At 59.0% G+C, this 112,532-nt stretch carries 111 protein-coding genes, 1 tRNA gene and 2 riboswitches (1 of these 114 cut by a window edge); of the genes, 45 read left to right on the top strand and 67 right to left on the bottom strand.

Features of this window, described 5'->3' with window-relative positions; all coding sequences use genetic code 11:
- Positions 1-46: 46 nt before the first annotated feature.
- The 13 genes from MF268_RS15955 to MF268_RS15895 form a co-directional block, all read right to left on the bottom strand.
- On the bottom strand, positions 47-373 hold the full coding sequence (locus MF268_RS15955) for a hypothetical protein (RefSeq protein WP_238371858.1): 327 nt from the start codon (positions 371-373) through the stop codon (positions 47-49).
- Positions 374-732: 359 nt separating this feature from the next.
- Positions 733-1,293, bottom strand: a complete 561-nt coding sequence (locus tag MF268_RS15950) for a hypothetical protein (RefSeq protein WP_238371857.1) — start codon at positions 1,291-1,293, stop codon at positions 733-735.
- A gap of 201 nt (positions 1,294-1,494) precedes the next feature.
- Positions 1,495-3,549: a pyrroloquinoline quinone-dependent dehydrogenase gene (locus tag MF268_RS15945; protein ID WP_238371856.1), complete on the bottom strand. Its 2,055-nt coding sequence runs from the start codon at positions 3,547-3,549 to the stop codon at positions 1,495-1,497.
- Positions 3,546-3,914 (bottom strand): hypothetical protein, encoded by a 369-nt coding sequence (locus MF268_RS15940; RefSeq protein WP_238371855.1) that lies wholly within the window; start codon positions 3,912-3,914, stop codon positions 3,546-3,548. The genes MF268_RS15945 and MF268_RS15940 overlap by 4 nt, the downstream gene beginning before the upstream one ends.
- A 129-nt stretch (positions 3,915-4,043) precedes the next feature.
- Entirely contained in the window at positions 4,044-6,098 is a 2,055-nt protein-coding gene (locus MF268_RS15935; RefSeq protein WP_238371854.1) for a catalase, read from the bottom strand.
- A gap of 184 nt (positions 6,099-6,282) precedes the next feature.
- Complete coding sequence (locus MF268_RS15930) at positions 6,283-7,191, bottom strand: DMT family transporter (protein ID WP_238371853.1); 909 nt, start codon at positions 7,189-7,191, stop codon at positions 6,283-6,285.
- Between the two features lie 177 nt (positions 7,192-7,368).
- Positions 7,369-7,800 carry a c-type cytochrome gene (locus MF268_RS15925; protein WP_238371852.1) on the bottom strand — a complete coding sequence of 144 codons (432 nt, stop codon included), beginning with the start codon at positions 7,798-7,800 and terminating at the stop codon, positions 7,369-7,371.
- 42 nt (positions 7,801-7,842) lie between these two features.
- The gene (locus MF268_RS15920) at positions 7,843-9,234 is read right to left on the bottom strand and encodes a multicopper oxidase family protein (RefSeq protein ID WP_238371851.1); all 1,392 of its coding nucleotides are present in this window, start codon (positions 9,232-9,234) and stop codon (positions 7,843-7,845) included.
- A 264-nt stretch (positions 9,235-9,498) separates the two neighbouring features.
- Positions 9,499-11,799, bottom strand: coding sequence for a xanthine dehydrogenase family protein molybdopterin-binding subunit (locus MF268_RS15915; RefSeq protein WP_238371850.1), 2,301 nt, complete (start codon positions 11,797-11,799; stop codon positions 9,499-9,501).
- A 3-nt stretch (positions 11,800-11,802) separates the two neighbouring features.
- Positions 11,803-12,255 carry a (2Fe-2S)-binding protein gene (locus tag MF268_RS15910; protein ID WP_238371849.1) on the bottom strand — a complete coding sequence of 151 codons (453 nt, stop codon included), beginning with the start codon at positions 12,253-12,255 and terminating at the stop codon, positions 11,803-11,805.
- A 289-nt stretch (positions 12,256-12,544) separates the two neighbouring features.
- The gene (locus MF268_RS15905; RefSeq protein WP_238371848.1) at positions 12,545-13,396 is read right to left on the bottom strand and encodes a PhzF family phenazine biosynthesis protein; all 852 of its coding nucleotides are present in this window, start codon (positions 13,394-13,396) and stop codon (positions 12,545-12,547) included.
- A 102-nt stretch (positions 13,397-13,498) separates the two neighbouring features.
- Entirely contained in the window at positions 13,499-13,987 is a 489-nt protein-coding gene (locus MF268_RS15900) for a YHS domain-containing (seleno)protein (protein ID WP_238371847.1), read from the bottom strand.
- 240 nt (positions 13,988-14,227) lie between these two features.
- The gene (locus MF268_RS15895) at positions 14,228-15,079 is read right to left on the bottom strand and encodes a cysteine hydrolase family protein (protein WP_238371846.1); all 852 of its coding nucleotides are present in this window, start codon (positions 15,077-15,079) and stop codon (positions 14,228-14,230) included.
- 235 nt (positions 15,080-15,314) lie between these two features.
- Between MF268_RS15895 and MF268_RS15890 the strand changes: the two genes are divergently transcribed.
- On the top strand, positions 15,315-16,337 hold the full coding sequence (locus MF268_RS15890; protein ID WP_238371845.1) for an AraC family transcriptional regulator: 1,023 nt from the start codon (positions 15,315-15,317) through the stop codon (positions 16,335-16,337).
- A 60-nt stretch (positions 16,338-16,397) separates the two neighbouring features.
- On the opposite strand, the gene MF268_RS15885 is transcribed toward MF268_RS15890, so the two are convergent.
- The 6 genes from MF268_RS15885 to MF268_RS15860 form a co-directional block, all read right to left on the bottom strand.
- Positions 16,398-17,387 (bottom strand): type 2 periplasmic-binding domain-containing protein, encoded by a 990-nt coding sequence (locus MF268_RS15885; protein WP_238371844.1) that lies wholly within the window; start codon positions 17,385-17,387, stop codon positions 16,398-16,400.
- Positions 17,380-17,715 (bottom strand): c-type cytochrome, encoded by a 336-nt coding sequence (locus MF268_RS15880; protein WP_238371843.1) that lies wholly within the window; start codon positions 17,713-17,715, stop codon positions 17,380-17,382. Before MF268_RS15880 ends, MF268_RS15885 begins: the two co-directional genes overlap by 8 nt.
- Positions 17,716-17,719: 4 nt before the next feature.
- Positions 17,720-19,375: a PQQ-dependent dehydrogenase, methanol/ethanol family gene (locus MF268_RS15875; protein WP_238371842.1), complete on the bottom strand. Its 1,656-nt coding sequence runs from the start codon at positions 19,373-19,375 to the stop codon at positions 17,720-17,722.
- 545 nt (positions 19,376-19,920) lie between these two features.
- A complete protein-coding gene (locus MF268_RS15870) occupies positions 19,921-20,574 on the bottom strand; it encodes a hypothetical protein (RefSeq protein WP_238371841.1) in 654 nt (217 codons plus the stop codon).
- A gap of 733 nt (positions 20,575-21,307) precedes the next feature.
- Complete coding sequence (locus MF268_RS15865) at positions 21,308-22,252, bottom strand: sensor histidine kinase (RefSeq protein ID WP_238371840.1); 945 nt, start codon at positions 22,250-22,252, stop codon at positions 21,308-21,310.
- A 155-nt stretch (positions 22,253-22,407) separates the two neighbouring features.
- Positions 22,408-22,866, bottom strand: coding sequence for a hypothetical protein (locus tag MF268_RS15860; RefSeq protein WP_238371839.1), 459 nt, complete (start codon positions 22,864-22,866; stop codon positions 22,408-22,410).
- A 352-nt stretch (positions 22,867-23,218) separates the two neighbouring features.
- Between MF268_RS15860 and MF268_RS15855 the strand changes: the two genes are divergently transcribed.
- Entirely contained in the window at positions 23,219-24,598 is a 1,380-nt protein-coding gene (locus tag MF268_RS15855) for an alpha/beta fold hydrolase (protein WP_238371838.1), read from the top strand.
- Between the two features lie 83 nt (positions 24,599-24,681).
- Here MF268_RS15855 and MF268_RS15850 read toward each other — a convergent pair whose 3' ends face one another.
- Entirely contained in the window at positions 24,682-25,650 is a 969-nt protein-coding gene (locus MF268_RS15850) for a homocysteine S-methyltransferase family protein (protein WP_238371837.1), read from the bottom strand.
- Between the two features lie 182 nt (positions 25,651-25,832).
- Here MF268_RS15850 and MF268_RS15845 point away from each other — a divergent pair, with 182 nt between their 5' ends.
- From MF268_RS15845 to MF268_RS15835, 3 genes are all read left to right on the top strand, one after another.
- Positions 25,833-26,444 (top strand): TetR/AcrR family transcriptional regulator, encoded by a 612-nt coding sequence (locus MF268_RS15845; protein ID WP_238371836.1) that lies wholly within the window; start codon positions 25,833-25,835, stop codon positions 26,442-26,444.
- 282 nt (positions 26,445-26,726) lie between these two features.
- Complete coding sequence (locus MF268_RS15840; RefSeq protein WP_238371835.1) at positions 26,727-27,986, top strand: MFS transporter; 1,260 nt, start codon at positions 26,727-26,729, stop codon at positions 27,984-27,986.
- Between the two features lie 218 nt (positions 27,987-28,204).
- Complete coding sequence (locus MF268_RS15835; protein ID WP_238371834.1) at positions 28,205-28,498, top strand: DUF1330 domain-containing protein; 294 nt, start codon at positions 28,205-28,207, stop codon at positions 28,496-28,498.
- Positions 28,499-28,798: 300 nt separating this feature from the next.
- Here MF268_RS15835 and MF268_RS15830 read toward each other — a convergent pair whose 3' ends face one another.
- Positions 28,799-29,326, bottom strand: a complete 528-nt coding sequence (locus MF268_RS15830) for a flavodoxin domain-containing protein (RefSeq protein WP_238371833.1) — start codon at positions 29,324-29,326, stop codon at positions 28,799-28,801.
- Between the two features lie 150 nt (positions 29,327-29,476).
- Positions 29,477-30,517, bottom strand: coding sequence for a GlxA family transcriptional regulator (locus MF268_RS15825; protein WP_238371832.1), 1,041 nt, complete (start codon positions 30,515-30,517; stop codon positions 29,477-29,479).
- Positions 30,518-30,632: 115 nt separating this feature from the next.
- Between MF268_RS15825 and MF268_RS15820 the strand changes: the two genes are divergently transcribed.
- Genes MF268_RS15820 through MF268_RS15805 form a run of 4 tightly spaced genes read left to right on the top strand, consistent with a single transcriptional unit; the run spans position 30,633 to position 34,177 of the window.
- Entirely contained in the window at positions 30,633-31,745 is a 1,113-nt protein-coding gene (locus MF268_RS15820) for a class I SAM-dependent methyltransferase (RefSeq protein WP_238371831.1), read from the top strand.
- The gene (locus MF268_RS15815) at positions 31,742-31,984 is read left to right on the top strand and encodes a YjiS-like domain-containing protein (protein WP_238371830.1); all 243 of its coding nucleotides are present in this window, start codon (positions 31,742-31,744) and stop codon (positions 31,982-31,984) included. The genes MF268_RS15820 and MF268_RS15815 overlap by 4 nt, the downstream gene beginning before the upstream one ends.
- Positions 31,985-32,006: 22 nt before the next feature.
- The gene (locus MF268_RS15810) at positions 32,007-33,323 is read left to right on the top strand and encodes a flavin-containing monooxygenase (RefSeq protein ID WP_238371829.1); all 1,317 of its coding nucleotides are present in this window, start codon (positions 32,007-32,009) and stop codon (positions 33,321-33,323) included.
- Between the two features lie 17 nt (positions 33,324-33,340).
- Entirely contained in the window at positions 33,341-34,177 is an 837-nt protein-coding gene (locus MF268_RS15805; protein ID WP_238371828.1) for a class I SAM-dependent methyltransferase, read from the top strand.
- A 657-nt stretch (positions 34,178-34,834) separates the two neighbouring features.
- Here MF268_RS15805 and MF268_RS15800 read toward each other — a convergent pair.
- Positions 34,835-35,542 (bottom strand): helix-turn-helix transcriptional regulator, encoded by a 708-nt coding sequence (locus MF268_RS15800; RefSeq protein WP_238371827.1) that lies wholly within the window; start codon positions 35,540-35,542, stop codon positions 34,835-34,837.
- A gap of 86 nt (positions 35,543-35,628) precedes the next feature.
- On the opposite strand from MF268_RS15800, the gene MF268_RS15795 reads away from it, so the two are divergent.
- On the top strand, positions 35,629-36,027 hold the full coding sequence (locus MF268_RS15795) for a VOC family protein (protein ID WP_238371826.1): 399 nt from the start codon (positions 35,629-35,631) through the stop codon (positions 36,025-36,027).
- A 537-nt stretch (positions 36,028-36,564) separates the two neighbouring features.
- Positions 36,565-36,795: a hypothetical protein gene (locus tag MF268_RS25490; RefSeq protein WP_420485437.1), complete on the top strand. Its 231-nt coding sequence runs from the start codon at positions 36,565-36,567 to the stop codon at positions 36,793-36,795.
- 430 nt (positions 36,796-37,225) lie between these two features.
- Here the strand turns inward: MF268_RS25490 and MF268_RS15785 are convergent.
- A tRNA-Lys gene (locus MF268_RS15785) sits at positions 37,226-37,301 on the bottom strand.
- A gap of 218 nt (positions 37,302-37,519) precedes the next feature.
- Between MF268_RS15785 and dapF the strand changes: the two genes are divergently transcribed.
- Both dapF and mtaB read left to right on the top strand, forming a co-directional pair.
- On the top strand, positions 37,520-38,353 hold the full coding sequence (dapF, locus tag MF268_RS15780; protein WP_238371825.1) for a diaminopimelate epimerase: 834 nt from the start codon (positions 37,520-37,522) through the stop codon (positions 38,351-38,353).
- Positions 38,350-39,600 (top strand): tRNA (N(6)-L-threonylcarbamoyladenosine(37)-C(2))-methylthiotransferase MtaB, encoded by a 1,251-nt coding sequence (gene mtaB / locus MF268_RS15775; RefSeq protein WP_238371824.1) that lies wholly within the window; start codon positions 38,350-38,352, stop codon positions 39,598-39,600. Before dapF ends, mtaB begins: the two co-directional genes overlap by 4 nt.
- A gap of 233 nt (positions 39,601-39,833) precedes the next feature.
- Here mtaB and MF268_RS15770 read toward each other — a convergent pair whose 3' ends face one another.
- The 5 genes from MF268_RS15770 to MF268_RS15750 form a co-directional block, all read right to left on the bottom strand.
- Positions 39,834-40,709, bottom strand: coding sequence for a cytochrome c1 (locus MF268_RS15770; protein ID WP_238371823.1), 876 nt, complete (start codon positions 40,707-40,709; stop codon positions 39,834-39,836).
- A gap of 17 nt (positions 40,710-40,726) precedes the next feature.
- Positions 40,727-42,061 (bottom strand): cytochrome b, encoded by a 1,335-nt coding sequence (gene petB / locus MF268_RS15765; protein ID WP_238371822.1) that lies wholly within the window; start codon positions 42,059-42,061, stop codon positions 40,727-40,729.
- A 14-nt stretch (positions 42,062-42,075) separates the two neighbouring features.
- Positions 42,076-42,639, bottom strand: a complete 564-nt coding sequence (gene petA / locus MF268_RS15760; protein ID WP_238371821.1) for a ubiquinol-cytochrome c reductase iron-sulfur subunit — start codon at positions 42,637-42,639, stop codon at positions 42,076-42,078.
- A 211-nt stretch (positions 42,640-42,850) separates the two neighbouring features.
- Positions 42,851-43,462: a glutathione S-transferase gene (locus MF268_RS15755; RefSeq protein ID WP_238371820.1), complete on the bottom strand. Its 612-nt coding sequence runs from the start codon at positions 43,460-43,462 to the stop codon at positions 42,851-42,853.
- 59 nt (positions 43,463-43,521) lie between these two features.
- Positions 43,522-44,136, bottom strand: a complete 615-nt coding sequence (locus MF268_RS15750; protein ID WP_238371819.1) for an FMN-binding negative transcriptional regulator — start codon at positions 44,134-44,136, stop codon at positions 43,522-43,524.
- Between the two features lie 62 nt (positions 44,137-44,198).
- Positions 44,199-44,347, top strand: a riboswitch (FMN riboswitch).
- A 71-nt stretch (positions 44,348-44,418) separates the two neighbouring features.
- Between MF268_RS15750 and MF268_RS15745 the strand changes: the two genes are divergently transcribed.
- Positions 44,419-44,853: a 6,7-dimethyl-8-ribityllumazine synthase gene (locus MF268_RS15745; protein WP_238371924.1), complete on the top strand. Its 435-nt coding sequence runs from the start codon at positions 44,419-44,421 to the stop codon at positions 44,851-44,853.
- Between the two features lie 59 nt (positions 44,854-44,912).
- Here the strand turns inward: MF268_RS15745 and MF268_RS15740 are convergent, their stop codons facing one another.
- A complete protein-coding gene (locus MF268_RS15740; RefSeq protein ID WP_238371818.1) occupies positions 44,913-46,253 on the bottom strand; it encodes a FliI/YscN family ATPase in 1,341 nt (446 codons plus the stop codon).
- Between the two features lie 86 nt (positions 46,254-46,339).
- Between MF268_RS15740 and MF268_RS15735 the strand changes: the two genes are divergently transcribed.
- Genes MF268_RS15735 through MF268_RS15695 form a run of 9 tightly spaced genes read left to right on the top strand, consistent with a single transcriptional unit; the run spans position 46,340 to position 50,838 of the window.
- Positions 46,340-46,726 (top strand): FlgB family protein, encoded by a 387-nt coding sequence (locus tag MF268_RS15735; RefSeq protein WP_238371817.1) that lies wholly within the window; start codon positions 46,340-46,342, stop codon positions 46,724-46,726.
- Positions 46,727-46,734: 8 nt separating this feature from the next.
- Positions 46,735-47,127 carry a flagellar basal body rod protein FlgC gene (gene flgC / locus MF268_RS15730; RefSeq protein WP_238371816.1) on the top strand — a complete coding sequence of 131 codons (393 nt, stop codon included), beginning with the start codon at positions 46,735-46,737 and terminating at the stop codon, positions 47,125-47,127.
- Between the two features lie 12 nt (positions 47,128-47,139).
- Entirely contained in the window at positions 47,140-47,430 is a 291-nt protein-coding gene (fliE, locus tag MF268_RS15725; protein WP_238371815.1) for a flagellar hook-basal body complex protein FliE, read from the top strand.
- A gap of 1 nt (position 47,431) precedes the next feature.
- Entirely contained in the window at positions 47,432-47,704 is a 273-nt protein-coding gene (locus MF268_RS15720; protein WP_238371814.1) for a flagellar biosynthetic protein FliQ, read from the top strand.
- Positions 47,704-48,417: a flagellar hook-basal body complex protein gene (locus MF268_RS15715; RefSeq protein WP_238371813.1), complete on the top strand. Its 714-nt coding sequence runs from the start codon at positions 47,704-47,706 to the stop codon at positions 48,415-48,417. Before MF268_RS15720 ends, MF268_RS15715 begins: the two co-directional genes overlap by 1 nt.
- 12 nt (positions 48,418-48,429) lie before the next feature.
- Entirely contained in the window at positions 48,430-49,215 is a 786-nt protein-coding gene (gene flgG, locus MF268_RS15710; protein ID WP_238371812.1) for a flagellar basal-body rod protein FlgG, read from the top strand.
- Positions 49,215-49,628, top strand: coding sequence for a flagellar basal body P-ring formation chaperone FlgA (gene flgA, locus MF268_RS15705; RefSeq protein ID WP_238371811.1), 414 nt, complete (start codon positions 49,215-49,217; stop codon positions 49,626-49,628). The genes flgG and flgA overlap by 1 nt, the downstream gene beginning before the upstream one ends.
- A complete protein-coding gene (gene flgH / locus MF268_RS15700; RefSeq protein WP_238371810.1) occupies positions 49,628-50,368 on the top strand; it encodes a flagellar basal body L-ring protein FlgH in 741 nt (246 codons plus the stop codon). Before flgA ends, flgH begins: the two co-directional genes overlap by 1 nt.
- 11 nt (positions 50,369-50,379) lie before the next feature.
- A complete protein-coding gene (locus tag MF268_RS15695) occupies positions 50,380-50,838 on the top strand; it encodes a flagellar basal body-associated FliL family protein (protein WP_238371809.1) in 459 nt (152 codons plus the stop codon).
- Positions 50,839-50,843: 5 nt separating this feature from the next.
- On the opposite strand, the gene MF268_RS15690 is transcribed toward MF268_RS15695, so the two are convergent.
- From MF268_RS15690 to MF268_RS15620, 15 genes are all read right to left on the bottom strand, one after another.
- Positions 50,844-51,245 carry a hypothetical protein gene (locus tag MF268_RS15690; RefSeq protein WP_238371808.1) on the bottom strand — a complete coding sequence of 134 codons (402 nt, stop codon included), beginning with the start codon at positions 51,243-51,245 and terminating at the stop codon, positions 50,844-50,846.
- Positions 51,242-52,330: an EscU/YscU/HrcU family type III secretion system export apparatus switch protein gene (locus MF268_RS15685; RefSeq protein ID WP_238371807.1), complete on the bottom strand. Its 1,089-nt coding sequence runs from the start codon at positions 52,328-52,330 to the stop codon at positions 51,242-51,244. The genes MF268_RS15690 and MF268_RS15685 overlap by 4 nt, the downstream gene beginning before the upstream one ends.
- A complete protein-coding gene (locus MF268_RS15680) occupies positions 52,327-53,100 on the bottom strand; it encodes a flagellar biosynthetic protein FliR (RefSeq protein ID WP_238371806.1) in 774 nt (257 codons plus the stop codon). Before MF268_RS15680 ends, MF268_RS15685 begins: the two co-directional genes overlap by 4 nt.
- Complete coding sequence (flhA, locus tag MF268_RS15675) at positions 53,097-55,124, bottom strand: flagellar biosynthesis protein FlhA (protein WP_238371923.1); 2,028 nt, start codon at positions 55,122-55,124, stop codon at positions 53,097-53,099. Before flhA ends, MF268_RS15680 begins: the two co-directional genes overlap by 4 nt.
- 63 nt (positions 55,125-55,187) lie before the next feature.
- Positions 55,188-55,961 carry a lytic transglycosylase domain-containing protein gene (locus MF268_RS15670; RefSeq protein ID WP_337926804.1) on the bottom strand — a complete coding sequence of 258 codons (774 nt, stop codon included), beginning with the start codon at positions 55,959-55,961 and terminating at the stop codon, positions 55,188-55,190.
- 106 nt (positions 55,962-56,067) lie between these two features.
- The gene (locus tag MF268_RS15665; protein WP_238371805.1) at positions 56,068-57,138 is read right to left on the bottom strand and encodes an FAD-binding oxidoreductase; all 1,071 of its coding nucleotides are present in this window, start codon (positions 57,136-57,138) and stop codon (positions 56,068-56,070) included.
- A gap of 3 nt (positions 57,139-57,141) precedes the next feature.
- A complete protein-coding gene (locus MF268_RS15660; RefSeq protein WP_238371804.1) occupies positions 57,142-58,374 on the bottom strand; it encodes an aromatic ring-hydroxylating oxygenase subunit alpha in 1,233 nt (410 codons plus the stop codon).
- 122 nt (positions 58,375-58,496) lie between these two features.
- Positions 58,497-58,695, bottom strand: a riboswitch (cobalamin riboswitch).
- Between the two features lie 187 nt (positions 58,696-58,882).
- Positions 58,883-59,977, bottom strand: a complete 1,095-nt coding sequence (locus MF268_RS15655; RefSeq protein WP_238371803.1) for a flagellar basal body P-ring protein FlgI — start codon at positions 59,975-59,977, stop codon at positions 58,883-58,885.
- A complete protein-coding gene (locus tag MF268_RS15650) occupies positions 59,974-60,981 on the bottom strand; it encodes a flagellin (protein WP_238371802.1) in 1,008 nt (335 codons plus the stop codon). Before MF268_RS15650 ends, MF268_RS15655 begins: the two co-directional genes overlap by 4 nt.
- Before the next feature lie 2 nt (positions 60,982-60,983).
- Entirely contained in the window at positions 60,984-62,435 is a 1,452-nt protein-coding gene (gene flgK, locus MF268_RS15645) for a flagellar hook-associated protein FlgK (RefSeq protein WP_238371801.1), read from the bottom strand.
- 42 nt (positions 62,436-62,477) lie between these two features.
- Positions 62,478-63,779, bottom strand: a complete 1,302-nt coding sequence (locus tag MF268_RS15640; protein WP_238371800.1) for a flagellar hook protein FlgE — start codon at positions 63,777-63,779, stop codon at positions 62,478-62,480.
- Positions 63,780-63,883: 104 nt separating this feature from the next.
- The gene (locus MF268_RS15635) at positions 63,884-64,741 is read right to left on the bottom strand and encodes an OmpA/MotB family protein (RefSeq protein ID WP_238371799.1); all 858 of its coding nucleotides are present in this window, start codon (positions 64,739-64,741) and stop codon (positions 63,884-63,886) included.
- A 158-nt stretch (positions 64,742-64,899) separates the two neighbouring features.
- Positions 64,900-65,547 (bottom strand): TetR/AcrR family transcriptional regulator, encoded by a 648-nt coding sequence (locus MF268_RS15630; RefSeq protein WP_238371798.1) that lies wholly within the window; start codon positions 65,545-65,547, stop codon positions 64,900-64,902.
- 256 nt (positions 65,548-65,803) lie between these two features.
- Complete coding sequence (locus MF268_RS15625) at positions 65,804-67,258, bottom strand: glutamine synthetase family protein (RefSeq protein ID WP_238371797.1); 1,455 nt, start codon at positions 67,256-67,258, stop codon at positions 65,804-65,806.
- 42 nt (positions 67,259-67,300) lie between these two features.
- Positions 67,301-68,620, bottom strand: coding sequence for an aromatic ring-hydroxylating dioxygenase subunit alpha (locus MF268_RS15620; protein WP_238371796.1), 1,320 nt, complete (start codon positions 68,618-68,620; stop codon positions 67,301-67,303).
- A gap of 271 nt (positions 68,621-68,891) precedes the next feature.
- Between MF268_RS15620 and MF268_RS15615 the strand changes: the two genes are divergently transcribed.
- The 3 genes from MF268_RS15615 to MF268_RS15605 all read left to right on the top strand — a co-directional run bounded on the left by MF268_RS15615 (position 68,892) and on the right by MF268_RS15605 (position 71,220).
- On the top strand, positions 68,892-69,692 hold the full coding sequence (locus MF268_RS15615) for an IclR family transcriptional regulator (protein WP_238371795.1): 801 nt from the start codon (positions 68,892-68,894) through the stop codon (positions 69,690-69,692).
- A 76-nt stretch (positions 69,693-69,768) separates the two neighbouring features.
- On the top strand, positions 69,769-70,290 hold the full coding sequence (locus MF268_RS15610) for a carboxymuconolactone decarboxylase family protein (RefSeq protein WP_238371794.1): 522 nt from the start codon (positions 69,769-69,771) through the stop codon (positions 70,288-70,290).
- Between the two features lie 57 nt (positions 70,291-70,347).
- Positions 70,348-71,220, top strand: a complete 873-nt coding sequence (locus MF268_RS15605) for a ribokinase (RefSeq protein ID WP_238371793.1) — start codon at positions 70,348-70,350, stop codon at positions 71,218-71,220.
- Positions 71,221-72,218: 998 nt separating this feature from the next.
- On the opposite strand, the gene MF268_RS15600 is transcribed toward MF268_RS15605, so the two are convergent.
- On the bottom strand, positions 72,219-74,672 hold the full coding sequence (locus MF268_RS15600; protein WP_238371792.1) for a tetratricopeptide repeat protein: 2,454 nt from the start codon (positions 74,670-74,672) through the stop codon (positions 72,219-72,221).
- A gap of 74 nt (positions 74,673-74,746) precedes the next feature.
- Positions 74,747-75,430 carry a sugar transferase gene (locus MF268_RS15595; protein ID WP_273545055.1) on the bottom strand — a complete coding sequence of 228 codons (684 nt, stop codon included), beginning with the start codon at positions 75,428-75,430 and terminating at the stop codon, positions 74,747-74,749.
- A gap of 605 nt (positions 75,431-76,035) precedes the next feature.
- Between MF268_RS15595 and MF268_RS15590 the strand changes: the two genes are divergently transcribed.
- From MF268_RS15590 to MF268_RS15580, 3 genes are read left to right on the top strand one after another with little or no spacing between them, the layout of a single operon-like run.
- On the top strand, positions 76,036-76,887 hold the full coding sequence (locus MF268_RS15590) for an ExeA family protein (RefSeq protein WP_088632956.1): 852 nt from the start codon (positions 76,036-76,038) through the stop codon (positions 76,885-76,887).
- Positions 76,884-78,437, top strand: a complete 1,554-nt coding sequence (locus MF268_RS15585; protein ID WP_238371791.1) for a GumC family protein — start codon at positions 76,884-76,886, stop codon at positions 78,435-78,437. Before MF268_RS15590 ends, MF268_RS15585 begins: the two co-directional genes overlap by 4 nt.
- A gap of 46 nt (positions 78,438-78,483) precedes the next feature.
- Complete coding sequence (locus tag MF268_RS15580) at positions 78,484-79,329, top strand: CpsD/CapB family tyrosine-protein kinase (RefSeq protein WP_238371790.1); 846 nt, start codon at positions 78,484-78,486, stop codon at positions 79,327-79,329.
- Here the strand turns inward: MF268_RS15580 and MF268_RS15575 are convergent.
- Positions 79,323-79,994 carry a rhomboid family intramembrane serine protease gene (locus tag MF268_RS15575; RefSeq protein ID WP_238371789.1) on the bottom strand — a complete coding sequence of 224 codons (672 nt, stop codon included), beginning with the start codon at positions 79,992-79,994 and terminating at the stop codon, positions 79,323-79,325. The genes MF268_RS15580 and MF268_RS15575 overlap by 7 nt on opposite strands.
- A gap of 157 nt (positions 79,995-80,151) precedes the next feature.
- Between MF268_RS15575 and MF268_RS15570 the strand changes: the two genes are divergently transcribed.
- Positions 80,152-81,720, top strand: coding sequence for a hypothetical protein (locus MF268_RS15570; protein ID WP_238371788.1), 1,569 nt, complete (start codon positions 80,152-80,154; stop codon positions 81,718-81,720).
- 1 nt (position 81,721) lies between these two features.
- Here MF268_RS15570 and MF268_RS15565 read toward each other — a convergent pair whose 3' ends face one another.
- Genes MF268_RS15565 through MF268_RS15555 form a run of 3 tightly spaced genes read right to left on the bottom strand, consistent with a single transcriptional unit; the run spans position 81,722 to position 83,040 of the window.
- Positions 81,722-82,426: a winged helix-turn-helix domain-containing protein gene (locus tag MF268_RS15565; protein ID WP_238371787.1), complete on the bottom strand. Its 705-nt coding sequence runs from the start codon at positions 82,424-82,426 to the stop codon at positions 81,722-81,724.
- Positions 82,398-82,688 carry a hypothetical protein gene (locus tag MF268_RS15560; protein ID WP_238371786.1) on the bottom strand — a complete coding sequence of 97 codons (291 nt, stop codon included), beginning with the start codon at positions 82,686-82,688 and terminating at the stop codon, positions 82,398-82,400. The genes MF268_RS15565 and MF268_RS15560 overlap by 29 nt, the downstream gene beginning before the upstream one ends.
- Positions 82,689-82,728: 40 nt before the next feature.
- Positions 82,729-83,040: a hypothetical protein gene (locus MF268_RS15555; protein WP_238371785.1), complete on the bottom strand. Its 312-nt coding sequence runs from the start codon at positions 83,038-83,040 to the stop codon at positions 82,729-82,731.
- A 480-nt stretch (positions 83,041-83,520) separates the two neighbouring features.
- On the opposite strand from MF268_RS15555, the gene MF268_RS15550 reads away from it, so the two are divergent.
- From MF268_RS15550 to MF268_RS15535, 4 genes are all read left to right on the top strand, one after another.
- On the top strand, positions 83,521-83,841 hold the full coding sequence (locus MF268_RS15550; RefSeq protein WP_238371784.1) for a hypothetical protein: 321 nt from the start codon (positions 83,521-83,523) through the stop codon (positions 83,839-83,841).
- Between the two features lie 57 nt (positions 83,842-83,898).
- Entirely contained in the window at positions 83,899-84,531 is a 633-nt protein-coding gene (locus MF268_RS15545) for a ribonuclease HII (protein WP_238371783.1), read from the top strand.
- Positions 84,532-84,620: 89 nt separating this feature from the next.
- A complete protein-coding gene (locus MF268_RS15540; protein WP_238371782.1) occupies positions 84,621-85,724 on the top strand; it encodes a site-specific DNA-methyltransferase in 1,104 nt (367 codons plus the stop codon).
- Between the two features lie 145 nt (positions 85,725-85,869).
- The gene (locus tag MF268_RS15535; RefSeq protein WP_238371781.1) at positions 85,870-87,270 is read left to right on the top strand and encodes an adenylate/guanylate cyclase domain-containing protein; all 1,401 of its coding nucleotides are present in this window, start codon (positions 85,870-85,872) and stop codon (positions 87,268-87,270) included.
- Here the strand turns inward: MF268_RS15535 and MF268_RS15530 are convergent.
- The 3 genes from MF268_RS15530 to mutY form a co-directional block, all read right to left on the bottom strand.
- On the bottom strand, positions 87,267-87,665 hold the full coding sequence (locus tag MF268_RS15530) for a response regulator (protein WP_238371780.1): 399 nt from the start codon (positions 87,663-87,665) through the stop codon (positions 87,267-87,269). The two genes, MF268_RS15535 and MF268_RS15530, sit on opposite strands and share 4 nt — an antisense overlap.
- 67 nt (positions 87,666-87,732) lie before the next feature.
- Positions 87,733-88,866: an alkane 1-monooxygenase gene (locus MF268_RS15525; RefSeq protein ID WP_238371779.1), complete on the bottom strand. Its 1,134-nt coding sequence runs from the start codon at positions 88,864-88,866 to the stop codon at positions 87,733-87,735.
- Positions 88,867-88,944: 78 nt separating this feature from the next.
- On the bottom strand, positions 88,945-90,006 hold the full coding sequence (gene mutY / locus MF268_RS15520; protein WP_238371778.1) for an A/G-specific adenine glycosylase: 1,062 nt from the start codon (positions 90,004-90,006) through the stop codon (positions 88,945-88,947).
- A gap of 85 nt (positions 90,007-90,091) precedes the next feature.
- Between mutY and MF268_RS15515 the strand changes: the two genes are divergently transcribed.
- Genes MF268_RS15515 through MF268_RS15505 form a run of 3 tightly spaced genes read left to right on the top strand, consistent with a single transcriptional unit; the run spans position 90,092 to position 92,412 of the window.
- A complete protein-coding gene (locus MF268_RS15515) occupies positions 90,092-90,610 on the top strand; it encodes a DUF721 domain-containing protein (protein WP_238371777.1) in 519 nt (172 codons plus the stop codon).
- A 12-nt stretch (positions 90,611-90,622) separates the two neighbouring features.
- On the top strand, positions 90,623-91,300 hold the full coding sequence (locus MF268_RS15510) for a DsbA family protein (protein WP_238371776.1): 678 nt from the start codon (positions 90,623-90,625) through the stop codon (positions 91,298-91,300).
- Positions 91,300-92,412: a CaiB/BaiF CoA transferase family protein gene (locus tag MF268_RS15505; RefSeq protein ID WP_238371775.1), complete on the top strand. Its 1,113-nt coding sequence runs from the start codon at positions 91,300-91,302 to the stop codon at positions 92,410-92,412. Before MF268_RS15510 ends, MF268_RS15505 begins: the two co-directional genes overlap by 1 nt.
- 40 nt (positions 92,413-92,452) lie before the next feature.
- Here MF268_RS15505 and lpxK read toward each other — a convergent pair whose 3' ends face one another.
- The 6 genes from lpxK to MF268_RS15475 form a co-directional block, all read right to left on the bottom strand.
- Complete coding sequence (lpxK, locus tag MF268_RS15500; RefSeq protein WP_238371774.1) at positions 92,453-93,448, bottom strand: tetraacyldisaccharide 4'-kinase; 996 nt, start codon at positions 93,446-93,448, stop codon at positions 92,453-92,455.
- Positions 93,435-94,679 carry a 3-deoxy-D-manno-octulosonic acid transferase gene (locus MF268_RS15495; RefSeq protein ID WP_238371773.1) on the bottom strand — a complete coding sequence of 415 codons (1,245 nt, stop codon included), beginning with the start codon at positions 94,677-94,679 and terminating at the stop codon, positions 93,435-93,437. Before MF268_RS15495 ends, lpxK begins: the two co-directional genes overlap by 14 nt.
- A 3-nt stretch (positions 94,680-94,682) precedes the next feature.
- On the bottom strand, positions 94,683-94,925 hold the full coding sequence (locus MF268_RS15490) for a DUF4170 domain-containing protein (RefSeq protein ID WP_088632974.1): 243 nt from the start codon (positions 94,923-94,925) through the stop codon (positions 94,683-94,685).
- 62 nt (positions 94,926-94,987) lie between these two features.
- Entirely contained in the window at positions 94,988-95,791 is an 804-nt protein-coding gene (locus MF268_RS15485; RefSeq protein WP_238371772.1) for a 3'(2'),5'-bisphosphate nucleotidase CysQ, read from the bottom strand.
- On the bottom strand, positions 95,778-97,124 hold the full coding sequence (locus MF268_RS15480; RefSeq protein ID WP_238371771.1) for a TldD/PmbA family protein: 1,347 nt from the start codon (positions 97,122-97,124) through the stop codon (positions 95,778-95,780). The genes MF268_RS15485 and MF268_RS15480 overlap by 14 nt, the downstream gene beginning before the upstream one ends.
- Before the next feature lie 139 nt (positions 97,125-97,263).
- Positions 97,264-98,790, bottom strand: a complete 1,527-nt coding sequence (locus tag MF268_RS15475) for a DUF2125 domain-containing protein (protein ID WP_238371770.1) — start codon at positions 98,788-98,790, stop codon at positions 97,264-97,266.
- A 136-nt stretch (positions 98,791-98,926) separates the two neighbouring features.
- Here MF268_RS15475 and MF268_RS15470 point away from each other — a divergent pair, with 136 nt between their 5' ends.
- Positions 98,927-99,544 carry an enoyl-CoA hydratase/isomerase family protein gene (locus MF268_RS15470; RefSeq protein WP_238371769.1) on the top strand — a complete coding sequence of 206 codons (618 nt, stop codon included), beginning with the start codon at positions 98,927-98,929 and terminating at the stop codon, positions 99,542-99,544.
- Here MF268_RS15470 and MF268_RS15465 read toward each other — a convergent pair.
- Positions 99,541-99,837 carry an HNH endonuclease gene (locus tag MF268_RS15465; protein WP_238371768.1) on the bottom strand — a complete coding sequence of 99 codons (297 nt, stop codon included), beginning with the start codon at positions 99,835-99,837 and terminating at the stop codon, positions 99,541-99,543. The two genes, MF268_RS15470 and MF268_RS15465, sit on opposite strands and share 4 nt — an antisense overlap.
- A 71-nt stretch (positions 99,838-99,908) precedes the next feature.
- Here MF268_RS15465 and MF268_RS15460 point away from each other — a divergent pair, with 71 nt between their 5' ends.
- A complete protein-coding gene (locus MF268_RS15460) occupies positions 99,909-101,114 on the top strand; it encodes a TIGR03862 family flavoprotein (protein ID WP_238371767.1) in 1,206 nt (401 codons plus the stop codon).
- On the opposite strand, the gene holA is transcribed toward MF268_RS15460, so the two are convergent.
- From holA to MF268_RS15440, 4 genes are all read right to left on the bottom strand, one after another.
- Positions 101,111-102,136 carry a DNA polymerase III subunit delta gene (gene holA / locus MF268_RS15455; protein ID WP_238371766.1) on the bottom strand — a complete coding sequence of 342 codons (1,026 nt, stop codon included), beginning with the start codon at positions 102,134-102,136 and terminating at the stop codon, positions 101,111-101,113. The genes MF268_RS15460 and holA overlap by 4 nt on opposite strands.
- A complete protein-coding gene (lptE, locus tag MF268_RS15450) occupies positions 102,133-102,618 on the bottom strand; it encodes an LPS assembly lipoprotein LptE (protein ID WP_238371765.1) in 486 nt (161 codons plus the stop codon). Before lptE ends, holA begins: the two co-directional genes overlap by 4 nt.
- Entirely contained in the window at positions 102,605-105,283 is a 2,679-nt protein-coding gene (gene leuS, locus MF268_RS15445) for a leucine--tRNA ligase (RefSeq protein WP_238371764.1), read from the bottom strand. Before leuS ends, lptE begins: the two co-directional genes overlap by 14 nt.
- A gap of 104 nt (positions 105,284-105,387) precedes the next feature.
- Positions 105,388-105,894, bottom strand: a complete 507-nt coding sequence (locus MF268_RS15440) for a DUF3576 domain-containing protein (protein ID WP_238371763.1) — start codon at positions 105,892-105,894, stop codon at positions 105,388-105,390.
- Between the two features lie 321 nt (positions 105,895-106,215).
- On the opposite strand from MF268_RS15440, the gene MF268_RS15435 reads away from it, so the two are divergent.
- Positions 106,216-107,238, top strand: coding sequence for a porin (locus MF268_RS15435; protein ID WP_238371762.1), 1,023 nt, complete (start codon positions 106,216-106,218; stop codon positions 107,236-107,238).
- A gap of 110 nt (positions 107,239-107,348) precedes the next feature.
- Positions 107,349-108,002 (top strand): YggS family pyridoxal phosphate-dependent enzyme, encoded by a 654-nt coding sequence (locus tag MF268_RS15430; RefSeq protein ID WP_238371761.1) that lies wholly within the window; start codon positions 107,349-107,351, stop codon positions 108,000-108,002.
- On the opposite strand, the gene MF268_RS15425 is transcribed toward MF268_RS15430, so the two are convergent.
- Positions 107,999-108,493 carry a L,D-transpeptidase family protein gene (locus tag MF268_RS15425; RefSeq protein ID WP_238371760.1) on the bottom strand — a complete coding sequence of 165 codons (495 nt, stop codon included), beginning with the start codon at positions 108,491-108,493 and terminating at the stop codon, positions 107,999-108,001. The two genes, MF268_RS15430 and MF268_RS15425, sit on opposite strands and share 4 nt — an antisense overlap.
- Positions 108,490-109,581, bottom strand: a complete 1,092-nt coding sequence (gene ribA, locus MF268_RS15420; RefSeq protein WP_238371759.1) for a GTP cyclohydrolase II — start codon at positions 109,579-109,581, stop codon at positions 108,490-108,492. Before ribA ends, MF268_RS15425 begins: the two co-directional genes overlap by 4 nt.
- 161 nt (positions 109,582-109,742) lie before the next feature.
- Between ribA and MF268_RS15415 the strand changes: the two genes are divergently transcribed.
- The 4 genes from MF268_RS15415 to MF268_RS15400 all read left to right on the top strand — a co-directional run.
- Positions 109,743-110,429 carry a response regulator transcription factor gene (locus tag MF268_RS15415; protein ID WP_238371758.1) on the top strand — a complete coding sequence of 229 codons (687 nt, stop codon included), beginning with the start codon at positions 109,743-109,745 and terminating at the stop codon, positions 110,427-110,429.
- A gap of 246 nt (positions 110,430-110,675) precedes the next feature.
- Positions 110,676-111,464, top strand: coding sequence for an exodeoxyribonuclease III (locus MF268_RS15410; RefSeq protein ID WP_238371757.1), 789 nt, complete (start codon positions 110,676-110,678; stop codon positions 111,462-111,464).
- Between the two features lie 99 nt (positions 111,465-111,563).
- The gene (trxA, locus tag MF268_RS15405) at positions 111,564-112,478 is read left to right on the top strand and encodes a thioredoxin (protein WP_238371756.1); all 915 of its coding nucleotides are present in this window, start codon (positions 111,564-111,566) and stop codon (positions 112,476-112,478) included.
- Between the two features lie 27 nt (positions 112,479-112,505).
- Positions 112,506-112,532: the beginning of an LON peptidase substrate-binding domain-containing protein gene (locus MF268_RS15400; protein ID WP_238371755.1), read on the top strand. 615 nt of this gene lie beyond the right edge of the window; only the first 27 of its 642 coding nucleotides appear in the window; its start codon is at positions 112,506-112,508; its stop codon lies off the right edge, out of view.

The following is a 112,532-nucleotide window of genomic DNA, read 5'->3' as shown; positions in this document are numbered from 1 at the left end:
GTTCCTGACCGGCAGGGGTTCACCGCGGTTCGTTCGCGGGTTGGACCTATTCGGCGGGGGCTGTCGGTTCGGCGCCGCGCAGTCTGGCGAGCACCTCATCGCATCGCTCGGTACTGTTGGTGATCTCGCCGCCGTCGCCCTCGGTTCCGGCGATATCGCCCAGCGTGCTTGCCGCGTTTTGCATTACCTCGTCGACCTGTTCCGGCGTCAGGTAACCGGCGTCCACGGCGGAGCGGCTGAGGGCGCACATGCCCGAGGACAGGCCGACGGCAAGCCCGACGCCCGTTGCGCCGCCAATCATGGCCGAGGACCCGATCCCGCCAATGATCAGTCCGACAACAAGACTTAATATCCCGACAAGTAGTTTGCTCATGCAAATCTCTCCTGAAGCATTCGGTGCCTTGCACCTAAAGTCGCGCCCTATAGGGCGCGGGAACAACTTTAACACGAGTCGCGCTTTGCGCCCTAATGGCCGTGTCGGCGAGATGGCGCTTTAGTCAACGGGGAGTCACCCCAATGCATTAGGGAAATATCAATGTCTGTCAGGTGGTTGTGGGTGCCGGGCTGCCTTGGCGCCTTGCGACCGGCCAATCGATGGTCGGCGGGAAATGGCTGGTGAGCGGGAAGGGGCATAAATATCCCGGAGCGCGTTCCTGCTGAAATCCAGGGCGCTTGCCCGCGCATCTCAAAAAAGGCGAGACGGTCGGGTAGGGCCAAAGTCTTTCAGAAAATTCAGAGGCAGACCCATGCGCCGGTCTGGGTTGCGCCGAGATCCGCGAAATGAAGCTTTAGCGGCTGGTGTTCATCGACGTAGGAGCTCGCGAAGCCGCGCATGGGTAGATCCTTTCGGACGAAAAAGCCCGCGATCCAGACGCCGAGCAACAGGCCGCTTTTCTCACGCAGCTCGATCCTGTGGCCCTGTACGTCGCCATTGTCGAGACGGCCGCTGGTATTGGACATGCGCGATTCAAAGCAGACGAGACCGTTGCTGTAGAACCGCCATCGCACCTGTTCCCAGTCGCATTCGTCTATCGAAACGCGGTTGGTCCAGAGGTATTCATGCCATGCAAGGCTGGTGTCTTCGTCGGGCGCTGCCACCGATCCCTGAAAGGAGCCGTCGCTGGTTTCCGCTTTCCAGCGGATATAGCCCGCAGGTTCGTGTTCGCGACCGATTGGTATGCCGGCGCTGGCGAGGCCCAGCGACTTCTTGATGAAATTGTCGCGTTCCTTGTTTTCCTCGATTTCGATCCCTGCGAGTTTCGAGACGAGCTTGCTGGCCACATTCAAGATCATCAGCTGACGTCCTTTGCTGGTCCGCGAATTTCAAATGTCGGTGGCGGTCAGGTGAGTTCGAGAAGTTACATGTTGTGCGAAATTTTAATCCGCCGTTAACGATTAACGTTGAAGGCGGGCCGCAGGTCAAGCGCCATGAAGCGCAGCGCTTGGCGCGGGGACCCAGCCGCCTGTTTCCAAGCGGCTGGGCGTCGTATCCGTTCAATCCGGCAGGGCGTAGACCGCGACCTGATCGCCGACGGCGGGTTTCAGGATCGAGTTGCCACCGCTGACGAAGGCCACGTACTGGCGGCCCTGATATTCATAGACCGCGGGGTTGGCGACAACGGGCGCTTCGAGTTGGTCGGACCAGAGCTCTTCTCCGCTGGCGAGATCATAGGCCCGGGCCTTGGCGTCCATCGTCGCGCCGATGAAGATGAGCCCGCCCTTGGTGACTGCCGGTCCGCCGATGGTCGGAGACCCCATGCTTTCGGGCATGTAGAACCCGAATTTCTGGGATTCCCCGATGGGCTTGCGCCATTTCACGTCGCCGGTATGCATGTCGATGGCGACGAGTTCGCCGAAGGGCGGTTCCCAGCAGGGCATGCCCAGCCAGTTCATCGCGTTCATCAGCGACATGCCGTAGGGCGCGCCCTCTTGCGGGTAGAAGCCGCTTTCATTGCCTGAACCACCGGCCTGCTGGTCGTAATCCTCGCGGGTGAACAGTTTAATGTACTGGACCACGTGAGAGGTGTTGAGAACGGCGGTCTGACTTTCAGGGTCAAAGGCCACGCCACCCCATTGCACGCCCCCGGCGGAATCCGGGTAGGCCAGCACGCCTTCGCCCTTGGTAGTGGGCGGCGTATACATGCCTTCGTACCAGAGGTTGTCGAACAGCCTGCTGCAAGAGCCAAGGCCGACGATATCGGCGATTGCCCAGACCTCGGGTTTTTCCGACTGGTCGAGAAGTGGCGCGGGCTTGGTCGGGAAGGGTTGGGTCGGCGCGTAATATTCGCCCTCAACCGTTCCGTCGCCACCGGGAACCGGGCGTTCCTCGATCGGCCAGACATCTTCGCCGGTTTCGCGGTTCACCACGAAGAGGAAACCCATCTTGGTCGCCTGCATGAGCGCGGGGATGTCTTCGCCGTCGACGGTGATATCCATCAGCGTCGGGGCCGAGTTAATGTCGTAGTCCCAGATGTCATGATGCACCCACTGGCGCGACCAGACGACCTCTCCGGTGTCGAGATCGAGCGCGGTGGTCGAGGTGGCATAGGGGATTTCCTCGGTCCGGTTGCCGCCCCAGTAGTTTGGCGAGGGCGAGGCGACCGGCAGGTAGATCATGTTCAGCCCCTCATCCACCGACATATGCGTCCAGACATTGGCGGTGCCGGTCTGGCGGCGGATGTCTTCGGGAAGGGTTTCAAAGGACCATTGCAGCTCGCCCGTTTGCGGATCGACCGAGAAGACCGCGCCCGGAGGGGCCTCGGCATATTCCCAGTCCATACCGGCCCAGCCAAGCACCACGTGGTTGCCGGTGATGGTGGGCGGTTGCAGAAGCGAGAGCGGGAAACGGTCGTTGACTGTATTCCACTGGTTCATGTCCAGCACGCCATCTTCCCCGAAGCGGGCGCATTTTTCGCCGGTATCCGCATCGACGGCAAAGAGCTGGGCGTCCATCGTGCCGATATAAACGATCTTTTGGCAGGTCTCGCCGGCGACCGGCTCGGGGTTTTCCCAATAGGAGACACCGCGGTTCTTGAGCGCGGGCTGGGTCAGCGGTTCAAGCTTGGAATCCGTGCTGAAGGTCCATTTCTGCTCGCCTGTGGCCGGGTCCAGCGCGAGGATGCGATAGAAGGGCGTGCCAATGTAGAGCGTATCATTGGCGAAGACCGGGGTTGCCGACCAGACGGTTGCGGTGAGGTCGCCGGATCCATCGGAAACATCGCCTGTGTGAATGTCCCAGACCTTTTCAAGTTCGCCGACATTTTCCGTCGTGATCTGGGTCAGCGGTGAATATTTCTGGGCGTTGAGTTGACCGTGGAACCCATCCCATGTGGCGGTTTCCGGCACGAGAGGATTGTCGGACCGGGTTCGGGTCGTGGTGCTCAGGATCGGATCGGCGACGCCGGGGAAGCGATCAACAGGTTCGGATATCTGGGTTTCGGTTTGCGGGGCGGTTTCCGTGGCCTCTGGCTGGGAAGTTTCCTGAGCAAAGGCGACGGGGGGCAGGGCCAGCATGGTGCCCATGAGTAAGAGTGTCGGCAGGCGTGTCATGCGAGGGCTCCCGTGGATTTCGGGCGCGTTGCCGAGATGTCGTATATCAAGCCGACCATGACGATGACCATCGCCACGATGAGCCACCATTCGTGAAGGAAATAGGCGGCGAGCCCGGTGAGAACGGCGCCGAGCCCGATCATGAACCGAAGAAAGCCGCGCCAGCCGGTCGAATGGCTGAGTTGGACGAGTACGCAGGCAATCGCGATGAGAAGGCAGGCGAGGACGACGAGAGCGGCCCCGTAAGTGCCGCTGACGCCGGTGAGCGGGGTGAGATAGTTGTAAAGCGCGACAGCGAAACCGCCGAGGGCTCCGGCCAAAGTCACGATGGTTCGTGGCTTGCCCGGGTAGGTGGGGCCAGACATGTGGGGACTCCTGAAACCGTTGCTGAACAGGTTGAACTTTTCAGGTAGCGCGTCTGATATTTCGTCAATGGTTGTGCCGTATCAAGGAGGTAGAACGGGGCCCGGCAGGGCAGGCCCCGTTTTGGTGCTTCAGGCCATTTCGCGCGGCCAGAACCGCAGCTTGCGGCAGGCCTTGAGGAAATCCCCGGCCTTGTCGGTGGAGAGATCCATGATCCCGTCGTCCTTTTTGTCCTTCAGCCCTGCGGCGTCGAATAGGGGACCGGCAGAGGCATGGGCGATGAACTTGCAATGGGCATAGGCATCGCTGAGAAAATCCTTTGCCGGTTTTATTGCAGCGACATCCTTGGCCTTGTCCTCGGAGAGGATGATCGCGACCGCATCGAAGACGACCGACGGTCCTCCGTCGATCTTTTCATTGGCCTCCATCATCTTGCCGTCCGAGAGCTTGGCGCCCCGAATATGGGGGGCAATAATCGCGACCTTTGCGCCTTCGTCCTCGAATGCGGTTTTCAGGTCTTTAACCAACCCGGCATCCGCACCTTCGCAGAGGAAGATCCCCAGCTTGCGACCGGCAAAGCTCTCGGGTGCGTTCTTGAGGATGCTGAGCGCGTCCGAAGGTTTCAGATCGGTGATCGGTTCCCGTGCAGGCGTTGCGGGTTCGGGCATGTCTTCAATGCCAAGACCCTTGGCGACGCCGGAGGCAAGATCGTCATGGACGTTCATCAGGTGGCCCAGCATCCGCAGGCGGATTTCCTCACGTTCAACCTTGGATAGCTCAAAAGTATAGGCCGCGATGATATGGTTCTGCTCGGTCTCGGTCTGGCTGATAAAGAACTGCCGCGCCTGGCTGTAGTGATCGGCGAAAGTTTCCGAACGGGTGCGCTGTTTCGGGCCTTCGACCGGTGCCTCGTAGCTCTTGAATCCGATCTCGGGGTTTTCGCGGGGCCCGCCATCCTTGCCCCAGCTGTTGGGCTCGTAATTGGCCCGACCCTTGGGGTTGTGCATCGCCATGTGTCCATCTTGCTGGAAGTGGTGCATCGGGCAGCGCGGCGCGTTGATCGGGATATGGGTGAAGTTCGGCCCGCCGAGACGTTTGGTCTGGGTGTCCAGATACGAAAAGTTGCGCCCCTGAAGTAGCGGGTCATTGGTGAAGTCGATGCCGTTGACGATGTTCTGCGTACAGAAGGCGACTTGTTCGGTTTCGGCAAAGAAATTCTCGACGTTGTTGTCCAGCGTCATGGTGCCGATGATCTGGACGGGCACTTCCTCTTCGGGGATCAGCTTGGTCGCGTCGAGGATGTCGAAGTCGAACTTGTCGGCGAATTCGTCGTCAAACACCTGAATGCCCAGATCCCATTGCGGATAATCGCCGCTGTCGATGGCATCCCACATGTCGCGGCGGTGGAAATCCGGGTCCATGCCGTTGATCTTGAGCGCTTCGTTCCAGACGACGGATTGCATCCCCTGACGCGGTTTCCAATGGAACTTTACGTAGTGGCTTTCCCCCTTGGCGTTGATCAGGCGGAAAGTGTGAACGCCGAAGCCTTCCATGAAGCGCAGGGAGCGCGGGATCGCGCGGTCGGACATGGCCCAGACGGTCATGTGGGTTGCCTCGGGCGAGAGCGAGACGAAATCCCAGAAGTTGTCATGGGCGCTCTGGGCCTGCGGAAAACCACGGTCCGGCGCGGGTTTGACCGAATGGATCAGGTCGGGAAACTTGATCGCGTCCTGAATGAAGAAGACGGGAATGTTGTTGCCGACAAGGTCCCAGTTGCCTTCCTGCGTGTAGAATTTGACAGCAAAGCCACGCACGTCACGAGCAACATCCGGCGATCCCTTGCTACCTGCCACGGTGGAAAAGCGGGTGAAAAGAGGGGTCTTTTCACCCTCGCGCTGGAAGATGTCGGCGCAGGAAAGTTCAGGAATCGCCTTGGTCAGTTCGAAATGACCGTGCACGCCATAGCCGCGCGCGTGGACGACCCGCTCGGGGATACGCTCGTGATCGAAGTGAAAGATCTTTTCGCGCATGATATGATCTTCGAGCAGGGTCGGGCCGCGCGAGCCTGCCTTGAGCGAATTCTGGTCATCTGCGATCGGGGCGCCCTGCGCCGTGGTCATGGTGCGCTCCCGGTCTGTTTCCTGCTGGCGGGGTGCGCCGCCCTTGTCTAGTTTCGCGTCTTTCATGGAAGCCTCTCGATACAAACAGTAGATACGACTGTTGGTGAAAACTCTGGTCGCGTCCGGATCGTTATGGCCCCGGCGCTCGGGGCAAAACGTACGGGTAAGCACCACGGTTCCGAAAAATGTTCGCAATGCAGCGCGGCCCGCGATTGGGTCGCGGGCGATCTTTCAAATGATCAGGGGTGGATCAGGAGATGGTAGCGGGCTGTCGTTTGCTGAGAATGCCCGAAGCAAGGAACACGCCTGCAGCCACCAAGGCGACACCGAGGATTTTCAGAGGCGTGACCGCTTCGCCGAGAAAGGCGACGCCGCCGAGCAGGGCGAGGATTGGAGTCAACGCACCGAACGCCGCGGTTTCGGCCGCGCCAAGGATGCGCACCGCATAGCCAAAGAGGAACATCGCCAGAACCGCGATGATAAAGCTTTGCAGAACGATCATCACGGCGATGTCGGTCAGGCTTACGCGCGAGAACGTCACGTTGCCGGTTGCGAGAAGCAGTGGCGCGATCAGGACGCAACCCCAGAACAGGCCGATAACAAGACCATGCAGAGGGGAAAGCCCGCTTTGACGGAAGATCACCGAGTAGATCGCCCAGAGCAGCGATCCCAGCAGGAACATCAGGTGTCCCTTCCACGCGTCGACTTCTGATCCGGCGACGATCTGCCAGAGGCTGACGAGCATGGCGCCGACAAGGATCATGACAAGTCCGACGCGGCGGCGTGGTCCGGGGATTTCACCCATGATTACGAAAGCGGCCAGCGCCGTCCAGAAGGGCAGCATACCGGGCGCGAGTGCGCCACCATCGGATGCCGGTGCAAAGGCGAGGCCCATCGAGACGAGGTAGGGAAAGACCGCGCTGGCGCCAACCATCAGGATGGCGGACCTTGCCCAGGATTTCTGTCGCGGCAGCACGCCCAGTCTGAACATGACCGGTGACAGCAGCAGCGCGCCGGGGATAAGGCGCAGGATCAGGAGCTCCTCGACGGTGAAGGTACCCTGAACGGCGAAGCGAGTGATCAGGATGAAACCCGCCCAGATCGTGACCGTGCCCAAGGCGGCAAACAGTCCGAACCCACGCTTGTCGGAGATATCCATCCAGTCAACCTTTCGCGGGACCATCCCATGGGAGCGTAGAGTCACGGACGAAAGGGGGAAAGCCCAAACCGGCGCGCATTACGATAAATTTCACATGCTAACCTTTACAGGGCTTCGGAAGGTGCTGTGCGTGGCAAAGTACGATTAAGGCCAGAAGCGACGACCGCAGGGCTTGGATTAGTCCTTGAAGGTCTCGTGACAGCTGCGACAGGCTCGACCGAGTTGCTTCACCGCACGGCCAAGTTCGCTTTTTTGCTGAACGGTCCCGGTGAGGGTTTCCGCCGCCTCATTCAACCGGCGTGCGTGGTTTGTGAACGTGTCATGATCCGCCCAGATTCGCGGCAGCGCCTCGGATTGCGGGTCGTCTGCCTTGATCTCGAAGAGCGCGGGGATGCGTGCCGCCTGTGTCGATATTACGGCGAGGGCCGCATTCGCCGCGCTAGCATCGAACGCCGATTTTCCTTTCGACATCGCGCCAAGGGTCTTCATCTGGGCGGCCATGTCCTTCATGCCAGCCATCCGCTTCTGGACATTCGGATCTTTCACATCGCTATGCGCAATAGCGGCGCTGCCCGCCATGGCGAGGGCAAGAATGACGTATCTCTTCAATATTCCGGTTCCTTCCTGTGGGCTTTTGCGCAGCCTGGCAGGTTACGCGACCTCGATCCAGGTGTTCATGCCGGAAGCTGCATGTGCAAGCATGTGGCAATGAAACAGCCATTTGCCCGGGTTGTTGGCGACAAAGGCAATTTCCACCGGTTGGTTCGGCAGGCTCAGGATCGTGTCGCGCATCGGACCAAGACTGCCGTCAGCGCGGACCTGCCGGAAGTGCATGCCGTGGAGATGCATGGCATGGGCAAAAACCGTGTTGTTCATAAGTTTCAGACGGACGGTTTCGCCCCTGTCGAAGCGGGCGAAAGGCGTTTCTGTCATGCCGACCTGTCCTGCAAGCGCCCAGAACTGACCATTCTGCATCAGCTCGCGGCCGCCCATATCGCGCCCTTGGTAGCTTGCCGAGGTAAGACCGCGCATGGCACCGCCCTCCATGGTCATCTCGAGCCGTTGCGCCGTATCGAGACCGGGGACGTCCATGCGCGGGTTCGGGGGCAATGCGACAGGGGCTGCGCGCGTATGGGCTGCGGCTTTTCCAGTGACTGGAATTCGGACGAGCACCTGCCAGCTGTCGTCATTTGCAAGGTGCAGCAGGCCGGCTTCTTCCCCTTTATCTGCGATGACATCCACGATCAGGTCCACGCGCTGGGCGGGGGCGAGGGAGATGGCCCTGTCCACGGGTTCGGGTTTCTTCAGCGGCATGCCATCGAGCGCAACGGTCCAGCCTTTCAGCCCATGCAGCCGGAGATCCAAGATGCGCGCGTTTGCGGCGTTGATCAGGCGCAGACGCAGCCTTTCATGTCGCCTGGCGGGCAGGACTGGATCGAACGACCCGTTGGCACCCAGAAGGTTGCCGATGCGTCCGGCGTGGCTCAGCATCATCGGGTGATTGAAGGGCTCGGCAAATTGCGCGGTTTCGGGATTCAGCAACCAGTCGTCAAAGAGAATGACTTCGTCGCGGTCCACGTCGGGCGGCTCCTGTTCTTCGACGATCAGCGGACCGGAAAGGCCGCGTGCGACCTGCTCCATCGAGTTGGTATGCGCGTGATACCAGTAGGTGCCGGCGTCCGGCGTGGTAAAATCGTAGTCGAAGATCTCGCCCGACGGCACCGCATCCTGCGTCAGCCCGGCGACACCATCCATCGCATTGTCGATACGTATGCCATGCCAGTGGATCGAGGTTGGCACGGGCAGTTCATTCACCAGCCGCCGCGTCAGTCGGCCGCCTTGGGGGAGGCACAGGATCGAGCCGGGTATCTTGCCATCGTAGCTCCACACATCCGTCATCGCGTATTGGGGCGGTGCGATCTGTGCTTTGGCCGTCCGCGCGGTCAAAGGGATGGGGGAGGCTGCGCTTACGGGCAGGGCAAGCGCAGCCGAGGCGCCAGCCATTGCGGTGCAAAATCCGCGCCTTGTCAGGTTCGCCGTCATCGCTGTTTTCCCGTTACCAAGTTGCCGTTTCCTTATGGCGGCAATGTTAGACTCGGCGACGGGCTGAGTCAGGTCATTGGATGGCAGTATCCGGTTGATATTCCGATAATGTGATCGAAGCGGTTAGCCCCGAGTTCCGGGTGCTTGGCGGGAGTTGCAGTCAGACGGAAGCAGATCAGGCGGTCTAGACGACTCCCGGATCAGACTTTAGCGCGAATTGATTGTTGAACCGCGCCGAGGTGAAACGGCGCGGTCCGGTGTGCGTTATGCGTCCACGCCCATGGGCAGATGGCGGCGCCGTTCTCCGGTCGCGGCGAACAGCCCGTTGGCAATGGCGGGGGATACCGGTGGGACCCCGGGTTCACCCACGCCGGTGGCATGGACCGAGAAGGGATGCGGCACGATATGGGTGACGACCGTGGGGTAGTTGTCCGAGCGCACCACGTCGTAGTCGTAATAGTTCGACTGTTGAACCGCACCGTCCTCGAAGGTGATCCCCGAATGCAGGGCCACCGTCATTCCCATAACGGCCGCACCCTGTATCTGGCTTTCGATACGTTCGGGGTTCGCGGCGAATCCGCAGTCGATGGCCATGTGCATTTCGGGCACGGTGATCCGACCATCCGCTACCTTTACCCGTGCCGCGCAAGCGACGTAGGACACAAAGCTGCGGTGCACGGCGAGCCCGATACCTTCACCTTCGGGCATGTCGGCGCCGTAGCCGATGCCATCAGCGGCCATATTGAGGACATTTGCCAGCCGGCCCGTTTCGATGGGGAACTCGGCCATCGGTTCGCCGTAGTTCCAGAAGTTGTCAGGCAGCCCGGCTGCTGTCGGATCGAGGGAACGCGGCGCACCGATGAGGTCCAGCCACATCTCCCTTTGGTCCTTGCCGAGCTCTTGCGCCAACTCGCCGACGCAGGAGCCGATGGCCCATGCGTGCGGTATGTTGGACACCGCGCGGAACCAGCCGATCCGGGTATGCGCGAGCGCCTTGCCGTGCTCGCACCGGATATTGGGCAGATCGAAGGGCAGGTCGGTCATCCCCATGGCAAGTTCGAGGGGCAGCATGTTGCCTTCGTCGGGGGCGAAGGTCGAAAGGATCGAGGGCGCGACGGAGCGATGCCTCCAGCCGGTAACCTTGCCCGCCTCATCCATCGCGACGTCGATCCGTTCTGCCGAGGTGGTGTGATAGAAGGAATGTTTTACGTCGTCCTCGCGTGTCCATTGCACCCGCACCGGAGCACCCAGCTCTTTGGAGAGAAGCGCTGCCTCGGTGACGAAATCGGCCTTGGACTTGCGTCCGAAACCGCCACCGAGAAGCGTGACATGGACGGTGACCTGTTCCGGATCGAGCCCAAGCGCCTTTGCCGTGTCTGTGCGGGTTGTGTAGGGGCTTTGGACTGGCGCCCAGATTTCGAGCTTGCCATCCGTATAGCTGGCAATGGCGGCGGGTGGCTCCATCGGGATATGCGCCATATGGTCCTGCGTGTAGGTGCCGGTGAAGGTCTTGGCGGCACTGGCGAAGGCGGCGTCGATATCGCCTTGGTCGCGGGCGATGGTGCCTGGGTTCTCCGACTGGGCGATCAGATCGGCCATGTAGCTTTCGGAGTTGTAGTCCCCGTGCGGCCCGGCCTCCCATTCGATCTTTAGCATATCCCGTCCCTGCAGCGCGGCCCAGGTATTGCTGGCCACAACGGCGATCCCGCCGAGCGGTGCAAAGAGCGGCGGCATGGAGACGTAGGGAATTTCATGCACGCTTTCGACACCGGAAACGGCCAGCGCTTCGCTGGCGTCGTAGGACGCGGCCTTGCCTCCGACGACTGGTGGGCGGGCAATCACGGCGAATTTCATGCCTGGGAGGGTGACATCGGCGCCATAGACTGCTTCGCCCGTGGTGATGTCGTGGATATCGGTGATCTGGATTTCGCCCTTCCCGATATAGCGGAACTGGTCCTCGGTTTTATAGGCGATCTCTTCATGGGCAGGGACCGGCTGTGCCATCGCCGCTGCGGCCAGATCGCCAAAGCCCATGGTCTGACCGGCAGGGCCTTTAACCTCGTGCATTTCCACGGTGATTTGCGATGGATCGGCGCCCCATTCCTCGGCCGCGGCGCGGGCCAGCATGGTGCGTACCGCGCCACCGATCTTGCGTGCCATCTGGATATGGTGGCGCATCGAACGTGACCCGTCGGTGTCCTGATTGCCGTATTTCGGTTCGTCGCCGGGGGCCTGCACGATTTTCACGCGGGACCAATCGGCCTCCATTTCATCCGCCATCACCATCGGGATGGAGGTGCGGCTACCAGTGCCCATTTCCGAGCGATGAGCGACCAAAGTCACCGTGCCGTCGGCGTCGATCGATACGAAGATCAGGGGATCGTCGACGATACCGTGGGGCATGTCGGTGCCGCCAACGGCATAGGTGTCGAAGGCGCGGGCCGGAACGGCGTGGGCGGCCAGCGCAAACGCACCGGAAGTGCCAAGGAATCCTCGGCGGGTGACTTTTTCGAATTTGACATGCGCGGTTGCTGTTTCGATCAGGGGTTCAAGATACTTAAGCATGTCTCAGATCCCCGTGCTGGCGTGGCGGACGGCATCGACGATGCGCTGATAACAACCACACCGGCAGACGTTTCCGGCCATGGCTTCCAGGATTTGGCTGTCCGTGGGCTTTGGCGTTTCGTTCAGAAAGGCCGCCGCCTGCATGATCTGGCCGGGCTGACAAAAGCCGCATTGCGGAACGTTGAGATCGCGCCAAGCGACCTGAACCGGGTGATTACCTGCGGGGTCCAGCCCCTCGATCGTTGTCACCGCCTTGCCCTCGACGCTGCCGAGGCTGGTCTGGCAGGCCCTCACGGCTTCGCCTTCGACATGTACGGTGCAGGCTCCGCAAAGCCCCGCGCCGCATCCGTATTTTGTACCGGTGAGCCCCGCCGCGTCCCGGATGGCCCAGAGAAGCGGCATGGTCGGGTCTACGTCAAAGTCCCGCTCCGCGCCATTCAGAGTTATCTTGGTCATGTCTTCCTCCCGAAAATGCAAACCGTAGCGGTCAAAGCGAAAACGGCGCTTTTGAATTCAGGGACACGCTCTTATCAGAATCGCCGCCAGGTTGTGCGATCCTAGCACAGAATGCCTTCAGGCTCAGCATTGTATGAACCTGCGGCAATCTCAGGTTGTTTCGGGGTGAGGCGCCTTGGGGGACTGGCAGGTCTGTTGGAACAAGAAGCGCGAACTCAAGGCAATTCTCATCCTTGGGTTTGTCGGGGACGCGTGTCGGGTTTTGCGTCGTTCTGCTCCGACGGAGTCCTTATCGCTCCATGGTTCTTGTTGATCCTGACACCCTGATGCCCTCCCCGGCCACATCGCTGATTTCAGCATGAAGCAGGGATCTTGACCCCATGTCTTCGCCCTGTACGATGTCGATGCCGCCTTCATGTGGCCAGCCGATGTCACGAAGATATCCCGAGAGGGCAGCGGCTGCCGCCCCTGTTGCCGGATCTTCGAGTACCCCGCCAACGGCAAAGGCGTTGCGGCTGTGAAATTTCCGCTTTGTCTCGATCCAGACGAGATCGATTGTCGTCAGACCGTGCTGGCGCATCAGGCGCGCACCTTCCGCCAGATCATAGTCCATCCGGGCAAGCGCGGCCCTGTCACGAAGCGCGAGGACCAGATGGTCGTTCCCGGCATGAGCGAGCCCGGGGGGGAGGGCGGGATCAAGATCAGCGGGCTGGTAGCCGAAGAGCTTCAGTGCAGCATCGACAAGGCCGGGATCTGCGGCGGCACTGCGGGTCGGCGGCGAGGTCAGGGTTGCCTGAACGGCGTCGCCGTCGCGATGGGCTTCGACCGTGATGTTCCCCGAATTGAGGTGGAGTGAGAAGGTGCCCTCTTTGCCCAGTTCGGCAAGAACGCTGCCGAGCGCCACGGTGGCATGACCGCAGAAGGCGACCTCTTCCTCGGGTGAGAAATAGCGCACGCGCCAGCCACCCCCGTCAGGTGCCGCAAAGACGGTTTCGGAGTATCCCACGTCAGCCGCGATCTTCTGCATCTCGGCCTCGGAGGGGAGGGTGTTGCCCACGACAACGCCCGCCGGGTTTCCTCCAGTGGCCCCATCGGAGAATGCCGCCAGCCGCTTGATCTCGGTTTCAGTGTTGGTGTCCATTGTCAGATCCTGTCAGAAAATTTGATCTGCACGCGCCAAGGCGTGGCCATGTCAATGCGGATGTGAGTTGACCGGCAGGGGCGCTGCCGGTCAGTCGTGGCGTTACAAGCTGCCGACGGCGGCGTGATGAATGGTCGGCCAGATCTCTTCGGCCTTGCTGATCGTGCCTTCCGGATCTTCCTTGTATTTCGCAAACACCGCAGCATTCACAAACAGGTACAGCTTGCCGTCGACAATATCGGCATAGCGCGGATCACCGTCAAGCTTCTTGCCGAGAGCGACGGCGAAGGCGCAGAACCCACCGTACTGGGGCAGGTATTTGCCCGGATCGGCCTCGAACATCGCGGCGGTTGTCTCGGACGAGAAGTAATAGGCGACACCATCATGGATCACGGTCTGGGTCGCCGCGCCGCTGGCGACGGCGTTCAGTGTCGAGAGCGCAACCGGGTCAACGCCGCGCAGCGCCAGAGGCACGCCGTCAATCGTGAACCCGTTTGTGACGTTGTATTCATCCTCGGCCATTGCCGGGGTCGCGATGGCCCAGGCAACGCTCATTGCGAGGAACAGGTTGGTGAGAGGTTTGGAGTACATTGGTTTTTCCTTTTGTTGAGCCTGTGCAGGAAACCCTGTCAGGCGATGGCTGGATGGTTCGCCGGACGGTAGCCGTTCCGAAAATCCGGCGGTTTTGGCGGTGAAAAGGTCCGGCCCCTGTGAGGTGAGTTGGGACGAGATGGGGCCGGACCGTGAGGCGACCTGCCGGAATGGGCGGGCGGCGGGCCGCATGCATGGGCGGCAGTCGGACCCGGGAGCAGGGACCCTGTGCCACCGGCATTACATGGCGTGGGCTTCTTCGATCGCGCGCACAGTGTTTTCGGTGTTGTCCACGGCGCTGGCGATCATGCGGAAGTTGGTCAGCGATGCGGCGTAGCCGTCGTAATGCGCGGTGATCGCTCCGGCGGTGGCATCGGTGACGACCATGACCTCGAAGCCGGCTTCGATCAGCGCCCGCATATGGGATTCCGTGCAGAGATTTGACGACATGCCGCCAAGGATCACCTTGTCGATCCCCGCCTTGCGAAGCTGCAGAAGCAGGTCGTTGCTTTCCGGCCCGTAGACCTTGTGGGGGCTGGTGACGACGGTTTCGCCATTGTTGATGTAGGGCTTGTACCGTTCCAGCCAGTCCGCGCCGGAGCCTTCGAAACCGGTCATGTCCAGCGCCGTCGGACGGTCGAACATGCCCAGCTGGTGCATCACCGTCTCGAGCGTGCCCTCGAAGTGCCATTTGTGGTCATGTTCGTAGTAGTAATGAGGTGAGACGAACACCGGCATCCCGGCTTTCTCGGCAGCGGCGAACAGCGACTCGAGGTTCTCGACTGTTCCGTTGGCTGTGATGCTTTCGCCCACGACGCCCCAGGTCACACCATCGGGCGAGAGAAAGTCATTCTGCGGGTCTGTGATTACAAGCGCCGTATCACCGGCGGTGATGTCGAAACCGGGCATCGGCAGGCCGTCGTTGATCGGCGGCAGGGTGGCCGTTGCGGCGCGCACTTCACCATCCTGCGCCATGGCCGGTCCCTTTCCGAGCCCAACGACTGCGGCGCCTGCGGCAACCGTCAGTCCCGCGCCGAAACAGGCACCAACGACGGACAGGGCCAGTTTGATGTTTCGATTCCTCAACTCCATGATCTTCCTCCTTTTTCGCGCTTGTCGGCGCAGATGTTTTCAAAGCCACCGGAGACCGGGCGCGACCGACTTTGTGGTCGTTTATTTGCCTGTCTCCGTATGCCTCTTGGATATGCTTTGGGCGGCGTAGCGGTATTGACCCGACCTGACAGAAACTTGACGTCTCGTGACAAAGCGGGACAGAATGCGCCGGTCTCGGCAAAGCCCGGGGGTATGGGCTGTCGGAGGAAGGGGCGTGACGGAAATTTCAGCGATGTTCGTGCGCAAGCAGGTGAGCGAGGCGCGCAACGTTTCGGACAAGGCCAAGCTATTCGCTTTGGTTGGACTGACCGAAGAGTCCGCGCGCGCGCCCGACGCCAGGATCACGACGGCTGACTACTTTACCCTGCTGGAAAAGATCGCAGAGAGCGAATGGCCCGATCCGGCATTCCACATGCGCGTCTGCGCTGGCATGCGATGCGAGGAATTCGGAGCTGTCGGGCTTGCCATGAAATCGGCGCCAACCCTGCGCCATGCCTTTGAGCGAATGCACCGGTATGCGCGGCTTTATAACAGTTCTTCGGCCTTTGCTGTTGAGGACAAGGGCAATGTCTATTGCTGGACGCATCGCAGGCCACAACCTGCGCGGCTTGGCAACTATCTTTCCAACGAGGCGGCCCTGGCGACCTTTCTGACGCTGTGCCGTGAGTCGAGCAGGCCGGACCTAAAACCGGTCCGGCTTCAGTTCGCGCACCGGCGCGAGGGAAGTACCGCGGCCCTGACTGATCATTTCGGCATAGAGCCGATCTTTGATCAGGAAATCGACGGAATGCAATTCGCGGTCGAGGACGTAGATCGTGCCAGCCCGATCGGTGATCTCGGCATCTGGAAGTTTTTCTCTGATCATCTGGAAAGCACGCTTCCCCCGATGGAGACGGAGCCGGACAGGCTGGCGGCGCAGGTGATCGAAGAGGTCGCGGGACTGCTCAGCGGCGGGGTGCCGCAGCTTGCCGAGGTCGCGGGACGTCTGGGTCTGGGCACGCGCACTTTGCAGCGTCGTCTGTCTGACGGTGGCAAAAGCTATCAGGAACTTGTCGCCGAAGCGCGCAGGCGGCTGGCGCGCAAACTGCTGCGACGCTCGGAATACTCGCTTGCCGAAATCGCATTTCTGACCGGCTTTTCGGAGCAAAGCGCCTTTACCCGCGCCTTTAAGCGTGGCGAAGGCATTACCCCGCGCGCCTTTCGGCAGAGCACGCTGTCGACCGCCCATGCCGGGTGAATGCGTTTTGCATCTCGTGGCTTGCGTTCTGCTTTCTGGATTTTGCCGGGTCGCATGGGCTCAGGGTGACGTGAGTAGATCCCGCATGGTAATTTCCGGTGCCAGTTCAGTGTCGGCAGGAGGCGAATAGGTGAGGCCTTCTGACGAGGCGAGCGACTGAAGCCATGCTTCATCCGCCATGTCGTCCAGAATGTCGTTCAGGCTTTTCAATAGTTCTTTGCGCTCTTCGAGCACGGCGATGCCGATATCCATGCCAAATGGGTGGCGCCATTCCGCAAGCTTCAGACGGGTGATCGCGTTGCTTTGCCGGTAGTTGTCAAAGGCTGCAACGTCGACGATAGCCAATTGCATGCCTTCGATTTCTGCCTGCCACAGGAAAGAGGCGCCGGGATTGAAATGCCGCGCCTGTTTCCGATCATGCGGGGGTAGGGACGCCATCGCTATGGCCCCCGACAGCGTCCCTTGCTGAAAGGCCAGAGGCCGGTCTTGAAGGTCGTTCAAGCCTTTCGGCTCTGTCGTGCCGTCGAGATAGACGAGCCCAATCGTGGAGCGCATGTATCCGTGTGAAACGGCGAGCGGCCGGACGTCGACGAATTCGGTCTGAACATCCTTCATAAAGCTCGTAGACTGGTCGATCTCTTGCGGCATGCCGACCCAGCGCGGCAATCTTGCGCGATCATAGGCTGGGGCGCCGACCGCCCGCACATAGCGCGGATGGCCGGGCACGACATCGCAGAGAGGGAGCGACAACATGGCGTAGGTGTCGCGCAGCGGATCGCTTTGTTCCTCTAGTTCGCCTTCGAACCAGACCGGGGAAAACGCAAGGCCCATCCGCGAGGCGATTTCTTTTATCAGGTGATAGTCGAAACCGGACCCGCCAGCATTTCGCTTGCCTGCGATGACGCCGGAGTTCCGCGGCAAGCATGCCGTTAGAACACCGGGCTCCATTGTCTCGATCTCTGTCTCGGCCGGTGCGACCGAGGGCGTGGCGAGCGTGAACAAGAGGGTGGCGGCAAGGCCCGCGAATAGCCGCAGATTACGACTACCCATTGTCCGGCCCTTCGGGCAGCGGCTCCTTTCCACCGCGTGTCACCACGTAGATCCACAATACGTCGAGTTCGTCGGGCAAGAGGATGTCACCCCAAGCCGGCATGTCGCCTTTCCCGTTCTGAACGCTGTTGTAGAATTCGTCCTTCCGGTCCTGCGGCCATTTCCGCAGATCGTAAGAGGATGTGCCGGGGTTTTTCATGTCGATCCCATGGCAATGGGAACAGAACTGCTTGTAGGTGCTCGCGCCCTTGGCGAGAGCGGCTTCATCTGCCTGAGCTGGCGCGGTCAGATGCGCCAGCAGGACAAGTCCAATTATCGATATTCTCATGTGTTCAGTTCGGCAGTGCAAAGGTCCAGAGGTTTCCGCCAGCGGGGTAGCTCGCAAGGCGCTCATCGCCCGAGAAGAGCGCATAAACCGCGCCTCCCCCGTTCACGATGGAGACATATTGCCTGCCATCCATCTCCCACGTCATCGGCTGGCCGATAACGCCGGAACCTGTATTGAACGACCAGAGTTTTTCGCCGGTTTCCGAATTGAAGACCTCGAATTCCCCTGTCTGTGCGCCGGTAAAGACCAATCCGCCGCCCGTTGCGAGCGTTCCGGCCAGTCGCGGGATCTCGCTGCCGTCTTCCCATTTCACCTCACCGGTCAGCGGATCGATAGCGCGCAGGAAGCCCCGGTTGCCTTCCGGCCATGACCAGCTGAATTCGGCTCCGAAATAGAAGACCCCGGCGCGGTACTGCGGTTCAACGGCCTTGTAGTTCATCCCGACGTTGATCGTGTTGACGAATGCGGTCTGCTTTTCGGGATCATAGGAGATGGGGGACCAGTTTTTTCCGCCGAAAGCCGAAGGCCAGAATTCGACCTGATCGCCGGTGCGCGCGCCCTCCGCGACCTCGGTCTGATTGGGCTTGCCGGTTTCCAGATCAATGCTTTCGGCCCAGTCGACCCGATCAACGAACTTGTTGGCAGCCACCAGTTTGCCGGTTTCCCGGTTCAACACGTAGAAGAAACCGTTGCGGTTCGCCTGCATCAGGACTTTCTGGCCATCCAGATCGGCAAGTACCAGTTCGTTCGTTGCGTCATAGTCGAACGGATCGTTTGGAGTCGTCTGGTAGTGCCACTTTATTTCGCCCGTTTTCGGGTCGAGTGCCAGAATGGACGTTGTATAAAGATTGTCGCCCGGACGCAGGCCGGCGTTCCATGGGCCTGCATTTCCTGTGCCCCAGTAGACCGTGTTCAGATCGGGATCGTAGGTGCCCGTCAGCCATGCGGGGCCTCCGCCGCGTTCCCAGGCATCTCCTTCCGGCCAGGTCTCGGACCCGGGTTCACCCGGGGCGGGGACGGTGTAGGTTCGCCAGAGTTGTTCGCCCGACTCCGGGTCATAGGCTTCGATATATCCTCGCACCCCGTATTCGCCGCCCGAAATGCCCACGATGACCACGCCATCGGCAACAAGCGGCGCCACGGTGAATGAGTATCCTGTCTTGAAATCGATGGACTTTTTGCGCCAGATTTCCTCGCCGGTTTCGGCATCAAGCGCGATCACATGCGCGTCGAGCGTGGTTCTGAACAGCTTGCCATCGAGCATCGCAACCCCTCGGTTGACGATACCGCAGCATGCAACCCGCGGTGTTTCGGCAGGGTATTCCACGGAGGTTTTCCAGATCTGTTTGCCGGTCATCGCATCGATTGCCATCGTGGCCTTGTGCGTGGTCACATACATGACGCCGTTGCGGACCAGCGGGAAACTTTCCTGCCCCCGACCATCGTCGAGGCTGTAGGCCCAGACCGGGGTCAATTGCGATGCGGTTTCAGTATTGATCTGGTCGAGTGGGCTGTATCGTTGCTGACCATACCCCATTCCGTATGTCAGGACGTCGCCGGTTGTCGATGTGTCATTGATGAGTTCTTCGGCGGTCTGGCCGTGAACTGACGTCGCTCCGACTGCAAGTAACAGCGCCAGAGATATTGCCGCTTTCGTCATGTCGTTTCTCCTCCACTTTCGGTGCTCCCTAAGCGCATCACAGGGCAAGCCGCCCGTTTTGTCATTCATTTTGTTAAGCGAAATGGCTTAACTGCGGGGAGGAAGGAGGGTTGGTTCTTTTGGAAAAATCTTTTTATTTCAATTGCATGTTGATGCTTTGAGGTCGTGCGTCCTGCTCACTGGCCTGCGCGAAAAGAAGGTTTATCACGGCCTCCGGCCATCACTTGATCGCATCATTCTCTGGGTGCGAATCTGTTTGTCGCATTCTGCTGTGGTTGCGTGGTGCGGGTTTGACCGACCTGTGTTCGTGTAATTCCCCCACGTCTTGCTATCATTTCCTGAACGAATTTCCATCTCGTGCTTGTGGCGATTTCCGTTTCACGGAACCGGCGAGGAATGAAGAGCACAAGTGCCTTGGGTTTGGCGCCAAAAGTGTGGATATGTCCCGTCAGCGTACGCGAAGAAATTTAGTATGGCGGGTGGCCAATCTTGTCTCCGGCTTGGTCAGATAGACCCGAGCGGTCAACGGTACCTACCATTCCGCATCAGACGTTCTGCAATTCAGCAGCGATCTCCGGGCCAGATCCTGAACGGTTCTGGAGCATCTCGAGCGCTTTGCGCACCTGCTTTCGCGACCGGCGAGACCGCAACTGCTTTGCTTCGAGGGACCGTGGGCGTACGGATATACTGTTGTCCTCGGGAACGAGATCAAACTCCCTTACGGCGGCCACGATATGAGCCGCCTGATTGGTCGCGGCGACAGCGATCAGTTTGACTGTCCTTCGGGACATATCATCGAGCCGAATATCGCTATCGGCCCGTTTTGCAATGTCTTTGAAGCTTCCTATGTCGACGTAACCGCCACTTGGCAGCGGCCCTTGTCCTGTCATCTCGGTCGCCCGCTCCAGCTCTTCGCGCCGAAGTTCCTGCCGGTCGACCACGCTGGAAACGTCTGCGCCCTCGTCGGTCTCGATGCAGGCAAGAACATCGAGGAGATAGGCAGGCTGCGCGCCCATGTTCGAAACCAGACATCTGGCGTCAATATCCTCGCCGCCTCCGCGGTTAATCAGTACGCTGGATCTGCGCTGTTCGCGAAAACCGCGTAGGAGAACGTGGAGATAGACAAGCCAAACCAGCGTCGTGGCCAGGCTGGCCCCGATCTGCATCAGTTCAGAGTTCTGGCGGATAAATTCGAGCATCTTTTAGTATCCTCACACCCGGATTTTTCAGTGGGGCCATAACCTTGGATGGATCCGGGCTTTTCTGATTTGATTTCAGCAGCAGCTTTCACCACTTTGCGGTAACGTTGGTAGAAAGTTCAATCGCCCACCAGAGGTAGCAATCCACTTGCGGAGGAACATCGATTTCGGGAATCGAAGCCTCAATTCCAGCAGTAAAGAGTTGATATAGATCTTCGCGATGATTGATCACGTTTCCAATGCCAGTGCTTCTGACCGTACTGGCCTGAGACAAACAGCTGTTCCGTCGCCCTGTCGGAGAAACACCCAGATATCGGTGCCAGTTTCATTGCAGAGGATGCGGAGAGCTTAACCTCATTTCCCCGGCTTGGGAGCGCCGCAGGCAAGGCATGAGCGTCCATCCCCCTGAAGAATGGCATGATAATGGGATGTCGGATACGGGCGATCATGGCGACATATTTCTGATACCTGCGAACTCGGTCGATCCGAGCCGCGAATTTGCGATCCCGGGATGATTGTGCAGCCGGTCCGTCTGGCTGAGAAACCAATTCGAAAAGCCCTAGTTCCAGAAAAATGAAACTTAACGTGAAATTGGTTTTGCGCTTTCGGCCTGACACGTAGGGCCGTGCCATAGAGCGAGTTTTTGTCCGGCATCGGTCAGAATTGAGTCCGGAGGCCGATATCGCCCCACGCGAAAGGCCGTCAGGGATAAGTCCGCGCGCAATTTGTCAGGTCAGTGCCCATCCAGCGGTAATAGCATTTCGATGGTGAGCCAACCGTCTTTGAACCGACGTTCCTTCTCGGCCCGCAGCTGCATGGATGAAGCCTTGATCAGGTGCGATCCGAATCCTACCGCCGCGTGAGCGTCATAGTCTGGCGCCCATTCCCGCCATGTGATGCTCAGGTCTTTTCCGGTTGAGGTCCATTCAACCTCTATCGTTCCGTGTGCCGTCTTCAAAGCGCCGTATTTCGTGGAATTAGTCATCCACTCATGAATGATCAGGACCAGCGAGGTAATTGCCCTTGCCGGGATCAACACTTCTTCGCCAGACATCACGATCGTCTGCTTGCTGCGCGTTGGCGCTAGAATGCGGTCAAGCAGAGCGCCAAAAGAAATAGGCTGCGACACGTCAGTTCTCAGCATCAGGGAGTGAGCGCGATCCAGCGCTGCCACACGGTCCCGGAGGTTTTCGACCAGTTGATCCTTGTCCGATGTTTCTCGGGACGCGCTTGAAATCATAGCTCCGACAAGGGCGAAAAGGTTCTTGATGCGATGATTGATCTCGGAGAGGTAAAGTTCTCGCTCGGCGAGCAGTTTTTGCTCGGAGGTCACATCGAAGCTTACACCGATGACCTTGTTGACGTCCGGGCCTTTTTGCAGTTTTGCAACGCCTCGCAGCCATCGTTCCCGACCGAGGGGAAGATCGAGCCGAAAGGTCTCGTCATATTCATCGCCGTCATCGCTTAGTGCAGCGAGGGCGCTGAAAGTTCGTTCCCTGTCCTCCTGCGCGACGCGCTCGATGATGGCTGTCTGCGAAGTTGCGTCACTCGCAGACAGTTCGAACAATTCGCGGCAGGCGGCGTCGAGAACAAGTGCGCCAGTATCAACCGAAAATTCCCAGCGCCCTATTCCGGCAAAACTGAATGAGTTTTCCAGTGCGTCATCATTTGGTGGCATCGGCTTGGTATCCTCGGCACCAAAGTTGGCACAGCAGGTGGTCGAAAGGATGCCAGCCCAACAACGCCTGACACGGTACCAATGTTAACTTTGAAGCCTTAGAGTCAACCGTTCAGGTCAATGGGAGCGGTTCGTGCCAATAGAGTTTTGACGTATCATTTGCCCGAGCGAGCGATGATATGAGCCAACGATACCAACACGATCCAGATCAGAAGCAATAGTGGCCACCCGATCAGAGCCAGAGGAAGAACGAGCGCACCGGCAAAAATCGCGATGATGGCGCCGGTTCTGGGACCGTCGGCTATCAAGTCAGGCACAAGCCCTACGGCGCTGCCGACAATGCCCGCGATCGTCGCCACCAAGAAGCCGCCCAACAAGGCGAGCGCCCATCCTTTGAGGCCTGATTTGCCAAACATGCCATAGAGCAAATAACCCACAAGGGCACCGGCCACACCCATAGCAACGGCGTAGCGTGCGACAAGAGCCAGAGGCAATTGATGCCAGTCTGCATCCTGGAATGCTCTGACATCTTCGAAGACCAGCACCATGAATAGAACCATGCTGGCCAAGGCCAAGATGCCGACAACTGAGGTTTTGCGAAGGCTGGACGTCATATCTATAACTTGTTGCTTATAATCTCGATTGGCACTGTTCCAAATATCGCTAGATCTCACAAGCTATGATTGCTTATTGCGTGATTGTCCCAACCCAAGGTGGCAAGGCCGCAATCCTTTTTTTCCTTGTACGAATGACGGAGGTTCTTAAACCACTGTTGATGAGGTCATGGATCCTACAGGGTATCGCGAACGTCTCTTTGACTTGACCATTGCGTTCTTAATGTCACCGACGACCGTGGATGCTGGACAGGTGCAATTTATCCACTTCGGTGATACTTTCTGTCTAAACCTGATTGGCGGGGATATCGATGGAAACTCTCACGCGGATTTGCTGCAGGAAAGAGGTTCGATGAACGGACGCAGGTTTGCCGCGATCCTTTCTATTGATGTCGTTGGTTACAGCCGCATGATGCAGCTTGATGCCAGCGGACTGCTTAAATCTCTGAACAAGATATTTCGCGACATTTTGAAGCCCACCGTTGCCGAGGGTGGCGGGCGTATCGTCAAACTGTTGGGCGATGGCGCCCTTGTCGAATTTCCTGCCACGCTGAGCGCTCTTTCGACGGCGGTCGGGATTCAGCAGAAAATGAGTGCTTACCCTTGGCCCCGAGAGGCGATCCAGCTGAGACTCGGGGTCCACGCGGGCGATGTTCTGGTTGAAGGGAATGACCTTTTTGGCGATCCGGTGAACATCGCGGCCCGGCTTCAGGCGGCGGCGGCACCCGGCGGAATCCTCATATCCGGAATGGTGCGCGATCTTTGCGGCAGCCAGCCTTACGCACTCAAATCCCAAGGAGTACATCGCTTCAAGAACATCGCCCACCCTGTTGAGACGCTCTCTGTGGTGCTCGAACCTGAGAAGAATAGCGGGACGGATAACGCCCCGGCGCGGGGTGATCTCCGTTTCTGCAAAACTTCAGACGGCGTGACATTAGCCTGGGAATGTTCCGGGGATGGCGCGCCAATCATCAAGGCCCCGAACTGGATCGGTCATCTGGATCTGGACTGGCGAAGCCCGGGCATTGCCCCGATGATCCGTTCGGTCAGCCGGTTGGGACGCCTGGTCCGGTTCGATGCGCGCGGGAATGGTCTTTCGGATTGGGACGTCGATCAAATCTCTTTCGACCGTTTCGTGGATGACCTCGAATGCGTCTTTGATGCGGCGGGCGTTGAGAGAGCGCCGATTCTGGCGATATCTCAAGGCGGCGCTGTGGCTGCGGCCTTTGCGGCCCGGGCGCCCGAGCGTGTCTCGGCGATTGTGATGCTCGGAAGCTTTCCTCTTGGTCGGGCGCAACGGAACAATCCGCAGGATCGGGCGCGCGCAGAAGCGCTGAAGTCGATGATGCGTGCAGGCTGGGATGACGAATACCCGTCTCTTCGGGATCATTTGGCGCAAGTAATCCTCCCGGGTGCCAGCATCGAAGACAGAGATGTCTATGCTGCGGACATGCGCCAGATGATCTCTCCAGAAAACGCCGGGCGGTATCGAGAAGTCATCGACAACATCGACGTTATGTATCTTTTGAAAGAGGTCACGGTGCCTTGCCTTGTGCTTCACTCACGCGGTGACCGGATGCAGCCGTTCGATCAAGGGCGCCAATTCGCGGCGGGGCTGCCGAACTCAAAATTCGTTGCTCTGGACAGCGACAATCATATCTTGCCCGAGTATGACACGGCATGGCCGCAAGCCGAACGAGAGATCAGTAGTTTTCTAAAGGCATATGTCTAATCGCGAAAGCATTGGTTTCCGCGTTGGCGCACGGAAGGCCGGACGTTTGCCCGGCCTTCATTACCCACAATCGCCTTTGCTGGTCAGGCGGCGGCCTCATTGTGACTGTCATGGCTCGTTGAGCCGATTATATGATGCGCCGCACATCCGATATGACGCTTGTCAGTGCCGCAGCATCCGCCGATGACCCGAAGCTGGGGGAGCGTCTGGTACAGAGCGCCGTAGAGTTCGCCGAACTCCTCGGGATTGCCCGCGTCCAGTTCCTCGGCCTCGTCGAGTTCCGCATGGCTCATACGGCTTGCATTGGCACGAATCCCGCCAATGCGCGATGTCCAGTCGCCTGCCAGAACCGACGCAAAATGATCGGGATGGGCGCAGTTGATCATGTAAAAGACCGGGGCACCGCCGGTTGCGGCATCGGTCTCGGCAATAGCCTCTTCGACGGACTGGCCGGTGGGCAAGCGGCCATCGGTTTCGGTGGTGAAACTGACCACGACAGGCAGATCGTGTGCGCGGGCTGCACGGACGATCCCGATCGCCTCGCCCGGATGGGTCATGGTCACCGCCGAGATCATCTCGACACCTTCCTCCGCCATCCAGCGCACTTGGTGAGCGTGCAGTTGTTCGGCGGCCTCCGCCGTGTAGAGCCGATCGGGCGCATAGCCGTCACCCGCCGGACCAACCGCACCGTTAAGCACTGTCGGCACATCGCTGTGCCTTTCACGGGCCCCGCGTGCCGCAATCACCGCCTCTCTGGTTGCCGCTTCGAGCTCAGCGAGCGGCCGACCGACAATATCCGACCAGAAGGCCCCCGATCTCCAGGTTGCTGTATCGAGGACAAAGCCGGTTCCCGAGCGGCGGGCAACCTCGATGTAGCGATCGTAGTATTGGGCAAGAATGGCGCGCCCTTCGTCGGTGTCGAAGACATGGAAAGAGGCAAAATGGGGCAGGTCGAGCCCGTCGGAAAAGATCAGGTCGGTCTCAAGCCCGCCATCGGCGACCCATGTCTTGTCTGAGGCGAGGAAGGCTTCGAAATTCGTTGAATGTGTCATCGCTGTGCTCCTTGTTTTTCAATGCCTTCGTTTTGGCTGCACAGGTCTTTTTTGAACAGCGAACGCGTGGTACAGTTTCACCTCATCAAGAATATGCTTTTTCTTTCAATGCTTTGCCCTGAAATACGCGCAGCTCTGCGCCTCTTGCTGCAAGCGAAACCTGACTGAGGGTCAAGTTTGGAATGCCAAGACCAAGCCACAAAGAGCGGATTCTGGACATCGCGCAGGAGTCGATTCTGGCGAAAGGATTCGATGCCACGTCAATTGACGAGATCGTGGCGGCCGCCGATATCACGCGGAGCGGTTTCTTTTATCATTTCGCCGACAAGAACGCCCTCGCACTGGCCCTGATCGACCGCCACGTCGCCTTTGAGGACCAGCTTTTCGACAGCCTCTTCGAGCGTGCGGCGGAACTGTCGGATGATCCGCTACACCGGGCGCTGATCGGGATGAAGCTGCTGGCCGAATTGCTGGAGGACATGGAAACCGGTCATCCCGGTTGTATCGTTGCCACGGCGGCCTATCAGGACCGATTGTTCAATCAGAAGGTCCGCGATGCCAACCGGCGTGCTGTTTTGGGCTGGCGCCAACGATTTCGCGAGATGTTCGACCAGATCGCGGCGGTCTATCCTCCACAGGAAGAGGTTGATTTCGATGCGCTTGCCGATTTCGTCAACACGGTTGTCGAAGGTGGCATCGTGATGGCCAAATCGCTTGGCGAACCAAAGATGACTGCCGGGCAAATCATGTTGCTGCGGCAATACATCAAGCTACTGTTCAATCCGCGTTCATGAAGTGTGGACCGGGTCTGTCCGCGGGTTGCTGACACCGCCTAGCGTCGAAACAGTTGCGGGGTGATGCCAGTATGTCGACTAGGGCGTGCGACATGGCAAATCAAATCAGACTTCTGGAAGCTGGGACTATCGAAGTTCGCAACGGATTGATCGGGTACATATTGAATACCCATTGGTAGAGATCGCTATTCCCGGAGCCAAAACCGGGCGGGAAGCATTGACACATGCCCGGTCCAAATGCGCTGCTGAAGTCATACGTATTGCCATTGGAAGGACGTTATCTTGATCAAGGTCTTGTCGGGGGTTTGGGCCCTTCTGCTCGGGATAGTGCTGATCATGCTGGGCAACGGCATGCATTTCACTTTGATCGGTCTTCGTGGTGGAATCGAAGGGTTTTCAGCAAGCGAACTCGCAATCGTCACATCCGGCTATTTTGCAGGTTTCCTCGCCGGTGCGCGTGTCAGCCCGATCATGATCCGCCGCGTGGGGCACGTGCGTGTCTTCGCCGCGCTGGGCAGTTTCATGTCCGCCGGGCTTATCGCCTTTCCGCTGGTGGCCGAACCTTGGGCATGGACAATTCTGCGCCTTCTCATCGGTTTTTGTATGTCGGGTATCTATGTGACCGCCGAGAGCTGGCTGAACGATGCTTCGACTAATGAAAACAGGGGGCAGGTACTGGCCGCCTACATGATTGCGCAGACGCTTGGAATTATTGGCGCTCAGGCGCTGCTCAATCTTGGAGACGCGGCCTCTTCGGCGCTTTTCATCGGTGCTTCGATATTTGTCTCGGTTTCTTTCGCGCCAATCCTTCTGTCCATCTCGCCGGTTCCGGCGGCCGAGGTCGCGCGACCGATGCCGCTTCGTGAGCTGTTCAGGGCGTCGCCTCTTGGAACCATCGGAATCTTCTTTCTTGGCGGGGTCTATGCGACCCAATCCGGCATGGCGGCGGTTTTCGGATCTCTCATCGAGATGAGCGCTGCCCAGATATCGCTCTTCGTCGCGATGCTATTTGCCGGGGCGCTGGTCTTGCAATACCCCATCGGATGGCTCTCTGACCGGATGGACCGACGGATGCTTATTTTCGGGTCCGCCGTTCTTGGGGCGCTCTGCTGCGGACTAGCCTGGATCGCCGGAGACATTTTGTGGGCCCTGTTGGCGGCCGCATTTTTCGCAGGTGGCGTGACGACACCATTATACGCTCTCTTCCTTGCCTACACCAATGACTCTCTGTCGAGCGACGCAATGCCAGCTGCCTCTGGTGGTCTGGTGCTGACGTTCGGGATCGGGGCTATCCTGGGTCCGTTGGTCACCGGGGCGATAATGCAATGGTTTGGTCCATTCGCGTTCTGGCTCGCCCTTGGTGCGACATTTGCAAGCATCGCCGTTTATGCCCTTTACCGCATGACCCAGCGTGCGGCGCCCTCTGTGGAGGAAACAGAAAGCTATCTTGGAGTCTTGCCGACCGCCTCTCCGGTCGCTGTTGAAGCCGCAGGTGCCTGGGCGGCAGATCACGCGGAAGCTGAACGCGACTCGGTTTCTTGATGGTGACCCACGATCCGCTTGCCTTGTGGCCCTTATTGATTCTGGCTGTGAGTTTTGCAGAGCTGATTTTTTGAGTTCGGCTCTTCGGCGGCGTCAGAAACGATCCGCTAACTCTGAGGTTTTCGCAGAGCTGCCCTGTTAATCGGCAAAGTTGCCCGGTTGCAGGCAAACAGTTTAGGCTCGGCAAGAAGTTGGCGCGAGCTGAGAGGGCTCTTTGTATGACGGCACTCGTAATCGGACAAATGATGATCCACAGTCGTGACTGGATGGAGGAATACTTCTCCAGTATTCCACAGGTCGTGGCCGCGCATGACGGAACGTTTAAGGTGCGGGGAGGCAATCCGCAGCTAATGGAAGGCGACAATCCGGTTCCGGATGCTGCATTTATAATAGAGTTTCCCGATCGAAAGAAAGCCGAGGATTTCTGGAACTCTAAAGAATTTCAGACGCTTGCCGCCTTGCGCCGCTCAGGGTCGACTCTTAACGCAATCATTGTAGACGCGCTGGGGTGAGAGCTGTCCATAGGTTGATCGGGCGTTTCCATATTGATCTGGGCGTTCGTTTGGTTGGATCGGTTCCCAAAGTCACCTCTTGCACCCGATGCCGCAAGTCTATGAGATTTTTGAAAAGTCATTGTCCAATTCCAGGATAGGCGGTCCGCTTCAATCTCAAATGATCCTGGTCGCAGAGTTCCGGTTCGTCAGTCTGGTAAAAAGCGCCCTGGGCAGAACTGTATCGTGGCGGCGTTGCAGTTCGCGGCGCGGGATCGGTCATCGGATAACCAAAGTAGCGAGGGTTTTAAGGGAAGGGCGTTAAAGTCTCAGCCAATCGTCAACCTGCGCACCGAGGCGCTGCCAGTCGGTATATTCTTTGTCAGCATCTAGATCCGCTTGTGGGTCTTTCGCGGCAACGATGCGACGCATCACAAAGCGACGGAACACGTCATATTGCGATGGCTTATAAGCGCCGGCAATCTGTTCCGTCTTGTCTGGTGTCCATCCCGTTGCCGCGCAGAAGTCCGAAAGGACGCGATCAAGGTCTTTCCAATCCTCAGCCTCGTGGCCTGCGGCGGCAAGGGAAATCGACAAGAATAGTATCTGCGAACCGCGCATATTCTTCGCCTCTGTCGAAACGAAGTCTGTAAACGCGCGCTGATAGTGACCCACGTGGATTGAGGCGGCGAGAATCACGCGGTCAAATCGACCGAAATCCATACCCGCCGCGTCTGCGACACTGACAAGTTCCACCGCCTGTCCCGAATCTGCAATCCGGTCTGAAATCCAGCGGGCAATTTTTCGCGTTTGACCTTCGCTGGATGCATAGGCGACCAATACTTTCATTTCGGCTCCTTCCGTTGCTGGAGCGACCGATTTTATCAGTATCCTCTACCGATCCGCCCGGATCAACTGCGCCGGTGCAAATGTGATCATGCTCTCTACTCGACCCCGGCGTGCTTGATCGCTTAAAGACGGAAAGCAGTAATTTGGCAGTCATGCGCCGTGCGAAGCCGCCAGAATTGGCGCGATACTCGCATGTTTGCGCCGATAAGCTGAAGCGGACAGGCCGACATGACGGCGAAAAGCATTCCGAAAGCTCGATGTCTCGGTATATCCAACTTCGTCGGCAATCTCTTCAATCGGAATGTCGGATGTTTCCAGCATCTGCTTGGCTTCCTCTACTCGGAGCGTCTGCACGTATTCGACCGGGGTTTGGCCCGTGGCGCGTCGGAACCGCCGCAGGAAACTGCGTTCGCTCAATCCGGACCGGGCGGCCATTGCCGCAACCGGTGTCGGGTTGGCGTAGTTGTCCGCCACCCAGGCCTGTGCTTCAGCGACGAGAGCGTCATCGTGCTGTTGTCCGGCAAGCAGTGAAGCGTAGCAGAGTTGCCCTTCGGTATGGGGCTGGAGCAGGTAGATCTTTGCGATTCGTCGCGCTTCGTCCTGTCCGGCGAAGCGCGCAATGAGATAGAGCATCAGATCGCCCCAGGACGACATGCCGCCTGCGGTGACCAAACGATGGCCTTCGCCTGTAGGAACAAGGATACGCTCGCGTCGCATGCAGACGTTCGGGTAGCGCCGCGCAATTGTTTCGGCAAATCCCCAATGAGTCGTTGCCTCGCATCCATCGAGCAGGCCCGCATGGGCCAGCAGCCAGGCACCGGAACAGACTGATGTCACGATTGCACCGCCTGCAGCTGCCGCGCGGAGCCATTCTGCCGCTGGCTCGAACAAATCCGGCGGTGAAAAGGCCGGATCGATGTGCAGGTCGGGAATGATAATCAGGTCGGCTTCGGTCGGTTTTGGAAGCCGCCCCTCGGGCGTCACGCGCCGTCCATTCACATCCTCATATGGCTTGCCATCAAGCGAGACCATCCGCGCATCGAAGACCTTGGGTTGATGGGCCTTGGCGTGGAGCAATTCCCAGTCGCGACCCACTGAACTCAGCACATCGAGAATACAGAACATCGTTGATGTGCCGGTAAAGGGCAGCGCCAGCACAACTGTGTTCAACGGGGCGGTCGCATGATCCATCGTAGTGTCCGATTTTCACCGTTTTGGTGAAATCAACGCATATCACGACTCGGGCGGGTGCGCCAGAACTCTCCGCACGATAAGCGCCAGACGGCCCAGATACGGAGAACTGAAAATGACAGATCAATCACCGATTGCCCAATTCGACGAAGCCAAGGCCCAAGCTTTTGCGGAACGCTTTGTCTGCACATTGAACGAGGCGGCGCTGGCCGTCATGACCTCGCTTGGTCATCGCGCCGGGCTGCTTGACGGGATTGCCGCAAATCCCGGGCTGACCTCTGTCGCGCTTGCCGAGAAGATCGGCGTGAACGAGCGCTACTTGCGCGAATGGCTGGGCGTGATGGTCACCTCAGGCGTCGTAGATTATGATCCGGTGGGGAAAAACTACACCCTCCCTATGGAGCACGCGGCCTTTCTGACCCGCGCGGCAAGCCCCGACAACCTTGCAGTGACGACACAGTTCATCTGTCTCGCGGCCGTGGTCGAGGACGATCTGCTGGAACGTTTCCAAACCGGGAAAGGCCTGTGTTACAATCACTTCGACCGTTTCCACGAGGTTATGGCCGAGGACAGTGCACAGCTTGTTGTTGCCAACCTGACCGCAGCGATCCTGCCCGTTGTGCCAGGCCTGATCGATCGCCTGCGTGAGGGCATCACGGTGGCCGACTTTGGCTGCGGCGGCGGGCGGGCCATGTTGCACCTCGCGCGGGAATTCCCGAACAGCCGCTTCACGGGGTTCGACCTGTGCGAGGATGCTTTTCGCACCGCGCAGGAGGAAACCGAGAGAGAGGGTCTCAAGAACCTCCACTTTGAAGGCTGCGACCTGTCGTCCGCTAAATCCGTCGGTGCATTCGATCTCGTTACTGCCTTCGATGCCGTTCACGACCAGGCCGACCCCAGGGGTTTCCTGCGCCTGATTCACCGATCGCTGCGGCCCGGCGGAATCTTCCTGATGCAGGATATCGGGGGTTCGCGCGATCTGGAGAAGAACATCGCCAATCCCTTCGCGCCGCTCTTGTACACGATTTCGAGCATGCACTGCACGCCGATCTCAATCGGTCAGGGCGGCCCGGGGCTCGGTGCGATGTGGGGGATCGAGACCGCCGAGGAATACCTTGCGGAATGCGGCTTTGACTCGGTCGAGACACACCGGCTGCCGCATGACGACATGAACGCCTATTTCATCGCCCGCGTCAGAGCGGGACAGCCACAAGGACCAATGACATGACTGATCTGAAAATCCATGCATCGCGACGCCGTGAACCCGATATTTCCCGTATGTTCGGACGCATAACCGAAAGCGTTCGCAAGCGGCGGCAGATCCGCCGTGAGATTATCGCGCTTTCAAACATGCCTGAGTATCTGCTTCGAGATATAGGCCTGCACGACCGCGTCGGCTGGCGCAAAAATGACCTGCGGGACAAGGCCCGGCGGCGCACGGATCCCGATTGGCGTCACAGATTCTAAGCAATAACCGAAAGGACTGGAAATGTCTCCCATACATGCAGAACGCGTGCTGGTGATCGGTGCGGGGCTTTCGGGCCTCGCGACCGCCCAGGCGCTTTCTGGCCGCGGACTTGCGGTCACCGTACTCGAAGCGAAAGACCGAGTTGCAGAACCTTGGCGATCCCGACATCCGGCGCTTCGTCTCAACATTCACCGGAAATTCGCGGGCCTGCCGGGGCAGCCGGCGCCAAGAACCGATGGCATCTACCTAAAGCGCGACACGGTCGTCGGGCATCTGGAGCGCTACGCCGCGCAGCTCGATGCGCCGATCCACTTTGGAACCGAAGTGAAAGAGATTGTCAGGGTCGAGGATGGGTGGCAGGTCGCCACGACGAATGGCGTTCATCGCGCTGCCCATATTGTCATCGCCACTGGACGAGAAAGTCTGCCCCATATCCCGGACTGGCCGGGGCGAGAGACCTTCGAGGGCGAATTTCTACATGTCGGCGATCTCGGGGACGTTTCCCGCTTTGACGGAAAGCGCGTGCTTGTGGTTGGCGCAGGGAACTCCGGCACTGACGCGCTTAACCATTTCGCGGCGCATCGGCCCAAGACCGTAATGGTATCCGTGCGCCACGGCCCTGCAATCGTGCCGCGAAGTATATTCGGATACCCGATCCATGGGCTTGCCCGCCTCTTCGCGGCACTGCCGGTCAAACTGACGGATCCCGCGTTCAAGTTGACCGAGCGGCTCTTTCTGGGAGACCTCCGACGCTACGGGCTGGCCAGCCATCCCGAAGGCGGCAGCACCCGTCTTTTGCGGGACGGCGTGACCTTTGCGATCGACGACGGGTTCGTCGCAGCGCTGAAATCTGGCCGCTTCAGGATCGTGCCCCAGATTGAACGCATCGATCGCAGCCGCGTCGTTCTGAACGATGGCACCTCGCGAGAGCTGGATGTCATCATCGCAGCGACTGGGTATGGGACCGGTCTGGAACCATTGCTTGGTCATCTCGGGGTCCTCGACAGTAACGGACAGCCAAACCACCCTATGGGCGAGCGGGATCCCGATCATCCCGGTCTTTGGTTCACAGGATTCAAGCCGATTTTCACAGGCTTCTTTGGCGCGGCCGGGATTGCTGCCAAGCGTATCGCGTCAGGCATCGAGGTTGATCTCGCGGTGGCCACTGCTCAACGAGACAATGCTGGCACACGCCCTCGTCTAGCAGGACGCGATCCGATGACGGCGAGGCGACCATACGCCGTGGACAGGAGGCCTCCTATTGCCCGTCCGATAGACTCCGACCCTGACGCCACTCTCCGTACCGGAATGCCGCAGGGTCGCAAAAACAGAATGTGAATTGAAAGGATGAACTGATGTCCGAATCCGCAGAAGACGCAATATTGCAGAATAAAGAAAGTGCAGTTTTCGCACCGCTCAAAGCGCCGCGCCCAATCTACGGCGCCAACGTAATCCGGACTCTCGAAGCTAATTGGGAGGCCGGCTGGCTCTCTCCGGGCGGCGTGGAAGATCTCGCCGCCCTTCTTGAGCGGCAAGATATAAGCGGTCTCAATGTGCTCGACATCGGCGTCGGCGCAGGTGGTCCGGCCATCTCGCTTTTAAAGAAATTCGGAGCGGGTCACGTCACCGGAATTGACGTGGAGCGGCCGGTACTCGAGCGTGCTGCGGCCCTCGCGCAAGAGCATGGTGTCGCCGGGCAGCTTGAACTGGTTCACGTCGCGCCAGGGGTGCTGCCATTTGTGGACGCTGAATTTGACATCGTTTTCAGTAAGGACAGTTTCATTCACATCGCCGACAAGGCTCTGCTCTTCTCCGAAATCCGACGCATACTGGTCCCGGGCGGGCTCTGTGCTTTCAGTGACTGGTGCTGCGGACCGCCACTTTATTCTCCCGAGATGACTGCATGGCTTGGCAACGGCATGGGTTTCGTCATCGCGTTGATCGAAGAGATGGAGGCTGTAATGCAGGATGCGGGGTTCAGGAACATCGCGGCCAAAGATCGCAACCGCTGGTTTTCGGATGTTGCAGCGCAGGAAGCCGAGGCCGCTGCAGGATCGCGCCGGTCCGAGATTATTGGAAGGATCGGCGCCGATGCAGCGGAAAGACTCATTGCAACCGCCAAAAGGCGTGCCCTGATCGCGAACCAAGGACATCTTCGGCCCGCTCATTTCATCGCCAAAGCACCGGGCTAAACTGTCTTAGTCTCTGCGCTGCCGTAGCTTATCGCAAGCTTGTGACAAAGATCACTTGGACCAATTTGATAAGCCTGTTCAGCGAACGCGGCATTCGATCCGCGACAAGCCAGAGGCTTTCGACCCACATTCACGAGGAACTGTCAAATCTCACAGGGTTCTGCGCTACGAGAGTGCTACGCTAAAGATTCAAACGCATGTAAAGGCTCCGATTAGGAGTGCGCTTGGCCTTAGGCATATCAGGTAGTCGTGTTCAAAAACGTAAGTTGTTTGGGGTTGCGGAGCGAAGGGACGTGAACCCGTTTCCGTTGATGCGCCTTTACTGGACAGGTTTTTGGAACGGTTCTCTTCGCGCAGATAGAGCCGATCATGGTCTCTAAAATTTGCTAGGGAGCAATTCTAAACTCATAAGTGACAAGCATCGAAAGCATCTTCATTCACTGGAGCAGTCATTCACAATTCTACGGAGCATCCGGCATTCTGAGCTCGAAGAAATTATTCCGCAGAGCAGCGACTAAGTACGGCAGACTCGACCAGGTCCGCAGTCGATTCCGGCGCTCTGCTGCCGTTCGCACCAGGCGCAATGGATGACCGATGGCAGCCCAATGTTACCCCTCGATCAAGGAGGTGGTATCGTTGAGGCCCCCCACCAAGACGCTACACTTTGCGGCTTCCAGCCTCCATCGCCTTTTCTTGTTGGGCACGCCATTGCCGCATCAAATCCGCCCTCCGTTTGAGCGGCCTTCGTTCGCGAACCTCCATGTGGGACATGCGCTCCAGGCGGAAATGACGAAGGGCATCCCTTTCCTCGCACCAGGCGATCAACAGGCAGCGGGTATCCTCGTAACCGAGAAGGATCGGCCAGACGTGGCGCTGGCTGACTGTCCCGTCGAGCGCACGGTAGTTGAATGTGACAACGCGCCACCGACGTATGGCCTCCCGGAGGCAAGTGGTATCGAGCGTTGCCCCGAGGGCGGTCGCAATCGACTTCACACCTAGTGCGGGCTGCTCCAGCACCGTGCGGCTGGACTCGGGCAGGGACAACCGGATCTTAGACAATGCGTCCAATGCAAGACGGGCCAGCGCCTGATCGGGGTGACGGCTCACCCATTGTGCGCCCAGGGCAAGGGCCTCGGTCTCGTCCGGGCTCAGGGCCAGAGGGCGCATCTCATAATCATCGTCCAGCGTGTAGCCGAAACCTGCCGTGCCATGGATCGGGACCCGGCGACCGATGAGATCGGCAATGTCGCGATAGACCGTGCGACGCGACACTTCGAGTTCTTCCGCGATCGCGGCAGCCGTCACGGGGCGCGACGTGCGACGAAGGATCTGGATGATCTGAAAAAGGCGTTCGGTGCTGCGCATCCGGTTTCCTGTTGCCACAATGCTGTCAGCAGGACCTGTCTAGAAGCGCTGGCGATCGGTCAAGTGCCGCAGAAAAGGAAAAGACAATGAAACTTGCTTCTGTCCGCCTCATCGCTCGGGATGTCCGGGGTCTTGTGGCCTTCTACGAAACAGTCACGGGCGCGAAAGCCAACTGGCTGGCCCCTGTCTTCGCGGAAATCGTGATGCCGGGCGCATCGTTGGCCATTGGTTCGGAAGAGACCGTGGCGCTCTTAAAGGAAGGCAGTGCCGAGGCCGCGGCGAACCGGACGTCAATCATCGAGTTTCAGGTGAAGGATATTGACGCGGACTTCGCGAGTCTGAAGACGCTGGACGTCGTCCATGAGCCGAAGCTGCTGCCGTGGGGAAACCGGACGTTCCAGCTGCGTGATCCCGAGGGAAATCTCGTAAGCCTCTACATGCCGGAGACCGAGGCGGCGAAGGCGCGATTTGGCTTAAGGTCCTAGGGCTTCAGCGACCACCTCCGGTCGGGACGCGAAAGCAGGTGCACTGCGGCCGCTGTCAGCGGCAATGTGTCTGTGAGCGATGGCTTGGCTGCTGGTTCACTTCTCCTGAGGCATGGGAGAGCTGGCGATGATAGGTCGAGGCGGCTTTCGCAGGGCGCGCTGGTCTATGAATTCACGATCGAAGACCATGTCCCGTCAGATCATCTGCTCAAGGGCATCGGCCGCTTCGTCGATCTCGGAGACATGCGCCGTCATCTCGCACCATTCTAAAGCATGACGTGCCGCCCATTGGTCGATCCGGAGCGATCATACGGATGCTGATCGCGGGCTATGCCTTTGGCATCCGGTCAGAACTGCGTCTTTGCTAGGAGGCTGATTTGAGCCTGGCGTATCGCTGGATCTGTCGCCTCTACATTACCGACCCGCGGCGCCGGACCATTCGACTTTCTCGAATACCGGCACGTACAGTTCCGTGAGAGCGATCTGTTCCGGCATCTCTTCGAGGCGGTGCTGGCGCGCTGAATCGCCGAGGGGATCGTGGGTGGGGAGAGCTTCTGGGCGGACGCTTCGCTGATCAAGGCGGATGCCAGCCGATACACCAAGTCAGACTTCTCGGAATCGCCAGCGGAAGACGGGGCAACCCGAGCAACGCAGGAATACCTCGATATGCTGGATGGTAAGCGCATGAACGCCACCGGTTCGAGAGAATATGCGAACGCTTTCTGTGCGGCCACGCCCGTCAAGCCGAAGGCAATCTCGCGCACCTGAAGAATATACTCGGTCTCGACCGCCTTCGCCTCCGGTGACCGAGCGGTGCCAGGGACGAGTTCAACATAGCCGCAACCGTCCAGAACCTCCGCAAACTCGCCAACCTGATGCTGTCACCGACGTGAAACATCTGCGAGAACGATTATGCCTAACTCGCCGTTTGACAATTCGGGGCGAGTTTTTCAACAGCATCTGCGCATAGCAGCCGTTCGGGCCCGGCGCAGCACCTGACACAAAGGGCTTAACCGGATTTTCTCTGAGATTTGCGCGGGGGGACATACTGACCGTGATCGACCTAGCTTGGGAAGGCAATTCACCTCAGTAGATTTTGTGAAGACGCGGTTCCGTCAAGCCTCCGCAATTGCGCGGCTCAAGGCAATTCTAAGCAAAATGCGCTTTTGGTTTTTAGTGATTTTGCATTTGTTTTCAGTGGTGAGCCGTGCAGGATTCGAACCTGCGACCCACTGATTAAAAGTCAGTTGCTCTACCAACTGAGCTAACGGCCCACTCTCTGTTGAAACGGTCACACCGTTTCAGTCCCGCTCTCTAAGCTGAATGCTCCTCGCGGATCAAGTGCTTAAATCACGAATAAACACCGTTCAGGACGAATCCCGCTGGGGTGTTCGGGGCGTTACTAGGGAAGGCGGCGACAGGGGTCAAGCGGCAAAGAGCGATAATTTTCACGTACTGGATTCTCGGTCAGCCTGTCGCTATATGCAGCGTCATGAACATGCGCTCTGAAACCGGTTTGCCCTTTATGAAAATGCACGGGCTTGGCAACGATTTTGTCGTGATTGACGCACGGCAGAACGGTTTTGCCGTGACGCCCGAGTTGGCGCGTGGACTGGCCGACCGGCATTTTGGTGTCGGGTTCGATCAGCTTGCGTTGATTACCAAAGGAACCGGTGACGCGCATCTTACATTTTATAACGCCGACGGCTCCACGTCGGCGGCCTGCGGCAATGCCACGCGCTGTATCGCGCGGCACCTGATGAGTGAATCCGGAAGTGGCCAGCTTGTGCTTACGACGGATCGCGGAACGCTTGAAGCCTGCGATGCGGGCGGCGGGCTGACCTCGGTCAATATGGGAGCGCCGCAGCTGGACTGGTCGGAAATTCCTTTGGCAGAGCAGATGGATACGCTTGAGCTGCCGATTGAAGGTGCGCCTGTGGCGACAGGAATGGGCAATCCGCACTGTACCTTTTTCGTCGAAGATGCCGAGGCGGTGCCGCTGGAAAGCTTTGGCCCGCGCTATGAACATCATCCGCTTTATCCGCAGCGAACCAACGTGCAGGTTGCGCAGGTCATCGCGCCGGATCGTATCCGAATGCGGGTCTGGGAACGTGGCGCTGGTGTGACGCTGGCGTCTGGGTCATCCTCCTGCGCGACGGCCGTTGCAGCGGCACGCCGCGGTCTGACGGGACGCAAGGTAGATATCGTTCTGGACGGTGGCGAATTGCAGGTCGACTGGCGCGAAGATGGTGTCTGGATGACCGGGCCGACAGCGCATGTCTTCTATGGCGTTCTGACCCCGGAATTTCTGGAATCGCTGGGATGAACCCGCCCAAATTCACCACAATGGGCTGTAGGCTCAACGCTTACGAGACCGAGGCGATGAAAGACCTCGCCTGTCAGGCCGGGCTGAGCGATGCCGTGATCGTCAACACATGTGCCGTGACGGCTGAAGCAGTCCGAAAGGCGCGGCAGGAGATTCGCAAGCTGCGGCGCGAAAACCCCCACGCGCGACTGATCGTGACGGGATGCGCGGCCCAGACCGAACCGCAGACTTTTGCCGAGATGAGCGAAGTCGACGCGGTGATCGGCAATACCGAGAAGATGCAGGCCAAGACATGGAAAGGGCTTTCCGGCGACTTCGGGACGGAGCCTGTACAGGTCGACGACATCATGTCGGTTACCGAGACGGCCGGCCACCTCATCGACGGCTTTGGCACCCGCAGCCGCGCCTATGTGCAGGTCCAGAACGGTTGTGATCACCGTTGCACGTTCTGCATCATACCGTACGGTCGGGGCAATTCCCGCTCCGTGCCAGCCGGGGTGGTCGTTGAACAGATCAAACGACTGGTGGACAAGGGCTTCAATGAGGTCGTGCTGACCGGCGTTGACCTGACCAGCTGGGGGGCCGACTTGCCGGGAACGCCGCCGCTTGGTGATCTGGTTATGCGTATCCTGCGGCTGGTGCCTGATCTGCCGCGTCTTCGAATTTCCTCCATCGACAGTATCGAAGTCGATGAGAACCTGATGCAGGCCATCGCGACAGAAACGCGCCTCATGCCGCATTTACATCTGTCGCTGCAACATGGTGATGACCTTATTCTGAAAAGAATGAAGCGTCGCCACCTGCGCGACGATGCGATCCGCTTTACCGAAGAAGCACGGCGCCTGCGTCCGGACATGACCTTTGGTGCGGATATCATTGCGGGTTTTCCGACCGAAACCGACGCGCATTTCGAGAATTCGCTGAAACTGGTCCAGGACTGCAATCTCACTTGGTTGCACGTCTTTCCGTATTCCAAGCGGGAGGGTACGCCAGCGGCGCGAATACCGTCCCAGGTGGATGGAAATGTCATAAAGGCACGGGCGGCGCGTCTGCGCGACGCAGGGGCCAGACAGGTAGAGCGCCATCTTGCGGCCCAAGTGGGTCAGAACCATTGTGTGCTGATGGAGAATTCGCACATGGGGCGCACCGAACAGTTTACCGAGGTCCGCTTTGACAACGCGCAGATCGAAGGCGCACTTGTGCATGTCAATATCACCGGACATGCCTCAAGCCACCTTACGGCTTGAGGCGGCCTGCTTTTGGCACTGGCCACGTAGGATTTTGTCAGCTTTCTGGTGAATGGAAGGCTGCGCTTGTGGGAAGCTAAACAAACTTCCGGACAGAATGGGGGATCCCCGGTTCCACAGTAAAGTTGAGGCTTTCGAATTTCCGCCGCTTTACTTGCTGCCGAAATTGAAACGGCCAAAGAAAAAAACCCGCCGGCTCGGCCGACGGGTTTTCTCAATTCATCTCGAAGCGATCAGTCGTGCTTTCTCTTACCCTTGTGAGGCGCCCAGATCCGCTTGTTCGTGAGGTAGAGCAGAACGGTCAGAACGGTCAGGAACAGCACACCGGCAAAACCGGCCTGCTTGCGGGCCATCATCTTGGGCTCGGCGGTCCACATCAGGAAGGCCGCAACGTCCTGAGCTTCGTGGTGAAGCTCGTTCGAGTGGCCATCGGCAAACTCGACATCTTCACCGTAAAGCGGTTGCGCCATGCCGATCCAGCTTCCGGGAATGGTCGAATGACCATGTTCGTCCCGGCAGCTGTCCGGAATGCCGCCTGCGGCGAATACTGTGTTGTAATGTCCGGGGAAATCCTCGGGGGCGCAGGCGGGTGGCTCTTCATAGCCTACCAGCAGAGAGGCAATATATTCCGGTCCGCCGATACCTTTGAAGAACTGGTTGATCCCCAAACCATAGGGGCCGTGGAAGCCGGCCCGTGCCTTGGCCATCAGGCTGAGGTCGGGTGCGCTCTGCGAGTTGTTCGCCGGGAAGTGATCCGCAGGGATAAGTGCGCGGTATTCCTCGGTCTCGGTGTCGAAGAGCTGCGGGTTCGAGATTTCGTCCAGGACCATGAACTGGTCCGCATAGGCGCGAACCTGATCTTCGGGGATGCCGGGGCCACCTTCGTCCGCGAGGGTGCGGATCGGCACGTAGCGCAGGCCGTGGCAGGCAGCACAGACCTCGGTGTAGATCTGGAGACCGCGTTGCAACTGGTTCTGGTCGTAGGCGCCGAAAGGACCCTCGAAGGAAAAGTCGAAATCCTCCACATGGGCTTCTCCACCGGCGGCCAGAGCCGCCGCCGGAGCCAGGGCCAGCGCAAGGATGCTGCTGATTGCAAGTTTCTTGAACATGTTTCCCTGTCCCTTTCTCATTCAGCCGGCGCAGCGGATTTGCTGTCGGCATCACCGTAATGCGCGGCAAAGTCTTCTTCGATCGTCGCCGGACGCGGATCGGGTTTCTCGATCACGCCAAGCAGCGGCAGGATTACGAGGAAATACGCGAACCAGTAAGCGGCCCCGATCAGCGAGAAGCTCGCATAGGGTTCTTCGGCAGGCATGGCCCCAAGCCACATCAGCACGATGAAGTCGACGCAGAGCAACGCGAACCACCACTTGAACATCGGGCGGTAACGACCCGAACGTACAGAGGATGTGTCGAGCCAGGGTGCCAGCGCCATGACGACAATCGCGCCGAACATCGCCAGAACCCCAAAGAACTTGGCGTCGATGATGCCACCGGTCAGGAACGACGCGATCTGCACAACCCAGACTTCGGAAGTGAAGGCACGCAGGATCGCGTAGAACGGCAGGAAGTACCATTCGGGCACAATATGCGCGGGCGTCGAAAGCGGGTTGGCTTCGATGTAGTTGTCGGGGTGACCCAAATAGTTCGGCATGAACCCGACGATGGCCCAGAAAATCACCATGACCAGCGCCAGCGCGAACAGGTCCTTGATCACGAAATAGGGCCAGAAGGGCAGGGTGTCTTTCTCGGCTTCGGCCTTGGACCCGCGGCGTACTTCAACACCGGTCGGGTTGTTGTTGCCCGTGGTGTGGAAGGCCCAGATATGCACGATCACGAGACCGGCAATCACGAAGGGCAGCAGGTAGTGCAGCGAGAAGAAGCGGTTCAGCGTGGCATTGTCAACGGCGGGCCCGCCCAGCAGCCATGTCTGCAGCGATTCACCCACAAACGGGATCGCGCCAAACAGGCCGGTGATTACGGTTGCACCCCAGAAGGACATCTGACCCCAGGGCAGAACGTAGCCCATGAAGCCGGTGCCCATCATCAGAACGAAGATCAGGATGCCGATGATCCAGGTGATCTCGCGCGGTTCCTTGTACGAGCCGTAGTAGAGACCACGGAAGATATGCGCGTAGACCGCGACAAAGAACAGCGAGGCGCCGTTGGCGTGCAGGTAGCGCAGCATAAAGCCGCCGTTCACGTCGCGCATGATGTGTTCGACGCTGGCAAATGCCATGTCCACGTGCGGCGTGTAGTGCATCACGAGCACGATGCCGGTGATGATCTGAAGCGCCAGACAGAAGGTAAGGACGATCCCCCAGATCCACATCCAGTTCAGGTTCTTGGGCGTGGGGATCATGATGGTGTCGTACAGGATGCCGACTACGGGCAGGCGGCGGTGAAGCCACTTTTCAGCGCCAGTCGAAGGTTCGTAATGATCGTGCGGAATTCCGGCCATGTTCAGTCCTCCCCTTATCCCAGTTTGATCGTCGATTCGTCGGTGAATTCGACGATCGGAATTGGCAGGTTGCGCGGCGCGGGCCCTTTGCGGATGCGGCCGGCAGTGTCGTAGTGCGACCCGTGGCAGGGGCAGAACCAGCCGCCAAAGTCGCCAGCGCCATCGCCCAGCGGCACACAGCCGAGGTGGGTGCAGACACCCATCATCACCAGCCATTCGCCGGTTTCGTCCAGCGCGCGGTTTTCGTCGGTTGCCGGTGCTTCGCCCGAGATATTCGCGTTTTCGGCATTCGGATCGGGCAGCGCGCTCACGTCGACTTCGCGGGCGGCTTCGATTTCGGCCTCGGTCCGGCGACGGATGAACACGGGTTTACCAAGAAACTTGACGGTGATCTGGGTGCCGGTCTCAACGCCGCTCAGATCGACATAGATCGATGAAAGGGCCTGAACGTCGGCAGAAGGGTTCATCTGATTGACCAGTGGCCAGATCGCGGCGCCTGCTGTTACGGCACCGGCACCAGCCGTTGCGTAATACAGGAAATCTCTCCGGGTGCCTTCGTGATCGTCTGCGTGGGACACGAGGTTTTCTCCAATTCCAGCGCCCGCTGGGGGCAAACATGCGTGTGGACCGCACGGAATACGGCCCCTCATTTGGCGTGTCTAGCGAGGTCAAAAAGGTTCGTCCAGCGGTCAAAGCCGCGCAGGACGTCGCATGGGGTTGCAAAACCGCAAAAAAAACACAAGTTGGCCTTGCTTCACGCGCCCGTGATTTCACCTCGTTGCGCTGCGTTCAGCCCTCTGGCGGGCGAGTGGCGGCGACGCTGGGGCGCGATTCGACGCTTTCGACCCATTTCGCCAGCGCATCATTTCCCTTGCGCCAGTTGCGGGCATCGTGCCGAAAATCAATGTAACCCAGCGCGCAGGCAACCGCGATATGGCCGATGCCGAATGGCCCGGCAAGGTGGCTCATCCAGCGGCCGTTCAGCGCGGCACAGGCGCGCTCGATCTTGCCCCATTGGCCTTCGACCCATTCATCCCAGCGTTTTTCCTCGGGGCGCAGACGGCCCTCATAAGTCATGGCCAGTGCCGCATCGAGAATTCCGTCGGCCATCGCTTCCAGTGTCATCGCATCCCAACGCCCGTTACCTTGCGGATAAAGCCCGCCATTTGCTCGATCATCGAGATAGGCGCAGATCACGCGGCTGTCGAAAAGCGCGGGCCCATCGGGACGTTCCAGCGCGGGGACTTTCGTCAGGGGTGTCTTTCCCAGCAACTCGCTTGCCGGTGCGATCGGTGTGGTTGCCACCGTTTCCAGCGTCACATCGTCAAGTTGGCCGGTTTCATGTAGTACGATCATGACCTTGCGGACGTAGGGCGAGGTCGGGCTGTAAAAGAGTTTCACGTAACGGCTCCCGTTTCTGACGTGTTTGGCGTCACCCTATGCAAGGCGCAACAGCCTGTCTATGCAGAGCGCATAAGCGCGGCCAGCAGGCGATGATCCGCGCCGAAACCGTAGCTGTCCATATGATCCGCCGCGTGCTCGCGGGCCAGATCTGTCTTGTTCTGGCTCAACTTCCAAGTGCCATCGACGGACTCGATCTGCATCCGGCAGGGAATGATCGACCGCATCAGCTTGTCGAGCAAATCCATTGGCATCTTGTTGGTCTTCCAAGGCGTTTTTGGCAACAACCGTTCTTCGAACAAGGCCGATTGCCGGTCGAGCATGTTGCGCATCTCTTCGGGAGGTAGGGCGGAGAGGGTGCCTCGTAGATGCACGGCGATGTAATTCCACGTCGGTACCTGATCGTCGATGCCGTACCAGTCTGGCGAGAGATAGCTGTCTGGACCGCTGATCGCCATCACCGCCGCCAACGGAGATTTCAAAGCGCGCGCGATGGGATTGGAGCGTACCAGATGCAGATCGAGGCTCTTTCCATCATCTGAAAGCATAAAGGGTACATGGCTGATAAGGGGGGCATCGGCGCCATTCACGCTCAGGACGCCAAAAGCACGTTCCCGCGCGAAGGCGAGGTTTCGGGTCGAGTCGGCGGTGTGGAAGACCGGATTTGGGTGCATTTGAAACCTTGATTTGTAGCTCTTGCAGTCTTGCGCTTTGTCTTCTGCATTGGCAATGATTGCCCTGTTCTCAGGGCGGGGTGCAATTCCCCACCGGCGGTATACGGTGTCAAATCCGCGAGCCCGCGAGCGCACCGGAGCTTTCCGGTGGTCAGCAGATCCGGTGCGAGGCCGGGGCCGACGGTTACAGTCCGGATGAAAGAGGACGTGCAGCGTACCGCCTTTGCGGTATGCCTGCCCGTGATCGCCTTGGGTGACGTGTCGAACCTAAAGGAGATGATGATGACACACACCCGTTTCGCTTTCGTCAAAGCCAATTGGCATGCTGATATCGTCGACCGCGCGCTTGACGGATTTCTTGAGCTCATTCCCGTAGCGCAGGTCGATGTCTATGACGTTCCCGGCGCTTTCGAGATGCCGCTGGTCGCGCGTGACCTCGCGCTATCGGGGCGCTACGGCGCGGTTGCTTGCGCCGCTTTCGTTGTCGACGGGGGGATCTATCGGCATGATTTCGTCGCTCAGGCCGTTGTCGATGGTCTTATGCGGGCCGGTCTGGACAGCGGCGTGCCGGTTCTCTCGGTTTCGCTGACACCCCACCACTATCAAGAGACTGACCACCACAATGCCATCTATCGCGAGCATTTCGTGGAAAAAGGCCGAGAGGCGGCGCGGGCGGCGCTGTCCATATGCAAGACGCGGCTTGAACTGGCGGCATGATCCGGGGTCGCTCTTTGCAACGCTAACACATAGTCACGGTGCAGCGACCGGGGGAGGGGTCACGATGCTTTCTCTCCCGGTCCCATTGCGCGCCGAAGCAACAGGTCGAGCCGGTTGAAGCTGTCCCTGATTTCACCGGTTTCCGCCTTGGAGAAGTAAGCATCCAGTTCCGGCCAGACCTTCACGGCACTGTCCAGAACCGGGTCCGCGCCCGAAGCGTAGAGCCCTGCCTTGATCATGACCTCGGACTGTTCATAGGCGCCAAGCAGCTTGCGCGCGTTGGCGATTATCCTGTTTTCAGCCTCGTTTGCCGCGTCCGGCAGGCTTCTCGATACGGACTTGCCGACATTGATCGCGGGAAAACGACCGCGCTCGGCAATATCGCGATCCAGCACGATATGGCCGTCCAGAACACCGCGGAGAATGTCGGCAATCGGTTCGTCCATGTCCGATCCGGCAACCAGTACGCTGAAGATTGCCGTGATCGACCCTTGGTCGACCGTGCCCGGTCCTGCCCGTTCGCACAGCGCTGTTATCACCGGGTTCACCGACGGGGGAAATCCTCTGAGCGCGGGCGTTTCACCAGAAGCGACCGCGATTTCGCGGTGCGCTTCGGCAAATCGCGTGATGGAATCGGCCAGTAACAGAACGTTCTTTCCCTTGTCCCGGAAATATTCGGCGACCGTCATTGCCGACCATGCGCAGCGGCGGCGCGTCAATGCCGACTGATCCGAGGTCGCGGCAATCACGACCGCCCGGCGCATTCCTTCTTCCCCAAGTACCCGCGTGACAAAATCGTTGACCTCGCGCCCGCGCTCTCCGATCAGGGCGACCACGACAACATCCGCCTCCATGTTTCGAGCAAGCTGGCCAAGCAGCCGGGATTTGCCGACACCCGAGCCGGCGAACAGCCCCAGTCTTTGACCTTCCACAATGGGCAGGATCGTGTTGAGCACCGCGATACCGGTGTTCAGGCGCCCGCCCAGAGGGCGTCTCGATACGGCAGGCGGCGGCGGGTTCATGATGTCGAGCGCCTTGGGTCCTCGCAAAAGCGGATCACCGTCGATCGGGGCGCCAAAGGGATCGACAATCCGCCCGATCCAACGCTCGCTCGGCGTAAAAACGGCTTGGGGCAAGGGAGCGACCCGGTCATTCACCGCAAGGCCTTCGGGTGCCATGTCAGGCAAAATTCCGATGGATTTACCATCAATTTGAAGCACTTCCCCGATGAGTGGGACCCCTGATTTGCGGCGGAGCTCTATGCGATCGCCGATGCGAACCTCTTCAGAAAGACCCGAAACATGCACCAACCCGCCAGAAATCGAGGTAACGCGCCCGATCGTACGCCATAAAGACAGTTCCGAAATACTGTCGTGCAAAGCCGTAAACAGCTCATCCATCGCGCAATTCCCTCAGTTTCCTGAAAACGGTTTCTAAAGGAATCGGGGTTAAGCCTTGATTGAAATTGATCGAGGGAGAAGCCCCGATGTTCTCTGACTTGAATGTCTTTAAAACAGCTTTTGCGATGGCAGCCCATGCTGGGAAACGGCAGGCCGTGATCGCCCAGAACGTATCGAATGCGGATACGCCGGGTTACGCGGCAAAGGACGTGCCCGATTTCTCCAGCACCTATCAATTGGAGCGTGGCGACAGCATGCGCGCCACACGTCCGGGGCATTTTGATGCAGACCGGCAGCCCGGCATGATCCGTGTCATCGAAGACCCGGATGCAATCGCCGAACCCAATGGCAACTCCGTTTCGGTCGAAATGGAGATGATGAAAGCTGTCGATGCAAAGCGCTCACATGACAGGGCGCTCGCGATCTACCGGAGCGGTCTCAGCATTCTGCGTACCAGTCTTGGAAGAGGGTGAACCAGTTCATGAGTGATTTTTCAGATGCTATTGCCGTTTCATCTGCGGGTCTACGCGCGCAGGCCACCCGCTTGCGGCATGTTTCAGAAAACATTTCCAACGCCGACACGCCGGGTTACCGCCGCAAAACCGTACCTTTCGAAGTCGAGAGCGAGATGCTCGGCGGTCCGGCACTTGTTTCTGTCGGGCGCGTGCAGCTTGACCAGAGCGATCTGGAGAAAGTCTTTGATCCCTCGCATCCGCTCGCCGATGAAACCGGCCACTTTGAGGGGTCGAACGTCAACCTGATGATAGAAATCGCTGACGCGCGCGAAGCGCAGCGCAGTTACGAAGCCAACCTGAAAATGTTTGATCAGACCCGGCAGATGTCTTCCGGGTTGATGGACCTTTTGCGCAAATAAAGGAGAACCAGAATGGATATCCGCAGTTTATCTGCCGTGAAAAGCTATGCCTCGGCGCGACCCGCGACCGAACCGGGAGAGAATGGTCCGGGCATGATGCAATCGCTTCAGGCGGTTGGAAAGGAATTTGCCGAAACGCTCCGCGCGGGCGAACAAGCGGCCATGGGCAGCATGACCGGCAGCGTGGATCCTCACGCCCTCGTACAGGCGCTTGCACAGACGGAACTGGCGGTCGAAACCGCGGTCACGGTTCGGAACAAGGTCGTCGAGGCATATCAGGAAATTCTCCGGATGCCGGTGTAACATGCTGGACGAAGGCGTTTTGTTTGACACGCTTCGGCAGGGGTTGTGGACGGCGGTGATCATCTCGACGCCGATCCTGTCCATAGCACTCGTAACCGGGCTGGCCATCGGCCTGTTCCAGGCGCTGACTTCCATTCAGGAAATGACGCTGACTTTCGTGCCAAAACTGGCAGCGATCGTGATCGTTTTCTGGATCACGATGGATTTCATGACGGAAACGCTTGTCGCCTTCTTTGAAGGGCACGTCATACCGCTCATTGCAGGAGGTTCCTGATGGACGCCACCGCCTATGTCACCCTGTCGCGCCAGTCAGGGCTGATGAATGAAATGCGCATCATCGCGAATAACATCGCCAATTCGGGGACTACCGGGTTCAGGCAGGAAGGCATTGTATTCTCGGAATACATAAAGTCGGCTGCCCGCCAGCCTTCGCTTTCGATGTCGCGTGCCCAGGTCCGTAATACCTCGATGGAGCAGGGCACGCTCACGCAAACGAATGGCAGTTTCGACTTTGCCATCGAAGGCGATGGGTTTTTCTTGGTTGAAACCCCGGCTGGCGAAAGACTTACCCGCGCCGGAAGCTTCACGCCGAACGCGAATGGTGATCTTGTCACGCCGGACGGGCATCCGGTTCTGGGCGCCGGTGGTGCGCCGGTCTTTGTGCCGCCCGGAACCCAGATCGCCGTGGCCGCTGACGGGACGCTCAGCGCCGATGGTCAACCGCTTGGACAGATCGGGATCTACCTGCCTTCCGACCCTCTCGACATGCAGCGCCAGGATGGCGTGATGTTCGAAACCACCGGGGGGGTGGAGCCGGCCGATGATGCGCGTCTGCTTCAGGGCTTTCTGGAAGGTTCGAACGTGAACCCCATGCTGCAGATTACCCGAATGGTCGAAGTGCAGCGCGCCTATGAAATGGGCCAGAGCTTTCTGCAGGCCGAGGATGAACGGGTTCGCACGGCCATCAAGACCCTGATCAGAACATAAAGGAGACCTACGATGCGCGCCTTGAAAATCGCCGCCACAGGAATGAGCGCTCAGCAGATGCGCGTCGAGACGATTTCGAACAACCTCGCCAATATGAGCACGACGGGCTACAACGCGCGCCGTGCCGAATTCGCCGATCTGCATTACCAGCAGGTCACCCGGGCCGGCACGATCAACGCCGCCGATGGTACGGTCGTGCCAACCGGCGTGCAGCTTGGGCTTGGTGTCCGGCCTTCTGCGATAAGCGTCCATCTCGAGCAGGGATCGCTGGAAGCCACGCAGGCCGATCTTGACATGGCGATCGAGGGGAACGGCTTTTTCGAAGTTACACTTCCATCCGGGCAGTCGGCCTTTACGCGCGACGGGAGTTTCAAGCGTTCCGCCGACGGGCTGATCGTCACCAACGAAGGCTACCCGGTCGCGCCGGATATCACCATTCCCGCGGATGCGCGCAGCATTTCTATAAATGGCGATGGAGAGGTCTACGCCTATTTTACCGACAATGGCGAGGGCCAGCTCTTGGGCCAGTTTACCCTAGCGAGCTTTACGAATGCCAAGGGACTGGAAGCGATTGGCAGCAACATGTTCCTCGAAACCGAAGCTTCCGGTGCAGCACAGGTATCCTCTCCGGGCGAAGACGGTCTTGGGACAGTACGCCAGGGCTATCTTGAAGCCAGTTCGGTCGATGCAGTGCGCGAGATTACCGAACTGATCGAAGCGCAGCGCGGGTATGAGATGAACGCCAAGGTCATCACGGCTGCCGACCAGATGCTTGCGGCGACGACGCAGGTTCGCTGATGAACTATTTCGCGCTTCTCCTTCTTCTGGCCGGCGCGCCTGCCGTGGCTGAGGTACTCGTCCCGGTGAGAACCATCCGGGCAAAGGAAATCATCACCGCCCAGGACGTCATCGTCAAAAATGCAGATGTGCCCGGTGCTCTCGGACGCATGGCGGATGTTGTCGGCATGGAGGCGCGGGTGTCGCTGTACGCGGGGCGCCCGGTCTACGGTAAAGACATTGGTCCACCGGCTTTGATTTCGCGCAATGAAATCGTGCCCCTCATTTATTCCACCGGTGGTCTGCATATCGTGACCGAAGGGCGCGCGCTTGACCGCGCGGCGGCCGGGGAAACCCTGCGCGTGATGAACCTTTCGTCACGTTCAACAGTCACCGGTTATGTCATGTCGGACGGTACAATCGAGGTCAGGTAATGCGTTTAAATGTTGGTACCAGTTTTCTCATACTTATCGGCCTGATCGTGTTCGGCGCCTGCGGCCGTGTCGATCATCTCGGACGTCCCCCAAGTTTCTCCGCAAATAAGGAAACGCCCGAACATGTGGCCATGTTGTGGCCAGGACTGCCGCTTACGACCCAGACCGTGCGCACCGTGGATCGGGCCTCGCTCTGGAGCCGGGAACGCGAAAGCCTTTTGGGTGATCGTCGTGCCATCAAGAAAGGCGATATCCTGACGGTTGTCATTGAAATCGATGAAAAGGCCGAAATTTCAAACGGAACCTCGCGATCGCGCAATGCCTCGGAATCCTTGGGCATTCCACAGCTGCTTGGGCTGCCGCAGAGGGTTGATGAGAAACTGCCCGAAGGCGCTACACTCGGGAATGCGGTCGATTTGAGCTCGGGCACCCAAACATCGGGTCAGGGATCAGTGAAGCGAAACGAAAAACTGACGCTTCGGGTTGCGGCCACGATCATTGATGTTCTTCCAAACGGGGTCTTGTCGATTAACGGGTCTCAGGAACTGCGCGTGAATTTCGAGATCCGCGAATTGCTTGTGTCCGGTTACGTGCGGCCTGAGGATATCTCGCGGCAGAACGAAATTACCTATGACAAGATCGCGTCTGCCCGCGTGTCCTACGGAGGACGGGGCCAGATAACCGATGTTCAGCAACCGCGCTATGGTCAGCAGATCCTTGACGCTGTCCTGCCGTTCTGAGGGAGGCTGTGATGGGAAAACTTATACCGCTTGTTTTTCTTCTCGTCGGCCTCGGAGCGGGAATCGGGGCGGCGATGTTCCTTGGGCCAAGCGGGACGGACGAGGCGCATACGGCGCCCGTTAAGGAACCCGAAGAGCCCGAAAGTGACTCCGAATACACGCGTATACCCAACCAGTTCGTGGTCCCGCTTATCAAGGATGACCGCGTGGCAGCGATGGTGGTGATTTCGCTCAGCATTGAATCCGATCCCGACCAGGGCTCAGCCATCTACGCACGGGAACCGAAACTGCGAGATCTGTTTCTCAGAGTGTTTTTCGATCACGCAAACATGGGCGGGTTTCGGGGCAGCTTTACAAAATTCGAAAATATGGAACTGCTGCGGAACGCTCTACGGGAAGTGGCTCAGAAAGAGATGGGAAGCGTCATTCGCGATGTTCTGATAACCGAAATCGCCCGCCAGGAAATGTAGCTTTCCTAGCTGCCGGACATCAGGCGATCGTAAAACTTGCGCATCTGTTGCTTTTTCCAGTCGTCCTTTTCCATTTGCAACATCTGTTCCACCGCTTCCCGCTTGCCGAAAGCCTTTCGGAAGCCCGCGATCGCATCTGACTTCCTTGCTAGGACCTGCGCGAGTTCCATGTTCAGCTGGCGGCGGGAGCGCGATACCCATGATTGCCAAAGGATGTCCGCCCCTACGATGCTCATGGTCTGGATCGCGTCTGCAGGTGCTTCTACCTGCCGGGATTTCTGTTCCAGACGCATCAGCTGTTCGCGGATCTGCGCCTCATCGCGAAGGATGTCGCTGATCTTGGCGTATTCCTGCAAAAAGCGAAGCTGGGCGACAACATGCAGATCTTTCAGTTGTTTTCGACTCATGACATTCGTTCGCGTGCCTTTCGGCGCATATCTTCGGCAAACCTGATCGCGACTGCGACCGGGCCGAAGAACTCGTGTTGAATTTCCTCGCCGACTTCGGTGACCGCGTGCAGGGCCCGTGCGGTTGGCGGGTCACTATGAACGGGGACGCCGCACTCCTGTGCTTTCTCGCGGATGGATGCTGCCATTTCGTCCACCCCCTTGGCGACGCAGACCGGAGCGCTCGTTGGTTTGCGATCCCATTTGAGCGCCACCGCAAAATGCGTCGGATTGACGATGATCACGTCCGCCTCGGGCACGGCCGCCATCATCTGGGACATGGCGATGGTCTGGCCGCGCATTCTTCTCTGCTGCTTGATATACGGGTCGCCTTCGGCCTCTTTCGCCTCGTCAGTCAGTTCCTTGCGGGACATCATGTTCTTGCGTCTGTGTTCCTTGTGTTGCCAGAGCGCATCGATGATGCCCAGCCCGCTCGCAATCAACAGGGCGATCAGCATGAATTGCACGCAAAGCTCGGCCAGCAACGCAACGACCTGGCGTGGCGCTGCGGCGATGCTGCCAACGATCTCAGGTAAATGAGCCTTGATGAAGAGAGCAAGGCATGCCGAGTAGAGCAGCAGCTTTATAAAGCTCTTGAAGAATTCAAAAAGCCCGCTTCGGCCAAACTTGTTCTTCGCGTTCGAAATGATCGAAATGCGCGAGATCTTTGGCTTAAGTTTGCTAGGGGCGAACACCAAGGCACGTTGGGCGAGGATCGACAAGAGCACGACGGCGGTCGGAACAACGAACCATGGCGCGGCGGAAATCGCCATTTGCCAGAGAAAACCTCCCATGAGCGGACGAGGGCTGCCTCTGAAAATCAGATCCGCCAATTCATGAGATTGATCGACCATGACAACGAATACCGAACCCATGGCCTGCAGCGATTGTGCTCCTACTGCCACCGCCGCCACAAGGATCCCGGCATAGGCTGCCGCAACCGAAAGATCCGTCGACCGCGCAACTTCTCCCTTTTCCCGGGCCTTCAGGAGTTTCTGCTCGGTCGGTTCGTGGGATTTCTCGTTGTCGTCTTGTCCACCGCTCATCTTACGATTTCCATCGGATTCGCAAAAAACCTGGCGAGACTATCCGTCCAGATCTGCAGCAGCATCGGAGAGCAGACGAACAGCAGGAACAGCCCGCCGAAGGTGATGACCGGGGCCCCGACAAAGGCGACCATGAGCTGTGGCATGGCGCGGTTTATCACGCCCAGTGTCAGGTTATAGATCAACGAAATGATCACGAAGGGGGCAGCAAGGGCAAAGGCGAGCGAGAACGCATGCGGAATGCGAGCGATACCCCATTCTGCCAGTATCGAGGCTGTGGGAAATTCACCGACGGGGAAGATTTCGTAGGAGTAAATCAGGTACTCGGCTGCCTGAACGTGCAGACCAGACATGACCGCAAGCGCGAGACCTGCAATGACGAGCACGTATCCGATTGCCGGAATCGGTTCTACGGCAGCGCCGCCAAGAATCTGGGCAAGCGAGGTCGCCTGAGCGGCAATAGAGCCGGCGGTTTGCAGGGCGAGAACGAAAAGCCGGACTGCAATTCCCAGCGCGAGGCCGATGATTGTTTCGCTCAGTACAAGAAGACCAAGAATAATAAGATCCGCCGGCTGGCCGATCATGGGAACCGCCGGCGCCACGATCATGGTGAACATGAGTGCGATCACCAGCTTGATCCGCATTGGCACGGTCCGCTCGCCGAACGCTGGCAAGAGCGAGGAGAGGGCGGCAACGCGAAGGAAAACGGCAAATCCGTGCCAGTACAATTCAGTCAACCTGCTTTGCAATTCCGGCAGGATTTCCATCATGCAGCGATTACCCCGACCAGTGAAGGTTGCGCTTCCAGTCCGATTTCATCGAAGGAAAGCACCGGGTTGGAAATACCGCGCGCGCGCATGATCGTTTGCAGGAAACGACGCCTTCGGGTCGAGGTGACCACCGCGGGATACAGGCCCTTTTCCGCGGTTTCGTTCATCCTTTTCGTTACGCCTTCCGCGAGCTTGTTAAACAGTTCGGGCGGCAAGGCGATGTCATAACCGCCATTGCGCGTTTCGACCTGATAGGCGGAAAAGGTTTCCTCCCATTCCGGGGCAAGCTGAACCAGTGGTATGGTGCCGTCCGGTCGTTTCATCTCGGCAACCAGTTGGAACCCGAGACGTTGCCTGACGAGTTCGCAGAGCACTTCGGGCTGGGTCGTCTGCTGCCGGCCTTCGGCCAGTGTCTCGAGGATAAGAGGCAAGTTACGAATCGAGACGCGCTCTTCGAGGAGCAGGCGCAGTACACTGTGCAGACAATCGATCGGCACCTTGTCCGGAATGAGTTCGTCAAGAAGCTTTCTGTTCGCTTCAGCGCGGGAGGCGTCTGATAAACGGGTCATTTCGTGCAGCAAGCGGCGCAACGACTTGAGTGTCAGCAGTCGCGCAAAGTTCTGTTTGATCGTTTCAAGCAGATGCGTCGCGAGGATTTCAGGCGGGCTGACAATCGTGGCGCCGCTCATCGCGGCGGTTTCCTGATCCTTGGGCGAAATCCAGCGCGCTGGCGCACCGTAAACCGGTTCGGAAACGTCCTTGCCTGAGGGCAGGCCTTCGTTCCCGTCGGGCATCAAGGCTAGGACAAGATCCGGATGCAACATCCCCCGGACCTGCTCAACCCCCTGAACGCGGATGACATATTCGCCCAGTTGCAGCTCGGGCTGGTCGGTCAGACGGATGTCCGGAAGGATCAGACCGTAGACCGTCGCCACGTGGGTGCGCATGTTGGCGATACGCGTATCCAGACCGGTTCCTGAATCCAGAACCATGCCTACCAGATCGGGGGCAAATTCCACGTGAACGTCATCGAGGTCCAGAACGTCGCCAAGGCCCTTGGCCCTTGGTGCCTCCTGCCTTCGATTTTCTTCAGAGGCCTCTTGTTCTTCCTTCTCTTCGCGTTGCCGCATCTTCCACGCGGCAAACCCAAGTACGGCGCCACCCAGAATGAAAGGCAGAAAAGGAAGACCCGGCACAAGCGCGAACAAGGCCATGAGCACTGCCACCGTGCCAAGCGCGGCGGGATATTTCCCCAGCTGGTCAAAAAGCGCGAGATCGGTGGCCCCCGTCGTGCCGCCACGGGCGAGGAGCAGGGCAGAGGCAATCGAGATCACGACCGCGGGAATCTGCGAGACCAGACCGTCCCCGACGGTCAGGATCGCATAGGTTTCAAAGGCCTGCCCGATCGGCATGCCATGCACAATGATGCCCATGATCAGGCCCATGATGATATTCAGCAAGGTGATCAGCAGACCCGCGATCGCGTCGCCCTTGACGAATTTCGACGCGCCGTCGAGCGATCCGAAAAATGTCGTTTCCTGTTGCTCAAGCTCGCGCCGCGCCTTGGCTTCTTTGTGATCGATGGCACCGGCGGACATATCTGCATCGATGGCAAGCTGCTTGCCGGGCATGCCGTCGAGCGCAAATCGCGCGCCCACTTCGGCCATGCGGGCGGCACCCTTTGTGATGACCATGAAATTCACGATTAGCAGAACGCCAAAGACAACAAGGCCCAGAAAAACACTACCGCCCATGATAAAACTGGCAAATCCTTCGATCACGTCACCGGCCGCACCAGGACCGGTATGTCCCTGTCCGATGATCAGTTTCGTCGAAGAAATGTTAAGCGATAGTCGCAGCATCAGGGACGCAAGCAGGACAGTCGGGAAGGCCGAAAAATCCAGCGGACGCCCGATAAAGAGCGTTACAGTGAAGATCAGGATGGCGAGGCCGAAAGAGGCGGCAAGTCCGACGTCCAGCACCCAGGCCGGCATTGGAAGGATCATCATGATAATAACGGCCATCAGCGCGAGCGCGAGCAGGACGGTTGGACTAAAGAGGTTTTCAGTGGAAAACTTTGGCACGGATCAATCCTGGAAAATGGAAAAACGGCTATTCTTAATAGGGGCGGGCGTATTGTTCAGGGGCACCAAGGACCCCATACGGGTTGCGCCGCCGCCGAACATCGGGCCGGATTGCAGCCCGGTCTTGATATCAAGACTTTGGGGCGGTCCGAAGGTGCTGTACCTGCGCAGGATCGCATCATCGCTATGGCCGGAAATTCCCGCACGGATGCGTTTGAACCTGGCTTCGTAGATACGGGCGTAGTGGGGCGTGCGAGAGTGATAGGCCCCCGCCGCTTTCGTCCAGTCGCCGTATTCCGAAAACAGTTCTTTCAGGAACCGGGCGGCATATTTGGCGTTCAGCACGGGATCGAACATCTCGTCGATCGTTCGAAATGCTGTTCCGTGCCATTTGTAGTTGATCTGGAAGCACCCGACATCAAAGCTGCGCGCGCCGCGGTCGAAATGCTTGTAGGCAAAGGCGCGCGCCTGTTCCCGGTTGTCAAACCAGCGACCCGCCCCTTCCATGTTCACGGTCCAGGGCCAGGGGTGCAGCCCGTCCTTGCCGCCCCTTCCGGTTTCGGTTCGCGTAATGGCCTGCATGACGTCAAGCGGGACCTGGTGAGCGCGTGCGGCGATTGCGGCAGCTTGATCGCAAATCCGATCCGGCGGGATTGCGGCACTGACACTGGTGATGCCCAGGACTGCCCAGCCAAGACCAAGCATCAGCAAGTTCGGGAAAGCCAACCGCGCCTGACGAATCTGGCGAACGATCAAAGCCTTGAAAAGTCGTGGCATTCTGCCCATCCAACCCTGTTTCACAGTTGAAACAAGGCTACGTGCGCAGTCTTTAGAATTGGTTAGCCTGAGCCACGTTCACAGCAGCTCAGGCTGAGGGGATATATCAGATTTCGACCTCTACACGGCCTATGGGATGGGAACAGCAAGCAAGCACGTATCCGTCCTCGATATCCTCGTCGGTGATGCCACCGTTATGCACCATATGGACCTGACCCGACCGCTTCTTGATCTTGCAGGTCCCGCAGACGCCGAAGGTACAGCCAGAGGGGATGTTCAGCCCGGCAGCGCGGGCCGTTGACAGGATCGTGTCGGTCTCGTTGCATTTCTGCGTGACGCCGGACAGGGAAAATTCGATCTCGGCCAGTGCCGCGTCATCGGGAATGACGTCATCCGCTGTGGCATCCTTGGCTTCCTCTGCGAGCGATGGGTGAAAGCTTTCCTGATGGTAATGGGCCATATCAAAGCCCAGACCCGTCAGTGCTTCACGAACCGCTTGCATGAATGGTTCTGGGCCGCAGCAGAACACTTCGCGTTCAAGGTAGTCTGGCGCCATGAGACCCAGCATCAACTGGTTGAACGTGCCCTGATAGCCTGTCCACGGTTGATAGCGGTCACCTTCTTCGACGACCCATCTCAATTCGATCCCGTCGATGCGGCTGGCGATATGTTCCAGTCGCTGCCGAAAGACAATGTCCGAAGGACGTTTGGCGCAATTTATGAACACGACATCCGGGATACGGCCGATATCATACATGTAGGTTAGCATAGACATCATCGGGGTGATGCCGGACCCGGCCGAAATGAAAAGAAACTTATCGGCAGGGTGATGGTGTGACGTAAAGTTACCGGCAGGGCCGATGGCCTTGAGCCGCATCCCGGGGCGCAGGTTGTCGCGCATCCACTGCGTTCCGACAGAGCCGGGCTGCGCCTTTACCGTAACCGTGATCGACACGGGGCGCGAGGGCGAGGAGGAAATCGTGTAGGTCCGGTGCAGCGGGCCACCCGGTACCGGCAGTTCCAATGTCAGGAATTGCCCCGGCAGATAGTCGAACGTGGCCCCGGACGGTGCGACAAAACAGAAGGTGGACACGTTCGGCGCCTCAGGGATGACCGATACGCATTCCAGCATTTCCTGCCCATCCCAATAGGCGGGAGCGATTGAATCCTTTGCCATTATCTACTCCGCTGCCAGTCGGACGGGATCAAGGCGCGACCCCAGTGTGTTGCAATACCAGTTAACGAATTGGTTGACGCCGGTTTCCTGGATGCTTGAATAGGGGCCGGGTTCGTAGGAAGGCGAATTTATGCCGATTTGGTTGTCTTCGACAACGCGGCGATCTTCGTCATTGGTTGCAACCCAGACCTCGGTCAGTTTTTCCAGATCGTAATCGACACCTTCGACCGCGTCCTTGTGGACCAGCCATGTTGTCTGAACTTCGGTCTGCTGCGGTCCGATCGGCGTCACACGGAAAGTGATCGAGTGATCCGGAAGGAAATGGTTCCACGTCGTCGGGTAGTGGAACTTGAGCAGAGAACCCGCGTCATCGAAAGGCACGCGACCAAGGCGACGCCGGACCGCGATGTCACCCGACATCGTATAACTTTTCGCGCCGACTTTCAGGGGCATGCGCGCCAGGCGATATTGCCCCGCGGTGTCAATGTGAAAGCGCGACGGAAGATTTGCTTTTTCGCAGCGGTCGAAATGGGCTGCAAGCGCTGGCGGCGTTTCTCCCTCTTCGACGCCGGTAACGGCCGGATCATCCGGGAAGGTACGGCAAAGCGCCGGATGATTGCCGCCGCAATGGTAGCATTCACGGTTGTTTTCCCAGACCAGCTTCCAGTTGCCTTCCTCGACAATCGTACTTTGATACGCGATCTTGGCATCGGAAAGATCGTGCGGCGCGAGATAAGGCTCGGCCAGTGTCGCGAAGGCGTCGAAATCCGGTGCCTGATCCGCAAGGCAGATGTAAACCAACCCGGCCAGTTCCCGGCAATGGATCGGCTTGAGGCCATATTTCGACGCGTCGAAATCCGGACCCATATCCCGCGCCCAGAGTAATTTCCCATCCAGCTCGTAGGTCCATTGGTGGTAGGGGCAGACCAGTTTCGGCACGTGACCCGAAGCAGCCTTGCAAATTATTGAACCGCGATGCCGACAGGTGTTGTGAAACGCCCGGATCACGCCATCCTGACCTCGGATAATGACAATTCCATAGGCGCCGATCCGATGCGTGACATAGCTGCCGGTTTTCGGCAGAGCGCAGGCCGGAACGGTGTAAAGCCAATCGCGACAAAAGATTTCCTGAATATCCAGAGAGAAGATTTCCGGATCGCTGTAAAACGCTTGCTCCAGCGAGAAGCCGGGCTTGCGCCGGGATAACAGGTTACGCGTATTGGCCTCTGCGTTCATGGCCGAACTCCGAATTCCGGGCGCAGGGCCCGATTGCATGTTGTTCTGCGGATGGCGCATGGAAACGGACCGCCTTACCGAGGATACCGGCATGGCAAAGCGCCGCCTCCACCGCCGCCCGCGGTTTGACGTAATATCAGGCTGGTTTCCGGACTTGGAAAACCCGGACATGTCCGGTGTTTCGACGCCTTCCCAAGGGTCTCCTCCCCAGTGGCCAATGTCGAAACCAGCGCTTTCCTTACCGTTGCGGGGGCAGTTCCGGATTTACACCGGCTTCCCAATTCTCGGTCTTGCGACCGCACCCAATATCTGTCGGGCACCCTAGCCTGAAATATGCGAATCCGACGTACGATTACGACATCGTATTGCGCGAAACAGACTTGATGGAAATTTTTGGGCTGCTCATTCCCTTGCGTGTGTTTCGAAAGTTCAGGCCTGACCTCATCTGTGAGCGCGACCTGACGCAGGGGGCATTTTGTGACACCGCTGATCCGCGTGGCTTGGCAATTTACCTGACCACGAAATCTGCATGCAAGGCGCCAGCCGCCTTAAGGCTTTTGAGAATGTCAATCATATCTCTTGGTGAAACACCGAGGGCGTTGAGGCCGGACACCACCTGAGAAAGGGAGGTGCCTTCAGGGACTTCAGCCAGAGATACGCCGGGCTCTTCTTCAAGTGCGGCGCCTGTCCGTGGAATGACAATCGGAGCGGCATCGGTAAAAGGATTCGGCTGAACGACGAGAGGCGCTTCTTCTATACGCAGGGTCAGGTTGCCTTGCGATACGGCCACCCGTGAAAGCCGGACGTCATCGCCCATGACTATCGTCCCAGACCGCTGATCGACGACCACCCTCGCCTTGCGTTGGGGTTCGACCAGAATGTTTTCGATGCGGCCAATGGCGTGAGCTGTCGATGCGGTTCGGGTGGCTCCGATATCGAATTCCACGGTGCCGGAATCCCGCATCACCGCGACGGTGCGCCGAAACTCCCGGTTGATCGCGCTTTCAATCCTTCCGGCCGTTGTGAAATCCGGGTCTCGCAAGGCAAGCCTTATGGTCGAAAGTGAGCCGAGTTCAAAATCGATCTCGCGCTCGATCCGGGCGCCAGAGGGAATGGTTCCGGACGTCGGAACGCCCTGAACCACCTCTGCAGCGTCACCGACCGCAGCGGCACCGCCCGCAAGGATTGCACCCTGAGCAACTGCGTATATCTGACCATCGGCAGCGTTCAATGGTGTCATGATCAACGTGCCACCTAAAAGGCTGTCGGAGTCGCCAATCGCCGAAACGGTCACGTCGATCTGACCGCCAACGCGGGCAAACGCCGGTAGCGTTGCGGTGACCAGCACGGCCGCTACGTTCTTCGGGCGAAAATCTTCGCCGTTTACGTTGACCCCCAGCCGTTCAAGAATATTGGTCATGATCTCTTCGGTGAAAGGAGCGTTTCTCAATCCGTCGCCCGTGCCGTTCAGGCCCACCACAAGGCCGTAGCCGACCAAGTCGTTGCCACGGACTCCATCGAATTCCACAAGATCTTTCAGCCGTACGGCGCCTGCATGTGCGGCATTGGCCAGAAGCAGAAAAATGAGGATTGCGCGGATCATTTCAGGAAATTCAGCAGGGAAAGTTGTGAGTTTCGGACAGTCACCGCATAGAGGCTTTCCAGTTGAAACTGTGCTTCTTCTATACGAGAGGCTGTTTCGAACGGATCGGCTTCAAGCAGCACGTTCCGGGCATGCTCGAAACTGGTTTTTTCCATGCTGATGCGGACCGTGGCTTCCTCGATTCTGGCTTGCGCCACGCCGATATCGGCGCGCAGGCTGGCGAGCTGATCCTGTCCGTTCAGCAATTCCTCGCCGGCCCGCTGCATCAGGTTGTTCTGAGCGTCTCCGGAGAGTGCAAGGGAAGGGTCGGTACTGAGCACGGTGAGGGCGATATTGCGAATGATGTCCCGGAAACCCTGATCATTGGCTTTTAATGTCATTGACACCGTGTGGTCGGGGCTGACCGAAACATCGGCCAGATCAATATTTGAGCCCTGATACATCACAGCGGTGAAGCCAGCCGGGTCATCGAACCAAATCTGGGCGGCCAGACGTATGTCGTCCGGGTCCGTCAGCCCGGCGATTTCGCCTTGAAGAGTTGTCAGAAGCGTTTCCGCGTCGCGCAGGGGCGAAATGTCGGTCTGGATACCTCCGAAGATGCTTCGCCCGGCAACATGCCCGTTCAACATGTTCAGTGCGATATCCAGATCTCCCCTGGCCCTGCTGGCATTGTGTTCTCTCAGAGTGGTTACATGGGTCGGAACCGTCGAGAGGAGGTCATTGCCAAGTTCAGATGTAACGGATTGGAGCCTGTCAAGGCTGTTCTGGGCAGCATCGGTGAAGAGCCCGGCCTCAGTCGCGGTTACGTGAAATCCACGGAGTCGGGCCAGATTGCGGTCTATGTCTGTCAGGTAGGCAAAATCGCCGCCAAGGCGGTTATTCACATCCGTAACCTGCCCCGTGCTCAGCTCTTGGGTCAGGCGCTGCAGGTCTTGTTTGATTTCGGTGCTTCTGGTCCTCTGAAGCAGATGCCGAGAGAGATCTCCGATAGATGTCAGGTTCATGCTTACAGCCTCAATAAGGTTTCCATCAATTCATCGACCACCTGCAACATACGTGCGTTCGCCGCATATGCCTGTTCGATGAGGATCAACTGGCTTAGTTCCTCATCGGAATCGACGCCTTGCGAGAGTTCGGCGTTCTTCATTTCGGTCAAGCTGGCAGAGCTGAAGGCCAATCTTTGATCCGATACCGCTTCTGCCTGAGCAGCGCTCGAAACGAGCGCGCCGCTGATCTCCGAGGCCGTCAATGCACCGGTCCCAAAATTGCCCGAGCCGGGAATGCGCGAGATTTCCAGAACCGATTGCAGCGATTGCAGGAACCTTGCATCGCCGCTCGGGCCCGGCGTGGCGGCCCCCAACCCGTCGCGCAGGCGCCAGCTCTCTCCTCCCTGTTCGGGATCTGCACCCGGGTTGACTCTCAGCCGTGCGGAAAGACCGATTTCCGTGAGTGGATCAAAGGCGTTGCCGTTGTCGGTGAACAAGCCGGGGTCGCCGGGTGAGAGGGTCGGGTCCAGAGCTGGGTCTTCAAAGCGTTCAATGAGATCACGCGCGACGCTGTCGAGTTCAGCTTGTGCCTCGACGCCCAACTCATCGCGGATTTCGAACTGTGCCGAAAGCGATCCGCCCCGTAACGCGCCCCGCAGGCTGTCGGTTCTGACGGGGTTCCCATTGACTGTGAGTCCCGACATACCACCGCTGGTAAGCGTCATTTCCGGCACAATTGTATTCACCGGTGTGAATTCGAGCGTCGCCGCCTGCCCATCCAGGAGAACGGCGCCGCCAATGGTGTAAAGGGCAACCTGCCCATAGTTGCGCTCGATCACGTTCACCGGAGCGATATTGTTGATTTCGTCAATCAGCACCTGACGTTGATCGAGCAGGGCAGCGGTAGGTGCATTTCCGGCCTCAAGGGCGGTTATCCTCACGTTCAGGTTTTCGACGTCGCTGAGCGCCTTGTTCAATCTTTCAACCTGAATCGAGATCTTGCGATCTGCTTCCGAGCGCATTTTTAGTACTGTATCGCTGGCGTTGTTGATCAGGTTAACTAGATCATTCGCTTTGATGGCGACGTCGTCCAGTCGCTGCGCGCTGTCCGGACGGCTTGATGCCGAGATTAGGCTGCTGTCGAAGGCGGCAAGCCGCGCTGTAATTGAATCTGTATCCGTGGGATTGCCGACTGCGCTGGCGAACCGCGTTTGGAAGCTGGCAAGCGGAGTGGCGTTCGAAAATTCGGCGTCGGCCTGACGTCGGCTTGAAATTATGCCTGGATTGGCCTGTCGTTGAATGCCAAGGACCCGGACGCCCGGACTTACCTCGCTGTTCGAGGAAAGTATGATTGAACGTTTTGCGTATCCGGGTGTCAGAGCATTGGCGATGTTTTCCGACACCACGCCGGAGGCCCGGCCCGCAGCGGAAAGCCCGCTGAGAGCGCCGTGTAATGCGGTAGAAAGAGACATGGTGTCGGTTCCTCGTTACGTTACGATTGAAATTGCTGCAGGTCAGCGTTTGATGTTCGCCGTTTCCTGGAGCATTTCATCGACAGTCTGGATGACCTTGGCATTGGAAGAGTAGGATCGCTGGGTCTGGATCATGTTCGTCAGTTCACTTGCAACGTCTGTCGAGGATTCCTCGCGGGCAAAGGCAACGATGTCACCGGTCGGTCCGTCACCCGCATCCCAGAGGAAATAGGTGCCGCTTTCGGTGGAGGGCTGATACGTCTGCTGATCCAGCGCGACCATGCCATTCGGGTTCGGCAGATCGACCAGTGGAACCTGATAGATGACCCGCGTGATGCCGGTGTCGAAGAAGGCATGCACCATGCCATTTGCGTCGACTTCAACGCTGGTCATGTTGCCAACGGGGGTGCCGTCCTTGATGATTGATACCGGGGCAAATGTATCCGAGAGTTGGGTCATACCATCGCTTTGCCCGATCATGCCGATATCAATCTCGATCGGACCGCCGTCCACCGTAACGATGAGCGTGCCGGTCAGAGGATCGTAGGTGCCCCCGGAGGTCGTGCTGACACTCGCCAGTGTTCCGCCCAAAGCGCGGCTTGTGTCAAAGGTGACGCCATATTCGCCGACAATTGCGTTGGCGGAGGCCGAATCCCGAATGACCATCGTCCATTCGTTAGATACGCCCGTCGCCGGAACTGTGGGCTCAAACGTGATGTTCAGACTTTCCGACGTCCCGAGATTGTCAAAATATTCAATAGACAATTCCTGTACATCGCCGGAAGCGCCTGCCTCGGTCTCGGTCGCGGGCAGGTTAACCCCGAGCGACATCTGCGTGGTTGGCTCGCCGGAAAACTGGTTTACGTTGATCTGCACAGGTTCAAGCCCGTCTGAGGTATCGCGGGGATAGGTCGGGATGGAGCCGTCCGGGTCCGCGGGCCAACCGAGCAGGACAAGCCCGGATTCTGTCGTCAAGTATCCTTCGAAGTCGGTGCGAAACGAGCCCGTCGTCGAGAGGAGCATTGTCGGTGCGCCGTTGTCTGCAGCAACTTCGGCGGAAGAGGCGACCGGCAGCATCCCCCGTCCTCGAACAGCAAGATCGGTTGCGTTCGAGGTCGAAACAAGTGGTCCCTTCTGGTCGATGAGCCGCTGTGAGGTGGACCTAACGCCGCCAGCCGAATAGTTCCCGCCGGATGCAGAGATGACCATCGAATGAAAGTCGGTCCGCACCGTTTTGTATCCGAAAGTCGAGGAGTTCGCGATATTGTCGGAAATCGACGCCAGACGGTTCGAATTCGCAGTAAGGCCCGCAATCCCCGCATTGAGGGAGGACGACATGGTCATGAAATGCCCTTTCTGATGCTTTGTAACTTGGCACTACACCTAGACATCGCGGCTTAACGTGCCGCTAACATCTAAAATGTTCCGCACTTACTGACGGTGGCCCGTCAGTGTTCTTTTCTTAGGATGGTAATTTCGACGCGGTCGTTCCGCACGGCCATCGGGTTATCATCCGCAGGCTTGCGGTCGGCGTGACCGGTGATCCGCTTGATCCGCTCGGGGCGCGTGCCGAATAATTCCAGCAGACCCCGGGTTCTTTCCGCGCGACTGCCCGACAGAGCCCAGACCGGATTTTGCGCGGCCACGACAGGATTTGCACGCACGAACCCGTTGACCGCGACCCCATGCGACAGGTCCATCGTTCGCCGCGCGATCATCTCGACCAGCTCGCGGTAGAGGGGGGTCGGATCAGCTGTTCCTTCGTCGAATAAAGGTGCACCTTCTCGGGCAAAGATCTCGATGACGAGGCCCTCGTCGGTGACGCGGGTTATGATGTGCTTCATGGAGTTATCGGCGACCATGCTTTCGCCGCCGCGACCAAAAAGCTCTTCCTCGATCTCCTTGAGCTGGTCTGTCTCATCGCTTTCGGTCCGACCGCCAAAACTGCCGCCCTTCTGCGAGGCATCTATCCCTTTCGCAGGGTCGCCGGGTTTTGTTGAATCCTCGCTGCCGCCGGTGCCGCTGTTGATCAGGGTCTCCTGCGAAAAGACATTTTCCCCTCCAAAGGGATTCTCGCTCCCACTGGATATCCTGTGAATTGGCACGGAGGGGGCGAAATAGTCGGCCAGACCCATCCGTTGCTTTTCAGTTGTTGCGTTCAGCAACCACATCAAGAGAAAGAAAGCCATCATGGCTGTCACGAAGTCAGCATATGCCACCTTCCATGCGCCACCGTGGTGACCATCGCCACCAACTACCTTTTTCCGCTTGATGATGATTGGCGCGACATTTGGCTGCGCACTCATCTCCACCACCTTTTTAACTCACCCAAGGCAAGGGGTAGCACCGGAGACTTAAAGAGAGACTAATGGAGGGTAGCAGATGGGCCGAAAACCGGGGGTGATAGCTGTGCACCACCTGTACACCCCCTGTGCATCAGCCGTCTGACACTTCGCAGGGGTCATTAGGCGGTCAGGTAGCTGACGGACATGTCGATCGCGATGCGGCGCTGGGTGTTTTGCCATTCCGGCGCGGCCAAATCCTGGTCCAGCATCGCCGAGAGCGTGTCCCCGTTTGCCTGGTGTTCCATGCAGAGCGACAGGATCGTGACATAGAGGTGACCCGGGTCGATCTGCGCGGTAAACGCGCCGCTGTCATAACCCCGGCGAAGCAGGTCGCCAATCGTGTCGATCAGTGCGCGCGTCGAATCCGCGGCGACGGGCAGACCTTTGACGAACTTGCCGCCCACGACGCTTTCGTTGCGGATCATGGCGACGAATTCGGGGTTGTCCTCCATGTAGTCAAAGGTGAACTCGACCAGTTTGCGCAACCCTTCGACAGGCGGCAGGGCGCTGAGGTCGAGCTTGTCCTGACGTTCGCGCAGATCGTTGAATGTCTCGGTCAGCGAAGCAAGATAAAGATCTTCCTTGTTACCAAAGTACCGATAGATCATCTGAACGTTGGTCTGTGATGTCTTTGCAATGCGATCGATCCTCGCGCCGGTGAACCCCTCGGCAGCAAAGTCGGCACGGGCCGCATCGAGAATGCGCAGCCTTGTGGCGGCGGCATCACGCTTGCGCGGTTTCTTTCCTATTTTGGAAAGGTTCGTCACGGGCTTGACCTTCTCCGAGGGCGCAACTCGTCGGCCACCCCGGGCAGGGTTTCCGAGTATTGTTCGGGTACTTTGACATGCAGTGAATTCAATCTTTTATGACAAAAAATGTCTCTTAAGGCCAGAAGCATATGCTTACTGCCTAATTTCGGCCGGAGTCCTTGCGCAAAAAAGCGCCAGAAAAAGCAGCGGAGATCAGCCTATGGGAATATCTGCCACCTTGCAGTTTTGAAACAACCTTAGGGAGAGTTGGAATTCAGTAGATTCCGAAGTATTCGGCCTGTTCCCATTCTGAGACCGCGAGGTGATAGCGGTTCCATTCCGAGCGACGGATATGGCTCAGGTAATCGACAAATGTGTCGCCCAGAGCGCCACGATAAAAGGCAGAGCTTTCGAAAAGCTGGATGGCGCTGAGCAGGCTTTCGGGCAGGCGGGGAGCGTTCCCGGCATAGGGGGTTTCGACCGGATCGGGCGCGGACAGGCCGCGTTCGATGCCGTCGAGACCCGAAAGGATCTGACTCGCGAAAAAGTAGTACGGGTTGGCGGTTGTTTCCGCGACCCGGTTTTCGATCCGACTGGCCGTGTCACCGGGCGTCATCAGCGCCCGGATCATCGCGCCGCGATTATCGCGCGCCCACTGGATGCGGTCGGGCGCAAGCTGGTGCGGGCGGAAGCGTTTGTACCCGTTCACCGTGGGAGTTGTCAGCAGGCAAGACTCGGCGGCATGCTTCAGCAGCCCGGCGATCCAGCCCTGTGCATCCGCTGAAAGCGTGCCGTCATCGTCGGGGAGCATCAGGTTGGCACCGGTCTTGGGATCGACGAGCGACTGGTGCAGGTGCCATCCGCTGGCGGCGCTGTTCTCGACATTCGGCTTGCACATGAAGGTCGCGTGCAAACCCTTGCGTTCACAGGTTTCCTTTACCATGGCGCGGAACATCATCATGTTATCGGCATGGGTCATCGGATCGGCGGGATCGAATGTGAATTCGAACTGGCTTGGCCCCATTTCGATCTCTACCGAACGGACCGGGAGACCAAGCGCCTGCGCATTGCGGCGCAGATCGTCCAGCACTTCTTCGGCAGCGTCATAGCGGGATTCCGTCAGAAACTGGTACCCGTGACCCAGATTGGCGGTCCGAGCGGGCTGGGCAGGCATGGTGGCGTCCGTATGCGCCAGCCTGTCGTCCAGTTTCCGGAAGACGTGAAACTCGACCTCGAGCCCGACCATGAGCGCCCGGCCCGAGGCAGAGAGCCGGTCGATGGCCGATTGCAGCACGTCGCGCGGCGCGAAGGGAATAGCCGAGCCGTCGGTCCGGCGCGGGGTGCAGAAGATCCAGGCGGAATGCGGCGCCCAGGGCAGGGTGCGAAAGGTCGACGGGTCGGGCAGCAGCAGGATGTCGCCCGCGCCCTTCATGCCGGTGATGTCGGGCACATCGTCCCAGATCGGGAACACGGTTCGGTGCGAGGTGTCCTTGAGCAGCAGGGTGGAGGGCGCGGCAATGCCGGAGGTAAAGGCCGAGATCAGCGCCTCGGCCACGATGGTCTTGCCCCGAAGCACGCCATGCTGGTCGGCAAAAAGAACCCGAACCGTCTCAAGATCGCTCTGACGTACGGTGCCGACCAGCTTGGATGCCGCGTCGATGGAAACCCCGTCAAGCATGCCGAGTCGGGCCAGCCGCCCTTCGGCGATCTTGCGTGTAAGTTCTGTCATGGCCTGGGTATTCCCGTTGCTGTCGATGGTCCGTGGCCCGGACTATACCTTGGCGTTCCATCCGGTACAGGCCGCACGTCGCTCCGCGTCGCTGGCTGCTGAAACTTCACGCCATTTTTCACGGTCACCGATCGTATCGTTGGAAATCGGGCCATAGATGTCACCCGGCGGGGTGCCGTTCAGCATCGGCAGCCCGTCGGTATTGCCCTCCTTGAGGCTGGCGATGGCGGCCCGCATCATGCGGCGATAGCGGATGATGGCCACGTCAGTCTTTCCGAGGTGTTCCTTGGTGCGGTCAAAGATCGGACCCGGGCTTTCGACCGCCCATTGGTCATGCACGTTGATATCAAGGCCCATCCCCGTATAGGTCTCGCGCATCTGTTCCTCGGGGTCGAACCCGTAGGAATTGCGCTTGTTCTTGAGCGGGGCGTAGTCAGGCAGGCGGTGTTCCTTGAGCCGCTGTTCGCGCATCAGCTCCTTGTTCACCGGCTCGGTAAAGCTGGTGAACATGGAATACCAATAGCAGTTTTCGTCATCGACCGGGACATGCCACTGGGTGATGATCATTTCGCGGCTCATCGGGATGGAGATCGCCTCGGGGAAGATCTGGTTGGTGATCCGCACATGGGTCTTGCCGTTGTCGAGATGGCGCAGGGCGATGATGCGCATCCCGTACTCGGTTTCCTCGACGGTGATGTCCGGTCGCGGGTAGTCGCGCAGCAGCTTGGTCATCGGAATGTCGGTATCGGCGGCCTTGTCGCGGAACTGCTTGCCATAGCTCTCGGCGGGGTCTTCGTCTTCGAGGAAACGGTGCAGGAATGAGGCGTGTGCCGGGTCGATACCGACCTCCATTGCCTGCAACCAATTGCACTCCCACAGGCCCTTGAAGGCAAAGACATGGGTGTCGGGGGCACGGAAACAGTCGAAATTGGGGAATTCCGGCGGCTCACCCGGCCCCATATAGGCGAAGATGATGCCGTTCTTTTCGACCACGGGGTAAGAGGTGGTCTTGATCTGTTCGTGCATCTTCGAGCCTTCCGGCTCACCCGGCTGTTCAACGCACTGGCCGTCGCGGTTGAAATGCCAGCCGTGGAAGGGACAGCGCAACCCGTTATCCTCGAGCCGCCCAAAACAGAGGTCGGCGCCGCGATGAGGGCAGGCACGGTCGATCAGGCCGAGCTCTCCGTCGTCGTCGCGGAACAGAACGAGGTTTTCGCCCAGCAGCTTGACCGGAACCACGGGTCGGTTGCCGGCCAGTTCATCGGAAAGCGCGGCAGGCTGCCAGTAGCGGCGCATGACCTCTCCGGCGTCTGTGCCGGGGCCCGCGCGGGTGAGGGTCTCGTTGAGTTCCTTGCTGATCATCTGGCTTTCCTCCTTGGGTACGGGTGCATCGTGTTTCCGTGCCTGCGAGGAAAATGTTGAATAACGCACAGAAAGTCAAATAATATAAAATCTGGCGTGTCAGACGTGGATGTTGGCGAGAAGGGGGGCGCTGCCCCCGGCCTTCGACCTCCCCCCGGAGTATTTGGGGCAAGAGGAAAACAGGGGAGGAGTTGCATAAGGGGCAGGGGCGGTTATCAGGGGCTGAGTTTGCGAAATTCTGAAATCGGACGCAGGTGTTAAGGGGGAGGTCATGGGCATTGAAGGGGACCTGTCGGCACATGGGCTGACTGAACGGGATATATCCTTGACCTTTGTGAAGGGCATGGCGGTTCTGAAAGCGTTTGACGACAATCATACGCGACTGACCTTGACGGATATCGCGAAGATCACCGGGCTTGACCGTGCCTCGGTCCGGCGGTTGGTTTTGACATTGGTTGCACTGGGATATGTGCGCAAGGAAGGGCGGCATTTCGCGTTGACGCCGCGGGTGCTTATCCTTGCGGGAAGCTTTCTGCGCGGCAACCGGTTCGGTAGCCATATCCAGCCGCTGCTGAACCGCTATGCGCGCGCCTTTGGCTGCGCAATTTCGCTGGCCATCGCGGATGAGGATGCGGCGGTCTATGTGGCGCAGTCTTCTTCGCAGGAAGAGGCGGTGACATTCGGGTTCACGGTGGGAAGCCGTCTGCCGCTGCTGCATACGGCGATTGGCCGGATGATGCTGGCCTATGGCGAGGCGTCGTGGCGCGAGGCATGCATCCGGGAACTGGGGTTCGAGCAATACACGCCCGAGACCGAGATGGATCGCGCCGAGATCGCGCGCCGGGTCGAGAGTTGTCGGACGCAGGGCTATGCCATTGCTAACGGTGAATTTGACGCAGGGGTGACCGGGTTCGCGGTGCCGGTCGGTCGTACCGGCGATCTGCGCGCCGTGGTGGGCATGTCGCAGCCCAATTTCGAGCTGCGCGACGAGGAGATGCACCTGCGCCGGATCAGTGAACTGCAGCAGGTGGCACAGGAGCTTGGCCGCTCGGGTCTCTTCGAGGTAGGCTGAGAGCGTTTCGGTTTTCGGCTTGCATCGCGGCGGCGGCGAGGCTCTGTTGCGGCGAGGAAAGACGCCGGAGGTATTTATGGCCGAGACAACAAGCCCTTGTCCGCCGATCAGCGACGCGGAATGGCCGGAGGAACTGGCCGATATGAAGGGCGGTTTTGCGACCGGGCTGAACGTCTATCGCACGATGGCGCATCATCCGGCCTTGCTGCGTGCCTGGGCGGATCTCCGGCAGCATGTGGTGAAAGACAGCGCGCTGGGTGCGGTACGGTCGGAACTGGTGATCCTGCGCGCCGCGCATCGGATGGGGTCGGCTTATGAATGGGCGCATCACGTGCATCGGTCGCGCCAGCTTGGCATGGAGGCGGCGCGGATCGAGGCGATGCGCCAGAGACCCGAGGGCGAGGACGGCTTGATTGCCGAGGCGGTCGATGCGCTGTTCGATCAGAAACGCCTGCCCGCCGAACTGGAATCGCGGCTGGCGCAGTCCTTCGGGCGGCAGGCGGTGTTCGACCTGATCGCGACAGTGGGGTTCTATTCCACGCTGGGCTATATCCTGATGACGTATGAGACGCCGATCGACGCGGATATCGCGGGTTGAGCGCAAGATAATCTTAGCCTCTTGCAGGTATGAGGGGCCAAAGCCGGAGTTTCGTTCATGGCCATCCTGAATGTCGGGTCGATCAACTGGGATCGTGTGATCCGCGTGCCGCATTTCCCGGAACCGGGGGAAACCCTGAGGTCGCACTCGGTTTCCGTCGGGCTGGGCGGCAAGGGGCTGAACCAGAGCGTTGCGATCATGCGTGCGGGTGGAACGGTGCAGCATGTGGGCGCGGTCGGGGCGAACGATACGCGGATCCGGGATGTGCTGTACGATCTGGGGCTTCGCGACAATTTCATCGTCGGCGTGGTCGGTGTTGAAACCGGCAGTGCCACGATCCTTGTGGATGACAGCGGCGAAAACCTGATCGTGCTGGATGAGGGGGCGAACGGTAAACTGCCGGGGGCCGCGGTTTCTGAGGCGGTGGACCAGGCGCAGGCCGGGGACTGGCTGTTGTTCCAGAACGAAACCAATCAGACCGGCGAGGCGGCGAGGCTGGCGCGGGCACAGGGGATGCGGGTAGCCTTTTCGGCAGCGCCCTTCCGCGCCGAGGATGTCATGCCACTGCTGGGGGAAATCGATTTGCTCTCGGTCAATGCAGTGGAGCTGGCCCAGCTTGAAGAGGCCGTTGGCGGGGCGGGAAATCTGCCTTCGGGACTTGATCTGCTGGTCACGCGCGGCAGCGAGGGGGCCGAATATCTCTCGGGCGGAGAGAGTCTGCGCGTCGAGTCGCATAGGGTAGAGGCGAAGGATACGACCGGGGCAGGCGATGTTTTTCTTGGCGTCTTCCTGTCTGAACTCGACGCCGAGGCTTCTCCGCAGAACGCGCTAGAGACGGCGAATGCGGCGGCGGCGCTTCAGGTCGGCAAGCTCGGCGCGGTCGACGCCATTCCGACCCGGGCGGAGATCGAGGATTTCCTGAGCCGTTAGCGGGTTTTCTTATCGGCGGTGGAATTCATTCCGTGCAGCTTCTTTCGTCAGGCCAAGGCTGCGACTGTGATGCCTAGGGTGTTTCTGCATTTGGTGGCGTTCTCCATAAATCGGAATCCGCATTAGAAATACTGAGTAAGTTACGTAACTGTGGTCATGGCTGGCTTGGCCTCTCGCCATATCCCGACGCGGTCACAAGATTTGACGGGCATGACGATGGACCGGTGCTCCATGAGCCGGCGCCGATATTCTGGTGATCTGCCACTCCTCCCGAAGGGAAACGACATCGTGGAGCAAGCATATATGGAAACCAGAGCGTCGGTTTCGCCGCAAATCACGCGTATGCGACACGAGTTGTGTTGGCGGAACCTGACGGTCGCATGAAGTGAATGGCTGACACCCCCGCCCAGCACAAATGTGATTTGGTCGACGCATTCATGGCTTTAGGACAGGGGCTTTGCGACGTTGAAACCGGCCCGGGCGGGGGAAACTCTGCGGGCTGATGTCGATAGGCAGCGATCTCCGGACGTGCTGGGCCGAGGCCGATGAGTTGATATGCCGCGATGTGCCGCCGCATGTGTGTGAGATACCCTTTGCATTGGATGCGATGGACGAGTTGAAAGCCGCTTTGCGAAGCCGACTTGGTGGAGCGACGGATAAGGCAGAGATCTCTCGGGTTGCGGGAATTGTCCGTGGCGCGGCCGTCAGCGCGAGTGCGACGGTTGAGGCAGTAGCGCGGATTTGCTTGTCTGCAGGGGTGCTTCGGGCTCAGTTGATGAGCAGCAAGGCGGATCAGGTGGAGATTGCTCGGGTCGCGGGAATCGCCCAAATCGCAACTGACGTCGCGGGAGACGGTTGAGGCCGTATCGCTGGTGAGCCGATTTTCGGAGAAATTTTTCGGGGGCGGTACCCGCTGTGCCTTGCCGCCGTATCCCTGTGGGATCGGTATTGGCCCGGCGAAGAAGGGTGCGCAGGAAATCACCTGCGCACCCTTGTCTTTATTCGCTCGCGCTGTTGCGAAGTTCTTCGAGAACGCCTTCTACAGTGCTCAGCAGCTCGGGCCGGTTGGCTTCCTGAAGCATCTCGGCGGTTTTGTTGAGCTGTTCCATCGCGGCCTCGGTTTCACCTGCGGTCGCAAGGGCCTGACCATAGTGGTACTGGACCATCGGATCCTGCGAAAGACCTTCGGCAGCGGCGCGGAGGTAGGGCAGGGATTCTTCGGTTTCACCCATGCGGTAGGCGATCCAGCCATAGGTATCCTGGAAGGCCGGGATTTCGGCGCCGCGCAGACGACGGGCCACCGAATAGGCCTTTTGCAGGCTGGCTTCATCTTCGCGGTAGTCCGACAGCAGGCTGGCGAGGTTGTTCGCGACGATGACATTGTTGGTGTTGCGCTGGTACAGGCCGTCATAGATCTCGATCGCCTGTTCGATCTCGTTATCCGCCTGCAGTTGCTCGGCAAGAGTGATGAGAAGGGCAGGATCCTCGGGGTTGGCTTCGATGGCGCTGTTGAGGGTTTCCGAAGCGGCCTCGTCATCGCCGGTGAGACGGTTCAGACGATAGAGTGTAACCCAGGTGCGGGCGTTTTCCGGGTGTTCCTCGGTCAGCGCGCGATAGATCGCTTCGGCTTCGTCCTGACGTTCCAGTGCGACGAGCGAACCGGCCTTGAGGTAACGGAAGTCGGGATCTTCGGGCGCGTTCTCAAGCAGGCCGTTGATGTATTCCAGCGCGGCCTCGGCGCCGTCAGTTGCCAGACGGGTACGGAAGATCGCGATTTCGGCTGCTTTCTGGGTGCCGGGGTTCTCGGCCACGCCTTCGAGCATCTGCATCAGCTCGCTGCTGCGGTTCTGGGCGGCAAGCGACCGGGCCTGCAGGCTGAGCGCCGACGCGGTTGCTTCTTCGTTGTCCAGTTCCTGCAGGCGGTTGATGACGCCCTGCGACTGGCTCCAGTTCTCGGTCCCGATGTAGATATTTCCAAGCGCAACCAGCAGTTCCTTGTTGGTCGGTTCGGCACGCAGCGATTCGATAATGATGCTTTCCGCCGTCCGCGACTGATCGTTGGAAACGAGGTACTGGGCGTAACGCAGGGTTTCGGTCGGCGCGTTGTTGGATGCATCCACGGCCAGCGAGAGCATTTCCGCCATCAGCTCGCGGTTGCCTTCACGTTCGTAGGCCTGGGCCATCAGCGTCATCAGTGCGGCGTCGTTGGGGGCATTGCCCATCGCTTCGCGCAGCAGAAGAATCGCGTCCTGCGTTTCGTCATCCTGGATCAGCCATGCCGCCTTGAGCTTGCTGGCCTCGGGATTGGAGGCGTCTTCGGCCAGAACGGTTTCGACCAGACGACGGGCTTCGACCGGGTTGCCGGTCTGGAAATACATCCGCGCCAGTTCAACCTGAAGCGAGCGGGTCATGTCCGTCTGTTCGCCTTCGGGGATGTTCGCGGTCAGTTCTTCGAGCCGGGCGATGGCCGCATCGCGGTCACCCTGATCGAATTTCAGACGCGCGCGCATGCCTTCGAAGGGCAGGGGCGACAGGCGTTCTGTTTCTATAACACGGTCAAGTTCCGCCATCGCCGCGTCGGGGCTGCGGAACCGCAGCATGAAGGCAACCAGGCGACGGGTAATGTCGACGTCGTCCGAGGCTTCGGCTTCGGCGCGAAGGAAGGCTTCGGCCGCGTCGAGATCGTCCTGAGAGACATAATAAGAGACGAGCGCCTGCTTGATTTCCGCGTTGTTCGGAAACTTTTCGTTCATCGTTTCGAGTTCCTGGCGCACGGCAGACGTGTCGCCAAGCTGCTGCAGAAGACCCAGTTTGAGACGATAAAGGGCAAGATCGTTGGGGGAAATCCGGATCGCTTCGCCAAGCTGGGTCAGCGCCTCTTCCCATTGTTGTTGACGGATCAGGTCGTCGATCAGGATCTTGCGCGCGCCGGGCAGGTCGCCGTCTTCGCTGATCAGCTGGGTCGCCGATTCGACAGCTTTACGCTGGCCATCGGTGTCGCGGTCCTTGAGCGCCTGGAAATAATTGGCGGTGTTGGAGAGCGACTGCGCCTTGATGTTGGTCGGTTCGAGTTCGACCGCCTTGGCCGAATAACGCTGGAGATCTTCGACGTTGTTAAAGTCGAGCGCCATCTCGGCAAGCGCAAGCTGGCCTTCGAAATTGTTCGGATACTGTTCGACAAGCCGGCGGTACTGGCCGTAGGCGTCGCCGTTATTGCCACGCTCACGCTGGACCCGTGCAAAGGCAAGGCGGGCTTCCATATGCGTGTCGTCGAGTTTGAAAACGTTGCGGAATTCGATCAGGGCGCGATCAACATCGCCCTTTTCAAGCAGCTCCATTCCCGCCTGGTAATGTTCCTCGGCGCGTTCTTCGGCGCTGTCACAGCCCGCGAGAACAAGGGCCGAGAAAGCCAGAGCCAGAAAAAGACCGGATGAATTCAGAACACGGGACACAGAATGCCCGCCTATTGCCTTGGATGACACAGACACTTTTTAAATCCTCGATATACTTTAATGACGCAGGAGGATTAGCACCCGGTCCGGCGCAAAACAACGACTACGGTGCGAGCAATTATCTTAATGTCACCCCAGAGGGACACCTTCTGGTGATAGTCATTGTCGTAAGTGGCACGCGCAGCGAAGCTGGTGGCGTTGCGGTCGGAGACCTGCCAGGAGCCGGAGATGCCCGGACGCAGGTGGTAATAAGCCTGACCCGGGTAGAGGGTTGCCTGTGCCAGCATCATCGGACGCGGGCCAATCAGGGACATGTCGCCCTTGAGCACGTTCAGCAGCTGCGGCAGTTCGTCGAGCGAACTGTTGCGGAGGAATTTGCCGATCGGCGTGATGCGGGGATCGTTCCGCAGCTTTTGGTTGATCCGCCATTCCTGGCGCGCTTCGAGGTTGCGGGCGAGGTATTCTTTCAGGTGCTCTTCGGCGTTCGGCACCATCGTGCGGATTTTGAAGATGCTGAAGTGGCGGCCGTTCTTGCCGACGCGAAGCTGGAAGTAGAAAGGGTTGTGTCCGTCGAGGGCGACCAGGGCGGCCATGATCAGGATGACGGGAAGAACAAATGGAAGCGAGCAGCCTACGAGGAGGATATCAAGAAGACGTTTACCAAAGCTGCGATATAGGTTCGAAGAGGAAGGTTGCGGTTCGACCCGACCTAGATTGGTGGGGTCATGCGGGTCCAAATTATTGAAATGTAACGTCATACTGCTCACTATACTAAAGAGATGAGCTCAACATGAGCTCGGGTCTCGTTTACAGATGTCTTCAAAAAATTCAACATCCAGCCTTAGTCTGGCCATCTTTAACCACCTGACAACTCAATAGGTGTAACAAAAACCGATTCGAGGCAACAAATTCAGCCCTACTGTTAACTCCACACCGTACTGTAGCAGGAGATTGCGGTAATTGTAGACAAATTACCGACAATCTCGTGAAAAACTTGCCGGAATCGATGCCCCAAAATCGCCTTATTGCTGCCCTGAAGCGAGAATCAGGCCCGGTTGTCCCCCTTGCGCAGGGCGTTGGTGGGACGGTTCATCGGTGGGGAGGGGGGGGACGGGAAGGTGATGCAAAAAAACACATTGTTACAGGCAGCTACCTTGGAAATGAGTGGTTTTTGACAGATTGTGGCCCGAAACGGGATTTAAGACACGTCCACAGTTTGGACGGTTTTTAATATGCTTCGCGGTCAGCTACGTTGGGGCGAGCCTTTATGATCGTGCTCTTGGAATGGTCAAATTGCCGGTTGCACTCGCCGGGCACGCCAGTAGGCGTTGCTTGGTAAACATTTGGATGGAAACGATCGCTAGTGAATGAGTTCTACCTAAACTACTTCGGGCTCGACCAACGTCCGTTCACCCTGCTGCCGGATCCGGAGTTCCTGTACTGGTCGGAGCAGCATCGGCGCGGGTATGCCGTGCTGGAATACGGAATCATGTCCCGGGCACCGATCACGATCCTGACCGGTGAGATCGGCGCGGGCAAGACGACCCTGCTGCAGAAACTGCTTGGACAGATAGAATATGGGGTCACCGTAGGGTTGATCTCCAACGCGCAGGGCAATCGGGGCGAAATCCTCCAGTGGGTGCTGAACTCGTTGGACGTCGAATTCGAGCCGAACGCCAGTTACGTGCAGAACTTTCAGAAGCTTCAGGACTTTCTCGTCGACGAATACGCACAAGGCAGACGTGTCATACTTGTCTTTGACGAGGCGCAGAACGTCTCGGTCGAAGGGCTGGAAGAACTGCGGATGCTGACAAATATCAATTCCAACAAGGATGAGCTTATACAGCTTATACTTGTGGGGCAGCCGGAATTGCGCGACATGATCCGCGACCCCCGGATGAATCAGCTCGCGCAGCGTGTCGCGGCAAGTTTTCACCTCAACCGGATGGATCGCGACGGGACACGGGCTTATATTGTGCATCGAATGAAGACGGCTGGTGGGACCGGCGAAGAGTTCACAAAGGACGCCACGACGCTCATCTTTGAGGCGACCGGCGGCGTTCCCCGCCTCATCAACCAGTTGTGTGATTTTGGACTGCTCTATTCGTGGACAGACGACTCACGCGTTGTTCATAAGGATTGTATCCAGTCCATTCTGGACGATGGTACTTTCTTCTGGGCCGAGGGACGGCCGACGGAGACTGAAAATCAATGAACGAGATACGTTTTTATCTTTCGCTCTTCCTGCGCAGGCTTCCCGCCTTCCTGTTGGTCGCGGCCTTGGTTTCGGCGGTTTCGATCATCGTCGCCACAAGCCTGCCGCCCGCCTATGTGTCGCGGACGCGCCTGTTTGTGGAAGCACCGCAGATTCCCGCGAACCTAGCCCCGAGTACGGTCAACGTGTCCGGCGCAGAGCGGCTTCAGCTTATCGAGCAGCGGCTTTTGACGCGTGCCAACATGCTGGACATCGCAAACCGTCTTAACGTGTTGGAAGATCAGGACGAGATGACGGCGGACGAGATCGTCGGTGCGATGATGGCACGTACGCGGATTCGCAGCACGTCGGGGCGCAACGTGGCCTCGCTGATGCAGATCAGCTTTGAAGCGCGCTCGCCGCGTCTCGCCGCCGGGGTTCTCAACGAATATCTAAAGCTGATCCAGGAAGATGATCTGAACTTCCGTCAGGCCCGCGCCGGCCAGACGCTCGACTTTTTCGAGATCGAGGTGGATCGACTGAGCAAGGAACTCGCCGACAAGAGCGCGGCGATCCTCAAGTTCAAGAGCGAGAATGCGAACGCGCTTCCCGACAGTCTCGACTTTCGCCAGAAACAGCGCGCGAATTTTCAGGAACGGGCCGAGAGCATCGACCGCGAGATCTATGAACTACAGTCGCAGCGCAAACAGCTGATCGCGATTTTCGAAAGCGGCAACATGCAGGGCGAGCTGGGCGAGGCGTCGCAGGCCCAAAAGGCACTGGCGCAGGCCCGTGGCGAACTGGCTTCTTCTTTGCTGCTTTACTCGGAGACCAACCCGAAGGTGCGGTTGCTTCAATCCCGGGTCGCTCAACTGGAAGAAAAGGTTAAGGCCGAGGCAGATGCCGCGATCAATGCCTCGGGCGAAGAGCTGCCGGAGAATGCGGAGGTGTCCAACCCCGCGCTTCAGCTGCGTTTGAACGAGATCGACCGCCGCATTGAAAGGCTTGAAAGCCAGCGTGACTCGGCCGAGCAGCGGATTGCCGTGCTGACCGAGAATATCAACAAGACGCCTGCCAATGACGTGGTGCTGGATTCGCTTCTGCGCGATTATGATAACATCCAGAAACAGTACAACACGTCCGTGGGGCGCCTGTCGCAGGCGTCGACCGGCGAGCGGATCGAGGTCCTGTCGCGCGGCGAGCGCCTGACGGTGATTGAACAGCCCGCTGTACCCAACCGTCCGACCAAGCCGAACCGGATGAAGATCGCCGGGGCAGGTACGGCAATGGGCATCGCTCTCGGGCTGGCGCTGATCTTCCTGATCGAGTTCCTGAACAAGGCGCCGCGCCGTCCGGAGGATATCATCAAGAAGATGGATATCTGGCCCATCGCCGCGCTTCCCTACACCCGTACACGTCGCGAGTTGGTGATGCAGCGGAGCCGCAAGCTGGCCCTGATCCTCATCATTCTGGTGGGAGGGCCGATCACTGTCTGGGCCGTGCACGAGTTCTACCTGCCGCTCGACCTTTTGGCCGAGAAGGTCATGAACAAGATGGGCGTGCGCTGGTGATGATGAATATGGTTAACAGTATGTATCTTGGGTTGGAGGTCTGACAATGGACCGTTTGCAGCAGGCAATTTCCAAGGCGCGGATGCGCCGAGAAGGGGCCGAAGCGCCCGCAGCGGGCAAGCCCGCTCAGCCCGAGCGCAGGGAGCGTAAGCCTCAGGCGCAAGGCCTGAGCGAATTGGACGCCCGCTGGGGAGAGTTCGAGCCGCTCACCATCGATGCCAAGACGGTGACGAACAATCGTCTGGTCGCCTACAGTTCGGGTGAAAGCTCTATCCCCTTCGATATGCTGCGAACGAAAATCCTGCAGCAAGCCCGTAAAAACAAATGGAAGCGGATCGCCATTTGTTCGCCGGAAAGCGGCGCGGGAAAGACCACGGTTACCGTAAATCTTGGTCTGAGTTTCAGCCGGATGCGGGAAAAACGCCTTACGATCATGGATTTCGACATGCGTCGGGCCGGGCTTTCGCGGGCGCTGGGCCAGTCAACCAAGACGAGCATGTCGGACGTGCTTGAGCGCCGTGTTCCCTTTGCGGAGCATGGCAAGTGTCTTGAGGGCAATGTGGTCTTCGGGTTCAACCGTGAACGCGTCAAGAACCCGTCGGAGATCCTGCAGAACCCGGTGACGGCGCAGGTGCTGGACGAGATCGAATCCTATTACGAACCGGATATCATGATCTTTGACACGCCGCCGCTGATGGTCAGCGACGACAGCCACGGTTTCCTTGAGCAGATGGACTGCGCGCTGCTGATCGCGGCGGCCGAGATCACCTCGATGGACAAGCTCGACGTGGCAGAGCGGCAGCTTTCGGAACTGACCAACGTGATGGGGATCGTGCTGAACCGTTGCCGCTATACGACCGGCGCGCACGGCTATGAGAACGAATACTACTGACCGCTGGTCTTGCGGGTTCTGAACCGGTTTATGACCGCCATCGCGGCCACACCGGTGACGAAGCCGCCAAGATGCGATTCCCATGCCAGCGCGCCGTCTTCGAGATACCACATCAACAGGTTCAGCAGGGCGAGCAGAAAGCAGTCCCTGAGGATGATACGGGCGCGCCGGTTCAGGTCTGGCTCGGCGATCCAGTCCTGATAGCGCCACGCCCCGGTCAGACCGAAGAGCGCGCCCGAGGCCCCGACCATCGGGTTGAAGGCCGTGCCGAGCAGGGCAAATCCAAGCGCGCCGCCCAATGCGGAAATCAGGTAGAGAAAGAAAAAGGGCCAGCCGCGCAGGTTACGGGCGTTCAGTTGCATGAGATAGACGAGCGACGTCATGTTGCCCGCGATATGCAGGAACCCGGCGTGCAGGAAGGAATAGGTAAAGAACATCAGCCAAGGCTGCGCCGCGTAGTTGGGGCGCCAGTTGCCCAGAAGACCCGCCCAGAAAGCCCCGTACTGATAGGCGGTGTGACGGAGCCGGGGCGTCGCAAAGAACCCGTAATCCGCCGCCATCAGGGTCAGTTCGATGGCCACGGGAACGACTAGAAATATCAGCAAAAGCGGGACCGGCAGCCACCAGCCGCTTGGGTCCTCGATCTTGCTGCGCGATGTCCTCATGGCCAAGCGATGCAGTGTTTGGATGCAATAGACAAGTGTCGATTGGCGGCGCGACCGCATTGCTCATCCAAGCGTGACATGGCGTCACTTGTGCTGCACCAAAACTGATGTTTACGTCGGGCGAGAAACAACCGGAGGCCAAGCTTTGATGAGGCGAATGTGGATCTTGTCGGTGCTCGCGAGCCTGCTTGCGCCGGTTGCGATGGCTGGCACTGTCACGATCGAGCAGAACGATCTTGTCCCGAGCGACATTCGCGGCGTGCTGATAGCCCGATATCTTGAGCCGGGCAAACCCGATCTGTCGCAACCCTTATTCGGTCCGCGGTTCCGGGCGCCCGAGGCGGAGCTTTTGAAATCACAGATCGCACGCGGCATTTCAGGCGGTTTCGGCGGGATCATGTTCGAAAATCGCGACCGGGGCCATTCGACCCTGCCCAAGACGTTGTTTCCCCAGATGACCTATCTGGAATACGACCCGATCCTGCAGAAAGTCGGCTGGGACTACGGGCTGGCAAACAAGATCGTGATCCCCGGCCCGCTCATCGGAAACTCTTCGACCGCGCTGACTGCGGGGCCCAATGCCCGGAGCCAGATGCGCGCGGCGATGACGGTGCCGCTGGGGCCCGAAACGGCTTTCCTGCAATATACGTCAAACAGTCTTTATGTTTATCCGGAACATCGCGATCACGATGCCCGCGACCTGTACCCGGCGATCTGGCCCTATACGGTCAACAGCCAGGGGTCCTCGGGATCGGATCGGTTGTTCATGCGGGCGCTGCTGCTGACCCTCGCCGGGTTTTCGGAAAAGACCCGTGCGGCGCTTGAAGAACGAAAGCTGGTGGCGCCGACCTTGCAGATGATCATGCGGCGCAATCTGGCCGGGGTGAATTCGAACGTCGATTACATGTCCGGGGTCGCGCATCGGTCCGCCTATGATGGCACTGACCTCAGGCCCGAGCGGATGGTCGCGCAGGCCGGGGCCTTGCAGCCGGAACACATCCCGCCAATGGTCCGGCTGGAAGTCGAAGAGGAAGATTTCGGGCCCAAGGGCGGGTTGATGCAGATGGAAGAACGTCTGTTCACCACGCCTGCGGCCATCGCGCGGATCTGGCGCAGTTACGACTGGGAGCGCGAGATCACGCTGAGTGTTGCCGGAACCGAGGTGCCCGAAGGGCAAGACGTGCAATTCTTCTGGCGTATCCTACGTGGGAATCCGCAGAAGATTTCAATCGAACCGCTTGACGAGCGCGGCATGCGCGCCCGCATCAGGATACAATGGCATGACGATTATCCTGCGCCGCCATTGCATGCCGGGAAGAACGGGCCACGTAAGACGTCGCGCGTTGATATCGGTGTTTTTGCCTCCAACGGATCGCAGATCAGCGCGCCTTCGTTCCTGTCGGTCAGCTTTCCGACCCACCAGGAACGTCAGTATGGTCGCGGCGACGATGGTGAAGTCCGCCTGCTGGAGGTCAATTACGATTCGCAAGAGATGGAGCGTCGTTACGATCCGCTGCTTTTCTGGTCCGCTCCGTGGCGCGACACGTTTCTTTATGGCGATGACGGCGCGTTTGAAGGGTGGCTGCGCAGGACCGCCGGGGGCGAGGAAAAGATAGCGCCCGACGGGTTTAATGAGCAGGGGGTGCTTGTTCTCTACAACATGCAGCGCAATCAGGATGGGACCGTCAATCTTGTCCGGCGTGGGTCGTCGGGCGCGGCGCCGTGATCTAGACCATCCTGATCACGTCTTTTTCGATCGCGAGCATATAGCCGCGCCGTGCGATGTTCTTGACCAGCAGGGCGCTGACCATCTGGTTGCCGAGCGTATCGCGCAGCCGTTTTATCCGCGTGGCGCCAGCCGCTTCGTCGCAATCGCTGGCCGGGCGGCCGGAAATGACGGATTCGATTTCGGCACCTGAAAGAACGTCATCGTCCAGCCGTGCCTCGGCCAGAACGGCGAGCGTTTCCATCGCGGCGGCGGTGAGTTTGAAATCGAGGTTGTTGAGATAGACGGTGTTTTCCTCGCGGCTGATCAGCAGCGAATTGACCTGAATGCCGGTGCGTTCGATCTGGGCCATGCGCCGGTTCAGGGCGGTCAACAGGACCAGAAAGACCAGCGCGGCAACAAGCATCGCGGTGGCAAAGACAAGCAGCACGAAAATCACCATCCGGTAGCTGGACAGCGTGTCGGAAAAAGCCGTGCCGGACTGGGCGAGAATTTCCAAGAGCCTGATCTCGGCCTGCTGGGTCAGCCCGTCGTTTTCGATAAAGAGCTGTTCCACCCGTGCGTTGAAGGCATTTGCATCCGGCAGGGTCAAAAGCAGAAAGATCCCGGCCGTGGCAAGGATAAGGACGATGGCGGCGATTCCAGCGCCGACGATCAGCGTTCCAGATTTTCGCGTATCAGTAACGGAGAAAGTAGTTGCCGGCATTGGCCTTCCTTTGCTGCAAACCTTCGGGGCCAAATACCGTGAGCACGTTCAGAAGCGTCCAGCCCTGCGACCTGAGCCGGGAGGCGAGTTCCGAGCGCGCCGACTGCTTGTTGCAGGGGCCGCTCAGTTGCATGACGCCGTAGTGCAGGCGCAGCGGGCTGTCCTGCTTGGCCTTGTAATCGGCATAACATTCCGCTGCCGCGGCACTGCCTGCGAGCATCGAAACGGCGACCAGAGTCGATATCAGCATCATGTTTCTCATTCCGCCATCCTGCGCGCGCGCGCGACGATATTCAATAACTTCAGGCGTTTGGAGGATTGCTATCCAATAACATCCCCGCGTTATTGCCTGACCTTGGCATAGAGAGGCAGGAATGGGCCATCGACCGGTCACGTTGATCGGATTTACCCAGTACCGCCTTGGAAGGAACGCTTTCATGCACCGTAAGTTCATTGCTCTTATCCTCATGGCCTCGGTTCTCGTGACCGGCGCTTCTTCTTCTGCCCGCGCCGATGGTGACGATCTGGCCCGCGCGCTGGCTGCGATTGCCGGGGTGGCGATTGTCGGCAAGATCATCTCGGACCGGCGCGACGATGACGACCATGTCACGCATGCGCCGGCGCCTGTCTATGGTCACACCCCCCGCCCGCCGGTCTATGGGTACACTCCGCCCCGGACCCGGTCGAATTTTAGCTACTCCGTGCATGGCTATCCGATCCGGCGACACACCACGCCGTATCCGGTTCGCCCCCGGCCTTCGCGGTTCGATCTTCCCGGACAATGCCTGCGGTCGTTCAGACTGAACAACAGGCCTGTCCAACTGTTTGGTGCCCGCTGCCTTCGTTACGAGTACGGGTATAAGGCGTCTTTGCCTGAAGCCTGCAAGTTTAAGTTCATCAGTAGTGGAGGAAAGCAAAATGGCTATGATTCAGCCTGCCTCCGCCAGCGCGGGTACCGGAGCGCCCGGTACTGACCGGGCCAGCGGCGCATTGCGTCGCCTTGTGGGGGAGGCTTCGGCCTCCCCCATTTTGTTTGGTCACGATTTGACAAGTTATTCCGGCTAAATTTGAGCGATCCGAAGAAGGAGCCTGCGATGAATCCGATCGCCAATACAGCTGCAACGCCACGCATTTCGCCTTTCGCCAAGGCAAAACCGGCAACAACGGAGGTTGCTGAGAAAACCGGTCTTATGCGCAGTGATCAAGAGGATCGCAAATCCAAGGCGAAACCGGTTGAAGAGACGCTATCGCTCACCGTGGACAAGATCGATTCAGCAAGCCTTTTCGCAGCGGTTGCCCGGCGCGAAACAGCTGCCGCGCCTCACCCCGAAAAACCGAAGACCACGCTTGAATTCAATAAACCCGAGATCCGCACCGAACCGTTAAGCGATACGCCCTTCAACCAGGTCAAATAGTGCATTTCTCCGGAATGACACTTGCAAATCCCTTCATGATCGGGTCACCACAGGGGTATGAACGGACCGGACGACAGGATTGAACGACATCTGCTGCGCGAGGGTTTTGTGCGCGTTGCAGGGGTTGATGAGGTGGGCCGTGGCCCCTTGGCCGGACCGGTGACCGCTGCCGCTGTCGTGCTGGATCTCGAAGTGGTCTGTGAGGGGCTTAACGATTCCAAGAAGCTCACCGCCCGCCGGCGCGATTTCCTGACCGAGCAGATAAATGAAAGCGCCGAGGTGTCGATTGCCCATGCCTCGGTCGAGGAAATCGACGCGATCAACATTCTGCAAGCCAGCCATCTGGCGATGGAACGGGCAATCGCCGCGCTGTCACCGACGCCCGATTTCGTGCTGATCGACGGTCATATCCGGCCGCGCGGTCTGCGGCTTCCCTGCCGGACGGTGGTTCGCGGAGACGCGATTTCCGTATCGATTGCGGCGGCGTCAATCGTCGCCAAAACATGCCGCGATCGGCTCATGGTGGATTTGGCGCAACAGCACCCCGGGTACGGCTGGGAGACCAATGCAGGATACCCGACGAAAAGCCACAGATTGGCGCTTCAAAATCTTGGCGTGACCCCACACCATAGACGATCCTTTAAACCGGTACACAATATCTTGTATCAAGATAAATCCGTAACCAATTGATTCAAAAAAGAAATTGACGCCGATTCGGCTTTGACTCATCCTGCTGTCAACCAAGAGAGCGCGAAAACGCGTCCGGTGAAGAGGCAGAAATGACAATGACCAAAGTAAAGAGCGCGGCGGCGCTCCCTCTAAACGCGATTCTGGACGGAGACTGCATCGAAGTGATGAACAGTCTTCCCGAGGCGTCGGTGGACCTGATTTTCGCCGATCCGCCGTATAATTTGCAGCTCAAGGGCGATCTGCATCGCCCGGACAATTCCCATGTGGACGCGGTCGACGATGAATGGGACCAGTTCGCGTCTTTCGCCGCCTATGACAAGTTCACGACGGAATGGTTGGCCGCCGCGCGCCGCCTGCTGAAACCGAACGGCGCGATCTGGGTGATCGGTTCTTATCACAACATCTTCCGCGTTGGGGCCGCCCTGCAAAACCAAGGGTACTGGATCCTGAACGACGTCGTCTGGCGCAAATCGAACCCGATGCCGAATTTCCGGGGCAAGCGGTTCACCAATGCCCACGAAACGATGATCTGGGCCAGCCGCGATGAAGGTGCGAAATACACGTTCAATTACGAAGCGCTCAAATCCCTTAACGAAGGTGTCCAGATGCGCAGTGACTGGGTGCTGCCGCTGTGCACCGGTCACGAACGGCTCAAGGACGAGCACGGCGACAAGGCGCATCCGACGCAGAAGCCGGAAAGTCTTTTGCATCGCGTATTGGTCGGTTCGACCAATCCCGGCGACGTGGTGCTCGACCCGTTCTTTGGTACTGGCACAACCGGCGCGGTTGCCAAGATGCTCGGTCGCGATTTCATCGGTATCGAGCGAGAGGCCAAGTATCGCAAGGTGGCTGAAGAACGGCTGAAAAATGTGCGCAAATTCGATCGCGAAGCGCTGCAGGTCAGCGCCTCGAAGCGGGCTGAACCGCGCGTTCCCTTTGGCCAGCTTGTCGAACGGGGCATGTTGCGTCCAGGCGAAGAATTGTTTTCGATGAACAAGCGTCACAAGGCCAAGGTGCGGGCAGATGGCACGCTGATTGGTCTGGACGTAAAGGGGTCAATCCATCAGGTCGGTGCTCATCTTGAAGGCGCGCCAAGCTGCAATGGCTGGACTTACTGGTGCTTTAAACGCGATGGCAAGACAGTGCCGATCGATGTGCTGCGCCAGCAGATCCGCGCCGAAATGCAGAACTGAATCAATCCTTTACAGAATACCGCCGGTGCCTGTGGCCTGACACACGGCACTAACCTTGCCCCGCCTTTTCCGGCGGGGCATTTTTTATCCAAGCTTTTTCCAGTCGGCGTACCTATCTTTGGATCGCCGACAGAGGAGCGTTCCGATGCCCATTTCAGATTTCATTCCCAACGGCCCGCCGCGCAGGGAGGAGGATGCTGAAACGCATCGCTTCGCCGAGGAGATCCTTGCGCGGCACAAGGCCGAAGGAATGGCATTTGCGATCAAGGCGCGCTGGATCGCGCTGTCGATCACCGGCGTCATGCTGATCTTTCTGATCGGCGACTGGTCGGTGCTTTATTATGAGTTTTTGCTTCTCGCGCTCGCCGGCGTCGGGGCGCTGCAGTATTACGTGGGTCGGGTGGGCGTGTCGCGACCAGAGTTGTTTCTTCTGGCGCTCGACCTCGTGCTGATGGCCTTTATCTTGACCGTTCCCAACCCTTTCTCGGGCGAAACCATACCGGATGCGGCGCGCTACCGGTATGACGGGTTCCTTTATTTCTTCATCATACTCGCAGCAGGTACCCTGTCATATTCGTGGCGGACCATCGTGGCGATCGGGCATTGGACGGCGGTGGTCTGGCTGATCGGAGCAGGTCTTGTCTGGTGGTTCGGCTTTAGCGATCCGGCGTTGAGCGAAGCCACAATGACTGCATTTGCGGGCTATCCTCTTCTGGTTGACCTGCTGGACCCGAACGAGGTCGCATTCGACCGGCGGATTCAGGAGGTCGTCGTCTTTTTGATCGTGACCTATACGCTTGCGATCACGGTCTGGCGCTTCAACCGGCTGGTTCTGGGGAATGCCGAGTTGACACGCGAACGTGAGAACCTGTCGCGCTATTTTTCACCGAACGTGGTGGCGGAGCTGTCCCATAACGACGAACCGCTCAAGCAGACCAAGATGCATGATGCGGCTGTGCTGTTCGTCGATATCGTCGGGTTCACCAATTTCGCCGCCACGCATGAGCCGGGTGAAGTCATTGATACTTTGCGGGAATTTCACAGTCGGATGGAAAAGGAAGTGTTCCGCCATGGCGGGACGTTGGACAAATATCTTGGCGATGGTTTGATGGCCACCTTCGGAACGCCCTTGCCGAGCGATCAGGATGCAATCAACGCGCTGCGCTGTGCGCAGGCCATGATGCGGTCTATTTCAGATCTGAACGCAGAGCGTCGGGCGCAGAACAAGCCGGAAATCAAGGGCAGCCTTGGACTGCACTACGGTCCGGTGGTTCTTGGTAATATCGGTGCCAACAGGCTGGAATTCGCGGTGCTTGGGAACACGGTCAACGTGGCGAGCAGGATGGAGAAACTGACCCGAAAGCTGGCCGTAGAGATGGCGGTTTCGGATCAGTTGAAATCGCTGGCGCAGATCCAGTCGCCTGATGAACCGTTTCTTCTGAGTCTGATGCAGGGCGAGCGGCAGCAAATTCGTGGGCTTGATGAACCCATTGATGTCTGGACCTGTCGGCAGGAGACGTCCGGATCGACTGCCCGTCTGCATTAGTGCATCGTCGCACCCTCAGGCATTGCGGAGAGGATTACCTCGGGCGTGAAGTCGGCCTTGGTGACGACATTGGAAACGCCGGCCATCTTTGCCTTTTGAAACATGAAGGGCGAAGGCCAGTCGGAGACAAGGATCACGGGGATCGAGGAAAACGTGACGTGCTCTGCCAGTTCGAGCGCGAAATTCGCGCCCTTGCCATCGGGCAGGTTATTGTCGAGCAGGATGAGCGATACGCGCCCGGACAAAAGCGCCCGGCGCGCGGCATCCAGAGTGGAAACCACCCTTATATCGATGTTTTGTTCGATCTTCTGCATGACGCGGGTCATCATCATCTGATCAAAACGGCTGTCTTCGATGATCAGGCATTGAGTTGCAGTCAGCGTTTTGTCGGGCATGAGCCATCCCTTTCAAGACGTGCATTCGACCGAAGTCTGGCAGGCAAGTCTTAAGGAATGGTTCATCTCAGCGGGGCTGGGGCAGGTCCCACCTATTATACGGACCCCAGTCGGTAATTTCGGGGTAATACATGCTTCGCCAGCGACGCACGCGCGGGTTCATCATCCGCCGCCACAGACGCGGGATCAGCGCTGCCGTTGTCATGACCGCGTATCCATGCGGTAACTGCGGCGCCTCGTCCTGCGTATAGTTCTGAAGCAGCGGGAAACGCCGGTTCGGTTTGTAATGATGGTCTGAGTGGCGTTGCAGGTTGATCAGCAGCCAATTCGATGCCTTGTGCGCCGCGTTCCACGAATGGCGGGGCTGGACATGTTCGTATCTGCCATCGCCGAGGTGTTTGCGAGTCAGGCCGTAGTGTTCGACGTAGTTCACCAGCTCGAGATGCCAGATCGCGATAAAGGCCTGAAGCAGGAAGAGGCCGACTCCGGTGAGGCCGCCAAGGGCAAGGGCAAGCCCGAGCATCAGGGCCTGAAGGAGCACGTAGCGGTAGAAGGGATTGGCAAGGTTGGTCCAGCTTCGGTCTTTCTTTGCCAGTTTTTCCTTTTCGGCCCGGAATGCCGAAACGAGGCACTGGCGCAGGACGCGGGCGAAAAAGCGATGAAAGTTCTCGTTGTACCGGGCGGTTACGGGGTCGCGCGGGGTGCCCACATATCGGTGGTGCACCAGCAGATGTTCGGAGCGGAAATGGGAATAGAGCACCATGGCCAGAAGCCAGTCGCCAAAGGCCCTTTCGATCCGGGATTTCTGGTGCATCAGTTCGTGGCTGTAATTGATGCCCATCGTGCCGGTCACGACACCGATGCCAAAGAACAGACCGATGAGTTCCGCCGTTCCAAGATGCTCGGCGCGGGTGGCATACCAGATCGCCCAGAAAAGAGTACCGAACTGGATCGGAGGCCATGCCAGAACGAGGATACGATACCAGAAAAGCTGCGAATCGGGTGTATGGGGGTCGGCGTTTTCCAGATTGAGCCCCAGCACCTGGTCAAGCGCCGTGTAGCAATTCCACGTGACGAGGGGGATCAGCAAAACATACCAGCCGCCCTGAACCGTGCAGAACCAGATCAGGGGGGCGAGTAGAAAGGCGGAGGCATATGGCAGGATTTGCTGCCAGCGGGCAAGAGTTTCGGGCGCGATCATTGCACTCTCTCATAGCTGAGTTGAATGATTACCACCTAGATTTTTCTGGTTAACTGATTTCTCAAGCACCGTACGGTACTAGGAATCACGCCACAAATTATAGGCTTTCCGCATCACTGTCGGAAGATCGGACGGCCGAAAAAGATCTTTTGGCAGGAATTCTCCGGTATCTGGAAGCTGATTCTGCGTCACCCTTGCATGTCGGACGGAGAGGATGAGGTGAAAATGGGTAAAGGTGTGCCGCACCTCGCCCGGCAGGGTTTGCCAATCTGCGGTTACGGGAGGCTGCTCGGAGGGGGAGTCGCCCCAGTCGGAGCAGGGCCAGCCGAGCATGCCACCGAGCAGACCCTTTTCAGGGCGGCGTTCAAGCAGAACGGCACCGTCATCGCGTTCGACCAGGTAGATGATACCATAGCGCGTCGGCTTGGGTTTCTTCGGCGCTTTGCGGGGCAGTTCGGGCGCGGTGCCTGCGGCGCGGGCAAGGCAGGGGTCACGCAAGGGGCACATGCCACAGGCCGGGGATTTCGGCGCGCAGATCGTGGCGCCCAGATCCATGACGGCCTGCGCATAATCGCCGGGGCGCTGGTCGGGTGTTTGCACGGCTGTCAGCCTCGCGAGTTCGGGTTTGACCGTGGGAAGCGGTGTGTGGATGTCGTATAGTCGGGCCATGACCCGTTCAACATTGCCGTCCATAACCGGTTCGGGCCTGTCAAAGGCGATGGCGGCGATTGCGGCCGCCGTATAGGGGCCAATGCCGGGCAGGGCGAGGAGATCGGCACGTTCCTCCGGGAATTGCCCGTTGTATTCTTTCGTGACGACACGGGCGCATTTCAGCAGGTTCCGCGCCCGGGCGTAGTAGCCAAGCCCCGCCCATTCCCCCATGACATCGCCATCCTCGGCTGCTGCCAGATCGGATATCCGCGGCCAGCGTGTAGTGAAGCGTTCAAAATAGGCTTTGACCGTGGCGACCGTGGTCTGCTGCAGCATAATTTCGGAAAGCCAGACGCGATAGGGGTCGGGCTGGATGCCCGCAGCCCGCGCCGCAGGTCCGACACGCCAAGGCAGATCGCGGGCGTGGACGTCGTACCACGCAAGCAATTCGGGCGCGATGAAACAAATCCGGCCGTTTTCGTCACGCAATCTTTATGCCCCCTGCGGTGTGGTTTCTCTGGTGCCTGCCCGACAGAGGTTTACACTAGCGCCGATGCGAACGGAAACCATGTCGATGAACAAAAGAAACTCTACGACACGCGGGTTCAAACGGACCGCGAGCGTTTTGGACGACCAGATCCGCCGCGCGGGCGAAAGCCGGGGATTCGCCGTATCACGAGTACTGACCCATTGGGCCGAGATCGCAGGCGCGGATATCGCCGAGATCGCCCGACCGGTGAACATCGGCTATGGGCGTGGCGGGTTCGGCGCGACATTGACGGTTTTGACGACTGGGGCGCAGGCGCCGATGCTCGAGATGCAGAAGGACAAGCTGCGCGACCGGGTGAACGCCGCCTATGGCTATAACGCGATTTCGCGGGTGCGGATCACCCAGACTGCCCCGACCGGGTTTGCCGAGGGACAGGCGCAGTTCGCCGCCCCCAAGCCCGCCCCCAAGCCCGCCCCGAAACCCGAACCGGCGCCGGAAGCGGTGGCCGCCGTGCACGAGGCCGTGACGCCCGTGCAGAATGATGATCTGCGCGCCGCACTTGAACGTCTGGGCCGCAACGTACTAATCAAATCAAAACGTTAAGAAAGGAATGACATGACCCGTCTTGTCGCACTTCTCTGTGCCGTGATGGCTGTCGGCATCGGTGGCTATTTCGTGCTGGGCAGTTCCGGTACGAGCACAACGGAGATTTCGCCTTTTGTCAGCGCCGCGCATGCGCAGGACAGCAGCGAAATCGATATCTCCACCGTGGAGGAAATGACTCTTGGGGCCGAGGACGCTCCGGTGACGATGATCGAATACGCGTCTTTCACCTGCCCGCATTGCGCGAGTTTCCACCAGAATATCTTTAAGGATATCAAGAAGAACTACATCGACACCGGTAAGGTGAAACTGGTCTACCGCGAGGTCTATTTCGACAAGTACGGTCTTTGGGCATCATTGATTGCACGTTGCGGCGGACCTGAGAAATTCTTTGGCATCGCTGACCTGATGTACAAGTCGCAGGCTGAGTGGGTACGTGCCGGTGGTGCGCCCGAGATCGCGGGCGAGCTGCGCAAGATCGCGCGTCTGGCCGGTGTCGACAAGGAAACGCTGGACCAGTGCCTGTCGGACGGCCAGCAGGCGCAGAAGATGGTTGCGTGGTATCAGCATAATGCCGAGGCCGACGATATCACCGGCACGCCGAGCTTTATCCTGAACGGTCAGAAAATCGCCAACCAGGGCTCTTACGAGGCATTCGCCAAGCTGATCGACGCAGAGCTGGAGAAGTAATGTCTGCACCACTTGCTGGACTGAAAGTCATTGAACTTGCTCGGATTCTGGCCGGCCCCTGGGCCGGTCAGACTCTGTCTGACCTCGGCGCCGAGGTCATCAAGATCGAATCCCCCAATGGCGACGATACCCGTGCCTGGGGTCCGCCCTTCGTGACCCGAGATGAGGACGTATCCGCCTCGTATTTCCATTCTGCCAATCGCGGCAAGGCGTCGGTCACTGTCGATTTCTCGAAGCCGGAAGGTCAGGAGAAGATCCGCGAAATGATCAAGGATGCGGATATCCTGATCGAGAATTTCAAAGTGGGCGGTCTGGCGAAATACGGTCTGGACTATGATAGCCTCGCCAAGATCAATCCGCGCCTGATCTATTGCTCGATCACCGGCTTTGGCCAGACGGGGCCTTATTCGCATCGCGCGGGCTATGATTTCATCATTCAGGGCATGTCGGGTCTGATGTCGATCACCGGCGACCCGGAGGGGCAGCCGCAGAAAGCAGGTGTGGCGATTACCGATATCTTCACCGGGGTCTATTCGGTGACAGGTATTCTTGCCGCCCTGCATCAGCGTGAAAAGACCGGTCGTGGTCAGCATATCGATATGGCGCTTCTGGACGTGGCGGTTGCCGTCACCGCGAACCAGGCGATGAACTACCTGACGACGGGTGTCGCGCCGGGCCGTATGGGCAACGCGCATATGAACCTGACCCCCTACGAGGTGTTCGACTGCTCCGACGGGTATATCATCATCGCAACAGGCAATGACGGGCAGTACCAGCGACTGTGTCGTCTTCTGGGGCTCGATGACATGGCCGAAGCGCCGGATTTCCTGCACAACAAGGATCGCATCGCGAACCGTCGTGTCATGATCGCGCGGCTGAACGGGGCGACAGCAGGTTGGACCAAAGAAGATCTGCTGAAAGCGTGTGAATCACAAGGTGTTCCTGCCGGGCCGATCAATAATCTGGCCGAGGTCATGGCCGATCCGCAGGTGGTTGCCCGACAGATGCAGATCGAACTCGACGGTGTGCCGGGCGTGCGTTCGCCATTCCGTTTCTCCGATGCGGAACTGGCGCTGACGCGACCGGGGCCGAAACTGGGCGAAGATGACTGATTGCTGAGAGCGGGGCCTTCGGGCCCCGTTTTCATTCGGCCTATGGCGCGGGGGCGGTCTTGCGCAGCTTTTCTTCGAGTATCTCGCCGTCGATCTTCAGTCGCACGGGCAGGGTGATCACCTTGCTGCGAAACGAAGCGGGCAGGCGCGCGGCGTCCTTTTCCGTCGTGACAAGTTGGGCGTTGCGATAGAACGCCTCTTTCTCAAGGCGCGTCAGCAGGGCGGTGGTCAGAGGCTGATGATCGTCGAGAGATTCGGCGCGGATCAGATCGGCCCCGAGACCGCGCAGGGTGGCAAAGAACTTTTCGGGGTGGCCGATGCCGGCAAAGGCAAGAACGCGGGCGTCGGACCAGTCCATCCCCGTCTGTAGCGGCTCGAGCACGCCGGTTGCATGGGGCAGCTTGATCTGGTCTCGCCATTGATCTGCAAAGGTCGTCTGTTTGTCTGCGGGGCCGATGGAGAGAAGTACATCGGCTCGGGCAAGTCCGATATCTACCGGTTCGCGCAGGGGGCCGGCGGGCAGGCAACGCCCGTTGCCAAAACCCGTCGACGCATCGACCACGACGATGGAAAGATCCTTTGCCACTGATGGGTTCTGAAAACCGTCGTCCAGAAGGATCACGGTTGCGCCGGCCCCGGCGGCGGCGCGTACCCCGGCGGCGCGATCGCGCGAGACCCAGACTTCGGCAAAGGCCGAGAGCAGCAGCGGTTCGTCCCCGGTTTCATCGGCTTTGTGTTCGGCCGGGATGACGCGGACAGGGCCCGTGAGAGAGCCGCCATAACCTCGGCTGACCACATGCGGTTCATGTCCCATCCGCCGCAGGGTTTCGACGAGCCAGATGACGGTGGGCGTTTTGCCGGTGCCGCCCGCGTTCAGATTGCCGACGCAGATGACCGGGACAGACGCGCGAAATGGTGTTCCGTGTTTCAGGCGTCTTGCCGTTGCTGCCGCATAGAGATGGCCCAGCGGAGAGAGCAGGCGCGCCCGCCAGTCTGGGCTGTGGGGGGAGGTATTCCAAAAGTCAGGGGCGCGCATGTGCGGCGGCCTTTTGGTCGAGCCCGTCGATGATCTGTTCGATCAGCCCGTCGGTGAGCGCGGCGCTTTCGGTCACGACCTCCCATCCCGCAAGCGCCATCGCGGCGGAATGATCGGGAGCGATGAGGTGGATCAGCGCGGCGGCGAGACTTTCTCCGTCGTTTACGGTACGCGCGGCACCTGCTGCGGACAGGCGCGAATAGCTGTCGATATGGGCCCTGACATTCGGGCCATAAATAATGGCCGAGCCGAGCGCCGCCGCATCAAGCGGGCTGATACCGCGCGCGTCTTTTTCCAGAGAGCAGGCGAGAAAAGCCAAGGGAGCCACCCTGTACCAGAGGCCAAGATCTGCGGTGTCGGAACATATGATGATCTGGACATTGTCCTCGATGGGGTCGCCCTTGTCCCAGTCGGCGTATCGCAGCTGGCGTGCGGTGACCTTGGCCTTGAGCACTTCCAGATCGTTGCGATCCGCCAGTGTCAGGATCAGGAGCAGACGGTGCGCCAGCCGCATCGCAGTACGATGCGCGGTCAGCACCATGTCGATTTCGGAACCCAATACCTTGACGCCAAGCCAGACCGGGCGGCCACCCAGATCGTTCATGACATCGTCCAGATCCTGAGAAAGGCAGTCCGGCGGCAAGGCGCTGGGGCGCAGGCGCGGGGCGACGGAAAGCTTGTCGGCTGTTATGCCAAGCCGCCTGATCGCATGCAGGGTGGAATCGTTGTTAACAACGATCTTGTCGAAGAAATCGAGCGTTGTCCGCGCCAGCGTGGGAATCCAGCTGCGTCGGTGGGGCTGCATGTCTGCTTCGCTGACATCGCAGAGAATCATCGGGATGCCATGTTCCGATGCGCAGTTCACGAGGTTGATCATGAACCGTCCGCCTGCCCAGAGACAGACATCGGGCAGCCAGTGGTCGATAAAGGGCCGTCCGCCGGATGGATGATCGGATTCGAGGCCAAACACCCAGTCGACACCGTCCGGCGACCCGTCGGGCGACGGATGTTCCATCGCGGCACGATCAAAAGTCACAAGAACGTGGATGTCGGGCCGTTGCTGGCGCATGCGAGCGGCAATGTCGCCAAGGGCGTCGAAACGCATGTGGTCGGTCGCATGCATCCAGACAAGTTCGCCCGTAGGGCGGGGCGGGAATTGCCACTGGGCGAGGCCAGCCTGATTACGCCGAGACAGCGCCCGATAGGCTGCAAGACCCAGTGATTTTGCCAAGGCTCAGCCCAGCTCCTCGGTCGGCGAGGCCTGAGCCTCTTCGTCCCGCAAGCGGTGGATATGAGCGATGAAATAGCGCATGTGGGCATTGTCCACGGTGCGCTGGGCTTCGGATTTCCAGGCGTTGAAGGCGGTTTCGTAGTTCGGGAACATGCCAACGATGTGAATGTCGTCGACGTTCTTGAACTTGTTTTTCTGGGGGTCGACCAACTCGCCTCCAAAAACCAGGTGAAGTCGCTGAACCATCTGAAATCCCTTCGATTTGTACGCGATGCATCGCGGCGAAACTACGGTACTGACGATTTGCGTCAAGCCCGCGGGATGTCGCGGCGATCCTGTTTGAGCGATGTTGCGATCTGTTGGTGAATTGCCCGGCCCGCCGCGATCAGGCCGTTCTGCATCGGGTGCGCGTTGTTGAACTGCAGGGTGCCGCCAGTCCGGTCGGTGCAAACAGCGCCGGCCTCACGCAGGATCAGATCGCCTGCGGCGATATCCCATTCCCAGCAGGGGCGCAGCGTCAGCATGCCATCGAACCGGCCTTCGGCCACCAGCGCCATCCGATAGGCCAGCGAGGGGCGATAGACGCGCCGGAACTCGGGAGAGGTATCCCCGGCCCAGTGGGAGGCGTTGAGAACCGGCCCGGCGGCAAGGATTTCCGCGCGGGAGAGGTCGCTGGATTCCTTTGGACCGATGGGCTTTCCGTTCAGGAACGCGCCTTGGCCGAGCGAGGCCGAGTAGAGAAGATCGCGCTTTGGCAGGTAGATTACGCCCGCGACAACAACGCCCTGATCTACAATAGCCAGCGCGTGCGCCCATGTGTCAGAGCCATCGACAAAGCTGCGCGTGCCGTCGATGGGGTCGACGATGAAGACCTTGTCGCGGGACAGGCGGGCATCGTCGTCTTCGGTTTCCTCGGAGAGCCAGCCATAGCCGGGACGGGCCGATTGCAACCTGTCAGCGAGGAGGTCATTGACCGCCAGATCGGCCTCGGTGACCGGCCCGGCGTCATCGGGCTTTTCCCATTTCTTCGCGGTTTTGCCGCTGTAGGTCAGGGCAACTTCCCCGGCGGCGCGGGCAGAGTCGATCAGCAGGTCGAGATCAGCTGCCTGCAAGTGTCATCCCCTCGACCAGCAGCGATGGGACAACGCGGCTGAGATAGGTGCGGGCATCATTTGCCGGGACGATCCGGCGCAGCATGTCATGCAGGTTTCCGGCGATGGTGATTTCGTTCACCGGGTAGGCGATTTCGCCGTTTTCCACCCAGAACCCCGATGCACCACGGGAATAGTCGCCGGTATTGGCGTTGATCGTACTGCCGATCATTGACGTTACGAGCAGCCCGGTCCCCATTTCTCGGATCAGGTCCTCGCGGGTCTTGTCGCCCTGGGTCAGTTCGATGTTCCAGTTGACTGGAGATGGCGCGGAAGAAGTGCCTCGCGCGGCATTGGCTGTCGACTCCATGCCAAGCTTGCGGCCACGCGACAGGTCGAGCGTCCACCCGGTCAGGATGCCGTTTTCGACGATGGAGCGGTTGCGCGTCGGCAGACCTTCGCTGTCGAAGGGGCGCGAGCCGCCGATGCGGGGGCGGTGGGGGTCTTCGATGATCGAGAGATGCTCGGGAAGCACCTGCTCGCCCAGCTTGCCGATCAGCCATGAAGAACCACGCGCCACCGCTGCGCCATTGGCCGCAGAGAGAAGATGACCGATCAGCGACGAGGAAATGCGTTCATCAAAGAGTACCGGATAACTTCCGGTGGCCGGTTTGCGCGCCCCAAGCCGTTCCACCGCGCGCTCGCCGGCGCGTGTGCCAATTTCTTCCGGGCTACGGAGGTCGGATTGAAAGATGCGGTGATCGCCGTCGACGTCGCGCTCCATCCCGGTGCCGCTGCCGGAAATCGCTTCGGCATAGAGCGAGCGGCTGGTGCGGGCGTATCCGCCGGCGAAACCGTTGGTGCAGGTCATAAAGACCTGCTGGGCGCCATAGGCCGCGCTTGCCGAGCTTACCTGCGACACGCCATCAACGGCCAGCGCGGCTGCTTCTGCCCGCAGGGCGTCCTTTTCGAGCGTTTCGGGGTCTGGTTCGGCGGATGGATCGGCGAGTTCGAGTGCCTCGATATCCCATTTCGTGGCCAGTTGCTCGGGGGCGGCCTGCCCGCAATAGGGGTCCTCGGGCGCTTCGCGGGCCATCGCAACGGCGCGTTCGGCCATTTCCGAGATGGTACGTGCGGAAACATCCGATGCTGACACCACAGCCTGGCGCTGGCCCAGCAGCACGCGCAGACCCAGATCCGTTCCCTCGGCGCGTTCCGCATGTTCCAGCCGACCTTCGCGCACGTCGATCGAAACCGATGTCCCGCGCACGGCCAGTCCGTCGGCTGCGTCGGCCCCGGCTTTTCGGGCGGCGGAAATCAGGTCATTGGTCAGCTGTTCCAGCGATTGCGTCATGCTTGGTCCCGGTCAGTTGTGCTACCCGCCGGAGGTAGACCCGGCACGCCTTGCTCGCAAGGGGGCAAATTGAAAGGGCCGCAGCTTGGCGGCCCCTTGGAATATTTGATCGTGAGTGCCGCCCTGGGGCGGGCCGAGCTTACTTCAGACGCTGTCCGTTGGCCAAAATCTGGCCCTGTTCGTTGATCTCGATCTTGGACTTGAGCGAATCCGGTCCTTCGCCGGGGACGGCCAGCATGCCCATCATCATCCGGGCGCCCATCGCATCTTGAGACGAAACGAAGCCCATCTCGATCAGCTTGTCGAGCAAACCGTTCGCTCCGGTGAGAGAGAGATCCATTTCACCCTGGGGACGCGGCGCGCCGCCAAAGCTTTCGAGATCGGAGTTATCGAAGGTAAAGCTGCCCTGGCCCTCGAGCTTTGCGCCAACCATGGAAACCAGCAGGTTGTTGATGTCGATCTCGTTCAACTCACCCGGCGGCGTGCCCTGGGTTTCCATCTGCATTGCGGCCTCGGGATCGAGCATGTCGAAGGCAAGTGTCGCCTTGCCGGTTGTGTCTATCGAAACCGTAGCCGGATCGCGGGGCAGGGTGCCCTGGGGATCGAAGAGGTTCCAGAGCATATCGGACATCTTGAAGTCCTGAAGGTTCATCGCAAAGCTGAAATCCTGCGGGTCATCGGTTTTCGCGACAGGGAGCAGGAAGCTGAGCGCAGCCTGAGCCGCTTCGATCGAGACCGGGAAGGGCAGTTCGGATGCGGTGACAGCGACCGTGGTGTTCTGGCCTTTCAGATCATAGCCGATATTGGTTGAATCCATCTGGACGGCGACGGACCCACCCTGAGACGATGTGGTCGCCGAGAATTCCTGACCGTCGCCAGACCCCTGAAGATCGCTGTTACCGGCGCTGTAGGACATGTTGCCCTTCATCTCGAAACCGGCAGCGAGCATGGCCGCCATGTCCGAATTGTCGAACTCGATCGGCATTTCACCGGACCCGTTCATCGAAAGACCGGAAAGCTCACCCTTGAAGCTGCCTGCATCGGTGGAATCCGGGTCAGAGAAGGTAAGGTCGTAGGATAGTGAATCTGCTTTGTAATCCTGAGTGAAAGAGCGCATGTCGGCCAAGGCAATCGTGCTTTCCCCATTCGACCCTTTCACGGAGAATTTCGCCTTGATCGCATCGGAGGCGTCCGGCTCGTCCTCGATTGAGAGACTCGTGAGTTCGAAATCGAGCGTGTCCGAGGAATGCACATAGGTGTATTGGCTCGGGTCGCCCGAGATGAGCATCTTGCCGTTCGAATGGGTCATCGTAACCACGGCATCCAGCTCTTCGGTGTCCGATCCCTGGACCTCGACGCTGATCGGCAAGGAGGCGGGGAAGACCGCGTTGACCGTGCCGTCGTCGTTTTCAACCAGCGCCATGGACGGGATGCCCAAGGTTACAACCGTATCATCCTCGGGGACGGGGATCATCAGTTTAAGGTTGCTGAGGGTCAGCGTGTCACCGGACGTCTCGGTATCCGCTGTCACGTCATAGCCCGTCGAGGTCAGATAGCTATTCCACTCCTGCCAGACATCCTGCGCAGTCAGGTCGGCATAAGCTGCGGGCGCGGAAAGCGAACAGATGAGAGCAGCGCAACTGCCGTACCGGAAATAACGAGTCATAATCGAACCTCTTTGATGAGCCATCGCGGCATCGTCTGTTTTTGGGCCGGGATGGTCAAGGGGGGCGCTTGCAGAGCGTCTGGACCTGTAGGTGCCGAGTGCTTAACAAGAGCTAAAGATTGGAAAGAGGTGGGCGATGATCGAACTTGATAAAACGGACGGGCTTTGGGTCGTCACCATCAATCGGCAGGACAAGGCGAATTCCGTTACCGAAGCCATGCTGCAGGAAATGAGCGAAATCGCTGAAGCGGCTATGGACGCGCGCGGCTTTATCCTGACCGGACAGGGCAAGGTGTTCAGCGCTGGCGCCGATCTTGAAGAAGTGCGCAACAGCGGTCTGGCGGTTTCGGCCCTGTGGGAGCGGCTGTCGACCGCAATCGCTGCCCTGCCCTGCCTGAGCGTGGCGGCCTTGAACGGCACTCTCGCGGGAGGGTCGATGGGGATGGCTCTCGCCTGCGATCTTCGGATCTCGGTTCCCGAGGCTAATTTCTTTTATCCGGTTCTCAAGCGGGGTGTCCTGCCGCAACCGTCGGATCCGATGCGCATGGCGGCTCTGATCGGTCCGGCGCGAACCAAGCTGATCCTGATGGGCGGTCAGAAAATTTCGGCTGAAACCGCGTACACATTCGGGTTGATCGACAAGATCGTGCCGGGCGATGAACTCGTGACTACCGCTCGCGATCTTTTGGCCGATAGTATCGCTGCCGATCCGGCAATTGTTGCCGGGATTTCGGGCATGTGCGGGCCGGCTTAAAGCCTGCGTTTCCCGGGGATCTTGGATTGGAAACCGGGGGGACGCTTTGCAATCCAGCGAACGAATTTTTCAAGTCGCGGGTGCGGGCGCAGCGCCTCTATCGTCGAATAGGATCGGGCTAGTTCCGCTTCGCTGAGCGTGGCGTGGATTTCTCTGTGACAGATGTGGTGCAAAAGAACGGTCGGACCGCCCTTGCCACCTTTGAGTTTTGGAATCAGGTGATGAAGGCTCTGAGCGACGTCAGGCGGGATAGGTCGCCCGCAGAGGGGACAGATCGGATCGGTGTCGGTCATGAGGCTTGAACCACAGCAATACTCGGGGCAGATGTGGCGGCGATCCGGAGTTTGGCAAGGGCATAGCTTTGATGCGTGATGAAACGGGCGAAATCGAATGCGATGCGCTCGTCATTGGCGGCGGTCCGGCGGGGCTGATGGCGGCGGGTGAGCTTTCCCGCGCTGGACACAAGGTGCTGTTGGCTGAGGCCAAGCCATCCATCGGGCGCAAATTCCTGATGGCCGGGAAATCGGGGCTGAACCTGACGAAGGTCGAAGAGCGCGACAAGTTCATGGCGGCCTACGGAGAAGCTGCGGCGGTTCTGGAACCGATGCTCGACGCCTTTGGGCCTGATGCGGTTCAGGAATGGGCGCAGGGTCTTGGCCAGCCGGTCTTTACGGGGTCGACCGGGCGGGTTTTCCCCGAGGTAATGAAAGCTTCGCCTCTTCTCCGCGCTTGGCTGCGGGAGCTGGCGGAACGGGGTGTTGATACGCATACGCGATGGAGATGGGCAGGGTGGAATGAACGCTCTGCCCTGTTTGAAACACCCGATGGCGCAGTCCGGATGCGGGCAAAAGCGACCGTTCTTGCGACGGGTGGTGCCAGTTGGAAAAGGTTGGGGTCCGACGGGCTTTGGGCTGAAGTTCTGGCTGAAAAAGGCATCAGTCTAGAGCCGTTTGAACCGGCCAACGCGGGCATCTGCGTTGACTGGAGCAGTCATATGGCCCCGTACATGGGGCAGCCATTAAAAAACGTCGCCTTTCGTGCGGGTGCTTTCATGTCGCGTGGCGAAGCTGTGATTTCCGAGCGTGGGTTGGAAGGCGGGGGCATTTACTCCGTGTCGCGTGGAGTGCGCGAAGGTGGAGCGCTGACGATAGATCTTTTGCCGGACCAGAGCGTCGAGGACGTGGCTGAAAGTCTGTCGCGGCCGCGTGGCAAGGCGAGCCTGAGCAATCACCTGCGCAAAAGATTGAAGCTGTCACCGGTGCAGATCGCCTTGCTCAATGAATTTGCCCGGCCCTTGCCGGATGCACCGATGGAATTCGCGGCCCGTATCAAGGCGGTGCCTGTGCGCCACGCCGGTTTGCGCCCGATGGACGAGGCGATCTCGACCGCGGGCGGTGTGGCATGGCGGGCGCTGGATAACACTTTGATGTTGCGCGAGTTTCCTGCTGTCTTCTGTGCCGGAGAGATGATCGACTGGGAGGCACCGACGGGGGGGTATCTTTTGACGGCCTGCCTTGCGACCGGGCGCTGGGCTGGGCGGGCGGCGTCGGACTGGTTGTCGTGTCGCTAAAGCTTGCCCAGCATGGCGAGTTTGATCAGCGCGCGTTCAACGACCGCCATCGCGGGCGCAGTCTGACCGGCCGATCGCAACTGCAAATCGGTATCGGTGAGAACGCCAAGCGCGGTTTCCAGCTTGGGCGCGCCCCAGTTCTGGGCCTGCCTGACTATTCTGTCCCGACGCGGTCCGAAGACAGGCGGGCGCAGGCGACCGACTCCTTCGGCGGCGCCCCCGGGATGGGACGCGGCCGCGTAAAGCGTGCGGAAATGGCGCGTCGCGCCGATGCAGAGGCTGACCGCTGTGGTGCCCTGCGATTGAAGCCGCTGGATCAGCGGCCCGATTTCACCGCTGCGCGATTCCGCGACGACGTTCAGGACATCGTCAAGCGCAGCCTCGGTCGAGCGGGGGGCGACAGCGTCGATATCTTCGATCGAAAGCGGGGTGGAATCGCCGCGCTTGTAGAGCGTCAGTTTTTCCATCGTCTGTGTAAAATCGCCGGGTCCAAGTTCGCGGGCGAGATTGCCCAGAGCGGCCATGCTGTCACCGGGAATATTGGTAAGGCCTGCGTCCAAAAGGATTTTTTCGATCTCCGCACGGCTTGGCGGATCGTCGTAGATACCAACCGCAAAGGCATTACGGTGGGATTCGAACATCTTGCGCAGCTTGGACGATGCCTTGAGCGCGCCAGCGGTCACGATCATCTGGGCATCGCCCGGTGTCCAGTCGTCAAGCGCGGCTGCAAGTGCCGGTGCTGAGTTGTCATTGGCATCTTCGACGAAAACCGCGCGAGTGCCGGGGAAGAAACCGACGGCCTTTACCGCATCTAACAGAGCTGCGGGATCCTTGCGCAGATCGGCCCCCATGATCCGGGTCAGACGCATTTCTTCCTCGGCGGTGGGTCCGAGTAGCGCGGCCAGGACCTGCTGTCGCTTGAGCGCAATGCGCATGGCATCCGCGCCGTAGATCAGCAGCCCGGTACTGTCGGCATCGGGTTTGGCGAAATAGCCGTTGGCATCGCGCGGGCTGAGTTTCATCCCGGCAGGTCCGCGAGCGTATAGATCCGTGCCGTGACACGGTCGGCGAGGCTGCTCATCAATCGGTCAAGCGCGTCAGATTCAGCGGCCAGCGTTTCGACGGTCGACCCTGTGGCGGAATATCCGGCGAAGTCCTGAACCGTTCCCGATGCCAGCAGACTGTCATCCGAAGCCAGCTTGAGTTCATAGCTGACCCGTCCGATGATGCTGAACCGCGTGATTTCGCCCGCCTCGGTGATCGCCTGCCCTTGCCGTTCTAAAACCGGTGCAAGGGTCAGGCGATAGACGTTGGCCTGTGCCCGGCCCAGCCTTTCTTCGAGATTCCGGAGGATCAGGTAGCCTTCTTCGGACTTGGGCGCGACGATAGTGACCTTGCCCTGCAGCGCAGCACCTGTGCCCCCCGGCGCATAGACCGGGGTAAAGCCGCAGGCGGCGAGCGCCAGCGGCAGGGCAAGCAGGAAACGGCGGTTAAATGACGACATTCACGATACGACCGGGGACGACGATGATCTTTTTCGGCGCAGACCCTTCAAGCGCTTTTTTTACAGCATCGACTTCGAGCACGCGTTTTTCAACATCCTCTTTGCCCATTTCGGTCGGAACGCTGATTTCGGCGCGGCGCTTGCCGTTGATCTGGATTGGCAGGGTGACAGTGTTGTCCTGAATCATCGCGTCGTCAGGCGTTGGCCAAGCAGTTTTGGCGAGCAAACCCTCGCCACCGAGGATCGCCCAGATTTCCTCGGCGAGGTGGGGTACCATCGGAGACATGAGCTGGGCGAGCACGCGCAGGGAGGTCCATTTGACCCGTGCGGAGGCCTGAGACTTGTTGATCGTATTCACGAAAGTATAGATTCGCGCGATGGCCGCGTTGAATCCAAAACTTTCAATGCTCTTGGTGACTTCGTCGATGGCCTTGTGGGTCGTGCGCAGCAGTTCATCGTCCAGCGGGTTCTGGCCGAGCTGCATAGAGTCCATCAGGTCCTGAAGCGACTTGTCGAGTTCGCCGACCCCTTCATCGCGCTGATCCGCAAGATCGCGGGCCATGCGCCAGACGCGGACGAGGAATTTATGCGCCGCCTCGGCCCCTGCTGCGGTCCACTCCACGTCACGTTCCGGCGGGCTGTCGGAGAGCACGAACCAGCGGGCAGTGTCCGCGCCATAGGCCGAGATGATATTGACCGGGTCGACCACGTTTTTCTTGGACTTCGACATCTTGGCCGACGGGATGATTTCAACCTCGGTGCCGTCGGCTAGTTTGCCTTCAGTCACGTCCTCGGGCAGGTGATAGACCGGGCGGCCTTTTTCGTCGCGGGTCTGGTAGATCTCATGCGTAACCATGCCTTGGGTGAAAAGCGCATCGAAAGGCTCCCGGCTTTTCTCGGGCAGATGGCCGGTGATGTGCATCGCGCGGGCAAAGAAGCGCGAATAGAGCAGGTGGAGAATCGCGTGCTCAATGCCGCCGATATACTGGTCGACATTCATCCAATAGTCGGCGTCTTCCGCCGAGGTCGGCGTGTCCGCATGGGGCGAGGTGAAGCGCGCGTAGTACCACGAACTGTCCACGAAAGTGTCCATCGTGTCGGTTTCGCGTTTCGCGGGCTTACCGCAGGAAGGGCAGGGCACGTCGCGCCATGTCGGGTGGCGGTCGAGCGGGTTGCCGGGGATGTCAAAGCTGACATCGTCGGGAAGTTCGACCGGCAGGTTTTCTTTCTTTTCAGGCACCACGCCGCAATCGGAACAATGCACCACTGGAATTGGGCAGCCCCAGTATCGCTGACGGGAAAGGCCCCAGTCGCGCAGACGATATTGAGTTTTGCCTTCGCCCCAGCCGTTTTCTTCGGCAAAGGTGATGGTCGTATCGATGGCCTCTTGGCCAGTCGCCTCTTGGAGACCGGCGAAGTGGTTGATCCATTTCACCTCCTGGTCTTTCGGCGGTACAAAGGCCGTCTTGACGATCCGGAAGTAGCGATGCGTTCCGCTCTCGTCTTTGACCTTGGCGATGCAGTCACTGGCGAAATCGGCGTCAGGCATGGTGTCGGGCGCTGTTTCGCAATCTTCTGGCATAAAGGTCGCGACGACGGGCAGATCGTATTTACGGCAGAAATCGAGATCGCGCTGGTCATGGGCGGGGCAGCCGAAAATCGCGCCGGTGCCGTAATCCATCAGGATGAAATTGGCGATCCAGACCGGAAGTTCCCAATTGGGGTCAAGAGGGTGGCGAACCGTGAGGCCGGTGTCAAACCCCAGCTTTTCAGCGGTCTCCAGCTCTTCCGCCGTGGTGCCCCCCTTTTGGCAAAGCTGGCGGAAATCGGCGATCTCAGGGCGTTCGGCGGCAAGTTTGCGCGCCAGCGGGTGATCGGGTGAGATGCCGACAAAGGAAGCGCCCATCAGCGTGTCGGGGCGCGTCGTGTAAACGGTGACCGGGTCAAAACCGTTCTGTACCATATCAAAAGAGAATTGGAGACCTCGGGACTGACCGATCCAGTTTTCCTGCATCAGGCGAACCTTGGCAGGCCAGTTCTCCAGATCATCCAGCGATTCGAGCAGGTCGCCTGCCATCGAGGAAATCTTGAAGAACCATTGAGTCAGTTCGCGCCGTTCGACCTCCGCCCCCGAGCGCCAGCCTTTGCCATCGATTACCTGTTCGTTCGCCAGAACGGTCATGTCGACCGGATCCCAGTTCACGACAGCGTTCTTGCGGTCGACCAGTCCGGCGTCGAGCATGTCGAGGAACAGCGCCTGCTGCTGACCGTAATAATCAGGATCGCAGGTCGCGAATTCGCGGCTCCAGTCGATGGAGAGGCCCAGAGGTTTCATCTGGGCCCGCATTTCGGCGATGTTGTTGTAGGTCCATTCCTTGGGATGACCGCCCGTGGCCATCGCGGCGTTTTCGGCCGGCATCCCGAAGGCGTCCCATCCCATCGGGTGCAGTACATTATGTCCGGTCAGCGCCTTGTAGCGCGCGATCACGTCGCCCATCGTGTAATTGCGCACGTGACCCATATGGATTCGGCCAGACGGATAGGGGAACATCTCGAGCACATAGTATTTGGGGCGCGCGGCATCGCGCTGTGCCTTGAAAATGCCGGATTCTTCCCAGGCGCTTTGCCATTTAGCTTCGATTTCCGCAGGCGAATATCGCGACATGCCGTGTAGTCCCTCAAGTGAAAACGCCGGGCTGGAACCCGGCGTGGTAATAATCGCTGGCGCTTTAGGTGGCCAGACCCTAGCGCGTCATGGTTTCCGTCGCCTTACAACTTCCGGTCGCGGATGCGCAACTGCCGCGCCCGGGCCAGAATGGCGTCTTCGACGGCGCGAGTCGTTGCTGGGCTGACGGCGCCGTTCCGGCTTTGTAGCGAAAGGTTCAGCGAGCGCGCATCAAGCGCGGGGTCGCGAACGTGAACGGTCGCGCGGTAGGAACGTCCGCCGCCCGGCGGGGTGCCGTAGCCGGTGATGATGACACCGGTGAATGGGTCAACTGATTGAACCGGAAGGAAATTCAAGACGTCGAGGGACGCGGCCCAGATATAACGGTTCACGTTTACAGTCTGGTCACCCGAGTCAGGACCGAATACATCCCAGATCGAAGACTTGGCGTAAGTTTCCACATTGCCTTCGCGTCCGAGCTCTACACCACCCGGAGGCGCGGAATTGGCTGCCGTCGTCGAAACGCCGCGCGACCGGTTGCCGCCACATGCTGCAAGCCCGGCGCAAAGCGCGAGAATCAGGGTAGCCTTTAAAGGGCGGTTAAACGTCATATTCCAGTCCCGACAATGCCTTTGGCGAAAGTCCTACCCAAGCAAGTGTCGGGGAGCAAGACCAATGTGGCTGCGAATGATCCAGCGCGAATCCATGTCCGGGGCCAGACGAACCTTTATATTTCAGGCGATTTTGCGGAGATCCGCCAGTGTAATCCGGGGGTCGGGGAAACTGTGGCAAAGCTGCACCATCCGCCACGACTTTGCCGCATTGGGTTTCGCGGCTCTTGCCAAAATGACCCCTAAAGAGCGAAACCCCACTGCATACCACGCCAGATTCTCTGGTTTGGGCGTATGATTTGAAACCGAGGGAAAACAACGATGAAAAAGGTTCTCTTCCTGTCGACTGCAATGATCGCCGCAGCGAGCATGGCAGCAGCCGACGTCCGGATCAGCGGTTACGGCCGTTTTGGTCTTGATTACAACGACCGCAACGAGCGCACCGGCACCAACGGCGCTGGCCTGCCCGCAAACGGCGTTAGCACCACCAACATCACCAGCCGTCTGCGTCTGCAGTTCGACATGTCGACCGAAACCGACGGTGGCGTGACCCTGGGTGCTCGCTTCCGTGCACAGGCTGAAAGCCGTGACAACAATCCTGGCGGCGCGAACTTCAACGGCGCACGTTTCTACGCGACCTACGGCGGCTTCACGCTGGGTGTTGGTAACATCATCGGCGCGATCGAAAACATGTCCGGCCTGTACCTCGAAACCCGTACCGCAGGTATCGGTATCGACGGCGCTGGCTTCCACAGCCTCGTGACCAACGTCAACAACACCTTCTTCGACTGGGATGCGTACTCCTCGTCCGGCGCTGGTGCAAACGGCATCGAAGTCCTGTACTCCGCAGGTGCCTTCTCGGGTCACGTTTCCTACTCGACCGACAACGGCCCGACCTCTGTTGACCGTATCGCTGTGAACGTTGCTTACAGCTTCGGCGACTGGACTGTTGCAGCTGCTGCTCAAGACTCCGACATCATCGGCGAAGACAAAGCCGTTCTGGCTGTCTACGGTGACATCGGCGCCTTCGGCGTTCGTCTGGCCTATGCCGACAACGACGGCATCGACAAATTCGGCCTCTACGGCAACATGGATATCGGCGCAGCGTCGAACATCCTGCTGTTCGTGACTTCGGAAGATCAAGCCGATGCTGGCGCGATCGCTCAGGGCCGTGACAACCGTGACAACAGCGTAGCAAACGCTGGCGATCTCGGTGGCGAAGGTGAATCCTACGGTATCCACTACTCCTACGACCTGGGTGGCGGCGCTTCCTTCGAAGCAGGCGCGGTTCGTTCCTCGAACGACCAGACCCAAGTTCAGGCTGGTGTGTACTTCAGCTTCTAAGCTGCGGTCATCACGCTTGACGTGATTTGGGCGGGTCTTTGGACCCGCCCTTTTCTTTTGCGCCATACTGGTGTTTGTCTGCAGTAAGACGAACAAGAATGGGTGGCGTCATGTCCCTTGAAGAAATCCAGACCCGTATCCGCGCGGCCGAGGAAAAAGCGGGCCGCGAGGTCGGTTCTGTCAACCTGATCGCCGTGTCAAAGGTTCAACCGGATGAGCGGGTGCGTGCGGTGCTGGAACAGGGCCACCGGCAATTCGGCGAAAACAAAGTGCAGGAAGCGGCGGGCAAATGGCCAGCGTTTCGCGAACAGTTCGATGGAATCACGCTGCACCTGATCGGCCCTTTGCAAACGAACAAGGCCCGTCAGGCGATGGAGCTTGCCGAAGTTATTCATTCTTTGGATCGACCCAAGCTGGCAAAGACGATTGCGCGTCTGGCGCAAGATATGGGCAAGTGCCCCGACCTGTTCATACAGGTCAACACCGGCGAAGAAGAACAGAAAGCAGGCGTCATGCCGCGCGATGCGGATGCTTTCGTTGCGGAATGCCGTGGCCTCGATCTTCCGGTTGCCGGGCTGATGTGCATTCCGCCTGTCGATGAAGAGCCATCTCTCCACTTTGCACTGCTGGCAAAAATCGCGGAGCGCAACGGTTTGAGCGGTCTTTCGATGGGAATGAGCGGCGATTTCGAATCTGCCATTGCGCAGGGTGCGACACATGTGCGGGTCGGTTCGGCAATCTTCGGTGAAAGGGATTACACCTAAGGTACGATCAGACGCGTTCCCGGCACCAAATGGGCGCATATCGTTGCCAGATGGTCCCGTCGCAACGCGATGCAGCCTTCGGTCGGGTAACCCGGGCGCCGCCACTGGTGAATGAAAATGGCAGATCCCCGGCCTGGTTTTGCATGAGGCCAGTTCCAGTCTGTCACCAGCACGATGTCATACAGCGGGTCTGAGCGGCGCAACCGCTCGTGGCTAAAGTGATGCGGTACACGGACCTGCAGATTGTATTCGGGATCCTGTACGTCGTCAGACCAGAGATCGCCGGGATGGATTGGGACCGCCCAGTCTGCGGGGCGCGCGAGGCGGTCCGGACGGTACAGCATGCCGACGATACGATGAATGCCGCGCGGTGTTGCGCCATCGCCTTCGCGTTTGCTTTCCGTGACTCCGCGCCGGCCGATAGAACAGGGGTAGCGTTGGTTGCCAAATCTGAGCCCCAGCGGCGTCAGAACAAGATCATCACGACTCATAAGAGGTGGCCCGATTTGCGCGCTTTTGTGGCAAGATATCCTTTGTTGAAGGCGGTTTCGCCAACCTTCAGGGGCACGCGCTCGGCCACATGCACGCCGTTCTTCATCATCATCGCCAGTTTGTTGGGGTTGTTTGTCAGGAGCCGGACAGAACTGAAACCCATTTTCTTGAGGATATCCGACCCAAGCCGGAAATCACGTTCGTCGTCCTCAAAGCCAAGGCGGTGATTGGCCTCGACCGTGTCAAAACCCTGATCCTGCAAAGAGTAGGCGCGCATCTTGTTGGCAAGTCCGATGCCACGCCCCTCCTGGTTGAGGTACAGCAGCACACCGGTGCCCTCAGCACCCATCTGGGCGAGCGCCCCGCGCAACTGTGGCCCGCAATCGCACTTCAGCGATCCCATGACATCGCCGGTGAAACAGGCTGAATGAAGGCGGGCAAGAACCGGTTTTGCCCGGTCCGGACGGCCGATTTCGATGGCATAATGCTCTTCGCCGCCGTCATCTGGCCGATAAATGTACAGCCGGCTTGCCTCAGACACTTCAATTGGCAACCGGGCACTGACCACTTCGTGCAGGGTGCCGGGTTGCAAGAGGTGAGGCGCAGCATCGGCATGTTCGATAAGGGTCAACCCGTGACGGGCCGCGAATTCCTGCCCGCGCGGCAATTCCACTGTGACGGCGGCGGGCAGCAGCCGGGCCGACTTGGCCATCTTGATCGCGAGACGGTGCAGATCCGCGTTGCCGCTGCGCGCCGACACGAGCGGTCCCTTTAGGGGCATGCGCAGATCGTCGGCCGGGTTCGCGACAGATTCGATCCAGGCCAGATCGGCATCTTGGGGCAGGATCACGCGGGCAAGGTCGCCATCGTAAGGTCTCGCCTTCAATGTTTCGGCCCGCCGCGCAGTAATAGCAAGCGTCGCTTCACTGTCCAGTTCCCGCAGATCCGTAAGGCGTTCCGCTGTCAGAACTTCGGCGGATATGGCAAGGATCGCCCCATCGCTGCCGTTGAGCACAATGGGCAGGCCCATACGCAGATCGGCCCTTGCGCGCGCCAGAAGTTCCGAGATGTGCGGCGCGAAGCTCATGACCACTGTCCTTGCTGAAGTCCGAGACTTACCTAAGCCTTCTTTCTGTCAATGTGAAACAATTCGCACGAAATGCACACGTGAGCGTGAAAGAATTGAAGCAAAACTTGTCTTCCCCACCCGGTCGACACATTTCGTTTACCAGCACAGGAGAAATATTCATGGCGCAGCTCAAAAAGATTTTGCTGGTAGACGACGATGACGATTTGCGTGAGGCGCTGAGCGAACAACTCGACATGACCGAGGATTTCGACGTGTTCGAAGCCGCCGACGGCGCAAGTGCGATGGAACGAACTCGCGAAGAGCTATTCGATCTGGTGATTCTCGATGTCGGATTGCCTGATACGGATGGGCGTGAATTGTGCAAAAGAATGCGCAAACAAGGCGTAAAATCTCCGATTTTGATGCTAACTGGCCACGACAGTGACTCGGATACGATCCTGGGACTGGATGCCGGTGCGAATGATTATGTCACAAAACCATTCAAGTTCCCCGTATTGCTGGCAAGAATTCGCGCGCAGCTTCGGCAGCATGAACAATCGGAAGATGCGGTATTTCAATTAGGGCCGTATACTTTCAAACCGGCCATGAAGATGCTGATCACCCAAGATGATCGCAAGATTCGCCTGACGGAGAAAGAAACCAATATTCTCAAGTTCTTGTACCGCTCCACCGAAGGTGTCGTGGCGCGAGAAGTGCTCTTGCACGAAGTCTGGGGATACAATGCCGGGGTAACGACACATACGCTGGAAACGCATATCTATCGGCTTAGACAAAAAATCGAACCAGATCCTTCAAATGCGCGTTTATTGGTAACAGAAAGCGGCGGATATCGATTGGTTGCATAATTTCTTCAATCTCAGGTTGCGTAATTCTGTTCACAGAACTTAAATGGTGATTATGGTAGTTTTAGATATCCCGCGCATATCCGGGTTACGATATGCACCTCCCTGTTGGACTGGCCGGGCCTAGTGCCCGGCCTTTTTTATTTTCCGGACCTGCCGGCCTTTCGACTGACTGATTTGGTCAGCATTCGGGTTTCGCTGCCCGGCGAACTCCCCTAGGGTCGCCGACACCGAAATCGGAGATTGCTCATGTCCTTTACGCTTGCCACCTGGAACATCAATTCGGTCCGGCTGCGAGAGCCGCTTGTTCTTAAGTTGCTGTCCGAGGAGAAGCCGGACGTCCTGTGTCTTCAGGAATGCAAATCGCCGATGGAAAAGATCCCTCTCGAGGGGCTCAAGGCGCTTGGCTATACCCATGTGATCGGGCGCGGGCAAAAGGGTTATAACGGTGTCGCGATCTTCTCGCGTTTGCCGATCCGTGAGGTCGCAGCCAACGATTACGCCTCGCTTGGGCATGCGCGACACATTGCCGGGCAGCTCGAAAACGGAGTCACACTCCACAATTTTTACGTCCCTGCCGGTGGCGACAAGCCCGACCGGGAGATTAACGAGAAATTCGGCCAGAAACTCGACTACCTGACCGAGATGCGCGACGCGTTCCATTCCGACAATCCAAAGAAGTCCATCCTTGTGGGTGATCTCAACATCGCCCCGCGTGAGGACGACGTCTGGAACCACAAGCAGCTTCTGAAGATCGTGAGCCACACGCCGATAGAGGTCGAGCATCTGGGCGCGGCGCAGGAGGCAGGCAACTGGGTCGACATTACCCGTCAGGATATTCCCGAAGGCTTGCTCTATTCCTGGTGGTCCTACCGGGCAAAGGATTGGTCGGCAGCGGACAAGGGCCGCCGGCTGGATCACATCTGGGCAACACCGGATATCTCAAATGCGGCGCATTCCAGCCGGATCCTGCGTGACGCACGTGGCTGGGAGCAGCCCAGTGACCATGCACCCGTCTTCGCGACATTCGATCTCTGAACGGGGTCCAATACTTTTCCCGACCCAGCGACCCTTTGACTTTTTAGCGCCTTGCTCACATATGGAGGGCAACGCGAAACCACTTAACGACAGGTGTTCATGATGGAACTCAACCTAGGCACGGCCCCTGACGCGGATCTGATCAAGGATACGACCGAAGCCAACTTTATGACGGATGTCGTTCAGGCCAGCCAGGACGTTCCGATCATCGTCGATTTCTGGGCGCCCTGGTGTGGTCCCTGCAAGACACTTGGCCCGATGCTCGAGGATGCGGTTCGCGCAGCCAAGGGCGCGGTCAAAATGGTCAAGGTCAACGTGGACGAAGCGCAGATGATCGCGGGTCAGCTGCAGATCCAGTCGATCCCGACCGTTTATGCATTCTACAAGGGGCAGCCTGTTGACGGATTCCAAGGCGCGCAGCCGCAATCTGAAATCAAGGCTTTCGTTGACCGGGTTGCCCGGCAAGGTGGCGGTTCCGCCCCCGGCGATGAGCTGGCCGAAGCAGTCGAGGCAGCCGAAGCCATGCTAGAAGAGGGCGCGGTGACGGATGCGGCTCAGACCTTTGCTGCGATTCTCGGGGAGGAACCCAATCACCCGGGCGCTTATGCCGGGCTGGTCAAAGCGCATATCGCGCTGGGCGAGCTCGACAAGGCCGAGGCCATTCTGAACGGTGCGCCTGCCGAAATTTCGACTTCGGCAGAACTGGAAGCGGCGCATGCGCAGATCGAACTGGCGCGTCAGGCCGAAGGTGCTGGCCCGGTTGCCGAACTGCAGGCCGCCGTCGACGCAAATCCCGAAGATCTTCAGGCGCGTTTTGATCTGGCGCTGGCACTTTCCGCCAACGGCAAGCAGGGCGAGGCTGTGGATCAGTTGCTGGAGCTGTTCCGCCGTGATCGAGAGTGGAACGAAAGCGCCGCGAAAACGCAGCTTTTCACGATTTTCGACGCCCTGAAACCCAACGATCCGATCGTGCTCAACGGGCGGCGCAAGCTCTCCTCGATGATATTTGCCTAAGGGAGGGCGAGGGCTAGATTGCATTTCATGCTGAAAGCCTCGGACCTGCCTGAT

The sequence above is a fragment of the Heliomarina baculiformis genome (genome assembly GCF_019966545.1).
Lineage (GTDB): Bacteria > Pseudomonadota > Alphaproteobacteria > Rhodobacterales > Rhodobacteraceae > Heliomarina > Heliomarina baculiformis.
The sequence above is the reverse complement of the archived record's forward strand: the minus strand, read 5'-3'. Positions and strand labels throughout refer to the sequence as shown.

Bases quoted from the DNA above. Each gene is read 5' to 3' on its own strand.
- MF268_RS15955 (WP_238371858.1), bottom strand. From the start codon at position 373: ATGAGCAAACTACTTGTCGGGATATTAAGTCTTGTTGTCGGACTGATC.
- MF268_RS15950 (WP_238371857.1), bottom strand. From the start codon at position 1,293: ATGATCTTGAATGTGGCCAGCAAGCTCGTCTCGAAACTCGCAGGGATC.
- MF268_RS15945 (WP_238371856.1), bottom strand. From the start codon at position 3,549: ATGACACGCCTGCCGACACTCTTACTCATGGGCACCATGCTGGCCCTG.
- MF268_RS15940 (WP_238371855.1), bottom strand. From the start codon at position 3,914: ATGTCTGGCCCCACCTACCCGGGCAAGCCACGAACCATCGTGACTTTG.
- MF268_RS15935 (WP_238371854.1), bottom strand. From the start codon at position 6,098: ATGAAAGACGCGAAACTAGACAAGGGCGGCGCACCCCGCCAGCAGGAA.
- MF268_RS15930 (WP_238371853.1), bottom strand. From the start codon at position 7,191: ATGGATATCTCCGACAAGCGTGGGTTCGGACTGTTTGCCGCCTTGGGC.
- MF268_RS15920 (WP_238371851.1), bottom strand. From the start codon at position 9,234: ATGACGGCGAACCTGACAAGGCGCGGATTTTGCACCGCAATGGCTGGC.
- MF268_RS15915 (WP_238371850.1), bottom strand. From the start codon at position 11,799: ATGCTTAAGTATCTTGAACCCCTGATCGAAACAGCAACCGCGCATGTC.
- MF268_RS15910 (WP_238371849.1), bottom strand. From the start codon at position 12,255: ATGACCAAGATAACTCTGAATGGCGCGGAGCGGGACTTTGACGTAGAC.
- MF268_RS15905 (WP_238371848.1), bottom strand. From the start codon at position 13,396: ATGGACACCAACACTGAAACCGAGATCAAGCGGCTGGCGGCATTCTCC.
- MF268_RS15900 (WP_238371847.1), bottom strand. From the start codon at position 13,987: ATGTACTCCAAACCTCTCACCAACCTGTTCCTCGCAATGAGCGTTGCC.
- MF268_RS15895 (WP_238371846.1), bottom strand. From the start codon at position 15,079: ATGGAGTTGAGGAATCGAAACATCAAACTGGCCCTGTCCGTCGTTGGT.
- MF268_RS15885 (WP_238371844.1), bottom strand. From the start codon at position 17,387: ATGGGTAGTCGTAATCTGCGGCTATTCGCGGGCCTTGCCGCCACCCTC.
- MF268_RS15880 (WP_238371843.1), bottom strand. From the start codon at position 17,715: ATGAGAATATCGATAATTGGACTTGTCCTGCTGGCGCATCTGACCGCG.
- MF268_RS15875 (WP_238371842.1), bottom strand. From the start codon at position 19,375: ATGACGAAAGCGGCAATATCTCTGGCGCTGTTACTTGCAGTCGGAGCG.
- MF268_RS15870 (WP_238371841.1), bottom strand. From the start codon at position 20,574: ATGCTCGAATTTATCCGCCAGAACTCTGAACTGATGCAGATCGGGGCC.
- MF268_RS15865 (WP_238371840.1), bottom strand. From the start codon at position 22,252: ATGCCACCAAATGATGACGCACTGGAAAACTCATTCAGTTTTGCCGGA.
- MF268_RS15860 (WP_238371839.1), bottom strand. From the start codon at position 22,866: ATGACGTCCAGCCTTCGCAAAACCTCAGTTGTCGGCATCTTGGCCTTG.
- MF268_RS15855 (WP_238371838.1), top strand. From the start codon at position 23,219: ATGAACGGACGCAGGTTTGCCGCGATCCTTTCTATTGATGTCGTTGGT.
- MF268_RS15850 (WP_238371837.1), bottom strand. From the start codon at position 25,650: ATGACACATTCAACGAATTTCGAAGCCTTCCTCGCCTCAGACAAGACA.
- MF268_RS15845 (WP_238371836.1), top strand. From the start codon at position 25,833: ATGCCAAGACCAAGCCACAAAGAGCGGATTCTGGACATCGCGCAGGAG.
- MF268_RS15835 (WP_238371834.1), top strand. From the start codon at position 28,205: ATGACGGCACTCGTAATCGGACAAATGATGATCCACAGTCGTGACTGG.
- MF268_RS15830 (WP_238371833.1), bottom strand. From the start codon at position 29,326: ATGAAAGTATTGGTCGCCTATGCATCCAGCGAAGGTCAAACGCGAAAA.
- MF268_RS15825 (WP_238371832.1), bottom strand. From the start codon at position 30,517: ATGGATCATGCGACCGCCCCGTTGAACACAGTTGTGCTGGCGCTGCCC.
- MF268_RS15820 (WP_238371831.1), top strand. From the start codon at position 30,633: ATGACAGATCAATCACCGATTGCCCAATTCGACGAAGCCAAGGCCCAA.
- MF268_RS15815 (WP_238371830.1), top strand. From the start codon at position 31,742: ATGACTGATCTGAAAATCCATGCATCGCGACGCCGTGAACCCGATATT.
- MF268_RS15810 (WP_238371829.1), top strand. From the start codon at position 32,007: ATGTCTCCCATACATGCAGAACGCGTGCTGGTGATCGGTGCGGGGCTT.
- MF268_RS15805 (WP_238371828.1), top strand. From the start codon at position 33,341: ATGTCCGAATCCGCAGAAGACGCAATATTGCAGAATAAAGAAAGTGCA.
- MF268_RS15800 (WP_238371827.1), bottom strand. From the start codon at position 35,542: ATGCGCAGCACCGAACGCCTTTTTCAGATCATCCAGATCCTTCGTCGC.
- MF268_RS15795 (WP_238371826.1), top strand. From the start codon at position 35,629: ATGAAACTTGCTTCTGTCCGCCTCATCGCTCGGGATGTCCGGGGTCTT.
- dapF (WP_238371825.1), top strand. From the start codon at position 37,520: ATGAACATGCGCTCTGAAACCGGTTTGCCCTTTATGAAAATGCACGGG.
- mtaB (WP_238371824.1), top strand. From the start codon at position 38,350: ATGAACCCGCCCAAATTCACCACAATGGGCTGTAGGCTCAACGCTTAC.
- MF268_RS15770 (WP_238371823.1), bottom strand. From the start codon at position 40,709: ATGTTCAAGAAACTTGCAATCAGCAGCATCCTTGCGCTGGCCCTGGCT.
- petB (WP_238371822.1), bottom strand. From the start codon at position 42,061: ATGGCCGGAATTCCGCACGATCATTACGAACCTTCGACTGGCGCTGAA.
- MF268_RS15750 (WP_238371819.1), bottom strand. From the start codon at position 44,136: ATGCACCCAAATCCGGTCTTCCACACCGCCGACTCGACCCGAAACCTC.
- MF268_RS15745 (WP_238371924.1), top strand. From the start codon at position 44,419: ATGACACACACCCGTTTCGCTTTCGTCAAAGCCAATTGGCATGCTGAT.
- MF268_RS15740 (WP_238371818.1), bottom strand. From the start codon at position 46,253: ATGGATGAGCTGTTTACGGCTTTGCACGACAGTATTTCGGAACTGTCT.
- MF268_RS15735 (WP_238371817.1), top strand. From the start codon at position 46,340: ATGTTCTCTGACTTGAATGTCTTTAAAACAGCTTTTGCGATGGCAGCC.
- flgC (WP_238371816.1), top strand. From the start codon at position 46,735: ATGAGTGATTTTTCAGATGCTATTGCCGTTTCATCTGCGGGTCTACGC.
- fliE (WP_238371815.1), top strand. From the start codon at position 47,140: ATGGATATCCGCAGTTTATCTGCCGTGAAAAGCTATGCCTCGGCGCGA.
- MF268_RS15720 (WP_238371814.1), top strand. From the start codon at position 47,432: ATGCTGGACGAAGGCGTTTTGTTTGACACGCTTCGGCAGGGGTTGTGG.
- MF268_RS15715 (WP_238371813.1), top strand. From the start codon at position 47,704: ATGGACGCCACCGCCTATGTCACCCTGTCGCGCCAGTCAGGGCTGATG.
- flgG (WP_238371812.1), top strand. From the start codon at position 48,430: ATGCGCGCCTTGAAAATCGCCGCCACAGGAATGAGCGCTCAGCAGATG.
- flgA (WP_238371811.1), top strand. From the start codon at position 49,215: ATGAACTATTTCGCGCTTCTCCTTCTTCTGGCCGGCGCGCCTGCCGTG.
- flgH (WP_238371810.1), top strand. From the start codon at position 49,628: ATGCGTTTAAATGTTGGTACCAGTTTTCTCATACTTATCGGCCTGATC.
- MF268_RS15695 (WP_238371809.1), top strand. From the start codon at position 50,380: ATGGGAAAACTTATACCGCTTGTTTTTCTTCTCGTCGGCCTCGGAGCG.
- MF268_RS15690 (WP_238371808.1), bottom strand. From the start codon at position 51,245: ATGAGTCGAAAACAACTGAAAGATCTGCATGTTGTCGCCCAGCTTCGC.
- MF268_RS15685 (WP_238371807.1), bottom strand. From the start codon at position 52,330: ATGAGCGGTGGACAAGACGACAACGAGAAATCCCACGAACCGACCGAG.
- MF268_RS15680 (WP_238371806.1), bottom strand. From the start codon at position 53,100: ATGATGGAAATCCTGCCGGAATTGCAAAGCAGGTTGACTGAATTGTAC.
- flhA (WP_238371923.1), bottom strand. From the start codon at position 55,124: ATGGCCGTTATTATCATGATGATCCTTCCAATGCCGGCCTGGGTGCTG.
- MF268_RS15670 (WP_337926804.1), bottom strand. From the start codon at position 55,961: ATGCCACGACTTTTCAAGGCTTTGATCGTTCGCCAGATTCGTCAGGCG.
- MF268_RS15665 (WP_238371805.1), bottom strand. From the start codon at position 57,138: ATGGCAAAGGATTCAATCGCTCCCGCCTATTGGGATGGGCAGGAAATG.
- MF268_RS15660 (WP_238371804.1), bottom strand. From the start codon at position 58,374: ATGAACGCAGAGGCCAATACGCGTAACCTGTTATCCCGGCGCAAGCCC.
- MF268_RS15655 (WP_238371803.1), bottom strand. From the start codon at position 59,977: ATGATCCGCGCAATCCTCATTTTTCTGCTTCTGGCCAATGCCGCACAT.
- MF268_RS15650 (WP_238371802.1), bottom strand. From the start codon at position 60,981: ATGAACCTGACATCTATCGGAGATCTCTCTCGGCATCTGCTTCAGAGG.
- flgK (WP_238371801.1), bottom strand. From the start codon at position 62,435: ATGTCTCTTTCTACCGCATTACACGGCGCTCTCAGCGGGCTTTCCGCT.
- MF268_RS15640 (WP_238371800.1), bottom strand. From the start codon at position 63,779: ATGACCATGTCGTCCTCCCTCAATGCGGGGATTGCGGGCCTTACTGCG.
- MF268_RS15635 (WP_238371799.1), bottom strand. From the start codon at position 64,741: ATGAGTGCGCAGCCAAATGTCGCGCCAATCATCATCAAGCGGAAAAAG.
- MF268_RS15625 (WP_238371797.1), bottom strand. From the start codon at position 67,258: ATGACAGAACTTACACGCAAGATCGCCGAAGGGCGGCTGGCCCGACTC.
- MF268_RS15620 (WP_238371796.1), bottom strand. From the start codon at position 68,620: ATGATCAGCAAGGAACTCAACGAGACCCTCACCCGCGCGGGCCCCGGC.
- MF268_RS15615 (WP_238371795.1), top strand. From the start codon at position 68,892: ATGGGCATTGAAGGGGACCTGTCGGCACATGGGCTGACTGAACGGGAT.
- MF268_RS15610 (WP_238371794.1), top strand. From the start codon at position 69,769: ATGGCCGAGACAACAAGCCCTTGTCCGCCGATCAGCGACGCGGAATGG.
- MF268_RS15605 (WP_238371793.1), top strand. From the start codon at position 70,348: ATGGCCATCCTGAATGTCGGGTCGATCAACTGGGATCGTGTGATCCGC.
- MF268_RS15595 (WP_273545055.1), bottom strand. From the start codon at position 75,430: ATGACGTTACATTTCAATAATTTGGACCCGCATGACCCCACCAATCTA.
- MF268_RS15585 (WP_238371791.1), top strand. From the start codon at position 76,884: ATGAACGAGATACGTTTTTATCTTTCGCTCTTCCTGCGCAGGCTTCCC.
- MF268_RS15580 (WP_238371790.1), top strand. From the start codon at position 78,484: ATGGACCGTTTGCAGCAGGCAATTTCCAAGGCGCGGATGCGCCGAGAA.
- MF268_RS15575 (WP_238371789.1), bottom strand. From the start codon at position 79,994: ATGAGGACATCGCGCAGCAAGATCGAGGACCCAAGCGGCTGGTGGCTG.
- MF268_RS15570 (WP_238371788.1), top strand. From the start codon at position 80,152: ATGTGGATCTTGTCGGTGCTCGCGAGCCTGCTTGCGCCGGTTGCGATG.
- MF268_RS15565 (WP_238371787.1), bottom strand. From the start codon at position 82,426: ATGCCGGCAACTACTTTCTCCGTTACTGATACGCGAAAATCTGGAACG.
- MF268_RS15560 (WP_238371786.1), bottom strand. From the start codon at position 82,688: ATGAGAAACATGATGCTGATATCGACTCTGGTCGCCGTTTCGATGCTC.
- MF268_RS15555 (WP_238371785.1), bottom strand. From the start codon at position 83,040: ATGCGTGACATGGTCGTCATCGTCGCGCCGGTCCGAGATGATCTTGCC.
- MF268_RS15550 (WP_238371784.1), top strand. From the start codon at position 83,521: ATGAATCCGATCGCCAATACAGCTGCAACGCCACGCATTTCGCCTTTC.
- MF268_RS15545 (WP_238371783.1), top strand. From the start codon at position 83,899: ATGAACGGACCGGACGACAGGATTGAACGACATCTGCTGCGCGAGGGT.
- MF268_RS15540 (WP_238371782.1), top strand. From the start codon at position 84,621: ATGACAATGACCAAAGTAAAGAGCGCGGCGGCGCTCCCTCTAAACGCG.
- MF268_RS15535 (WP_238371781.1), top strand. From the start codon at position 85,870: ATGCCCATTTCAGATTTCATTCCCAACGGCCCGCCGCGCAGGGAGGAG.
- MF268_RS15530 (WP_238371780.1), bottom strand. From the start codon at position 87,665: ATGCCCGACAAAACGCTGACTGCAACTCAATGCCTGATCATCGAAGAC.
- MF268_RS15525 (WP_238371779.1), bottom strand. From the start codon at position 88,866: ATGATCGCGCCCGAAACTCTTGCCCGCTGGCAGCAAATCCTGCCATAT.
- MF268_RS15515 (WP_238371777.1), top strand. From the start codon at position 90,092: ATGAACAAAAGAAACTCTACGACACGCGGGTTCAAACGGACCGCGAGC.
- MF268_RS15510 (WP_238371776.1), top strand. From the start codon at position 90,623: ATGACCCGTCTTGTCGCACTTCTCTGTGCCGTGATGGCTGTCGGCATC.
- MF268_RS15505 (WP_238371775.1), top strand. From the start codon at position 91,300: ATGTCTGCACCACTTGCTGGACTGAAAGTCATTGAACTTGCTCGGATT.
- lpxK (WP_238371774.1), bottom strand. From the start codon at position 93,448: ATGCGCGCCCCTGACTTTTGGAATACCTCCCCCCACAGCCCAGACTGG.
- MF268_RS15490 (WP_088632974.1), bottom strand. From the start codon at position 94,925: ATGGTTCAGCGACTTCACCTGGTTTTTGGAGGCGAGTTGGTCGACCCC.
- MF268_RS15480 (WP_238371771.1), bottom strand. From the start codon at position 97,124: ATGACGCAATCGCTGGAACAGCTGACCAATGACCTGATTTCCGCCGCC.
- MF268_RS15475 (WP_238371770.1), bottom strand. From the start codon at position 98,790: ATGACTCGTTATTTCCGGTACGGCAGTTGCGCTGCTCTCATCTGTTCG.
- MF268_RS15470 (WP_238371769.1), top strand. From the start codon at position 98,927: ATGATCGAACTTGATAAAACGGACGGGCTTTGGGTCGTCACCATCAAT.
- MF268_RS15465 (WP_238371768.1), bottom strand. From the start codon at position 99,837: ATGACCGACACCGATCCGATCTGTCCCCTCTGCGGGCGACCTATCCCG.
- MF268_RS15460 (WP_238371767.1), top strand. From the start codon at position 99,909: ATGCGTGATGAAACGGGCGAAATCGAATGCGATGCGCTCGTCATTGGC.
- holA (WP_238371766.1), bottom strand. From the start codon at position 102,136: ATGAAACTCAGCCCGCGCGATGCCAACGGCTATTTCGCCAAACCCGAT.
- lptE (WP_238371765.1), bottom strand. From the start codon at position 102,618: ATGTCGTCATTTAACCGCCGTTTCCTGCTTGCCCTGCCGCTGGCGCTC.
- leuS (WP_238371764.1), bottom strand. From the start codon at position 105,283: ATGTCGCGATATTCGCCTGCGGAAATCGAAGCTAAATGGCAAAGCGCC.
- MF268_RS15440 (WP_238371763.1), bottom strand. From the start codon at position 105,894: ATGACGTTTAACCGCCCTTTAAAGGCTACCCTGATTCTCGCGCTTTGC.
- MF268_RS15435 (WP_238371762.1), top strand. From the start codon at position 106,216: ATGAAAAAGGTTCTCTTCCTGTCGACTGCAATGATCGCCGCAGCGAGC.
- MF268_RS15430 (WP_238371761.1), top strand. From the start codon at position 107,349: ATGTCCCTTGAAGAAATCCAGACCCGTATCCGCGCGGCCGAGGAAAAA.
- MF268_RS15425 (WP_238371760.1), bottom strand. From the start codon at position 108,493: ATGAGTCGTGATGATCTTGTTCTGACGCCGCTGGGGCTCAGATTTGGC.
- ribA (WP_238371759.1), bottom strand. From the start codon at position 109,581: ATGAGCTTCGCGCCGCACATCTCGGAACTTCTGGCGCGCGCAAGGGCC.
- MF268_RS15415 (WP_238371758.1), top strand. From the start codon at position 109,743: ATGGCGCAGCTCAAAAAGATTTTGCTGGTAGACGACGATGACGATTTG.
- MF268_RS15410 (WP_238371757.1), top strand. From the start codon at position 110,676: ATGTCCTTTACGCTTGCCACCTGGAACATCAATTCGGTCCGGCTGCGA.
- trxA (WP_238371756.1), top strand. From the start codon at position 111,564: ATGATGGAACTCAACCTAGGCACGGCCCCTGACGCGGATCTGATCAAG.